The following is a 105,020-nucleotide window of genomic DNA, read 5'->3' as shown; positions in this document are numbered from 1 at the left end:
GGGGCAACGAAGGGTCTGCGGGTCGGGTTTGGTTATGAACTGAACTCGAAAGTCGAGCGGGCCATTGTCCGGGGGTCGACCTACCTTCATGTGAACTTCGATTTCGATGAGGCGAACAAAACGCTGGACAGCATCGATGCGCCGCTTGCCATCGTCGGCCTTGGTGCGCAGTCGCCGGTCATGGACTTGGAATTTCTTGATAGTAACGCCGGTGCGAAGGGCTTCATCGCGCGTCTGAACGAAAAGTCGGCGAGCATTTCCGTGCGTGGCGCCTTCACGGCAGCGGTGGTGGAAAGGCTGGGCGGCAAGAACATCCGCATCACAGGTTGTCCGTCGCTGTTTTACACGTTGCAATTGCAACCGGTGCAGGTGCCGGAAATGTTGTCGATGCCCGAACGGTCGATCGGTTTGTCGCTTCACACCGGACTGACAAAGAACATCTTCTGCCACGCACCGGCCGATGCACGGGCCAAGCACGCACTTGCGCTGAACTGGGCTGTTGAAAATGCGGTCAACGCGAGCTTCTTCGAACAGGGAGTGTTGGAAGAATATGATGTGGCCGACCACAGCCTGTCCTTTGCGCGGCGCCGGGAGGCCGCGGTAGAGATCATCCGGCGCATCAAGGCTGAGGACAGCATCACGCCGGAGCGGCTGATGGCCCATATGGTCAGCGTCAAGAGCATTGAGGAATGGCTGGCCAAGGCGCGCGATCTCGATGCCATCGTCGGATTCCGGTTTCACGGAAACATGGTGGCGATGCTGCAGGGGAAGCCCAGTTACTACTGGGTATATGATTCCCGCCTGACGGAATTTTGCCAACTCTATGGATTGCCTTACCAGGATGTGACGGAGGAATGGCGCGACCCCGCCCAAGCAATCATCGAACACGACTGGAACACGGCGAATGCGCGCATGGCGGCCTGTTTTGAAGAGTTGAAGGCCTTCTATGCAGAGAACGGATTTATGACGAACTTCTCTTGAAGATCAACATGTCCATGGAATATCGAATCTTGCGCCGATTTGTAACCCTGCATTGGGTAATCCACGTTGGGCGTTGTTGCGGCAGGACAGATGTGCGTTGATCGGGAACGTGCGTCACCTGACGAGCAAGGAGTAAACAGAACGCAAGGCGGCGCGGGCGCAGGCACAGTGCGGCCTTTTCAATGTTGCCATTCGTTGACCCGGTAGTTAAACCATTTTGGCACCTGGGGGTGTAAGGCCAAGGGGAAATGCGCCCTGCGGGATTGCGCGTTATGTGCTCTCAAGATCTGACCCCTCGGTGGTCGCGGGGGTGAATGATGTTTATTTTAGCGCACAAGAGCGATTTGCCCAGGCTCGGGCATTTCGATTCTTCTATCCCGCTTGCCGTTCTGGAAGGCTTCGGGGCCGGGATGTCGGTATCGCTGGATGGGGTGCCGGTGCCCGACTTTCAGCTGTATCCGGGTCTGTTGCTGGGCATCGCCCTGACGGACGAGAGCCACCAGGCACTGGAAACGCTGTCTGCCCGCGTGTCCGAACGGTTTGCCTGCGCGCCGCCCGCCGTTGCCGACCTGACCGACAGCCCGGAAAATGATGTCCCGGCACAGGCCTCCGCCGCCGTCATCGCGGCGCTTCAGGCCGAACTTGACCGGGTGACGGCGGGCAATGTGGCCCTGACCCGGGCCATCGCAGCGGTGCGCGGCGACCACGAACGCACGCAGGCCGCGTTCGCCCGGCTGGAAAATTTCGTCCTCGGCAACAATCTGGCAAAGCGCACCGAATGTCTGTCCCTGCTGCCCGCGCGGGAGCTTGGGTCAATCCTCCTTTCGCAGGACAGCGCGGTCGAACAGCGCCTGCCGGTTGGCAGCAGCGGGCTGAGCGACATCGGACTGTTCGTCGCGGACGTCGAATGCCCCCAGGATGGCATGTTGACCGTCAGCCTGCGGACCGTAGAGGATGACGTGTTGCATGCGACGTGGCAGGTGCTGGGCGATGCTCTGGTCGATGGTCGCATACGCCTGACGCTGCCGGTGGGGCTTTCGGTGGAGCAATTGACCCCGTCGCTGCAGGTCGCCTGGACCGGCGACGGGGTTGTCCGGCTTGCGGTGGCGATGTTCCATCCCGACCCACGGTTTCAGGCCCATGTTGCCGGCGTGCCAGACGGGCGGGTGCTGGCCTGCCGCTTGTGGTCCTATATTCCGGGTTGCGAAGCCCCGATTCCGGCGGTGGCTATCCTGCCGACGGAAGCCCCGGTCAGGCCGCTGCGCAAGCGCGTGCTGGACGCCGAAACCTTGCACGAAACCATCAATCTGGTGCCCGACAATCCGCATTTCCGCGTCCTGCCCGAAAATGATGCCCTGCTGGTGCATCCCATGGGCGGCGCAGTTTCGGCCGCGGTTGTGCCCGGCGCGCTGGCGGCCACGGCGGCGCTGATCCGGGCGCAGATTCTGACGCGGTCTGCCGAGGCGCAGGACATCGAATATGCCATGGCCATTGCGCCCGCCGATTTGCGGCCGGCACCGGGAGAGGCCCTGCCGCCTTTCAGTGAGGATGCGGTTACCGGATGGGTCCGCCTGCCGCCGCAGGAAACGGGCGATCTGCTGCTGCCGGTCACAACCCCGTTGGATGGCCCCCACGATCTGTATCTGATGACGCGCCTGCCGAAGGGGGGCAATGACGCGTCCCATGCCCTGGCGACGTTCGGCCCGATCATGGTCACCGAATAGGCGCATGCGATGACAGTCAAACTGGACTCCCCCGCGCCGCGTCTGGCAATCCTGATCCCGATTTTTCGGCATCCTGCCCTGTTGATCGAAGCCATCGAAAGCGGGCTGTCGCAGCGCTTTTCGGGCGGGCTGCGGCTGCTGCTGGTGAGCGACGGCTGTCCGCTGCCGGAAACGGATGCCGTCTGCCGCGATTACGCCCGTGCCTACCCGCAGATCGTCACTTATTTGCGCAAGCCCAACGGCGGCCTGAGCGACGCGCGCAACTTCGGCATCCGCCATGTGCTTGCGCATCTGCCGAGTGTCCAGGCGATCTACATGCTGGATGCCGATAACCGGCTGCGGCCGGACGCGATGGCGCGGGCGATGGCGGCGCTGGACGAGGATCCGTTGGTTGACTGGATCTACCCGAACATCGACATGTTCGGATTGGAGAAGCTGGTCGATTATGGCGGTTTGCACTCGACGTTGATTCATACCCATATGAACATCTGCGAGGCGGGTAGTCTCATCCGTCGGCGTGTCTTCGAAGCTGGCGTCCTGTTCGATACGGACTTCAAGATGGGCTGGGAAGATTGGGACTTCTTCCTCTCGGCGGCGCGTCACGGCTTCCGCGGCAAGAATATAGAAAATTTCGGTTTCCTGTACCGCAAGCGGCCCGAAAGCATGCTGGCGGATTCGGAGCGGGAGCAGGGCGCGCTGCAGGGCGCGATGCAGCAGAAGCACAAGCCGGTCTTCCAGCCGCGTGCGCTATTGAAGCTGGAGCAGGACGAAGCCTCCCGCTATGCAATCCATCTGTTCGACCGTTGCCAGGTGCTTTACTGCGTGGACCCGCTGGCCGAGGGTGCGCGCAGCATAGGGTTCGACACGTTCGAAACGGAATATTGGCGTTCGCGCACGGACAAGGGCCGCAGCCGGACCCCGCCCTTCAATATCGTGATGCCGGGCGACGTGATGGATGGTCTGCGGCAGGCGGGGCTTCTGCACTGGGTGTTGTGGAAGATGGAAACGATGCTGGCCACGAGCGGCATCGTGGTGCTAACCGTCTCGCCCGGTGAGGAAAACCGGTTTTCGGTGGCCGAGATCGCCAATGCCGGCCGAAACGGCACCCATCGCGGGGCGATTGCCCTGGCCATGAGCGCAAAGCTGTTGGACGATGTGATCCGCGACCCGCAGTCCGACTGGATCGACTCGCTCGGGCGCAATGTCTGCGATCCGCCGGTTGCCGCACTGCACCTGCGCCTGCCGGCGGCGTCGCCCGTCCTGCTACAGCTGCGCAGGCCCTCGGTGGTGTTCGACACGCTTTCCCTCATCCACCGGATGCGCGTATCGCGTTATCGCGAGGCGGGGATGCGGGCCTGGGGACATCGGGAGAACGGCATCCCCTTGCGTGGCCGCGAGCACGAGATTGTCCGGGGCCGGATCGCGCGCGCGCCGGTGTTTCCGAAAGTGGCGGACGGGCGGCGGCACATCGGCTTCCTGCTGCCAATGGTCGAGTTCGGCGGGGTGGAAAAGGTGGCCCTGCAGATGGCGCGCGGCCTGCGCGCGCATGGCTGGGTGCCGCATGCCGTTGTGCTGGAGGCGAATGATGTCGCACTGACCCCAGACTGGAACTCGGTTTTCGAAAGCACAAATCTGTCGGTCGATCCGGGATTCAAAACATGGGGCGGGGGGGCGCAAGATTATCTCGGCACCAATGTTCCGGCCTGGGCTGGCGCTGGACAGCATGGCAATGCTCTCGGCTTTCTGCACTGGTTCGATGCCGTGATGAATTTCCACGGCGGTGCCATTGCGGGCGTGATGGGCCAGTTGCGCCGAATGGGCATTCGCACACTCGATTCGCTGCATCTGAATGATCTGTCCCCGCTCGGGCGACCGGTCGGCAATACCTACCTCGGCCTTGCCTATGAACATGCCTTCGATTTCTTCGTGCCGTGTTCGCATAAGCTGGGTGACTGGCTGCATGGCATGGGCGTGCCGCGCGACAAGATCGTGCCGGTGCCCAACGGGCCGGGTTTCGAGATCGCGCCCGAAGTCAGCGCCAGGGCTGTCGAGGCGCGCGCTGCGCGGCCGGCGACGCAGCCCTTGCGGGTATTGTTTCTTGGCCGGCTCGACCGGCAGAAGGGCCTGGACCGTTTGACCGAAGTTGTTCGCAAGACGCGGGAGCGCAAGGTCAGTCTGGACTGGCGGGTGATCGGGAAATCGCTCTTTGCGGCGGATGCACCGCCGCTGGCGCCCGAGATTGCCAGATTGCTGGAGCCGCCGCTGTCGCGGCCTGCAGACCTTGCCGCTGCCTATGCCTGGGCGGATGTCGTGGTGCTGCTGTCGCGCTATGAAGGCTTGCCGCTCACGATTCTGGAGGCGCAGCGCGCCGGAGCCTGGGTGATAGCGACCGATGTGGGCGCAGTCGCCGAAGTGGTGCGCAACGGCGAGAACGGCGATCTTCTGGACGATGGCGACGCTGTTGCCGGCTGTGTGCGGGCGCTGGAGCGATTGGCGAAGGCGCCGGCGCTTGCGCGCACGGCCTGGGTTGACGGGGTGGCTCCCGCCGGTGGCACCGCGGATTGGGCGGCCCTGGTTGAACCGCTGGCGCGGGCGCTCCAGCCACCGTTGCCGGTCTCAACGATTTCGCATTGATGGATGGTGGGATCGGTCGACGCGGGCGACGCCCTGCAATCGCCGAACCAGTAGAGTCACGCGCTGAAGGTCGACTTTGCAGCGATGTTGACCAAGATGATCATGCGGTATCCTGCCAGCGCGTGCCATTATTCTTCTTAACGCTGGCGCTTGCACGTTGCGACCGCCGGCGTGGCCACATTTTGTCAAAGCCGGCTGCGTCCAGTTGCTGATCCCGAGTGATTGGAGAAGGCCTGCTACTTGATGTGATCTATCGGCCAATTTTCGCTGATTCGTCCTCGTCTTTCAAGTGCGTTGGATAATATTTCGAGTACTTCCTTCGCGATGCCGCCGGTGGTGAGCGCGTGCTCCCAGAGTTGGTCAATTAGGGTGCCTTATGTAAAGTCGAAATAATTCACGATCTATCGTAAATGTGTGCCCAAACTGTAGTGTTTGACGCTATAAAACAACAGTAATAATGTTTCACGTGTATCTTGTTGTCGGAAATCGCATTATATTGACATTCGAAATCTTTCTGGCTAGGTTGGTAATTTTTGAGGTGCAATGCTGCGGCGGCATCTTCGGTCCGCCCCATCCGAGATAAATCAATCTCGTAGTTTTGCCACCGGCCACGCACCGGATCAGCGTCGCCTGAAGGTCCGATTCTCCAGCTTGCCCAGCGTCGACCGGACCCGGCCGGTGGCGCGGCGCAGCGTGATCACTGCCGCGGCCTTGGCATCCTGCGTGGCCGGCGCGCTGGTCAGGCGCGCGATCAACACTTCGGCCGGGCAGGGCAGGCCGGTATTTGGATCGAGATAGCGCGGATAAAGCAGCAGTGCTGCGGCCACCAACTCGTCGAGGGTGCGCCGGGCCGTGCGCCGCGCCGGCACCGGGCCGCGATCGGTGGTCAGGCCCCAACCGGCATAGAAGGGCACGCCATGTACGGTCACCGGCTTGTGGCGCAGCAGCGCTTCGAAGCCGGCGAGCGAGCTGTTGACGTGCAATTCATCGGCCATGGCAATCAGGGCGGCCATCGGCGCCCGCGTTTCCACATGATCGGCCAGTGCGGCCACATCAGCCGTCGCGATATGACCGCGGCGGTGGCCAGCCAGCACATCGGGATGTGGCTTGTAGATCAGAAAGGCGTCACGCCCGGCCTCGACACGGGCGCGACGCAGCAGTTCCAGGTTGGACGCCAGCGCGCCCCCGCTGGTGACTGCGCGATCATCTTCGACCTGACCCGGTACCAGTACATGGCGGCGATCGCCACCCGGGCGGAGCAGGGGTTTGGCTTCACCGCGTTCATATTTCGACAGGCCGCTGGCAACGATGGCTGCGCGCAGCGCAGCCGCGCGCGCGACCAGTGCGGGTGAAAAGTCGCCGTGCTGCAGCAGGTTTTCGAGCTTGCTTGGCTGGTTGGGATCGAAGTGTACGCCGATGGCATCGACGCTCACCGACAGCGGCGGCACGCAATCGGCGCCGAGACCGGTCGAACGGATGAACCCGTCTTCCACTTCAAGCACGGTGGCCGGGCTGCGTGCCAAGGCAGCACTTTGGCGGCTGTTCAGGCGCGACCGCCACACGGCCACCTTCTGGCCAGCGGCCTGTGGCGGCAGATCGCGACGGAAAGGCGCTTCCGTGCCATTCCATAGCAGCGGCGCAACGGTGGGCTTCTTCCAATAGGCAAAGCCCAGAGCCGCCACGATGTCGCGATTGGCGTCGATCATCTGCCGCCAGAATCCTGCCAGTTGAATGGCTTGCCGGCAAGAGATCGGTTTACCGCTGAACGGATCATGATAGGTCCAATCAGTCAGATGATGGTGCAGCAAGGCTGCCACCATCGCATCGTCCGCAGGCCCTTCGCGGCCCTCGTGGCCCACCACCGTCACGCCGTGCCCGGCAGCGATGCCCAGCAGAATGCGCCCATCGTTTGCCGGCAGACGCACATGATCGGCCGCCGCCAGCATATGCCAGGGATCGCAATCCTGCGGCCAGGGCAGGGCACCCGACACCGGCGCCGCTGTGCCATCCAGAAGCTGGCGCGCGGCCGGGAGTGCGGGCTGTCGTCCCCAATAACAGCCACCCACACGGTGCTCGGCCAACGCAGCCAATACGCCATCTTCCTGCGCCTGCCCGCCGCGCACGGCAAAGCGCGGCGGGCGAGCGCCGGGGAAGGGCGGAATCGCCAGCAGCGGTGCCGCAGCCATCGCCTAGCTTACGGCGGCAAGGGCGATCAGCCGCTGCATCAGGCTGGGCAGGGCATCCAGCGGCACCATGTTGGGGCCATCCGAAAGTGCGGTATCGGGATCGGGATGGGTTTCCATGAACAGGCCATCGACGCCGATCGCGACGGCCGCGCGGGCAAGTGGTTCGACATATTGGCGCTGGCCCAGCGACCGGTCACCGCCGCCGCCCGGCAACTGCACGCTGTGGGTGGCATCGAACACCACCGGGCAACCCATTTCGCGCATGATGACCAGGGCGCGCATGTCCACGACCAGATTATTGTAGCCAAAGCTCGATCCGCGTTCACACAGCAGGATGTTGTCGCTGTTCACGCCGGCGTCGCTGGCTGCGCTGCGCGCCTTGCCCAGCACGGCGGCCATGTCGTGCGGTGCCATGAACTGGGCTTTCTTGATGTTGACCGGCCGGCCGCTGGCGGCAACGGCCGTGATCAGGTCGGTCTGCCGGGCCAGAAATGCCGGCGTCTGCAGCATGTCGACCACTTCGGCCACGGGTTTCACCTGATCAGGCAGATGGACATCGGTGAGCACCGGCAGGCCGGTTTCGTGTCGCACCTTTTCCAGCACACGCAAGCCTTCGTCCAGGCCGTGGCCGCGAAAGCCGTTCACGGAGGTGCGATTGGCCTTGTCGAAACTCGCCTTGAAGATCACCGGCAGCCCGAGGTCATCGGCCATGGCACGCAGCCGGCTGGCAATGGCAAGGCAAAGCGCCTCGCTCTCGATCACGCAGGGGCCGGCGATCAGGAAGGGCGGCGCGCCGGGTGCGCGGTTGAAATCGGGCAACATCAGGCAGTTTCCAGCATAGCGCGGCGCGCCAGTTGCGCTTCGATCAGCGGCGTGTCGGTCGGGTTGTTGAGTTCGATCAAATCCCAGCCCGGCGCCGGGCACACGGCGACACCCACCGGCAGCCCGGCATCCAGAAAGCGCAACTGTTCAAGCCCTTCCTGCAATTCGATGGCCGCCGGGCCGGCAGCGACATAGGCGTGCAGCGCTGCGGGGCGATAGGCATAAAGCCCGACATGCAGCAGTACCGGCTGGGCAGGGGTGGTGCCCGGCGCGACATGGGGAATGATCGATTTCGAAAAATACAGGGCGTTGCCGCCGCGATTGCACACCACTGTCGTGCCTCCCACCCGGCCGGCAGCCGCATCGGATTGCAAGTGGGCAAGCACAGCAGCACTGGCCGGAACCGCGGCGGTTGCCAGCGCCAGTCCCGGATCGGCAGCCAGGCGGGCGATCACCGCGCTCACCATGTCCGCCGGCATCAACGGCGCATCCCCTTGCAGGTTCACCACGATGTCCGGCGCCTCCGTCAACCCGGCCAGGGCGGCGGCGCAGCGTTCGGTGCCATTCAGACAGTCGGGGGGCGTCATGATCACGGCCATGCCAGCGCCGGTGGCATGGTTCGCGATGCGATCATCATCGGTTGCCACGACACATTGCGCGACGCCGGGAACCGCACAGGCGGCCGCCCAGGTCCATTCGATCAACGACCTGATCGTGCCATCGGGACCGGCAAGCGGCGCCAGCGGCTTGCCCGGAAACCGGCTGGAGGCAAAACGCGCCGGGACAATCAATGCGACACGCGCCATGGCCGATCAGGCCCCGGCCGGCGGCGGCGCTGCGATATCGTAAATCTGCACGGCCCCCAGAGGCCGGCGCGGCTGTGCTTCATCCACGACAAACAAGGTCGTGATGCGATGGGTCTTCATCATTTCCAGCGCTTCTTCGACCACTGCGGTGCGCAGGATGGTTTTTGGCGCCGGGTTCATCATGCCGGCAGCCGTGCCGGCAAAGATGTCCTCGGCATTGCGCCGCAAATCGCCGTCGGTGATGATCCCCACCAGCAGGCCATCGCCATCCAGCACACCGGTCATGCCCAGCCGTTTTTCGGTCATGGTCAGCAGCACGGAGCGCATCGGGGTGTCCATCGTCACCAGCGGCAGCCGATCACCGGCATGCATGACATCCTGCACGCCGCGCAACTGCAGGCCGATGAAACCGCCGGGGTGCAGCGCACGAATATCCTGTCCCGAAAGGCCGCGGGCGCGCATCGCCGCCACCGCCAGCGCATCGCCCAGTGCAATCATCATGGTTGTGGATGTGGTTGGCGCCAGGCTGGCTGTGCAGGCTTCCTCCACCGCCGGCAGCAACAGGCCCAGATCGGCCGTGCGCATCAGCAGCGATGTTGCATTGCGCGACACCCCGACCAACGTGCAACCGATGCGCTTGGCGTGCAGACACAATGGTTGCAGTTCCACCGTGCCGCCGCTGTTGGAAAAAACCAGAAGCAGATCGCCCGGCATCACCATGCCAGCGTCCCCGTGCGCCGCTTCGCCAGCGTGCACGAACTGCGCCGGCGTGCCCGTTGCGGCAAACGTCGCTGCAATCTTGCGCGCCACATGGCCGGATTTGCCAATACCCGATACGATTACACGCTGACGGCAGGCGATAATGGCCTCGACGACTGCGGAAAAGCTGCCGTTGATGAATTCGCTCAACTTCACCAAGGCATCCGATTCCAGGGCGATGACTTCCCTGCCGATATCCTGGTGCCGATCGCCGTTCATGGTCTTGTTGCTGCCCGCGCTGCGTTCATCCGGCTTGGCGGGCCCGCCAGCCACGGCGTAAGTCACGGTCAAGCGCGGCCTTGACAAGGCGGCCGCGATGCTGCCCGCATGATTTGATGCAGATACTGCCTGTCGATCCGCCATTGCTGCCCCCTGTAACCGTCTTATCGATCTTGTTCGACCTGGATGGCACGCTTGTTGATTCTGCTCGGATTTCCTGCGCCATAATCGATACCATGCTGGCAGACCGCGGGATAGAAGGTCGTGCGGATCCGATGATGGTCCGTGCGATGGATGCGGTCGGCGGCGAAGCGATGATCGCAGCGGTGATGGGCCGGCATTGTCGCAGTCCGGCGCTGGAGATTGCCGAGTTTCGGGCGCGCCACGCGGTCGTCGCCACGCCGCCCGATCTGGCATTTGCCGGGGTCGCCGATGCGTTGGCAGCCTTGGCCGATGCCGGGCTGCGGCTGGCGATCTGTTCCAACAAACCGCAGCATCTGTGCGAGAAGGTCCTGGGCGATCTTGATCTGGCCCGGCATTTCGGTGCGATCGTGGGTGCTCGTGCCGATCTGCCGCGCAAGCCGGCACCCGATGGCGCGCGCCTGGCGCTGGCAGCCATCGGCGGCGACCCGGGCAGCAGCCTCTACGTCGGCGACTCGATCGTCGATATCGCGACCGCGCGCGCCGCTGGCGTTGCTGTCGCCCTGGTTGCCTGGGGATATGGTTATGCCGAAGCCCACGCCAACGCGCCTGATGTTGCCATCATTCCAACCATGTCGGCATTGCTGGCGCTTGCCGGCTGTACTTGATCCAACGGGGGCATTGTCACCGCGGCTGGCGCTTGAGGTGGGTGGCCAGCATGCGATCCCACATCATGCCGGTAATGGCATAATTGCCATTATCGCGGCCATGATGGTGGCGCATGTGATGCTGCTTTAATGCACGACCGATGCGGCCTTTCATCGGCCATTGATGGCAGGCATAATGCACCAGATCATAGCCCACATAGCCGGTCATGAAACCGAACAATACCCAAAGGCCGGATGGTCCGATCAGCGCCACCAGTCCGGCGCCCACCAGCGCACCCACCGGAATGCTGACCATCGGCGGCATCAGATTGCGCAGCGGATCGTTTGGGAAGGCATGGTGATTGCCGTGCAGAATGAAAACGAATTGCGCCAATGCGGCCGATTTTGGTTGCCAGTGAAACACGAAGCGATGCAGCGCATATTCCGTGAAGGTCCACAACACCCAGCCAGCCAGCGTCAGCGCCACGGCGCTGAACAACGAGGCTGTGCCCCAGGCGCCCCAGGCGATCAGCGGCAGTCCCACGGACCACAGGACCATGAACACGGGCGCGTTGACCACCGTCAGCTTCTCAAGCCAGCGGTTCTCAAACAACCTGATACGGGTTTGCGCACTGCCCATCGGTTCCTCCTGAATATATGGCGGGTTAACTGTCAAGGTCGTTTTGTTGCAATGCCACAAAGACGCGCCGTTTCGGAGGCGGATCGCAGGATATCCGACCAGTCGTGAAAATATCGTGAAAAGTCAGCGATTTGCATTGATGCGTCATTTTTGCCTGCGCTCACCTGGCAATAAAATGGCGTGTTCTGTGTCATTTCAACCCATTGTGCGACGGCTTGATATGCGTTTCGCCAGTCCGGTCAAGCAAATATGTAGGTTAGCATGCTGCGTTTGGCGGGTTTGTTGGCGATGCGGCGCAGTTCCGGGGTCGGCCAACATGTCAAAGGCCCCGCATCCTCGTCTTCGGCGCACCGCTCACCATGGGAGCAGCGCTGGCACGGGCAACGGACAATCCGCCGGTGGCGATGACGCCGTTGGGCTGCAACCACGCGCCGGCTCGATCGCCAACTGCCAAGCGTTGTGCATGACCGCGCGCTCACGCCCTGCTGAAATCGCCGTTCACGCCGGTGGTAATGGCGGCCAGCATCATGTGGTGAAGCTGTGCCGGGGTCAGATCAAGCGGCAGGCCATGCCCCTGCACGTCCACGCCGGCCTCGCCAAAGCGCAGCATGACGAACGGTGTGTGCCGCGCGCCATCGGGTGATGTCGCGCCCGGAATGCTGGGGCGATGATCGCCATAAAACACCAACAACGCCGGCCGGCGCAACGCTGCCATTTCGGCCTGCAGCCGCGCCAGCATTGCATCGCCCTTGCGCACCAGCGCCATATAGGCGCCGGACACATTCTGGTTGGTGCCTGGCCTGTCAAGCGGCCAGGGCCCATGGTTTTCGATGGTGACGGCATGGATCAGCGTCGGCCCGGTTGCCGCCCTGGCTCTGGCCATCACCATGTCCGCGATGGCGGCATCGCTCACATACCGGCCGTCTCCCGGACCGGGCGGCGCAAACTGGTCCATCCCGATCAGTTCGGCAAAGCCGGCGGACGGCAAAATCGCATCGCGCCCATAAAACCGCATATCGTGCGGGTGAACGAACAGGCTGTTCCAACCGAACGGCGCCAGGCGCGCCGGCAGGGCATAGCTTGCCTCGCGGGCGGCCGTGAGAAACGGATCATAGCGGCGGAACCCGAGCGCCGTCTCGTCGCGGCCGAACATCACGCCATATTCAGTGCGCATCGTATAGGCGCCGAAGCCCGGCACCTGGAGCTGGCCCCAGCGCCAGGCGGCCGCCCGCGCCGCTGACAGGCCTGGCAGCGCCAGTGCTGGATCACCGAACAAGTCAACGGGATCGGCAAAGGATTCGCATTGCACGATGACCACCAGTGTGGCCGCTGCAGCGCCCGACAGGGGGGCAGCAAGGGGCGCAGGGTCTGGTGTGGCGCGCCAGCGCAGCCAGTACAGGATCAACGTCGCCACCAGGCCATGGCGCATCACATCGGCCTCTGCGTCCGGCCGGAGCGCCAGATGGCGCCAGGGTGACAATGTCACGCAGATCATCAACCCTGCCAGAGCGCCGGCCAGCAGCGCCAGGCCGAGCAGATGCGGGCCGGCAGCCACCACGAAAAGCCAGGCAAGGCCGGCAGGCACGGCAACGGCGCCAGCCGCCAGCGCCAGCAATTGCGGACGGGTCAACGCCGTGAAATAGAATTGCGGGTGTCGGAATATCGCGCGCACCAGGGCCAGATCCGAAAACAGCAGCGGTTCACCCAGCACGCGATGCTTGGCATTCGATCCCAGTACCACACCGGCCATGAAGGCCAGCACCGTCAGCGCTGAAGCCAACGCATTGCCACACAGCGCCAGCACCAAGCCCAGCATGGCCAGCATCGCCAGGCCGTGCAGCCACAGCCCGGCAAAGCTGCGCATCATGATGACGTTGCGGCCACGTGGCCGCACCATGCCGTCCAGCACGATGGTTGCAGCCAGCAGGCCAGCGACAATGGGCACGATGTCGGTCACTGCGGTCGGATGCTCCTCGGCAAGCTATGGGATGGTCCGGTCAGGCTTTGCCAGGGCGCTGTACTAGGCTTGTGTTTCTGCATTCCGATAGAGCCGATTTTATGGCAACAGCCCGGCTGCATTCGCTGCCGCAACCGCTTTGCGCAATGTCTTCGGCCTGGCCTGCACTTGCCAATTCAACGCGGGCGAGGCAGGACAAATCCAGCGATGGGGTCGTTGCAGCTGCGGGCGTCTGGGCAGCGTATCTGTGGACCAAGGGGCTCGCTATGGCCCAATTCGGAGCGGCTTGATGCCCGACAGTTCGACCGGCGCCACTGTTCGACCGGCAAGACATGCGCCTTTCCCCCGCAGCGTGCTGCTGCTGCAGGGACTGATGGGGCCGTTGTTCCGCAAGCTCGGGCAGGGCCTGATGGCGGCCGGGCACCAGGTGCACAAGGTGAATTTCAACGGCGGCGATCGGGCCTTCTGGCGGCTGCCGGGCGGCATCGATTATCGCGGCACCCTGGCCGACTGGCCGGCGGCGCTGGTCGGCATCATCCGGGATCATGCCATCACCGATGTGATATTGTTCGGTGATTGCCGCGATCATCACATCATCGCAACCCGCGTCTGCCGCGATCTGGGCGTGACGGTGCATGTCTTCGAGGAAGGCTATGTCCGCCCCGATTGGGTCACGCTGGAGCAGGGCGGAGTCAACGGCCACAGCCAACTGCCGCGCGATCCGGACTGGTATCGCGACATGGCGGCCACCCTGCCGCCGGTGCCGGTGCACAATCGCGTGCACAGCAGTTTCGTGCGCCGGGCGACCGAAGGCGTGATCTACAACGCCGCCGATCTGCTCACCCGCTGGCATTATCCCAACTGGAGCAATCACCGCCCCTGGCACCCGCTGATAGAGGCCGCGGGCTGGGCCCGCAAATTGTTGCGGCGCAAACACCGCGAGACACAGGCGGCCGCCCTGCTGGAACAGATCGCAGCCCGGCAGCATCGCTATTTCCTGTTTCCGCTCCAGCTCGATTCCGATGCCCAGATCCGTCTGCATTCGCCATTTGCCGGCATTGCCGATGCGCTGAAGCTGGTGATCGAATCCTTTGCCGCTCATGCCTCCAGCGATGTGCGGCTGGTCGTCAAGGAACATCCCCTCGACAACTGGGTACGCAACTGGGAACAGGAAGCGCTGGACGTGGCAAGCCGTTGTGGCGTGGCCGACCGGGTGGATTATCTGGCGTGGGGCGATATCGAAGCGGTCGCGCAAGGCGCGCTTGGCATGGTGACGATCAACAGCACCAGCGGCACGCTCGGCCTGGCCAAGGGCGTTCCGGTCATCGTGCTGGGCCACGCGGTTTATGATATTCCCGACATCACCTTTCAGGACGGTCTCGATGCCTTCTGGCAGCAGCCAAGCCAGCCTGATCCCGCGACATTTGCCGCGTTTCGGCGCGTGTTGATCGAACGCTGCCTGATCCCCGGAGGGTTTTTCTCCGAAGAGGCGCTGAACAAGGTGGTCCATCACGCCATCGCGCGCTTTGATGGCCGTCCGCTGTTGCCGGAATGATGATCAGGCCGGGTCCTGATACAATAATGTGATGCTGATCCGCCGATTGCGTGGATCGGCTGGGTCGGCCTTCACATAAGGGTCGGTATCGGCCACCCCCTCGATGCGCCGGAAGCGCCCGCCGGGAATGCCGGCGCCCATCAGCAGGCGGCGCGTGGCGTCGGCGCGCGCCGTCGACAGGCTCCAGTTCGACGCGCCGCCCGGCGTCTTGAAGCCCAGCGCATCGGTGTGGCCGCGCACCGCCAGATGATTGGGCGTGTCCTCGATGGCGTGCGCCACCGTCTGCACCAGGCTGCCCGCCGCGCTCGTCGGCGCCGAGGTGCCCAATGAAAACATCGAAAAGTCGGCCCGCTCCACCAGGTCGATGCGCAGCCCATCGCGGGTCTTCACGAACTTCACCTGGCCCTGCAGCCCCTTCAATGTCGGATCGGCCGCCAATTTGCTCTGCAGCTTGCGCACCGTCTGTTCCATCCGCGCTTCATCGCGGGCGCGTGCCTGACCGGTGGCACTGCTGGGGGCCGTGTGTTTTGGGGACGCATTCTCGTCCTGGCCGCTGCCCGGCCGTGTCGTTTTCGCGTCGCTGCCGGCGGCGGTCACTGGGCGCCGGCCCTCGGTTTCGGGGCGGATCGCGCTGCCGTCGGGTGCCATCACTGATCGGCCGCCGAACAGGCCATTGGAACCGCCGCTGTTCTGCATCTGGATCACGGTGGGCGTGAAATAATCGGCGATGCCCTTGCGCTGGTCCTCGGTGGTTGCCCCCAAGATCCACAGCAGCATGAAAAACGCCATCATTGCCGTCACGAAATCGGCATAGGCAATCTTCCAGGCGCCGCCGTGGTGGGCATGGCCGTGCGCCTTCACCTTCTTGATGATGATTTCCGGCTCGATCTTGCCGTCCTGCATCATGGTGATGTGCTCATTTCGCCGTCCGCAGCCCGTCGAAGATCTCGCTGAAGCTTGGCTGGTGCGTTGGGCTGATCGCCGTGCGCGCCGCTTCGATCACCAGCGGCTGCGGCTGGCCTTTCAGCGTGGCGATGATCACCCGGCGCACCACCAGGTAAATCTCGCTGTCCTCATCGATCACCGATTTCAGCCGGGATGCGATCGGGCCGACAATGCCATAACTCAGCAGCACGCCCAGAAACGTGCCGACCAGCGCCGAACCGACCATGGCACCCAGCACCGCCGGCGGCTGATCGATGCTGCCCATCGTCTTGATCACCCCCAGCACGGCCGCGACAATGCCCAACGCCGGCAATGCGTCCGACATGGTCTGCAACCGCTCGACGGGTTTCAGCGCGGCATGGTGATGCGTCTCGATATGCATGTCGATCACCTCTTCGACGGCATAGGGCGCCAGCGTCCCGGTGGACACCACCAGCAGCCGGATCGAATCCGTGACCAGCGCGATGAAGAAATGATCGCCGGCAAATTGCGGATACTCGGCAAAGATGCTGGACGATTTCGGATCCTCGATATGCGGCTCCACCGCCGTCGGGCCATCGGTGCGGAACAGGCGCATCAGCCGCGCGGTCAGGAAAATCGCTGCGCCATAATCGGCCTTCTTGTATTTCGGCCCCTTGATGATGCGCAGAAAGCCACCGCCCATCTCCTTGATGCCCTTGATGTCGGTCGCCACCAGAGTCGCCCCGGCGGCCGCCCCGCCGATGATCAGAAATTCATGCGGCAGCGCATGCAGCACCGGTCCCAGGCTGCCGCCGGTGATCGCAAAGCCGCCGAACACCATGACGATGAGCACGACAAGGCCGACGATCGACAACATGAGGCAGGGCGGCTCCGGATGCGGGTTCGCAAGCGATTACGGCCGGTGCCAAAGCGGATTAAACAACTCCGTTGTGGAGGGGCGTTACCGAATCTCATCCCACAGGCTGAGCCGCGACACCCGCGCGAAACTCGCCTGCGCTGCGTCCAGCACCACGCCCAGCCGATCCAGTCGCGCAATCGCTTCGGCGAGGTCGGTGTCCTCCAGCTTCGACACCTCGGTCCTGATCTGCAACTGCGCCTTGTCCAGCCGCTCGGCCTCTGCCTCGAGCCGCGCGCCGCGCGTGCCCAACGTTGCCTGCGCCGCCGCCAGCCCGTCGATGTGGCCATCAATCGCACCCAGCGCTTCGTCCATCGCGGCATCGAAGAACAACGGCCGCGTTTCGGTCAGGCTTTCGGCCAGATGCGCCAGCGTGTCGAACAGGTTGCGCACCCGCGGTTCTGGCGGCACCTCCGGATCGGGCGGCGGCGCCAGCGGATCGACCGGCGGCAAGGGCGCGGTCACCCCAAACGCCTCCGGCCCGGTTACGCCGGCCGCCAGCGTGCGGCCCAGCACCGCGACGCGTGGGGTTGCGCCAAGCCCGGCCCAGGTCGCCAGCCCGTCCGCATCGTCGGCATAGCTTGGCGGCTGGCCCGCCCCGGCAAACAGCGCCTCGCCATCGGCGCCGCGCGCTTCGGCCAGGCCCCGCGTGGCGGCCAGCAACTCACCCACTTCGCCAGCCAGCACCGCGCGGTCACCGGCGTTCATCGTCGCATTCCGCCCGGCCAGCGCCAATTCCTTGGCCCGCGCCATGATGTCCGCAGTCCCCGCCAGCGCGACCTCGCTCGCCGACAAACGCGACATAGCCGCATCCATCGCCCGGCGCTGCACGTTTCCGGCGGCATCGGCGCGTTTCAACGTGGCGGCACGCGCAAACGCCACCGGATCATCGCCGGGCTTCACCACCTTGCGCCCCGTGGAAATCTGCTGCTGCACATCGGCCAATTGCCGCGACAGATCGGTCAACCGGCGCACCGCCGCATCATGGCCGGACCGCGAGGAGACCGGCGGGATCACCGCGTCAGGCCCAAGATCTGATCGAACAGATCACGCGCCACGCCGATCACCTGGGCATTGGCGCGATATGCGGCCTGCAACCGCGTCAGTTCGGCCGCCTCATATTCCAGATCGACGCCCGACACTGCATCATTGGCCCGCGCCGTGTCTTCCTTCAACGCTGCCGCTGCCGCCTCGAGCCGCCGCGTGTCTGCCACACGCGCGCCGATGCCGGCCGCGTCGGCTGCCAGTTCCGCTTCCAGCGTGCCGTTCGGCCCCGGTTGCAGCCGCAGCCGGCCCAGCGCCAGCGCCTGTACATTGTCCTGGCTGCCGGCCGGGGTGGGGGTGATGCGAAACACATCGCCTTCCGCGCTGTCGGCGGGAATGGTGAAACGCACGCCCGGCCCTTCGATCAGACTGCCATCGGCCGGCACCGTGTCGATCAACGTCCCGCCGCTGTAGATCTCCGCCAAGCCGCCGGCGATGACCGTTATTTGCCACGGCGGCGGCGTCACGTCGCCCCCCGGCAGCGCCAGCGCGGTCGCATCATCGATAATCGTCGGCAGACCCTTGCTTGCATTGCCCGGCGGCGCATCGATCTGCCACCGGCCTGCCGCCGCGACTTCGCTGGGCTGCAACGGGCGCAGCGAAAGCCCACGCGCGCCATCCAGCGGCGCCAGTGTCCATTGGTCCCCGGCCACCCAGCCGCCACCGATGCTCACCGTCAGGCCATCAAGCAGCAACGGCCCCGCACCCGTAACACTCGCCGAGCCGTCACCGCGCGCCAGGGTGAAGCCGGTGCCTTCCGCAATCAGCCGATAGCCGGACACATCCGGCACCGCGCCGTCAGCGAGCACCACATCCACCGGCGCCCGCCCGGCATTGGCCTTGCCCACCGTCGTCGCCACGCCAATCGTCGCAAACAACGCCTGGCCCGGTGCGCCGTCGCCATCCACGCCGCGCGCGTGCCAATCATTCACCAGTGCCGCAAAGCCGATGGCGCTGTTGTCCAGCGCGGTGCGTGCCCGGGCGATATCGGCGCTCGCCTCCAGCAAGCCGGCCAGTCGGCCGGACGCCGGCAGCCGCAACGGCGATGCCGCGAATTCCGGATTCAGCAGCACCGTCTGGCCATCGGGCGCCACCCCGATGCGGCTGCTGTTGCCGGCCTGCGGCACCAGTTGCACCGCCGCCGGCCCGCTGCCCAGCTTCACCTCGACCACGCCGCGCGGGCCTTCGCTGACGCTGATCCGCACTTCGCCGGCCAATTGCGCCAGCAGCCGATCTCGATTGTCGAGTACGCCGGCTGCCGCCGCATCGCCTTCGGTGCCGCGCCGCAACTGCTCGTTCACCCGCACCAACGCGGCGGCCAGATCATTCACCGTGCGCGCCGACAGCGCGGCTGCGCTGCGCACATCGCCGTCCAGCGCCGCCAGCGCCTCGCCATGGCCGGCAAAGGCGGCCGCGGCATCATCGGCCGCAGCCAGAAACAATATCCGAGTCGCGCCATTGGTCGGCGCCGCCGCCAGATCGGTGGCCGCATTGAAAAATGCCCCCACCCGCGCCTCGACCTCGGCGCTCGCCCCCAGCCCCTCCAGCCGTTGCAGCCAGTCCAGCCGGGCCGCAAAACGCGCCTGATCGCCGCTCGCCACCCGCGCCGCATTGGCCTTCAGCGCATCGACATCGCGCGCCAGCGTATCGAACCGCACGCCGGCCGCCGTGGGAGCCAGTTCCAGCGGGCCACCACGGCCGGCCGGCTGGGTGGCCAGCACCGCCCGGCGCCGCACAAAGCCCGGCGTATCGGCATTGGCGACATTGTCGCCTGTCGCATTCAGTGCCCGCTGAAACGCCAGCACTCCCGATCGACCCAGGCTGAGCAAATCCATCAGCGTTTCGCCTCGCGCGCCAGCAGCTGCGCCAGGCCAAGCGGCGCGGCGCTGGTGATGCTGCGGGCGCGGGTTTCATCGATCAGATCGCGGATCTGGTCATTCTTGCCCATAAGATCATCGCCAAGCTTTGCCGCGCGCGCGGTTTTCAGCAGGCGGGTGACTAGCAGCGCTTCGAAATCGCTGCCGGCCTTGGCGGCGCGCTTTGCCTCGTCCGGTGCAGCGTTCAGCGGCTTGGCCTTGTGCAACACGAGGGCAGGGGCGGGCTTGATCTCCATCAGATCACCACCAGTTCGGCCCTGAGCGCACCGGCCGCCTTCAACGCCTCCAGGATCGCCACCAGATCGCCCGGCGCCGCGCCCAGCGCGTTCACCGCATCGACGATATCGCCCAGCTTCGCCCCCGGCGCGAACAGGTTCATCCGCGTCTGCGCTTCGCCGGCTTCCACGCTCGATTGCTGGGTCACCACCGTCTGGCCACGCCCGAACGGACCTGGCTGGCTGGCCTGTTGATTCTCCGTCACCCGCACGGTCAGATTGCCGTGGGCGACGGCGGCCGGCAGGATGCGCACTTCGCCGGAAATCACCACAGTGCCGGTGCGCGCGTTCACGATCACCTTGGCCGGCGGCGGGCTGAGTGACACTTCCAGCGCCTCGATGCGCGCTGCCAATGCAATGCGGCGCGCCACATCATCAGGCGCATTCAACATGATGCGAATACCGTCCTCGGCCCGTGCCACTTCGCCGCCATATTCGCGGTTGATGGCATCGGCGACGGCCTTGGTTGCGGAAAAATCCGGCTCGTTCATATCGAGATGCATCGGGCCGCGCGCCGTGAACGGCGATGCCACCGACCGCTCGACGATGGCCCCGCCCGGCACGCGGCCCGTCGCTGGCGTGCCGACCACGATGCGGCTGCCATCGCGGCCCTCCGCACCAAAGCCGCCCACCGCAAGCGACCCTTGCGACAGCGCATAAATCTCGCCATCCGGCCCCTGCAGGCTGGTCAGCAACAAGGTGCCGCCACGTAGGGATTTCGCCTGGCCCAGTGCCGCCACCGTCACATCCAGCCGCTGCCCCGGCTTGGCGAACGGCGGCAGTTCGGCGGTCACCATCACCGCGGCGGCATTGCGCAGTTGCGGATTGACGCCGGGCGGCAGTTGCACGCCCAGCCGGCCCACGGCCGCGGTCAGCGACTGGATGGTGAATTCCAGATTCTGGTCGCCACTGCCGGTCAGGCCGACCACCACGCCATAGCCGGTCAGCGCGTTGGCGCGCACGCCGGCAAAGCGCGCAATATCCTTTACCCGCTCGGCACCCGCCGGCACCGCCAGCAGCGCAAGAACCAAGGCCATCAACATCCGCATCAGAACGGCAGGATCTTCGTGAAGAAGCGCGCCAGCCAGCCTTGCCGGCTGTTGTCCGCCACCTGGCCAGTGCCGCCAAAGCTGATGTGCGCGTCCGCCACCCGCGTGGATTCCACGCTGTTGTCGGCGCCCAGATCATCGATGCGCACCAGGCCGCTGATCTGCAGATGCTCCTCGCCGCGATTGAGTGCCAACCGCTTCTCGCCGGCCACGCGCAACACGCCGCCGGGCAGCACTTCGGCCACGGTCACCGTAATGCGGCCGAACAATTCGTTGTTTTGTTCGGCCGACCCGCCGCCGGTGAAGCCTTGCGAACTGCCCATCTGCGTCGCGCCCGGCGGCACGCGCGTGAACGGGAAAAATTGCGGCAAGCGGATGCCGGTGTCGCTTTCCCGGTTCGAACCGGCGCTGGCGGATTTTGATGCCGTGGTGCGCTCGGTCAGGCGGATGGTGATCAGATCGCCCACCCGCCGCGCCCGCCGGTCCGTCACCAGCCCGGTGAAACTGGCCGGATCGAACAGGCTGCCGGTTGCAACCGCCACCACCGGCGGCGGCGCCGGCAGGGCAGGGGGCATGGGCTTCACCTTCGCCGCCTGCGCCGGCGCCGCGACCAGCAGCAGCACGGCCCCCGCCGACTTAAACATTCTGCACCACGTACCGGCTCATTTCATCCGCGGCGCTGATCACCTTCGAATTGATCTCATACGCCCGCTGCGTCTCGATCATGTCGACCAGCTCCTGCACGGTCGACACATTCGATCCCTCCAGCATCCCCTGGCGGATCTGCCCCATGCCGGCCTGGCCCGCCACGCCCTGCGTCGGCGGGCCGGACCCAGCCGTTTCGCGATACAGATTGTCCCCCACCGGCATCAGCCCGGCCGGGTTCAGGAACCGCGCCAGTTGCATCTGCCCCACCTCGACCGGCGCCGCCTGGCCGGGCAGGCTCGCGGTTACCGTGCCATCGGGCGCAATCACCAATTGCGTTGCGCCGTCCGGCACCGTCAGCGGCTGCGCGAGCCGCAAGCCCGCCGTCGTCACGATCTCGCCGGTTGCCGACAATTTGAAGCCGCCGTCGCGCGTGAAGCCAATCGTGCCATCCGGCATCTGCACCGCGAAAAACCCGGCACCATCCACGGCCAGATCGAGCGCATTGTCGGTCTGGATCATGTTGCCCTGCGCATGAATCCGCTCGGTGCCGACCACGCGCACCCCGGTGCCGGTGCCCAGCCCGGTGGCATATTGGCTGTCCGCGCCGCTGGCCGCGCCCGGGCTGCGGTCATCCTGATACATCAGGCTGGCGAAATTGGCGCGGTCACGCTTGAACCCGGTGGTCGACACGTTCGCCAGATTGTTCGAGATCGTCTTCATGCGCTGATCGAGCGCATCCAGCCCCGAACGCGCGATCTGCAAGGCCGTGGTCATCGCCCAAACTCCTTCACAAAACGTCTCCTTACTTGCCATCCATGCCGAGCAGCCGCGCGCTGGCCTCGTCCATTTCCTGCGCCAGCCGGAGCAGCCGCGCGTTCACCTCGAACCCGCGCTGCTCCTCGACCAGCTCCACCAACGCTTGCGCGGCGGTGATGTTGGCGCTTTCCAGTGCGCCGGTTTCCAGCCGCGCGGCGGGATCGGCAGGCAACGCTTCTTCGGGCAGAAACAGCCCATCGGCCGCCTTGTCGCGCGACTTCAAACTGCTGCCATCGACCAGCTTCAATTTGCCGAGTGGCTGCTGCCCGTCGGGCAGGGTCGCGGTGATGGTGCCATCCTCACCAATCGTCAGCGCCGCACCCGGCGGCACCGAGATCGGCGCGCTGTTGGCATTCAGCACCACGCGGCCATCGCCCAGCGTGATCAGCCCGGCCGCATTCACCTGCAGATCGCCGCGCCGCATATAGCCCTCGCGCACCTCGCCGCCCACCACCGGGCCTTGCACGGCCAGCCAGGCGTCGCCGCCCAGCGCGATGTCCAACGGGCGTCCGGTGGCTGCAATCCGTCCGGGCGCATGCGGCGTCGCCAGGCTCGGCGCGCCGGTCTGCGCGCGGCTCGCCCAGGCGCCGTCCACATCGCGGGCTGCGCCCAGGTATCGGCTTTCCTGCGCCACCACATCGCGGCGGAAGCCCGGCACGCCGGCGTTGGCCAGATTGTTGGCCGTCACCAGTTGCTCGCGCGCCCGGGCGTTCAGGCCCGATAAGGTGGTGTAGATCAGCCGATCCATATCAGCTTCTCAGGTTGATGATGGTCTGCATCAACTGATTGTCGGTCTCGATGGATTTGGCCGCTGCCTGGAAATTGCGCTGCGCTGCGATCAGATTGACCAGCTCGGTGGTCAGATCGACGTTGGACCGCTCCAGATTGCCCGACAGCAAGGTGCCGATGCCGTTGCGGCCCGCTTCGCCGGTGATCGCCTCGCCCGATTGCGGCGTCACCACCCAGCTCGCATCACCGGTTTGCTTCAGCCCCTGCGGGTTGGAGAAATTCGCCAGCGCCACCTTGCCGAGCACCTGCACCTCGCCATTGGAAAAACTGGCGCGCAACAGGCCGGCGGCATCGATCGACACGCTTTCCAGTTGGCCGGCGGGCACGCCGTCCTGCTCGATCACCGCCACGCTGAACGGTTGCGCCTGTTGGGTAGTGGCGGTGCCGTGATCGACGTTCAGCGCCAGCGGCGCCGTGCTGCCCGGCGATGTGATCGGATCAAAGGCGAACGGCGCCACCGGGGCGGTCAACACGCCGGCGGCATCGAATTCCATCGGCAGGCCCGGCGTGCCGCCCACGGTCAGTTCGGTATCGCCCACGAACACGCGCGCCGTCCAGCGGTGGAAGGGGTCAACAACATCGGCCACCGTATCGCGCACATAATAGATGGTCGCCGCCAGCGGATTGCCGAGATTGTCGAACACGGTTGTCGATGTGCTGGCGTTGAACGTCGCTGCATTGTCACGATCGAACACGTAGGGGTTCAGCGGCGTGTAGATCGGCGAGTTTGCAATGATCGGTGCATCGGCCGGCAGATTGGTCGAGATATTGATCGCCGTGGTCGGCACCGGTACCCCCGACGCCAGCGGCAGGATCGCGTTCACAGTCGCATCAAGGCCGGTGTTCAGCACTGCGCCATTTTCGGTGGTGGTGAACAATTGCAGTTGCCGCCCCTGCGCATCGACGATGTTGCGATCCGCGTTCACGCCAAAGGCGCCGTTGCGGGTGAAATGCGTCTGCGTGCCGCCGGGACCGGATTTCACGACGAAAAACCCCTGGCCGGCAATGGTCAGATCCAGCGCCGAGGTGGAGGTTTCGGTCGCGCCCTGGCCGAACTGCTGGGTGATGGCGCGCACCGTGGTGCCCGAACCGACCACGCGGTTGGGGTTGGACAGCGGTGACACCGCGAAAATATCGCCAAACGCCACCCGGCTGCGCTTGAAGCCGGTGGTGCCGACATTGGCGATATTGTTGGCGATGGTGGACATGTCGGTCTGGGCACCGGACAGCCCGGTGAGCGCGGTGTAAAAGGCCATGATGTCACTCCTGTGGCGGGTTGGTGGCTGCGATCAATTGGTCGAGCCTTTGCGTGATTTCGGCCAGCTTGGCGTTGGTTTCGGTGGTGCCGGCGAGCTGGCTGAACATCGCCATCTGCTGGACATATTGCAGGTTATCGACCGGCTTGGTCGGGTCCTGGTTTTTCAGTTGCGCCGTCATCAGGGCCAGGAAATCGCCCTGATCGAGCGTGGCCTTCGGCTCGCGGCGCGGCGGCTGCGGTGCGGGCGGGATTGCCGAGGGCAGGGGATCAATCCCGCTCATTTGCCGATCCGCAGCGTATCGAGCGCCAGGCCGCGCGCGGTGCTGAGCACTTCGACATTGTTCGCATAGGCCCTGGCTGTTTCGACCATTTCGACCATCTCCTGGTTGGGATCCACCGCCGCCTGCCAGACATGCCCGGTGGCGTCGGCCAGCGGGTGGTGGGGATCGAGCTTGCGTTCCGGCGTGCCAGTGCGCGCCATGCTGGCCACATCCACGGTGGCAGCGGCGCCATCGTAGCTGGTGGCAAACACCGGGCGCAGCGCGCGATAGGCGCCCTGTTCGGTGCCGGAAATGCTGCCCGCATTGGCCAGGTTGGATGCGATGGCGTTCATCCGCACCAGTTGCGAGGCCATGGCCCGCCCGGCGATATCGAAGGTGGAAAGGCCCTTCATCATTCTGGCCGCATCGCGCTCATCAGCGTCTGGATGCGTCCGGTCAGGAACTCCAGGCTGGCGCGATATTTGAGGGCGTTTTCGGCAAAGGCCGCCTGTTCGGTGGCCATTTCCACCGTATTGCCATCGATGCTGGGCTGCAGCGCGGCACGATATTTCAGCCCGCCCGTTTCGCCAGCCAACAGGCCCGCGAAACCGCTGCCATTGATCCGCGCCAACGCCGCATCGGCGTCCAGATCGCGGGCCTTGAAACCCGGCGTGTTGGCGTTGGCGATATTGCCGGCAATCACATCCAGCCGCTGGCCCCTCAGCTTCAGGGCGGCGGCGGACAAACCAAGGGCTGTGTCGAGCATCGTCATGCCGCCGGCAATGCACAGGGCGTGCCAAATGCGATTGCGGACGGAAAGACACCGGCTGGGGCCCGGGGCTCGGCAATTGCCTGCCGCTGCGGCGGCAAGCCCTTGCCGGCCCCGGGCCGGGTTGCGGCACGCCATCGCGAGGGGGAAGACGATTGGCGCGGTTCTTGCTGGTCAGGCTGGTGATGCCGGGGGAACGCACCCTCGCCTGACCGAAAGGAACAACGGCCGATGCGCGCCAGGTTTAAACGCATGGATGTGAAATTTGCGCATGTCGCCATCGGCGCCACCGGGCTGGTGGTGCTGCTGTTTGCCGGCCGCGCGCATGCGCAAGGCATCCCGGCGCTGCATGATGTGCCGGCCTTGCGCACCAGCGTGGAGCGTTTTGCCGGCGCTGCTGCCCGCCTCGATCCCCGGCTGGTGGTGCCGCGCTGCCCGTCGCCAGCGCTCAGCTGGGCGCGCGCCGACGTGGTGCGCGCCGATTGTGCCGATCCGGTGTGGACGCTTTATGTGCCGGTCGCCGTGGCCATGGCGGCCGCCACCCAGGCCCCCGCAAGAACCAAACCCGCCATCCGCCGCGGCGAGCGCGTGCTGGTGGAGGCCAGCGGCCCCGGCTTCGCGATTTCCATGGAGGCCGAAGCCGAACGCGACGCCGATGGCACCCGCATCGCGCTGAAAGGTCCCGCCGGCCGCCGCTTCACCGGGCGCATCGCGGATGACGGCCGGGTCGTGCTGGCGCGGTGATTTAAAGCCCATGGTGAACGGCCGTTAACGGCGTTGTGCGGGCCATGACCATGCGCCGCCAAGGACAAGGACCAAAGCAGATGATCGATGGAATCAATGGTGGAAACCCGCTGCGCGGCGCCTTCACCGCCCGCAATCTGCCCGCTCCCGAAAGCACCGCAAGCGACCCGGCCAAGCCCGTGCGCCGCATCGCGCCATCCGCGCCAGTCGCCGGCAGCCGCGTCGCGCCGAAGGCTGTCGTGAAGGATCTGGCCAGCGCCCCGCCAGTGAACGCGGCGCGCGTCGCCGAACTGCGCGCCGCGATGCAGTTGGGCCGCCTGCCCATCGATCCCGATGCCATTGCCGGCGCCATGCTGAAGCTTGATCGCGGCCGGGCATAACCATGGCCGCCAGCATCGATGATCTCGCCAGCGCCCTGGTCGACGCGATTCGCGCCGAATTGGCCGCGCTCGATTCCGAAGATCCCGATGCGATCCAGAACGCCACCGCGATCAAGGCCGCCGCGCTGGCTGCCGTGCAGGCCGCTGTGGCCAAGGGCGCCGCGCCGCCGCGCCCGCTGCTCGAACAGGCGCGCGACCTCAACAGCGAAGCCATCCTGCGCAGCCGCGCCAAGCTGATCAGCGTCGAGCGCCGGCTGGTTGCGCTGCGCCCGCCCGGCGCCGCGCTGCGCGCCGAAGCCATCACCTATGGCCGCGACGGACGCTGGGCATGATGCGGTTGGCACAAGCGTTGCAAAGCCGGTCATCATGACCAGCGCCATCGCCCTCAATCCGGCCCGCACCGGGATTATCGCTGCCGTCGAACAGGCCGCACAACGCACCGGTGTCGATTTTTCCTATCTGCTCGCCAACGCCCGCGCCGAATCCGGGCTCAACCCGGGCGCCCGTGCCAACACGTCGTCCGCCAGCGGGCTGTTCCAGTTCACCGACGCCACCTGGCTGGGCGTCGTCGCCCGCCATGGCGAAAAACATGGGCTGGGCTGGGCGGCCGACGCGCTGAGGAACGGCGCCAGCCGCGCCATGAAGGACACGATATTATCCTTGCGCCACAATGCCGAAGCCGCCGCAGCCATGGCCGGCGAATTCACGCGGGACAACGCCGCTGCCCTCGAAAAATCGCTGGGCCGCGCCGCCGGTTCGGCCGATCTCTATCTGGCGGCCTTCTTCGGCGTCGGCGGGGCGATCAAGTTTCTCGGCGCCATGGCCGCCAACCCTGGCGCCGCCGCTGCCAATCTGCTGCCCGCCGCCGCCGCCGCCAACCGCAGCACCTTCTTCCACAAGGATGGCAGCGCGCGTTCCCTGACCGAAGTTCACGATCTCGTCGCCAGCCGCATCAACCGGCACATGGGCAGCAGCGCGGCAATATCGGCGGGCAAGCCGTTGCCGCCCACCGGCAGAATATCGCCGTCGGCTGATCCAGCGCTCGCCGCCTCGCGCGCCAAACTCGCCTATCTCGTGCTGGCGGCGATGCAATGAGCGCAATGACATTTCTTGGCGCCAGCCTTCCCGCCCAGCTCAAGGCCAATCTCACCGCCCGCACCGCGCTGATGCCCGCCGCCATCCTGGTGCTGGTCGGCCTGATGGTCGTCCCGCTGCCGGCGCTGCTGCTCGATCTGTTCTTCGTCACCAACATCGCGGTTGCGCTGATCGTGCTGATGGTGGCCATCAACATCCGCCAGCCGCTGGATTTCTCGGCCTTTCCCACGGTGTTGCTCTACGCCACGCTGCTGCGCCTCGCCTTGAATGTCGCCTCCACCCGCGTCGTGCTGGTGCATGGCCACGAAGGCACGGCGGCCGCCGGGCATGTGATCGAAAGCTTCGGCAATTTCCTGGTCGGCGGCGATTATGTCGTCGGCCTGTTCGTGTTCGGCGTGCTGATGATCATCAACCTGGTCGTCATCACCAAGGGCGCGGGCCGCGTCTCCGAAGTCGCCGCCCGCTTCACCCTCGATGCGCTGCCCGGCAAGCAGATGGCCATCGATGCTGATCTGAACGCCGGCCTGATCACTGCCGACGATGCCCGGATGCGCCGCGCCGAAGTCACCACCGAAGCCGATTTCCACGGTGCCATGGATGGCTCATCCAAGTTCGTGAAGGGCGATGCCGTCGCCGGCGTGCTGATCCTCGCCATCAACATCATCGGCGGGCTGATCCTCGGCACCGTCTCCCACGATCTGTCGCTGGCCGATGCAGCCCGCACCTATCTGCTGCTCGCCGTCGGCGATGGCCTCGTCGCGCAAGTCCCGGCGCTGCTGCTCTCCATCGCCGCCGCCATGGTGGTGACGCGCGTCGGCAAGACCCAGGATCTTGCCGGCCAGGTTGGTGCCCAACTCGGCCTCAACGCCCCCTGGCTGCCGGTTGGCGTCATCCTCGCCTTGCTCGGCCTGCTGCCCGGCATGCCGCTGCTCATCGTCGCGCCGGCCGCCGGCACCGCTTTCTGGCTGGCCCTGCGCAAACGGCCCACGCCGCCACCCGAACCCGTCACCACCAGCAGTGACGCGCCTGACAGCAGCGCCCGCATCGATTGGGCCGATGTTGCCGATACTGCGCCGGCCGCCCTCGATATCGGCTTTGCGCTGGTGCCCCTGGTCGACGAAGCCCGCGATGCCCCGCTGATGGGCCGCATCACGGCCGTCCGCCGGCAATTGTCCAAGAATCTCGGCTTCGTCCTCCCCCAGGTCCGCGTCCGCGACGATCTCGGCCTCGCGCCCTTCCGCTACCGCATCACGCTGGCCGGCGTTGTGGTGGGCGAAGACGAGATTTTCCCCGACGACATGCTGGCCATCGAAGCCGGCCCGATCGCCACCGTCATTCCAGGCCGCGAATGCGCCGATCCTGCCTTTGGCCTGCCCGCGCGCTGGATCGACCCGGCCGAAGCCGATCTTGCCGAAGCCGCCGGCTATACGGTGGTCGATCCCGCTGCCGTCGTTGGCACCCACCTCAACCAATTGCTGGCCCTGCACGCGCACCGCCTGCTCGGCCAGGACGACACGCAGGCGCTGCTCGACACGCTGACCGATACGGCACCCGCCCTGGCCGGCGCCCTCACGCCCAAACTCCTCTCCGTCGCCGTCGTCACGCAAGTCCTGCAGCGCCTGCTCGAAGAAGCCATCCCCATCCGCGACCTGCGCTCCATCGCCGCCGCGCTGGTCGCCGCCGCGCCCAAGACGCAAGACCCCGCCGAACTCGCCGAACTGATCCGGCCGGCTCTCGGCCTGGCACTCGTCCAGCAACTGGCCGGCGTGAAGGGCGCGCTGCTTGCCGTTGCCCTCGATCCGGGGCTGGAGGGTCTGCTCGTCCAGGCGGTGCGCGCCAATCCGGGCGCCACACATCCCTTCGATCCGGCGCTCGTCACCCGCGTCGCCGAAGCGGCTGCCACGGCTTGCGCGCCGCTGCTCGCTGCCGGCCGCCGCTTCGCCATCGTCACCGTGCCGCAAATCCGCCGGCCGCTCTGGCAGATGCTGCGTGCCCGCCTCGCCGGCGTCGCCGTGCTCGCCTTCCCCGATATCCCCGATGATCGCGACGTCGAAGTGGCAGCAGTGATTGGGGCCATCATCGGTGCTGCCAACCAACCCAAAGGAGACGCCTGATGGACGCCCGCCTCGGCCTTGATCCCGCGCTCTATGCCCCGGCCCGGCTGGCGCAAGTCGATCCCGAACGCCTGATCTCCAGCCATCTGCAACTGGTGCGCCGCGTCGCCTGGCACGTCCATGCCCGCGTTTCGTCCGCGATCGAGGTCGAGGATCTCGTGCAGATCGGCATGATCGCGCTGATCGAATCCGCCCGCAGCTTCGAAGATCGCGGCCATGCGGCGTTTGCCACCTATGCCAGCGTGCGCGTGCGCGGCGCCATGATCGATCATTTGCGCAAAGGCGCCACGCTGGTGCGCTCGGCCATGCGCCGCAAGCGCGAATGGGGCCAGGTCCGCGCCCGGCTGGAAGGGAAACTGGGCCGCAGCGCCACCGAAGCCGAAATGGCCGCGGCACTGGAGATCAGCCTCGCCGATTACCGCACCGGCATGGCGCAAACTCACGGCGCGCACACCGAAAGCATAGACGATGTCTATTCCGATCACAGCGACTGGTTTGCCAGCGAGGATCCCGACGCCCACGACGTGCTGGAAAGCGACCGCCGCCGCCGCGCCATCGCCGCCGCCATCGCGACGTTGCCCGAACGCGAAGCCCGCGTGCTGCAACTCTACTTCGTCGAGGAGCTGAACCTGGAGGAAATCGGCCAGGTCCTCGGCGTCGGCGCCGCCCGCATCTGCCAGATCAAGAAAGCTGCCCTTACCAAATTGCGCGGCACGCTCACCGGCTGGGCGGACAATGCGGACGACTGACGATTGAGGTGATTGCACGGTGCAGGGCAGGGTGGCACCGTGCGGCCCATGGACATGACCCGCCTCAAATCCCTGCTTTATCTGCCGGCCAACCGTGCCAGCGCCATCACCAAGGCGCGCACCCTGGCCAGCCATGCCGTCATCCTCGATCTGGAGGATGCGGTGCAGCCCGATGCCAAGCCCGACGCGCGCGCTGCCGCGGTTGCGGCGGCCCTGGCAGGTGGCTGGGGCAGCCGTGCCTTGTTCCTGCGCATCAACGGCACCGGCACGCCATGGCACGCCGATGATCTGGCCGCTGCGCACGTCGATGGCTTCGCCGGTGTGGTGGTGCCCAAGGTCGAAACTGCTGCCGAAGCGGCAACCATCGTGGCCCATGCCGGCAACAGGCGGGTGCTGGCGATGATCGAAACGCCGCAGGGCGTGCTGAACGCCGCAGCCATTGCGATGGTGCCGGGCGTGGCCGGGCTGGTGGCGGGGCTTGTCGATCTCGCCAAGGCGCTGGGCAGCGGCGCCGATCCCGAACGCCGGCCGCTGCTTTACAGCATGTCTGCCATCGTGATTGCCGCGCGCGCCGCAGGCATTGCCTGTTTCGATGGCGTATGCACCGACATCCACAATCTCGACAGCGTCCGCGCCGAAGCGATTCAGGCCCGGATGCTCGGTTTCGATGGCAAATCGCTGATCCATCCCGGCCACGTCGATCCCTGCAACGAAGCCTTTGCCCCCAGCGCTGCCGAGATCGAGGCCGCGCAGGCCGTTATCGCCGCGTACGAAGCCGCCCTGAACGAAGGCCGCGGTGTCGCCACCCACGATGGCCAGCTTGTCGAAGTGCTGCATGTCGATCGCGCCCACGCTCTGCTGGCCCGGCTATGAACTGCTGCGGCGGATTTTCGCTTGGCAAATCCCGCCCGATTGCCTAACGCCGCAATCCGTCTCGGTTGCCCGCTAACGCAGCGCAGCCAGTCGCCTGCTGGGGCGTCGCCAAGCGGTAAGGCACCGGTTTTTGGTACCGGCATTCCCAGGTTCGAATCCTGGCGCCCCAGCCAATTTTAACAAAATTTGTATATCAGTAGATTAGGCGATGAATGCGCTCCGGCTCAGGGCGGGTTCCCAAGACAGCTTGATCGCCAACTTGCAGGCGGCATGCCAAGGAGGCGATCGGCCTTTATGGCAGACGATCCGCTTGATGACCTCCCAACCAGTTGGCTTCAGCGGGCGTTTTTTGCGCAATGCGCTCACCGCCACAGCGCGTGCAACAGCGTCGGCGCCGCAAGCCAGTGCGGCGATGCCAGCAGGGTGCCATTCATCCGCGGCGGGTCCGCAGGAAGCTTACCAAGGCCGCCAGCGGATCGGCCTCGACCGCCACGACCAGCCGTTGCCCCTGTTCGGGCCACCAGGCCTGCCAGCGTGCGGCCCGGGCATCAGCCCAGCGGCGGTGCGCGGCCGTGCTGGCTTCGCCCGGTGACAGGGTGACAATCGCGCGGGACACCGAGTCGAAGGCGGTGAAGGCCGCATCGGGCGGCGTGCGTTCCCAGCCATCTTCCACCCTGATGCCGATCACCTGCTGGCGGCGCCGGATTGCCACCCAGTCACTGCCCGGCATGCCCTCCGGAACCTCGCCAAGCCAGATCAGCAATGAACCGCGCGGCACGTCCGAAACCGCCAGCGGCGAAGTGTCGAACGTCAGGTCGGCACTCGGATCGGGTGCCGGGCGCGCGAACAACTGGGCGATGGCGGCCAGGATCCGGCGGCGGTGGCGGGTGGCCGGCAGCCGGTTCTGCCCGCCGGGCCAGCGGTGCACGAGCACGACACGATCCCGGTTGAGCGAGGCCAGCAGCAGAATCAGGCCGGCAAGTTCGAACAGGCGATCGCGCTTGGAATGCTGGCCAGAGCCGAACTGCAGGGCCGGCGTGTCGTTGACCACGACACACACGCTAGCCTCGCGCTCCTCGACAAAGACCTTGCGATAGGGCTCGCCCAATCGCGCCGTGACGTTCCAATCGATGTCACGCACGTCATCGCCGAATGTATATCGTACGACCTGATCGAATTCCATGCCGCGGCCGCGGAACAGGGAGCGGTGATCGCCCACCAGCGGATTATCCACACGCTGGCGCAGGCGCCACTCCAGCCGCCGCAATGCGGCGCGGGCGCGCTCGTTCAGGGGCACTGTTGCTTCGGCCATGTCCGCGCCGGGGTCGCTCAGCCCGGCACGGCGATGGCGGCAAGGCTCTGCCGGATGATGTCGTCCGCCTGGCGCCCGGCGCCTTCCGCCTCGAAGCTCAGGCCGATGCGGTGGCGGATGACATCGCCGGCCAGTTCCTGCACCAGCGCCGGGCCGACATGGTCGAGCCCGCGCACCAGGGCCAGTCCGCGCACCGCCTGGTACAGCGCCAATGTTGCCCGCGGACTGGCGCCATAGACCAGCAGCCGCTCGCCGCTGTCGGCGCTGGCCAGATCGCGGGTGTGCCGCACCAGTGCCAGGATATAGGCCTCGATCTCGGGGGCGACATGCACAGCATCGAGCGCCGTGCGCAGCGCCAGCAGCTCGTCTGCGCTGGACACCGCCTCGATCCGCGGTGAGCGGGTTGCCTGCCCCCAGCGGCGCAGCATTTCCGTTTCGGCCGCCAGCGTCGGGTAATCGAGCATCAGCTTGAAGATGAAGCGATCGGTCTGCGCTTCGGGCAGGGGGTAGGTGCCCTCCTGCTCGACCGGGTTCTGCGTTGCCATGACGATGAAGGGCTGCGGCAGCGGGTGCGTGACGCCGCCAATGGTGACCTGGCGTTCCTGCATCGCTTCGAGCAGGGCGCTCTGCACCTTGGCTGGAGACCGATTGATCTCGTCCGCCAGCACGAGATTGGCAAAGATCGGGCCGTGGTGGGGGGTGAAGCTGCCGTCCGCAGGCGAATAGATCATGGTGCCCACGACATCGCTGGGCAACAGGTCGGGCGTGAACTGGATGCGTTCGAACGCCAGACCCATCGCCGACGACAGCGACTTCACCAGCAGTGTCTTGGCGAGGCCGGGCATGCCTTCAAGCAGCACATGCCCCCCCACCAGCATGGCGACCAGCAGCCGTTCCACGATCATCTCATTGCCAAGAACGGCCTTGCTGATCTCGCCTGAAACCCTGGCAGCCCAGGCCTGTCCGGATATCGCCATCGCCGGCTGTTCCCGCGCCATCATCAACGATCACGCAACAGCACGCGGCCGGCGCGCTGGGCCACGATCTGTCCGCCAACAACAGCCGGCTTGCCATTCACGAAGACATCATCGATGCCCACGGAATAGCTGTGCGGCTTTTGGTAGGTGGCCGTGTCCGTGATTTTTGCCGGATCGAACACGATGATATCGGCATAGGCCCCCGGCTTGATGACACCGCGATCGGGAATGACAAAGACTTCGGCGGTCAAACCGGCCGAGCTGCGAACCGCCTGTTCCAGGGTGATGACCGGCTTGTCGAGCGAATAGCGCCGCAGCTTGCGGGGAAAGGCCCCGTATGCCCTGGGATGTTCATTGCCTTCCCCGAACTTGACGAGACCGCCATCGGTGGAGGTCATCGTCCAGGGCTGCTGCATCAATGCTTCAAGATCCCTTTCGCTCATGTTGAACGAGATGATCGCGGCACCGCCCTTTTCCAGCATTTCGATCGCCACATCGAGCGGATCCATCATTCGCAGCTTGGCGATCTCATCAAGCCGTTTGCCTTCCAGCGACGGATCGGGCCTGAAACGGCGGATCATGATGGCATTCGCGCCGGCGCGGCGCTCCAGGTTGGTGACCATTTCCTTGCGGATCTGCGCGCGCTGTTCGGGATTTTTCAAACGCTTCGCCAGTGCATCGGCGCCGCCTTCCTGTGCCCAGGCCGGCACCAGGGCAGGCTGCAGACCGGAACCGGACGCCGCATAGGCATATTGATCAGCCCAGATCGAGAGCCCTTCCGCACGTGCCTTGTTGATCAGGGCGATTGCTTCCGCCGACTTGCCCCAGACCGATGGCCCGAGCAATTTCATATGGGTGACAACGCCCGTGATCTTTGCCGCGCGGGAAATTTCGATCAACTCCTCGATGGCGCCGATCACGCCCACATCATAGCTGGATTCGTCGCGGATATGGCTAATGTGAAAGCTGTGGGGATATTGCCCAACCACCTTGGCCAGACCGATCATTTCCTGCGTGTTGGAATATTTGCCCGGCACATAAAACGGACCGCTCGACATGCCGTAGGCGCCCAGGTCCATGGCCTGCTTCACCAGCGCTTCCATCCTGGCCTGCTCGGCCGCCGTCGGCTTGCGATTGGCCAGCCCCATGACCGCCGATCTGACGCCGTTGTGACCGATCAACGGCAACACGTTGACACCGGGAACAAGGGCGCGGACGCGGGAAATCTGCGGGGCGAGATCGCCTGGCCCACCGCCATCCGGGTTGATCATCACGGTGGTGATACCCTGCAGCAATATGGGTTTGGCATCCGCCAGTTCGGCGGTCTCGATTCCCGGTGCGGCATGCGAATGTGGATCGATGAAGCCGGGTGACACGATGCGACCGGTCGCATCGACCGTGCGACCGGCGGTCGCCGTGGCGGGCAGGGCACCCACAAACGCGATGCGATCGCCCTTGATGGCGACATCGGCGGGCCGGCGCGCGCTGCCAGTTCCGTCAATCACCGTGCCCCCCCGAATGATCACGTCATAATCGGGCGCCGTCTGCGCCAGCGCCGATGCTGCGATGGTCGCCGATGCAACAGCCGCCGACGCGACAGCCAACGCCTTGGCAAGCGGCCGTGCCAGCCAGATCAGGCTTTTCATCTCGTTTCTCCCGTTGCCTTCCGGGCGCCCCTGATCGGACGCGCCTGATGTCTTGAGTGATGCAACACACGCGGTCTGGTTCTTGTCACTTGCCGGCTCCGTTGCCGTGCGCTGAACCAGCAAAGCCCTTGTCGGGTTCGGACACCAGGACTGGCAATTGCGGCGCCAACACATTGTCCATCTCGCCTTCGAGACGCGCGATGACCGCTGCCACGGTCAGATTGGCGCTGGCGCTTGGCACGGTCCGGGTCATGTCGAGAAACCGGTCAAATGGCAGGACGAGACCGACGATCAGGGCCGTCTGTTCAGGCGCGACCCCCACCGCCGACAGGACTGCGGCCAGCATGAACAGCGAAGCAGACGGCACCGGCGCCGTCCCGAAGGCAGCCAGGGCCGCCGTCAGAAAGATGACGGCCAGCATCGCCGCATCCGCCGTGATGTCCAGGGCCTGCAGGCTGAAGATGCTGAGCAGCCCGACATACATGGCCGTGCCGTCCTTGCCGATCGATGCCCCCAGCGGCAGGACGGTCGAGGTGATGACGCGGCGGATGCCGAGATTTTCCTGCGCAACCCGCATGGCCACCGGCAAGGTGGCCGAGCTTGATGCGGTGGAGAAGGCAATCGTCAGCGCATCGGCGATACCACGAAAAAAGCGACGCACCGGCAGCCGCGCGACCAGCGCCACCAGCGGCACATGGACAAACAGGATCTGCAGCACCGAGCCGATGACGACAGCCAGCGCCAGCTTGCCGATATTGAGGAAAACCGCCGCACCATTGGCGGCAACGGCACCCGCAATCAACGCGAAGACCCCGAAGGGGGTGAATTCCATCACGATACGCACCACCTGCAGCAGCACGCTCGACATGGATCTGAGCAGCGCCGCCGCGGGCTTGCCGGCCGAACCTGCCGCCAGCGTGCCGACACCGATCATCAGTGCGAAAAAGATGATCGCCAGCATGTCGCCACGCACAAGCGAATCAAAGATGTTGAGTGGAACGATGCCAATGAGCTGGTCATAGGCCGACTTGGCTTCGCCGAGCGCTTTTGGCGCTGCCGCTGCCAGATCGGCGTTGTCACCGGGACGCAGCAGCAGCCCGACCGCCATGCCGATGCTGACCGCAGCCGCGGTTGTGGCCGCGAACATCAGCAATGTGCGACCACCCAGCGACCCGAGGCGGCGTGGATCGCCCAGCGTGGTGACGCCGGCCGCGATCATCACCAGGACGAGCGGCGCGACGAGCATGCGGATCAGCCGAACAAAGATATCGCCGAGAAAGGCAAATGCCGGTGCCGCACCGGGCGTAATGGCCCCAACCGCCACGCCGAGCACGAGCCCGGCCAGCACGCGCTGCCACAGGGGCGCCGCCACCCAGGCCCGCAATGGCGTCAAATTGCGCCGCCCGCAGTTGACAAAGGCCGCGCGCACGGCCGCAGCCAGCCATCGCCAGCCTGACAGCATATGCCGTGACCATTGGCCATCACGCCCCTCCTACCGCGCTGCCGGCGGACCGCACACGCGTCTCCTGAGTTTGCACGTCAGGCAGTGGCAATGAAAGGCAGATCATCATTGCCAGGCTTTTGCACGTCATAGCCGGCGGCTATGCTTGCCCCCAGAAATCACTGGCTGGCGGCAACAGCCAGCCGTTTTCGAACCGGACACCGCCAGGCCGATCCTGCGCGAGCCACAAGGGGCCATCCAGGTCCGCAAAATCGCACTGCGCAGCCACGACACATGCCGCTGCGATCGACAGCGATGACGATATCATGCAGCCCGTCATGACCCCAAGGCCGGCGCTGCGCGCAGCCGCCAACAGCTCAAGCGCTGCTGTCAGGCCGCCGGTCTTGTCCAGCTTGATGTTGATATGCGTGTATCGGTCGGCCAGTGCTGCAACGTCAGCGGCAACATGCGCGGATTCATCGGCGCAAATGGGCACGCGCGAACGAAAATGGCGCAGGCCGTCGTCTGCCCCGGCTGGCAACGGCTGCTCCAGCAGATCGCATCGAATTTCTTCCAGAAGTGGCTGCAAGGCTTCCACGTCTGCCATGCTCCAGCTCTCGTTCGGGTCCACAATCAGCTTCGGCCGTGGGGCGGCACGGCGCACGGCGCGCAGTTGTGTTTCGGGGATGCTCGCATCGACCTTTACCTTCAGCAGCGGCACGTCGGCCAGCGCAGCGGCCGCGACCGCCATGTTTTCGGGCGTGTCCAGCCCCACGGTAACAGCGGTTGCCAGTCGGTCCGGGGGGACTGTGCCTGTCATCTGCCAAACGCTCTGCCGGCGGCGCCGTGCTTCCAGATCCCACAATGCACAGTCGACGGCGTTGCGGGCGGCCCCCGCCGGCATGGCGATCATCACTGCGGCCCGGTCCATGCCGGCGGCCAGCGCATCCTGCGCAGCGGCAATCTGGGCCAGAGCGCTCTCGATGCTTTCCCCATAACGCGGATAGGGAACGGCTTCGCCGCGCCCGACAGACCCGCCGTCGCGGATCTCCACGGTAATGACCTCGGCCGATGTCTTGACCCCCCGCGAAATGCGGAAGGGCGCCTTCAGCGGAAAGCTCTCATGCTGCGCGCTTATGGTGCGAAGCATTGCAGAAGCCTGTCGATGATGGGGCTGACACCAAAGGCGACGGGGTCCGTGCAGGGCAGGTCAAATCGCTGTGTAATGTCGGCGCACAGCGCAGCCGCTTCGTCGCGTGGCATTGCCGACGTGTTGAGCGCAATGCCGACCGCCTGCACCGCAGGATTGGTGAGTTGCGCCACCCTGATATTGGCTTCCAGACATGCACCGATATCGGGCAGCTTGAAGTGCGGAACGCCGCGCATGTGCGCGCGCACCGGATCATGACATATCACAAGCGCATCCGGCTGCGCGCCATGCAGCAGGCCAGTGGAAACACCGGCAAAGGACGGGTGGAACAACGATCCCTGGCCCTCGATCAAATCCCAGCCGCCGTCATCGCGCGGCGGCGACAATTGTTCGATTGCCCCGGAAATGAAATCGGCCACCACAGCATCGAGCGGCACGCCGCTGCCGGCAATCAAGATGCCCGTCTGCCCGGTTGCGCGAAAATCCGCCCGCAGTCCGCGCGCCCGCATCGCCTTTTCCAGCAACAGCGTGGTGTACATCTTGCCAACCGAGCAGTCGGTACCGACGGTCAACAGCCTTCGCCCGGCCCGCGGCGCCCCGGTGCCGACCGGCACGTCCGCCGGCGGCTCACGAACATCGAACAGCAGGCGGTCGTGGCGGCTGGCGGCAGCGGCCAGCCGCGGCTCATCCTTGAGCCGGTGGTGCAGACCCGAAGCGACATGCAGGCCAGCGGCCAGCGCGGCTTCTGCATCCTCGACCAGCGTGGGCGCGAGTTTCCCGCCTGCGTTGACGATCCCGAGAACAAGGGTTTTTGCACCGGCGGCCACGGCCTGCGCGATGGTCAGCCGCGTCAACCCCAGCGTCAACGGGCAGTCGTCGTGGCGAAACTCGCCAACACATTCTTCAGGGCGAAACACGGCCAGCCCGCGCGAGGTCTTGATCCCCACCTCATCACGGCTGTTGCCAAGGTACAGCAGATAAGGACCTGGAATCATCGGCGTTGCTCCGCATGTGGCCGGTTGACCATCAATGACCGCCATCCGGCTACGCAAGTCGCATGACAAGGCAGAATTGCCCCATGGATTTCACCTGTGGGTTTCCCTTCACCCATGGGTTTCTCATCACGACAGGCGCATTGGCCCGTTATCCGCAGCCCGGCCGGCAAGATGGTCCGATGGCGACGGTGGGACAAGGGGCGCCTCACGCCAGCGGCCTATCGCCGTGCCGCCTGGCTCGGCCCGTAGAATAGTCCGTTGAACAGCAGCTTGAACGTACCATAGGCTTGGCCGCGCTGGGTCACTTCAGGCCCCAGCAGCAGGACCTTACCCTTTCCAAGATCGGCATCGACAACGGCCGCGGTGCCGTTGAGCGCTTTCTGCCCCCAGGCCCAGCCCGACTTCAACGGGTCGTCGCGGGTAAACCAGGACACGCGCTGCACCCCGACAGCAGTATCGCTGATCGAATAGGTCGGGTTGTTGTTGTAGAAGACCATCGCGGTGTCCGGCATGCCATAGCCGAGCGGATGGCTGCTATCGATCCTGGCTTCGAGCACCGATCCGGGCACGTAGAATGTCGTGCTTGGCAACGGCGTGCGCTTGCCCGACGCGTCAACCGTCGACAGCGCATTGACCACCGGCAACCCGAGCGGTTCCGCCAGTGCCGTGGAGAAGCCGATCGCGATCACCGTGCCGCCCGCCTTGGCAAAGGCCGCCAGGGAGGGAACCGTCTTCTCGTTGGTGATGGTACCCAGCGCAAAACGCCACTGCTCCGGGATTTCCTCCGGCTTCGGCTGCGGCCGTATCCGACCCTCGCGGCCCAGCACGTCGGTCTGGAAGACGAGCACATCGAACTTGCGGTTGAGCCCGCCCTGGTCGAGTTCCTGCGGGAACACCTTGGTATAGGGGAACTCGTACTGCTCGAGGATCCAGCGGGTGTGGCCCGATGCCATGGAGCCGCCATAGATATCGACAAGCCCGATCCTGGGCGTCCTGACCGCGATCGTTTCGCCAGTTGGCTTCGTCGCGACCGCATGGGCATCAAGCCCCAGCGAGCGCGTCGCCTCCTCCACGATCGCCTTCGAACGTGCGCTGGCGGGGATCCACAGCGCGCCCGGCGCCAGTGTTTCGCCGTCAACGCTGGTGGCAGCCTTCATCCAGAACACCGGCGCACCGGCCTTGATCAGGCGGTTGGTGAGGGTGAAGCTGTTGTTGGTGGCATGGCTGACCACATAACCGGCCCGGCCCGAACCGTGCACCTGGCCAGGCGGCGGTGTTTCGATCAGCGTGTCGACCAGCGGGAAATGCGGCGGCGCACTGTCGAGCTGTCGGTCAACGCCGACATTCATCTGATAGGCCAATGTATAGCCGGTGATGTCATACGGCCGGATCGGCGGACCGCCCGGATATGCGAAATCCTGCGGGTGATCCTGCGGCTCGAACATGTCGAGCACATGCGGCCGGAATGCCTGATCGGTGCGGACGATATAGGATCCGGCCGGGTAGGTCTTGCCCCCGAAGCTGAACGCCCTGTCCGACTTTTCGACCTCGATGCCGGTCTTGATCAGCGCGTTCAGGAACTTGATGGTGGTTGGCATGTCCGGCTGCGCGGCGGCCGACATGATGTAGGCGCGCGGCGCCCGGGCTGCCGGGTCCTGGATCACGCTCTTGTAGAGCGAACTTGAAATGATGGTGCGGGGGTCTGTCGCTGCCGCACTGTTTCCCATCCGGGCCGCCTCGGCCCGGGCCGCGTCGACGCGCTTGGGCGTTACCACCCAACTGTCCTCGCTGCCCTTCTGGATCTGGTTCCGGCCCATGATATACCGGTTGTAGAGCAGCGTTTCCCGATAGCGCGAGGCATAGTCGAGCACCGCGCGGTCCATCTCCTTTATATAGTCGAGCGACTGCTGGAAGTGCCACTTCTGCGGCGCGATGGTCATCACCTCGTCCTGGCGGTTGAGCTGGTGGATCGGGACGAACGGAATTTCCATCGGCGTCGGATTGCCGATGATTTCGGTCAGGATGCCGATCTGGTTGTGAAAATAACCGATGGTGCGAATGCCGCCGTTGAACCAGGTCGAATAGGGCGCCCCCGACCGCGAGACCGAGCCGCCCTTGCCCTGAGCCACCAGCCGGGCATGCATCGCCGTGCCGACGGCGTCGGTCTGATTGATGACCAGCGGTTCGTTGTTGTAATTATAAGGGTCCCTGAAGGGTGGAATGAACACGACAGTGCCGGCTGGGCCGGTCTGATGCTCGTTATACAATATTTGCGGAAACCATTCGCGATAAGCGACGCGGTTCATGTTGGAGGTTTCGGGCTGATTTGAAATGAAACTGTCACGGTTATTGTCGTGACCAATATATTTCTGATAAAGAAGGGGAATGCTGTTCGTGTTGCGCTTGGTCTTGTCGGGATTGTTCATGTACCAGTCCGCCACGAGCTCGAGGCCGTCCGGGTTGGCGAACACATAGAGCCCGATGGTGTCATTGAGGATGCGCAGGGTTTCGGGATCGTTGCGCGTCAGCATTTCGTGGATGATCTGGATGTGCGTCTGTACGTTGGTCACCTCGGTGGCGTGCAGGCCGGCGTCGATCCACACAACGGCCTTGCCCTCGGCCGCCAGCGCCTTGGCGGATTCATCGGTCAGGCCCTTGGCGAGCGCCAGCTTCCGCGAGATCTCGCGATACTTGTCGAGGTTCCTGATGTTTTCAGAGGACGAGATCACCGCCATATACTGTTCGCGCCCTTCGGCCGTCTTGCCGATGCTGACCAGTTGCATCCGGTCGCTTTCCTTGGCGATGATCTTCAGCCAGGCTTCGAGCTGCGTGTTGTTGGCCAGAAAATAGTCGGTCCCCGGTTCAACCTTGGTGATGGCGACCGGCGGGGTGATCGCTGCGGATGTCGTTGCTGCAAGCTGTGCCATCGCCGGCGCCAGCGCCCATCCGGTGCTGGCCACCAGCATTGTCGTCATCAGCAGAAGTCCGCGCATGGTGTTCCCCTCTTCCGCCGCGGCTTGCACGGCCGATTGCCGGGCGCTCCGTCCGGTTTCGGCATGATCCCGGGCGAAGCGCACTGTGGCAGGATAACCGCAATGCCTCGGATTTCGAGTGGGCATTGGTGCGCGCAAGGCCACAAAACCCGATGGTGCCCATAGCTTTGGACTATGGAGTCAGATCGCCATCAGGCAGGTGTGGCCGGGGCGCCCAGCACGGCCTGGTTGGCAAAGATGACCGGCGATCCCCCGGTGTGCAGGAACAGCACGGTTGCATCGGCGGCGAAGGCACCGCCGCGCACAAGCCCGATCAGCCCGGCCGCCGCCTTGCCGGTGTAGACCGGGTCGAGCAGCACGCCTTCGGTTGCAGCGAACATCCGCACCGCTTCCACCATCTCCGGCGTCGGCAGCGAATATCCGGGGCCAACCCATTCATCGCGGCAGACAATGGCGTCACGCGGGATGGGGATGGAAACGCCGGCCAGCGCCGCCACATCGACGGCAAGGGCGTGGACATTGCGTTCCTGTTCGGCGCGCGGCCGCCGGACGTTGATGCCGGTGACCGGAATGCCCATGCTGTTGGCCACCAGCCCGGCAACAAGCCCGGCGTGCGTGCCGGCGCTGCCGCTGGCAACGACGATATGGTCGATTGCCAGGCCCGCCGCAAACGCCTGCTGCTGGATCTCTTCGGCACAGGCGGCATAGCCCAGCGCGCCCAGGGGGTTCGAACCGCCGCCGGGAATGATGTAACCCCGGCGGCCCTGCGCGGCGAGATCGGCCTGCAGCGATGCCATGGCGCCGGCAAGATCGGCACCGGCCTCCACAACGACGATCCGTTCCACGCCCAGCAGATCGAACAGGAAATTATTGCCCGATGCTCCAGGATCATAACTGCCCGGCACCCGCTGCTCCAGAACAAGCTGGCATTTCAGCCCTTCACGCACCGCGGCAGCCAGCGTCAGCCGGCAATGGTTTGATTGCACCGCACCAACCGTGATCAGCGTATCGGCGCCCTGTTCCAGCGCCTCGGCGACCAGGAATTCCAGCTTTCGCGTCTTGTTGCCGCCGCCCGTCAAGCCCAGCAGATCGTCACGCTTGATCATGAGGCGCGGGCCGCCCAGCGCCTTTGAAAGATGCGGCATCTCCTCGATGGCTGTCGCATGGGGGGTGTAGTGCCGACGCTTGAAACGCGCGAGGTTCATGCTGCCATCTCCCGGGCTGGTGCTCGGCTGCTGTTCGAATCACGCCGGCAGAGCCGCGGTGCGGGCAGACGCCGTGACAGCCGAATTGCTGCTGTATTCCGCCCAACAGCGGTTACCGGCAAGGTTGTGGCCTATTCAGACAATGCCTGCATCCATAGCCTTTGGCTTAGGTCAGACGTCGGCGCCGGCAGGCTCTGGGACGGCTTCGACCGACTCGCGCATGACGATGCGCTGCAGGTCGAGGAAGCTGCGCGACAACCGCGACAGCGGCTCCTCGGTCAGGTGCAGTGCCTGCAGTTCGAACGTCACCGCCGGCGACAATGGCCGGAATTCCAGCGTGTCGTCGACAAAGGCGCGCGCCGTGAACTCGTCGACAAGGGCAATGCCGGCGCCTTGCCGCGCCATGGCGGCAGCGATGTAGACCGAATGGACGATAATGGCCGGCTTGCCCGCATCGCCGGCACCGTCGAGGCACAGTTCGGGATCGATCAGATGGGAAATGGCCACGCTCGGTGCCAGTCCGATGATATCCTGGCCCCGCAGGTCAGCCGGGCCGATGGAGGTGCCGTCGGCCGGCAGCGCGCCGCGTCTGACCAATGCGCCAACACGCCCCAAGCCAAGCAGAACATTGGAAAATTCCGGATCGGGAAGCAGGCTGTGGCCGATCACGAAATCAAATTCGCGCGACACCAGCGCATCCCGGAAACGCTCGTGGTGGATGGCGCTGACAACGAAGCCGACCTCCGGCAGGCGCCGGCGAAACCGGGCCACGACTTCCGGTGTGATGGACAGCGCCAGCGACGGCAGCACCCCCATCCGGATGCTGCCGGCCAGCGTGGATTTCAGGTTGCGGGCCGTGCGCTGGAACGTGTCGATCCGGGCGTGCAGTTCACTGACCTCGCGGAACAGCACATGCGATTCCCTGGTGGCGACCAGCCGCCCCTTGACCAGCTTGAACAGCGGAAAACCCAGGCGCGTCTCGGCATGTCGGATGACCTTGCTGACCGATGGTTGCGAAACATTGAGCAGGCGCGAGGCTCCACTGATCGACCCCACGGAGTAGACTGCATGAAACACCTCGATCTGCCGCAGATTCAATTTTCCAGCCTCCCCCCGCCTTCGCCGAACCGCCGGCGCTGTCATCGGGTCACACGCGCCCGGACCGAACAGGCTATCATCAGCGCTGAAAATGCCAATGGTCGTGTGGTGGCAGCCAGCCGACGCCAAATGCGCATTGCAGAGCCTTGGAAAATATGACGTCTGGCCGCGCTGCTCGCAATTCGCGAAACATCCACCGCACCGGAACCAGAAATGTATCGCAGGACGCCTTCAATCCCGTCGCCCCGCCATGGCCTCATGCCGTTGGCTCTGGTGATCCTGCTGGCGACCGCCGGCTGCGACGCGACCGGTGACGCCGGCCGCACGGCCACCAGGCCGGGCAAGGCGCCACCGCTGGTGGCCGTGGCCACGCCGCAGCCGCACCGCTTCATCAACCGGATCGAGGCCGTGGGCACGGCGCGGGCGAATGAACAGGTGACCCTGTCATCGCCAGTGACCGACCGGATCGAACAATTGTCGTTCCGCGATGGCGGCTTTGTCAGCAAGGGCCAGATCATCGCGGTGCTTGCCCACGACGAGGAGGAGGCAGCACTTGCCGGCGCGCTGGCCGATGCGCAGCAGGCCCAGCACCAGCTCGAACGGCTGGAGGCACTGGGCGCGCGCGGATTTGCCAGCAGCGCCGTGATCGATCTGCAGCGGGCGACCGCGCGCCGGGCGCAGGCCCAGGCCGCCAGTGCACGGGCCCAGATTGCCGATCGCGTGATCCGGGCGCCGTTTTCGGGCTTCGCCTCGTTGCGGACCATTTCCGAAGGCGCCATCGTCGCCAGCGGCACGCCGATCGCCACGATCAGCGACCTGTCCCGCATCAAGCTTGATTTTGCCGTTCCCGAAACCGTGCTGAGCGCGCTCAAGCCCGGCCAGACGATCATCGCCACATCGGCGGCCTGGCCCGACATCCCGCTCAGCGGGGTGATCCAGATGATCGATCCGGTGATCGATCCGGCCACGCGCGCCGTGACGGTGCGGGCCATTCTGCCCAATGCCGGCAACCGGCTGAAGCCGGGTATGCTGCTCACGGTCGGCATCGAAGCTGCCGCGCGTGACGGGCTGGCGGTGCCGGAAATGGCGGTCACTGGCGATGGTGCCGATCGTTTCGTCCATGTCGTGGATGCCGATGGCACCGTTCACCGCACCAAGGTCCAGATCGGCATCCGCGATGCCGGCCTGGTGGAGATCAGGGGCCTGCCTGCCGGATCGCGCGTCGTTACGGAAGGCGTCGTCAAGGTCAGCGACGGCGGCCGGGTCCGCATCCGCGCGGCGCAGCCGGCGCTTGCCCTGCGTGCCGCGCCATGATCCTGTCAGACCTGTCGGTGAAGCGGCCGGTGCTGGCGGCCGTCGGCGCCATCCTGATCTCGCTGGTTGGCGTCGCCGCCTATTTCAACCTGTCGGTGCGCGAGTATCCGGAAACCGAACCGCCGGTCGTGTCTGTCACCACCGACTACATCGGCGCTGCAGCGTCGGTGGTCGAAAGCCGCGTCACCCAACCGCTGGAAGAACGGCTGGCGGGTATCGAGGGGATCGATACAATCTCGTCGCGATCCACGGATGGCCGATCGGCCATCAGTATCGAATTCACGCCAACCACCAATGTCGACAACGCCGCCAACGATGTGCGCGACCGTGTGGCCGGTGCGATCGGCGACCTGCCCGAAGAAGTCATCGCGCCCGAGGTCCGCAAGGTCGATGCCGATGCCCAGCCGATCATCTATGTCATCATTCGCGCGCCGGCCTGGGAAAAGACAAAATTGTCCGACTGGGTCGATCGCTTCATGGTTGATCGCTTCTCGACGCTGCCGGGCGTTGCCCTGGTGGTGTTCAGCGGCGAAGCGCGACCGGCCATGCGCATCTGGCTGGATGTCGAGCGGCTGGCGGCCTACCGGCTGACTCCGAACGATATCGAGGCCGCGCTGCGCCGGCAGAATGTCGAGCTCCCGGCTGGCCGGATCGAAACGGCCCAGCAGAATGTCTCGTTGCGGGTCACCCGCGGCTTCCAGACCCCGGCCGAGTTTCTTGCGCTTGTCATTGGCCGCGGTGCCGATGGCTATCTGGTGCGCCTGGGCGATGTCGCCCGCGTCGAACAGGGCGCGGAAAATCCCTACACGTCCTTCCGCTTCAAGGGCGAGACGGCGCTGGGCCTCGGCATCGTCCGCCAATCCGGCGCGAATACCCTTGAGGTCGCCCGCGCGGTGAAGGCGCTGGTGGCCGAACTGGAAACCAATCTGCCCGATGGTGTGACCGTCACGCTCGGCTCCGACAATTCACTCTATATCGAGCGCGCCCTCGACGAGGTGTGGTGGACGCTGCTTGAGGCGACATTGCTTGTCGTGCTGGTCATCTTCGCCTTCGTCGGCAGTTGGCGGGCGACACTGATCCCCGCCATCACCGTGCCGATCTGCCTGCTGGGCACCTTTGCCGTGTTGTGGTTGCTGGATTATTCGATCAACCAGCTGACATTGCTGGCGCTGGTGCTCGCCATCGGCCTGGTTGTCGATGATGCGATCGTCGTGCTCGAGAATGTCCATCATCGCATCGAGGACGGCGAAACGCCGCTGGTTGCTGCCTTTCGCGGTACCCGCCAGGTGGGCTTTGCCGTGATCTCGACAACGCTGGTTGTCTGCGCGGTCTTCGTGCCGCTGATGTTCATCGCCGGCCAGACCGGCGCCTTGTTTCGCGAACTGGCAACCGCGCTGATTGCAGCAGTGGCCCTGTCCGGACTTCTGGCCCTGACACTGGTTCCGATGCTGTGCTCCAAGCTGCTGCGGCCCGGCGAAGGCGCCCGCCTGGCCCAGTTTGTCGATCGCGCCTTCAGCAGGCTGGAGTCCGCTTATGGCCATGTGCTGCGCGGCAGCATCGCCAGGCCATTGCTGCCGATGGTTGGCGTTGCCGCTTTCCTGGCACTGGCCGGCTGGCTGTTCACCACGCTCAACGTCGAACTCATTCCCGCCGAGGATACCGGCGTGCTCGAAGTGCGGCTCAACGCGCCCGAGGGCACCAGCTTTGCCCAGCTCGACCGCTACACCAGGGAGGTGGAGACAACGCTGCTTCCGATGGCGGCGGGCACGGCGCCGGTGCGCGGTTTCAACGCCCGGCTGCCATCCTCGCAGGGCTTGTCGGAAGATTTCAATGCCGGCCAGATGACAGTCTACCTGCGCCCCTGGGAGGAACGGGTTCCGACATCCGCCGACGTGGCGCGGGACATCACCCGCCAGTTGCAGGATGTCGCCGGCGTGCGCGGCAATGCCACGGTGCGATCGTCGCTGGGGCGTGGCCGCGGCCAGCCGGTCAACTTCGTGATCGCTGGCGCCAGCTATGAAGACCTGGCCAGGGCCCGCGATCGCATCCTCGCCGCGGCCGACAAGAACCCCGGCCTTGTGAACATCGACGCCGATTATGTTGAATCCAAACCGCAGATGCTGATTGACGTGGATAGCGCACGTGCCGGTGACCTTGGGGTCTCGGTCGATGATGTCAGCCAGGCGCTGCAGACGCTGATGGGATCGCGCCGCGTCTCGACCTATGTCGACAATGGCGAGGAATATCGGGTGATCGTCCAGGCCGATGCCGCCGGCCGCAGCACCGAGTCGCGGCTCGATTCCGTCTATGTCCGTTCCCGGTCGGGCGCGCTGGTGCCGCTTGCCAGCCTTGTCCACACCCGCGACAGTGCCACGGCGCGCGAACTTGGCCGCTTCAACAAGATGCGTGCCATCACCCTGCAGGGCGGCCTTGCGCCCGGCTATTCGCTCGGCAGCGCGCTCGCCTTTCTGGAGGCCGAAGCGGAAAAATCCCCCGAGGTGCTTGCCGTTGGCTACCGCGGTGAAAGCCAGTCGCTGAAGCAGACCGACAGTGCCATCTGGCTGGTGTTCGGCATGACCATCATCATCATCTACCTGCTGCTGGCCGCGCAGTTCGAAAGCTTTGTTCACCCCGCCATCATCATCACCACCGTGCCGCTGGCGGTGGGCGGCGGCATTATCGGGCTGGCGCTGGCTGGCATGACACTCAATCTCTACAGCCAGATCGGCATTGTCATGCTGGTCGGGCTGGCGGCCAAGAACGGCATCCTGATCGTGGAGTTTGCCAACCAGTTGCGTGACGAGGGCATGGCCTTCAACAACGCCATCACGCAAGCAGCGACGCGGCGGTTGCGGCCGATCCTGATGACATCCATCGCCACTGTGCTGGGGACAGTGCCGCTGGCGCTCAGCGATGGCGCCGGCGCCGGCGCGCGTTCCGCAATCGGGGTCGTGATCGTGGCAGGCGTGTCGCTGGCAACCTTGATCACGCTGTTCCTGATCCCGCTGCTCTATTCGCGGCTGGCGTTGCGGACCGGGTCCCCGCTTGCCGTCACGCGGCGGCTGGCCGGTGAACTCGATCCAGACACGGGGTCACAGCGCCCCTGAACTGCGACCAAGCGCCGATCGCCCGCGCCCCGCGCTGCCGGCGCCGGCCACCGGCCGCAAAACAAAGGCTGCTGCGGCGATGGGGGCCGCAGCAGCCTGCGCTATCATACTGTTGGCGGGGACGCTCTGGGTCAGCCGCCGAAGTTGAACCTGATGCCGATGCGGAACGTCCGGCCCAGGAAGTCATACAGGGTCTGGTTGATGCCAACATCGACGTTCGAGTTGTCGGACGGGCCCTTGCCGATCTTCACCGGATCCTCGTTCAGAAGGTTGCGGACCTGCAGGTACAGCTGCGGCTTGAAGCGTTCGACGGGCAGCGTGTACGACAGGAAGGTGTCGAGGTAGAAGGCGCCCGGGATGCGGTTGTTGTCGATCGTCCGGAACCGTTCGTTGATCGGATTGGGGCAGGTCGTCTGGCACTCGGTGAAATCATTGCTGTAGACACCGGAGCTTAGCCCACGACCGACCAGCTGGAAGCTGAACGTATCCGGGATGGTATAATCAAGCGTGGCCCGGAAGGTCCAGTTCGGCGGTCCGCCAAATGTGTTCTGGCCCGCAGTGTTGATCTTGGACTGCACCGGGCTTTCCGCCGAGTCTTCAAGGAAGCGGGTCGCCACTGCACGCAGGGCGATATTGCCCGGCGCTTTGCCGATGATGTTGTTGAGATTGAAGCGATAGCTGGCTTCAAAGTCGATACCCCGCGCCCGGTTGGTCACGAAGTTCACCGGCGAATTGGCGATCAGATATTCATCGACACCAGGCGCGCCGCCCGCCAGCGAGAATCCGGCCTGGCCAAAGCCGATGGTTCGCTCGTTGGCGGTGCCCTGGGCAACAATCGCCTGGATGCGGTTGCAAAGCTCGGGGCTGGTGTCGCTTCGGCACAGGTCCATGATTTCCTGGGCTGTCACCAGCCCAACCGCGCCGTTGATCCTGATGTCGTAATAATCCACCGACAGGCCAAAGCCCGGCAGATAGGACGGGCGATAGACGGCGCCAAAGCCCAGCGTGTCGGCCTTTTCAGGTTGCAGCGCCAGGTTGCCGGTCACGGTCTCCGTGAACCGTACGGCCGGACGGCCCGTCTGCCACGGGTCGGAAACCGTGTTGGTACGCCGCGAACCGGCCTGGAACAATTCACCCAGGTTGGGCGCGCGAATGTCGCGTGACCGGGTGAAGCGCAGCCGCAGGTCGTCAACCGGCTGCCAGGTCAGGCCGGTCTTCCAGGTCACTACCGTGCCCGACTGGCTGTAATCGGTGTAGCGCGCCGCACCGGCAAATTCGAAGCCAAGCGGCAGCCGGAACAATGTTTCAAGATAGGCTTCGGTGACGTTGAACGAGCCCTGCGTGGCTTCGAAGTTGCCGACAATCCAGCCGCTGCGGAACTGGTCCTCGACAAAGCCGCTTACCGCTTCACGGCGATGTTCAACACCAAAGGCGATACCGATCGGATCGATCAGCCCGTTCTCGATCGAGGTGCTGAAGTTTACGGCCGCAACATCCTGCGTGTACTTCTGATCGGTGTACGGATCGCCGACGATATAATCCACCACGGCCTGCGAGTTCACGCCGGTGCCAAAGCTGTTGTAGGGCAAGCAGCCTGCAAACAGCGGATCGGCCAGTCGTGCAGCCGTCGCGCGGCAGACAATGTTCCCCGAACTGTCGCGCACCGCATCGCGCGCATAGTTGAGCTTGGTGCGGTTGATGATCTGGTTCAACTGGACACGAACATTCGAAACACCATGCTGATAATAGCCGTCGATGTTCCAGTCCGAACCCAGCGCGTCGAAGCCGCCGGTGAAACCGGCAACATAGCGCTGCACACGACGATCATTGTTGCTGAACCGGGCCGGCAGGTCGCCTTCCCAGCTGCCGATACGGAAATCGCCGATGCCATCGGCGATCATCCGGCTGCGCAGCGGCTCGGGAATGAAGGGGTTGCGCGTGTTGACCGTGATGTTGCCCTTGCTGGTGAGATAGCCGCCCGCGTTGGCTGATCTCGATGCATTATACGTGGCTTCAGCGAACACTTCGAAATTGCTGGCGACTTCGAAGCTCACGCGGCCGAAAATGCTCTTCACATTTTCGCCCGGCTGGATCGACGTCTGGTCGAAGTGCTGGCTGACAAGAAAGTCACCGCCCAGGGTCCACGGGCTGTTGTTGAGACGGTTCTCACCGAAATTATACTGGTTGATCGTGCCGCCAACACCAAAATAGGTGCCAAGATAGTTCAGCGATGCCGCCGACTGGGACGCCAGTGGCCTGGTGATGATGCCGCCTGCCGTCAACGTGTTGAGACCGGTGCGCGCGCTGGCCAGCAGTTCGGGTCGCCCGTTGCCCGGCACAAATGCCGGGTTCTGGATCAGGTGGACGTTTTCGCTCGCCCACGGCCGCGGGGCACCCAACACGCCGGCGCGGTCAAGAAAGTCACCGCTGACGATGATGTGGCCGCGGCCGCCGGCGAACTTCATGCCGCCGGTCAGCGAGATGCGGTAGGTCGTGTCGTCGCCATAGGTGGTCTCACCATAAGTGAGATCGCCCTTCAGGCCAGTGAACTTCTTGTCCAGAATGAAGTTCACGACACCGGCAACGGCGTCCGAACCATAGACCGAAGAGGCACCACCGGTGACGACTTCGACGCTCTTCACCAGGCCCTGCGGGATGGTGTTGATGTCGACGGTGCCATTGATGGCCGACCCGACCGAGCGGCGCCCATCCAGCAGGATCAGTGTGCGGTTGGAGCCAAGGTTGCGCAGGTTGATGGTGTTGAGGCCAGAGGTGCCGCCGCTGAGGTTGCGCTGAGTGTTGGCCGGCGTGACGCTGCCAACCACCGACGGGATCTGGTTGACGAAATCGGCCAGGTTCGGTTCCGCGGCGGCCTGGATGGCCGCCTGGTCGATCACCGTCACCGGGGTCGGCTGATCAAAGCCCGAGCGCGAGATGCGCGAACCCGTCACCGTCACCAGGGCTTCATCGGCCGGTGCTTCGGCGGCCTGCGCCGCCACGACCGGCGGCGCTTCCTGCGTATAGGCAGCCGTCGCACCGGTCAGCAGCAATGTCCCCAGCAGCCCCCTGCGGGTGGCGTGTATCGAAGTCAGCAAAGTGCGCATGTCATGTCCCCTCGTTGATCCGGATGCCCCATTTTCCTCCCCACGGAGGCCAACCCCGCACTCGATAAAAGCAAAAGTTTCACAATTGCGTCTTAAGGGTGCAACTTGGCCAACCGACCATGGAACGCTATCAGTGCGCTGCCCGGCGTCAATTGGATGCCCTGCGGCATTGGCCATGTTAAGTGGTTCGATATCCATAGCCCAAGGCTATCGATGGCCCTGCGCACCCCTCATGCTGATCGTTGAAAATCGCAGGCCGCAAGCGCCCGGTCGGGCAAGGCCCGGCGCGCGTGCCGGCATCGGGATGATCGCCCATTGATCGCTGTTGCAGCAACGGCTGGCGGCGCCCGAGACGTCCGAACGCTGGCGCGCAAGCGCACCGGGCGCCGCTAACAAATTGACTTTGTATGCGCTGCCAGCGTTTGCCGCGTTGGTGTTGCAGGTGGCGCCATCGGCAACATCTTGGGTGACCAGCGTTCACGACCAGTCGCAACGGCGCCGATGCGCATGTCCGGCTGTCTCGCGGTGGCCTCGATCGATGCGCGCGCCGTGCGCCGCGGCAATGGGATCGAACGGTCGCCCGGTCTCCCGTCGCACCCCTGCCTTGCCAAAACCAAGGCAATTCAGGTTATTGCCTTCCCGGCAGGGCTCGTATTCCATCCTATTCAGGTGGGTTTGCGGCATTCGGCGATTCGCTGTCTCAGCCGATTTGAAGACCGTGACGACAGGCGCCTTTGCCAAGCTGTCCCTCGCGCGTTCGATGGCTGGCGCGGCGTGGCGCAAGTCGTCCGGCCCGGTACAGGAATTGCGAATGGCCTTCAGGAGGGGACATGGGCCGCGGCGCGCGCGGCCGCGGGAACGGCAGGCGGCGTGGCCACAACGCACCGCGTGCCGCTGGTCGCTTCGCCGGGGTTGAGCGCAGATGACGGACGTCCGCCTTGCCGATCCGCTGGTGCTGTTGGGGTTGCTGGTCATCCCGGCCATCATGCTGTGGCGGCGCCATCGGGGGCGAGCCCCCTTGCGGGTCGTGCCCTATGCGGCAGCATGGTCAGGCAGCAGCAGCATTGCCGGTGCATCGCGCATTGCTGCACTTTACGCGGCGCTGGCGCTGCTGATCGTTGCGCTGGCGCGGCCGCAACAGATCAGCACCGATCAGAAGATCGAACAGCAGGGCTATGACCTGATGCTCGCCATCGACTTGTCGACATCGATGTTGTCGGAGGATTACCGGGGCCCCAAGGGGCCGATCAATCGGCTGGAAACGATACGTCCGGTCATTCAGCAATTCGTCAAGCGGCGCCCGAACGATCGGATCGGGATTGCCGTCTTCGCCCGTCGCGCCATCACCCTGGCACCGCTGACCACCGATCATGCCTGGCTCGCCCGTCAGGTGGCCGCGCTGCGCATCGGCCTCATCGACGATGGCACGGCCATCGGCGATGGGCTTGGTGTGGCGTTGAACAATATAGCCAAGGCGCGGGCCGCATCGGCCGGCACGGGCGGCGCCTTCATCGTGCTGCTGACCGATGGCAGCAACAACAGTGGGGAACTTACCCCTGCCGAAGCCACCGCCCTGGCGCGTTTTCGCACCATTCCCATCTACACGGTTGGCACGGGGCGCAATGGCATGGTGCCGTTTCCGGTGTTCGCGCCCGATGGCCGGCGCATCGGTACCCGGCAGCAACCCTCGGCGCTCGATATCGAGGCCCTGAAAACCATTTCGGCACAAACCGGAGGGCGCTTCTTCATGGCCGGCGATGCGAAGGCGCTGGCGGCGGCATTCGCCGCGATCGATGCGGCAAGGAAGGCGCAGTTCAGCGTTCGCCGCACCGTTCGGATCGATGAGCTTTATCCATGGCTGGCGTTGCCGGCGATCCTGTTGCTGGCGGTTGCGGCGCCCGGCCTGCGCCGCAGCGGCGCGGCAGCGTACCGGCAGCCGGCATGAGCCTTGCCGCGCCCTGGACGATGCTGGCCGCCGCGCTTGCCGCGCTGGCAGTGCTGCTGATTCTGCTGGTCCGGCCCCGCAGCCCGGTGGACTCAGCCTTGCCTCATGTGCAGTATGCCCATGTCGCTGGCGGCAGGGTACGGCTGGGGCAGGCGCTGCCTGCGGTGCCGTGGCGCTTCGTGGCGGCGCTGCTCCTGATCGTGCTGGCCCTGGGGCGGCCGCAATGGGGCCAGGCGCCTGTGGCCGGGCCGGTGCGGCACGAAGTGGTGATCGCACTCGACCTGTCGCGCAGCATGCTGGCGACCGATGACTTGCCGTCGCGGCTGGAGCGGGCCCGCGGCATCGCACGCCGCTTCGTCGATGAATCGCCGCTTGCCGATATCGGCCTCGTCGGCTTTGCCGGGCGCGCCTATCTGCTGGCCGCGCCCAGCGCCGATCACACGCTGCTCGATACGTTTCTGCCGGCGGTGCATCCCGATCAGATCCTCGTGCCGGGCAGCGATCTTGCCGCCATGCTCGAGGTGGCCATGAAGGCCTTCAACGACGAGGCGACCCACCGCACCATCGTGCTGTTGTCCGATGGTGAGGCGGAGCCGACCCAGTGGCGCCCGATACTCGCCAACGTGCGCGCGCGCGGCATTGCTGTTGTCACGGTGGGACTTGGCACCGCCGAAGGCGCCGTCATCCGCAGTACCGACGGTGCCGAGGTGCGCACGCGGCTGAATGCGGACGTGCTGCGCGCCATCGCGCAAGGGTCCGACGGCGCCTATCTCGATGCCAACCAGGCCAGCGCCCTGGCCGCGCGTGTCGATGCGATCCGAAATGCCGCCGCCGGCCGTGCGCCGGGCGCCGGTGCGGCGGCAACCGCAGAGCGCTTCGGATGGCTCATCCTGCCTGCGCTGCTGCTGCTGCTGTGGAGTGCGGCACGCGAGTGGCCGGCACGCCCGCGCCTTGGCCGGTTGAAGAGCCGGTTCCGGCCCCGGCCCCCGCTTCCGGCCGCGCTGGCGAGCGTGGCGGTCGTGCTGTTCGTCTCCGCCACCGCAGGCCATGCGGTCAAGCCGCCACCGGACGAGCCTGACCCGCTGCGCGAAATCAAGCAGGTGGTCGGCACGATGGTGACAGGCCGCGCGCGCAGTGCCGATGATTATCTGGCGCTGGCCCAGGCCACGCTGGCCTATGGCGAGGAACATCGCCAGCATGTGCATCCATTGCAGATCGGCGTGCTGATGGATGGCGTGGCCGCAGTTGATGCCGGCCGGGCGCTCGATCCGGGCCGGCCCGGCTGGGCCGAACTGCGCGGCAAGCTGCAGCGGCTGCTGCGCCCGCAGCGTACCGCCGATGATCCCGAAGAGGGCGATGGCGAACCCATGGGCGAGCCGGACGCCGGCGACGAAGCGCCCGACCCGGATGAGGCCGGCTTTGATCCCAAGGGCAAGCCGCCCGATGAACGCCGTGTTGGCGGCACCAGTCGCCCCGGCCCCGAACAGGCCGAGTGGCGCGTGCCCTCGCTCGTGAAGCCGGGCTATATCCTCGAAAAGCTGCGGGAGGCCGATCAGCCGGGCGACCTGTTTCGCATGATGCAGGCGCAGGAGCCAGCCGCGCCGCGCAAAACTGGCCAGACATGGTAGGGCCTTGGGTAAGGCCTTGGGTAAGGCCGTGGGTAAGGCCGTGGCTGGCGATCCTGCTGGCCGTGGCGTCGCTGGCCGCAGCGCCACCGCCGCCACCACCAGCGCCGCCGCCATCCCCGCCGGCGCCCGACGATGTCGTCACCGGCGCGTTCCAGCTGCCCAAACGCCAACCCTGGGCTGGTGAGGTGTTCTCGCTGGGCTTTGCCTGGCAGGTCGATTGGGACCTGTTTCGATATCTGGAAGGCGATCTGGGCTGGAAGGCGGATCCGCTGGTCATCGAGGGCTGGACGCGCCTGCCGCTGGGAACACCCTATCCGCAGGCTGGCCGAACGCGTGCCGATCTGTCGTTCACGACGCGCGCCATCGCCCTCGCGGCGGGCAGCATCGCCTTGCCGCCGCCGACGCAGCAGATGCAGATCGTCACCGGTTCCTATGAGACCAGCGGTGTCACCATCGCCAACATCGGCGCGGTGGCGGCCACGGGCGGCGCGGGCCGGCTGACCGTGCGGGCGCTGCCGCCGCCTCCGGCAGGCTTTGGCGGCGCGGTCGGCGATTTCACACTGCAATCGGCGGTGGACAAGACCACGGGCGAAACCGGCAAGCCGATCACCTGGACCGTGCGATTGTCCGGTACCGGCAACTGGATGGGCTTTGGCGGCATCCCCTCGCGCCCGCTGCAACGCGATTTCGACGTGCTGGGCGCGCCCAGGCGCAGCAACGACGCCAGCGACAGCCTGTTCGAACGGACCGTCAGCGAGGCCATCACCATCGTGCCGCGCAGGCCGGGCCGTTTCGCCCTTGGGCCTGTCGAAATGACTGTCTTCGATCCCCGCGCCGGCAAGTACCGGACCGTGTCGGCACCGGCCATCGAGATGACGATCGCGCCGGGCGCTGCCGGCAGTGTCGCCCCTGGCTACGACCCCGATCCGACGCCGCCACCAGCCGATGATCGCCTGCCCGGGCCGCTCGCCGGGATCGGCGACGCCTCGCCACCGCTGCCGCGCTGGGCATGGACGGCCGGCTTGGCGCTGCCTGGCGTGTTGCTGTCCTTGCTCTGGCTGGGACTGGCCATCCACCGTGCGCTGGTGACCGATCCGCACCGGCCGTCACGCCGCGCCCATGCCCGGTTGATCCGCACGCTTCACGCATTGGCCGCGGCGGCCGATGCCCGTGGGCAGCGCCAGTTGCTGCGCCATTGGCAGCGCGATGCCGGCACCCGCCTCCAGCTTGGCCACGCCGCGCCCACCCCGGCCATGATCCCTGATTCCGATTGGGCTGAGCTGTGGCACGAAGCCGATCGCTGTCTCTATGGCCCCGATGTGCCATTGCCCCCCGATTGGCATGCACGCGCCAGTGCGGCGCTGGCACTGGCGGGCGAACCGCCGCCATTCCGGCCGGTCCGCATCCTCACGGCGGCGCGGCTGGCGCCGGTGGTGTTGCTGCTGTGCCTGGCTGGGCTGCACGTCGCGGCGGGCGCTGCCGCGCCTTCGCCAGCACCCACCAAGGTCGCACCGCGTGACTGGATCGCCCACTACACGCTGGCGCGCACGGCGGCGGCGGCTGGTCAATGGGATATCGCAGCCGCGCATGCCGGCATTGCCTGGGTGCAAAATCCCCGCTCGGCCGAGACGACGTCACTCTGGAAACTGGTGGCGCAGGAATCAGGCGTTGGCGGCCGCGCCCGCGGCGGCTTGCCGGTGCCCGACACTTTGCGCGGCAATCTTGCGGGACTGTTGCCGCCGCTGGGCTGGCAGCGTCTCGCCATTGTCGCCGCGCTCTGTGCGACCGGCGGCTTCGGCCTGTTGCTGCTGCAGCGCTTTGGTCATGCACATCGGGTCCGGCGCCTGCTTGCCGGCGTCGCGGGCGGGATGGGTGTGCTCGGCATGGCGGTCGGGGTGGCCGGGCAACAGGAATATGGCGCAGCATCGGCCCCCGATGCCGCCATCATCGTGCGACAGGCAGCGCTGCGACCGCTGCCTGTCGCCACCCCGGACAGCGAGACGATCTGGGTGCTGCCACCGGGCACGGCCGCCCACATGGACGCCGGCTTCATGGGCTGGGTGGCGGTGCGTACCCCCGATGGCCGTTCTGGCTGGCTCCGCCGTGAGGAGCTTGTGCCGATCTGGCAGCCGGCGCCCTGAGGTCCGGTCAGGACGCCGGGCAGGTCCCCGGCGGCGGCGTGTGCGGCAGCGGCATGCCCGACAGCGCCACGGTCATCTTGCCAGACTCGATCGCCGCCGCGCCGTTGACGAACAGGTCCGTCACGCCTTCGGCCAGAACGGCGACCTTGTTGAAATCATTCTTGGGCGCGAAGGTCTCGGGATCGAACACCACGATGTCGGCGAAATAGCCGGCCTTCAGATAGCCGCGTTCCTTGATGCCAAAGGCATCGGCGGTGGCGCCGGTGGAATTGCGGATGAAGAAGGGCAGGGTGATCACCTTCTCCTCGACAACATATTTGCGATATTTGGTCGGGAACGTGCCATATTCGCGCGGGTGGCCTTCGCCGCCATCGGAATCGGTCAGGGTCCACGGCTGCTTCATGTAATTGGCGATGTCCGCCTCGCCCATGACGAAACCGATCAGCGACTGGCTGCCGCCCTGCTTCAGGATGCGGATGGCAGCGTCAACCGGGGCCATGCCCCATTCCTTGGCCACCACGTCCATGAACTTGCCGGTTTGTGGCATCCCGGGCGCGCGGAACATGAACTTGTTCGGGCCGCCGGTCCGTTCAAGGTTGCGGGTCATCTCGGTCTTGATCCGATCAAGCGTCTCGGGATTGTCGAGCCGCTTCAGCAACGCCTCGCGCCCGCCATCCATGGCCCAGTTGGGCACGAACATCGCCGTGATGCTGGTGCCGTTTCCGGTGTAGGGATATTGGCTGGCGGTCACCTTCTGGCCGGCGGCGCGCGCATCGTCCACCATCTTGATGACCTCGACCGATTTCCCCCACAGCCTGGGGCCAATGATCTTGATGTGGCTGAGGTGCACCGGAATATCGGCTTCCTTGCCGATGGTCAGCGCCTCGCGGAACGAGGCGATCGCCCCCACCGTGAAATCGGAATAATCGCGGGTATGGGTATCATAGACGCCGCCGCGCGTCGCCGCTTCCCTGGCAAGTGCGATGATCTCGTCGGTCTTCGAATAGGTTTGGGGAACATAGAACAGGCCGGTCGACAGGCCGATCGCACCCTCGCACATGCCTTGGGCAACCAGCGCCTTTTCCCGGGCCAGTTCGGCCGCAGTCGGCGCGCGGGCGTCCGGCCCGATCACCGCCTCGCGGATATTGCCATAACCGACATAGGACGCGACATTGACGCCAATGCCATCAGACTTGAACTTGCTGAAAATGCGCTTGAGGCCAGGGTCGCCGCGGCCATCGACACCAAGGAACAGGGTGGTGGCACCCTGGGCCAGCCAGGCGGGCACCTGCCGCTGCTTGGGATCAGGCGATTCCAGGAAATGCTGGGCATGGGTGTGGGGGTCGATGAAGCCGGGAGCAACGATCTTGCCAGTGGCATCGACAATGCGCTTTGCGGTCACGTCGGCCCGCGGCCCGACATAGCTGATCCGGTTGCCGGTGATGGCGACATCGCCCACGTAAGGCGTCATCGTGGCGGATCCGTCATAAACCGTGCCGCCGCGGATCAGCACATCGGCAACCGGCTGTGCCGATGCCACCCCAGCAGCGGCGATCCACGCCGCCGCCAGTGCCCGCGCCGATGCCCTGCCAACCATTTCCAGCCGTTTCGCCATTGCGATGCCTCCCTTCACCGAAATGCCCGTCGGTCATGCAGCGACATGCCCCGCCGACCAATGGCCATGTTCTCACCCCAGAGTGCGAACTATGCGGCTGTGGAAAGCACCCGTCAACGTCACGCCCGCAAGGCCCCCCACCGAGAATGTGCCACCCACCAAATGCCACCGCATTGTCACATCATGGCGCGGGCATGATGATAATGGTTGCCGCCCGTATCGACCTTGCTGCCGATCACATCGCAGCCTGCCGCCGCCAGCAACTGGCGGTATCGTGCCGCGCCAAGCGAACGTGAAGGCTTGCCGGTAAGATTGTCGGTCCACGCGCAGGGGTGCGGCGGCGCGGTGAACAGGACATGGCCGCCGGGATGCAGGGCCCGGCCGATCTGCAGGATGATGCTGCGCTGCGCCGCTTCGGGCAGCAGGAACAACAGCCCGATGGCCAAGGCGGCATCGAATTGGCGATCGAAAAACCGGCTGGCTTCGGCGCGCTCGCAGGCCGTGGCGGCGCCGGGTATCCGCTGGCGAAAGGCCGCAATCATGGTGGGGGCAGGGTCGATTCCGAACAGGCAGAAACCCTGCCCGGCCAGCGCCAGCGCATTGGGATCACCAGTGCCGCAGCCGATATCGACGATGCTGCCGCCCGGCGGCAGCTGCCTGGCCCAATCGGTAACGATCTCGACACCGATATCGGAACGCAGGGCGGCAAAGCGGCCGGCGACGGCTTCCCAGCCAGCAGAGGGATCATCCGTCATCCAGTGGGCGTTGGTCTGGCAGCGGGGTGGTTCAACCGCCGCCGGTCAGCGGTTCGGCAGCAATGATGCGGAACGGTTCGCTGCGCTGCGATTGGCGGAACAGGCAGAGCTGCGCGATCTCGTGCGGGCCGGTCACGGGCGCCAGATAGGCGCGCAGGGCGCTGACGACATGTTCACGAGTGGCATCGTCGCGCACCCGCCCGGTCAGCGTCATGTGAAAGCGGAAATCCTCGAAAATCCAGGGATAGCCATAGGCGATCAGCCGCGCATCCTGTTCTGCCGTCATCGGCGCGCGCCGCCGCCGGGCCAGATCGGCGTCTGACAATGCCGCGCGAAACGGTTCGAACCCATGCACACAGGCGGTGTGCAAGCCAGTCATCGCCGGATTGGGCTGGGCAAGCATCAGCGCCACAAAGCCACTGAGGCTAGTGACGGCCAGATCGGCCATGAACGCCGGCTGCCCGGCAGCAAACGTGGCAAAGGCAACGAGCAGATCGGCTTCGCTGCGGCTGTCGGCCAGTTCGAACGGCGCCTTCAGGGTGGCGTGAAAGCCATAATGGCCGGCGTCCCCGGTCAAGGCGACAAGCGCTTGCGCATCAAGGTCCAGCCCGGCAAGCGCCGGCCGTGCCACCATCGCCCCCGTCCAGGCATCATAGCCCAGCCAGGCGCTGGCCAGCATGGTGAGGGCATGATCCTGCGGCGGCGCATAATAAAGGGCATAGCGAGCGCTCATGCGACCCGCGCGCCTTTCACCCAAACGGCGCGCGGCACCGGCCAACCGTCACCGGCGCGGTGCACCTGCACCAGATCGGCCCGCTGCCCGGCGGCAATCAGGCCGCGATCCGCCAGCCCCGCAATGTGCGCCGGATTGACCGTCACGGTGGCCAGCGCCGCGCTCGGGCTCCAGCCGAACGGCGCTTCGGTCAACTGGAAGGCGGCACGCAGCATGGAAAGCGGTACATAATCCGACGATAGAATGTCCAGCAGGCCGGCCGCAGCACAGTCACGCGCGCTCAGATTGCCGGAGTGGGAGCCGCCGCGCACGAAATTGGGGCCGCCCATCACATTCAGCAGGCCCAGTTCGCGCGCGCGCCGGGCCGCGGCCAGCGACACCGGGAATTCGGCGGCCACGCAGCCATCATCATGGCTTTCCTCGACCTGGCCGACATTCTCATCATCATGGCTCATCAAGGCGATGCCAAGTGCGCGGGCGTGGGCCACCACCCCGGCGCGATTGCGCGGGGCAACGGCGGAATCACGCCACGCGGTGCGCGATGCCAGGATCGTGTCCATTTCCTCCGCCGACATGCCAGCGCGTTCCAGTTCCAGCTTGAAGCGATCCATGTTGACCGTCTGCCGCTGACCGGGCGTGTGGTCCATCACGCTGAGCAGCCGCAGCCGCGGATTGTGAAGATGCGGCGCCATCAGCGCCAGCAGTTCCGGATTGGTCACTTCGCAGCGCAAGTGCAGCAGATGTTCGGCGCGCAGCAGGCCTTCGGTGCCGGCCGCATCCATGGCCGCGATCATCGGGCCCAGCGCTTCCTTGCGGTTTAGCCCATCCTTGCTGCCATGCAGCGACAGGCTGTCGAACACCGTGGTGATGCCGGCCGTGATGCATTGGCCATCGTGCGCCAGCGCGGCGCCCACGGCATCCCACAGCGCGCCCGGCCGCGGTTGATAATGTTTCTCCAGATTGTCGGTGTGGATATCGACCAGGCCGGCGATCAGCAGATCGTCGCCAAGGTCGATCGCATCCCCGTGCGGCGTGTCCGCCGGAACCACCGCGGCAATCGTCGGGCCGTCGATCAGCACATGGCCGGACACCACCGCGTCGGGCCCGACGATCTGGCGGGAAAACAGGCGGATGGTCATGGCAGGCTCCAGAGGATCGGGAGGTGGGCGGGCCCGGTCAGGCAGCCGCCTTGAAATCGGACACATTGAACAGGCGCGTCGCCACGGCGTCGCGCACGTCCAGATCATGAAAGATGCCGACCATCGCCGCACCCTTGGCCAGCGCGGCCTTGATCAGATCGACGACAATGGCGCGGTTGGCAGCATCGAGGCTGGCGGTGGGTTCATCGAGCAGCAGCACCGGATATTCGCGGATGAAACTGCGGGCGATGTTCACGCGCTGCTGTTCGCCGCCGGAAAATGTCGCTGGTGGCAGGTCCCAATGCGCTTCGGGCAGCCGCAGCGCGTTGAGCAGGACAATGGCCCGTTCGCGCGCTTCATCGGCCGGCACGCCATTTTCCAGCAGCGGCTCGATCACCAGATCAAGCGTTGAAATGCGTGGGATGACCCGCAGGAACTGGCTGACATAGCCCAGGGTGCGCCGCCTTATGTCCAGCACGTCATGCGCGGCGGCCCGCGTGATATCGACCATGGCGCCATCGTGCATCACATGCACACCGCCGCCACTGGGCAGGTAATTGCCATAGATGGTGCGCATCAGGGTGGATTTGCCGACCCCGCTTTCGCCGGCCAGCACCACACATTCGCCGGGCATCACCTCCAGCGAGAGTTGGTCGAACACCGGAATCGCCGTTGCCCCCTGGTTGTGCAGGGTGAACAGCTTGGAAAGATTGTCGACCCGGATGGCAGGCATGGTCATGTTATTGTCCTTGGTGTCCGAGGTCAGATCTGCAGCACGCTCGACACCAGCAACTGCGTATAGGGGTGCTGCGGATCGTCGAGCACCTGATCGGCCAGCCCGGTTTCCACGACATGGCCGTTCTTCATCACCATCAACCGGTCAGCCATCAGCCGGGCCACGGCCATGTCGTGGGTGACGATGATGGCCGCCAGCCCCATGTCGCGGACCAGTTCGCGCAGCAGATCGAGCAGGCGCGCCTGCACCGACACATCCAGGCCGCCCGTGGGCTCGTCCATGAAAACCAGCCGCGGATTGTGGATCAGGTTGCGGGCGATCTGGATGCGCTGCTGCATGCCGCCGGAAAAATTGCGCGGCTTGTCGTCCACGCGGGCCAGATCCAGTTCCACGCGGCCCAACCAGTCGCTGGTGGCGCGGCGCATGTCGCCATAATGGCGCTGCCCCAGGTTCATCAGCGGCTCGGCGACATTGGCGCCGCCCGATACCCGCATGCGCAGGCCATCGCGCGGATTCTGGTGCACAAAGCCCCAATCCTCCCGCTGCATCCGCCGCCGATCGGGTTCCGACAGCGCATAGATGTCGGTCAGCCCATGGCGGCGCGCATTGAAGGCGATGCGGCCCGATGTCGGAGGCAGCTTGCCGGAAATGCAGTGCAGCAACGTGGTCTTGCCCGACCCGCTTTCGCCGACGATGCCCAGCACTTCGCCGGCGCGCATCTCGAAGGAGACATCGATGCAGCCGGTGATGTGGCCATACATCTTGGTGAGGCCCTGCACCTGCAGCAGCGGTGTTTCGGGAGACGGGGCAGCGTCAGTGGCCGCCGCGTTCAGAAGGGCCTGGTTCATGGCGCGGGCTCCGGCTCGGGTTGGGCCAGCACATGGCCGGCCAGTGCGCCGGCATGGCCCTGCGCGCGGCGTTCGCTGCAATGATGGCTGTCCGAACAGACGAACATGCGATTGTTGGAATCGTCCAGCACCACTTCATCAAGGTAGGAATCGGTGGCGCCGCACAGGGCGCAGCATTCGTCCCAGCTTTGCACCTCGAACGGATAATCCTCGAAATCCAGGCTGCGCACGCGGGTGAACGGCGGCACCGCATAGATGCGCTTTTCACGGCCCGCGCCGAACAGCAGGATCGCCGGGCACATGTCCATCTTGGGATTGTCGAACTTGGGGATCGGCGACGGGCTCATCAGATAGCGCTCGTCGATCAGCACCGGATAGCCAGCGCCGCCGGCAATGCGCCCGAACGCCGAGATATTCTCATACAGCGAGACATATTGCAGGCCATATTCGGCATAGGCATGCATGGCGCGGGTTTCGGTTTCGCGCGGTTCCAGGCCGCGCAGCGGTTCCGGCTGCGGCACCTGGAACACCATCACTTGCCCGGCTTCCAGCGGCCGTTCCGGAATGCGGTGGCGGCTCTGGATGATCGTGGCCGCGCCCGTATCCTCGGTGGTGGCAACATCGGCCACCGCTGCAAAGAACCGCCGGATGGAAACGGCATTGGTGGTGTCGTCCGCGCCCTGATCGATGCATTTATACACATCGTCCGGGCCGATGATCGCTGCGGTCAACTGGATGCCGCCGGTGCCCCAGCCATAGGGCACCGGCATTTCCCGGCTGCCGAACGGCACCTGATAGCCCGGCACGGCCAGCGCCTTCAGGATGGCGCGGCGGATCATCCGCTTGGTCTGCTCGTCCAGATAGGCGTAATTATAATAACGCTCTTCGCTGTTGGCGGCCGCGGGGCTGGATTGGGCCGTCATTCCGCAGCTTCCTTCATCGGATCAGCCTGCGCTGCCGCAGCTCTGGCGGCGGCGGCGGCATGTTCCTTGCGCAGCCGACGCAGGAATAGCAGGTCGGCCTGAAAATCGACATAGTGCGGCAGTTTCAAGTGCTGGACAAAGCCGGACGCCTCGACGGTATCGGCATGATACAGCACGAACTCCGCATCCTGGCAGGGCGCCATCACCTCCTCGCCGAATTCGGCACCGCGCAGCGCGCGATCGACGATCGCCATGCTCATCGCCTTGCGTTCGTTGTGGCCGAACGACAGGCCATAGCCGGTGGTATATTGCGGCGCCTGGCCATCGAGGCTGGCGAAGCCGGACAGCATCAGACACTCGGTCATGGTGATGTCGGCAATCTCGATCTCGAAACCCAATTCGTCGGGCACGAAGCCCACGCTCACCTCGCCCATGCGGATCTCGCCGCACAGCGGGTGGGTGGAGCCCCAGCCGCGCTGGCTGGAATAGGCCAGCGACAGCAGGAAACCTTCGTCGCCGCGGGCCAGCGCTTGCAGGCGCTGGTCACGCCCGGCCGGAAATCCCAACGGCTCGCGCGTCAGGTCAAAGGGTTCGGGCGCATCGGCGGCCACCACCGGTGTTTCCAGCAGGCCTTCGTGGGCAAATACCGAGGCGATGGTCGGCATTTCGGCCGGCATCGGTTCGTCGGCGGTCGGCGCGGCGGCCGGCACGCCGCCTTCGGCGGCCAGTTTGAAATCGAGCAGCCGGTGGGTGTAATCAAAGGTGGGGCCCAGCACCTGGCCGCCCGGAATATCCTTGAACGCCGCTGACACCCGACGCTGCACCGCCATGCGTGCGGTCTCCACCGGCACCGAGGCGCCAAAGCGCGGCAGGGTGGTGCGATAGGCGCGCAGCAGGAAAATGGCTTCGGGCAGATCGCCGCGCGCCTGCTTGATCGCCAGTGCCGCCAGGTCGGGATCGTGGCACGAACCTTCGGCCATCACCCGGTCCACCGCCAACTGCATCTGCGTGCGGATCTGCGCCACCGACAGTTCCGGCACCGCCGGATCGCCGCGGCGGGCTTCCGCCAGCCAGGCGTGCGCGTTGGTGATCGCGCGCTCGCCGCCCTTTACAGCAACATAGGCCATGACATCAGGCTCCCGTATTCGAAGAGGTGGGTGGCAGGGTGATGCGGGTGGTGCGCGGGATCGCGATCAGTTCATCGCCCGCACACAGCATCAGATCGATGCCGAACTGAAAATGCGCCACCAGCTCGGCGCGTTCGGCCCAGAAGGCTGCGGTCAGGCCTTGCGGCGCGATCCTGGCCGGATCGGCAATGCCCGGCCCGCGCAGTTCCAGTTGCGGCCCGCCGTGCAGCGCCGGCAGCAGGATGATCACGGTGGCAGCCTGATCGGGATAGCGCGCATCACCCTGATTGAACGCGGCCAACGGCGGCATGTCGGGCGCTGCCAGCAGCAGCGCAAAGGCAGCCTGCGCATGCGCCGCCGCCAGCGGGCAGGTGCAGTGAAAGCGCAGCCAGCTTTCCACCGCGCCGCCGCGCAGCCCGGTATCCAGCCACAACGGCGTATCCTGATCGATCAGGGTCAGCGCGGCGGCCCCGGCGGCCCGGCACAGGCCAGCGGGCGGGGTGGGCGCGGCCGACAGATCGGCGATCAGGCCCGGCCGCGCCGTGGCATTCATGATGGCCCGAAACGCCGCCTGGCTTTCGAGAGTCGGATCGGCAAATCCGGGCTGCAACCCGGAAAGATCGAGCGTAAGCGAAGCGGTGGACATCGGCTCAGGCCTTCCGGTCGCGGACCATGGTGAAGAATTCGACCTGCGTGGCCTTGGCCTTGCGGCTGACCACATCGGCCTGCGCCTGTGCTGCGGCCTGCAGCGGTGCGATCACCAGCCGTTCGGCCGTCTCGCGGTGGGCGGGCGATTGCAGCATGGCATCGATCACGGCGGCGGCATGGGCATGGCGCTTGTCGCGGCCCGCCACATAACCAATGCCGGTTTCGCCGCTGGACAGCCGCACCGCACAGCGCGTCACCGTCACTTCGCCCAGATTGAAGGCATCGCCGGTGCCACCGGCACGGCCGCGCACCATCACCATGCCGACTTCCGGCGCGCGCAGCGTCACGGCGTCGGGTGCCTGCACCTGCTCCCACAAGGGCAGCAGGGTCACCGGCGATGCCTTGGCCAGCACCGACAGCCAGCGCTGCCGTTCCGCAGTGGTGTTTTCAACAAATCTTTCCGCGCTTGCCCCGGCATCAGTCGACAAATCCGACATTTGTTGTCCCCGTTACTTGCCTAGTGGTAGATGAATGATAATATACCGACAACAGTTTAATTGCTGCAATAATATGACAGCCGTAAAACTTGTTGTAATAAAACTTCAGGATAAGCGTAATGCAAGCACTGGAACGTCAGGGTCGCGCACCGGAAAATTCGGGATCGCGGCTCTGGTTCAGCATTGCCAAGCGGTTGGAAGCCGACATCGCCGAACGGCGGCTGGCGGTTGGCGACAGGCTGCCCACGGAACAGCAGCTCTGCGCGCAGTTCGACACCAACCGCCATACGGTGCGCCGCGCGCTGGCCTGGCTGCAATCGCGCGGGCTGGTGGAATCGACGCAAGGGCGCGGCAGCTTCGTGCGGCGGCCGTCGATCATCTACCAGATCGGGCGGCGCACCCGCTTCACCGATCAGTTGCAGCAGCAGGCGGCCCAGCCCTCGGTACGCACACTGACACTGGAATTGCAGCCGGCGACCCCGGCCATCGCCCAGGCGCTGGGCATCAGGGCCGGTTCCCCGACGATCTTCATCGAACGGATCGGCTTTGCCAATGATCAGCCGCTGTCGATCGCCTGCCACTGGTTCGCTTCGGAACGCCTGCCGGGCTTTCGCCAGCATTATGATCGCTCCCGCTCGATCACCGTGGCGCTCGCCGATTGCGGCGTGGCCGATTACACCCGCCGGCGCACCAAGATTTCCGCGCGCCTGCCGACCGCGGCAGAGGCGCAGTTGCTGGCCCTGTCCCGGCATGTCCCGCTGATTCTCACCCGATCCTGGAATATCGATGGTGCCGGGCGCCCGCTGGAATATGGCGAAGCCCGCATGGCCGCCGACCGGGTCGAAATCCTGATCACCAGCGATACGGCCGAGGGTTCGGGCTGAACCTTGCCCGCCCACTGCCGACCGCCAACCGACCATCCCGCCACCCTGACCACAATGCTGGAGCCTTCATGACCGACATCCTGTCCAACGCCTGTATCGTCACGCCCGGTGGGGTCGTGGCAGGTGCGCTGACCTTCGCCGATGGCATGATCACCGGCATCGACAGTGGCGCAACCAGGCACGGAATCGATTGCGATGGCGATTATCTGATCCCCGGCATCATCGACATCCACACCGACAATCTGGAACGCCACTTCTACCCGCGCCCCAATATCGATTGGGATCCGGTGTCGGCCGCCATCGTCCATGACGGCCTGTGCATTTCGGTGGGCGTCACCACGGTTTACGATTCGCTGTCGGTCGGTTCGTTTGGCGCCGCCGCTGCCCGCACGCCGGACAATCTGCACCGGCTGACGGCAGGGCTGCATCAGGCAGCGGCGGCCGGCGTGCTGAAGGCCGATCACCGGATTCACTGGCGCTGCGAGGCGCCGTCGGATGTGCTGGCCGATTGGCTGCCGCCGCTGGCCGAACAACCGCTCACCGGGCTGTTTTCGTTGATGGATCACACGCCGGGGCAGCGCCAATATCGCAACGCCAGCCGTTTCTTTGCCATGTGGCGCAAGGAAGGGCTGACCGAAGCCGACATCGCCGCCCGCATGGCCGAACGCGCCGAACGCGTGGCGCGCAACGATGCGCCCAACCGCAAATTCGTTGCCGATATTGCCCGCGCCAAGAATCTGCCGCTCGCCAGCCACGACGACGAGACCGTGGCCCATATCGAAGACGCAGCCAGCCACGGCGTCACCGTTGCCGAGTTTCCTGTCACCTTCGAAGCGGCCGAGGCGGCGCGGGCGCACGGCATGTGTGTGATCATGGGCGGGCCCAATCTGATCCGCGGCGGCTCCTATTCCGGCAACGTGCCGGCCAGCGACCTGATCGATGCCGGCATGCACATCGGCTTTGCATCGGATTATGTGCCGCGCAGCCTGGTGGAATGTGCCTTTGCGCTGGCCAATGGCCGCTGGGGCCTGCCGATCGAACGCGCGGTCGATACCGTGACCGGCGCGCCGGCGCGGGCCATGCGGCTGCACGATCGCGGCGCGCTGGTGCCCGGGCGGCGCGCCGATATGGTGCGCGTGCGCCGGCAGGCCGGCCAGGTGGTGGTGCGCGGCGTGTGGGTGCAGGGCGAACGGGTCGGGTGATCCGGCCATGATACGCGTCGTCACCCTCAATAGCTGGAAGGACGAAGGCGATTGGCCGGCGCGTATGGCGCTAATCGCGGCCGGGCTGGCCGCGCTGGACCCCGATATCATCTGCCTGCAGGAAGTCTATGTGGGCGGCGGGCGCGATACCGGCGTCGTTCTGGCGGCGCGAACGGGCCTGATCTGCACGCCGCTTGCCGCCCGGCACAAGCTGCGCAGCGGCATCATGTCCAGTTCCGGCGTGGCCATCCTCAGCCGCCAGCCGCCCAGCGCGGTTACGGCCATCGAATTGCCAACATCGCCTGCAGATGGCGGCCGCAAGGCGCTGTTGTGCCGCTTTGCCGCTGCAGCCGGCCCGCTCTGTGTGGCCAGCCTGCATCTCAGCCATTTGCGCACCAGCGATGCGGCAGCCCTGCGCGCCGCGCAACTGGCAGCCGTCATCGCCGCCGCCGATCCGGATTCGGCGCTGGTGCTGGCCGGCGATTTCAACGCGCCGTGGGATGCGCCTGAACTGGCCGCGCTGCATGCGCCGGGCTGGACCGCGACGGCCACGGGCCTGGCGGGGCAGAGCAGCCTGATTGGCCGGCCGGCGGCGCTGATCGATCATGTCGCCCTGCGTGCGCCTGCGTCCGGCTCTGCCACGCTGGGGCTCGCCGAGCCCCGCTTGGTGTTCGATCAGCCGATGCCAGACGGGACCATCGCCAGCGATCATGCCGGCGTCATGGCGCTGATCGTGCGAAAATAGCCCGACAAATCACGCAGTCGTCGCCCCTGCCGGCGCTGGCCGTCATGCTTCTGACACAGCGCCGCCTTATCCGCTGTGAATGTCAAATCCTCGTTCCGAAACCGCCAGCTTCGCACCCGATTGGCGCCAGACCTTGCAGTTTTGCGCGCGTTATTGGGCGCTGGCGCCGCGCCGGCTCGGGGTGGTGATCGCCCTGACACTGGCGATGGTCGCCGCTGAAGTGTTCGTGCCGGTGGCGGCGGGCCACCTTGTCGATGCGCTGGGCGAGACCGCAAGGCAAGGTGTCGGCGGGGCAGCCGCCAGTGCTGCCAGTCGGGCGGCGTTCGTGGCGCTTGCCATGCTGACCGGGTTGATGGCGATCTACCAGCTGTTCAACCATGTTTCGAACCTGGCCTACAACCGCGTGGCGGCGCGCTGTATGACTGCCGTGCTCGATGATGGCTTTGCGCGGGTGCAGCATTTTTCCGCCGATTGGCATGCCAACACCTTTGCCGGCTCCACGGTGCGCAAGCTCACGCGCGGCAAATGGGCCTATGAGCAGATTTCGGACATATTGATCCGCAATTTCCTGCCGCTATCGCTGGTCATCATCGGGCTGGCGGCGGTGATGCTGTCGCGCTTCGTCATGGTCGGCCTGCTGTTTTTCGCGATGGTGACCGTGTATGTCGCGGTGTCGGTGTTGCTGGCGACGCGCTGGGTGCGGCCCGCCAATGTGCGCGCCGCCGCTGCCGACAGCCACATCGGCGGCGCAGTGGCCGATGCCGTTTCCAACAATGCCGCGGTAAAGGCCTTTGGCGCCGAAACGCGCGAGGAAGCGCTGTTCCGCAAGATCACCCGCACCTGGCACGATCGGGCATTGGTATCATGGACGCGCGGGCGCACCATGTCGCTCATTCAACAGGCGCTGTGGCTGGCGCTGCAGGCCGGCATGCTGGCGCTGCTGATCGGCCTGGCGCAGCGCGGCGAAGCCACGCCTGGCGATGTCGCCTTTGTCATCACCGCCTGTTTCCAGCTTGGCGGCAATCTGCGGCAGGTGGGCGATCATATCCGCAACCTGCAGCGTGGTAGTGCCGAGCTTGCCGATCTGATCGAATTCGATACCGCGCCGCTGGGCGTGGCCGATGTGCCCGGCGCACCGCCGCTGCGGATCGGCACCAGCCGTGGCCGCGGCGAGATCATCTTTGAAAATGTGCGTTTTGGCTATCCCGGGCAGGGGCCGGATCAGCCGCCGCTGTATGCAGGCTTTGATCTGCGCATCGCGCCCGGCGAGAAGGTCGCGCTGGTCGGCCCGTCCGGTTCCGGCAAGTCCACCTTCGTCAAGCTGATCCAGCGGCTTTATGATGTTGATGATGGTGCGATCTGGATCGACGGGCAGGATATTGCGCTGGTTCAGCAAGCCAGCCTGCGCCGATCGGTGTCGATCGTGCCGCAAGAGCCGGCCCTGTTTCACCGCAGCCTGGCCGACAATATCGGCTATGCGCGCCCACAAGCGACGCACGCTGAAATCGTCGCCAGCGCCGTGCGCGCCCACGCGCAGGAATTCATCGATCGGCTGCCGCAGGGCTATCGCACGCTGGTTGGCGAACGCGGCGTGAAACTGTCGGGCGGGGAACGCCAGCGCGTGGCCATCGCCCGCGCCTTTCTGGCCGATGCGCCGATCGTGGTCTTCGACGAAGCCACCTCCAGCCTTGATACCGTCACCGAACGGCTGATCCAGGGCGCGATGGCCGATCTGATGGCCGGGCGCACCACCATCATCGTCGCGCACCGCCTGTCCACGGTGCGCGATGCCGACCGGATACTGGTGTTCGACCGCGGCCGCATTGTCGAACAGGGCAGCCATGCCGAACTGCTGGCCAGGGGCGGTGCCTATGCAAGGCTGCACGCGGTCGAGGATGAATGGGCCTATATCGGCTGATCAGGCAAAGCGCGCGAACGTCGGCAATTTCTGGCCGACCAGCGGCCCGGTCAGCAGATGCACGCCCGACAACGACGGGAACGCCACCGGCCCGTCCGGCCCATCGAACACCAGCCCGCGGCCATGGCTCAGCGCAAAGCGCCGGCCCGGCCGCGGGTTGAGCACCGGCGTGATCGTGCGCCGCCCATATTGGACATGGTGGGAAATATCCCAATGCGGCGGCGTGCCGGGCGCCTGCACGTTCAGCCAGCAATGCCCGGTGGGATGCTGGGTGCGGCCCACCGCGATGTGGCCGCCGATCACATAGGCCGCGGCGATCCCGGCCGCGCGCAGCGCCGCCACCGCTGCGGTGTGCATGTCCACACAGCTGCCCGGCGTCAGCCCGCAGGCCAGCGCCGGCATCGCCGGGTCGTCAGCGCCCAGCGCGCGTTCCCGCCGGCCATATTCGAAATGATCGGCCACGAACTGGATCACGACCTGGCAGCGCGCAGCGGGTTCCGCCGGCAGATCGAGTGCCGCGATCTGCGCCGCCAGCGCCGGCGATGCGCGTTCGAAAGGCGACGCGCCCGGCACGAAGGCGGCGGCCGGCAGGCCCTGGCCTTCGGGCCGGAAACTGTGGCGCACGCGCACCACCGCGCCAGCCGTCAGGCGCAGCAGCCAGGCCGATGTGCGCCCGTCTGCATCGCGGATCACCCGTTCCGGCACGGCGCCGTCAAAACTGGTTTGCAGCACCTGCTGCTGATGGGTTTCGGGCGGCACCGGATACAGGCCATGGCCATCATAAGGCACCGGTTCGGCCAGAAATACTTCGAACTGTTCCGTCACTTATGCCCCCTCAGCGCTGCAACCAGCGCCGCCACGCCGGCCGTCACCGGGCCATCGTTCATCACATGGATCACATCGGCGCCGTGCACCGCATGTTCGGCTGCGCGGGCTACGCGGGCCTCGATCGCTTCGGCCGATTCGCGCCCCCGCGCCGCCAGCCGGGCGCGCAGCAGGGCCGGCGGCGCGCTGATCGCCACCACCCGCACCGGTGCCAGCCGCGCCCGCGCCACAGCCAGCGTGGCGCGGGAGCCATTGGCCACCACATGCACGCCGGCATCGCGCCGGGCCTGCAGCGCAGCGGGCACGCCATAGCTGAGGCCGTGCGCCGTCCAGTCGAGCAGATAGCCGCCCGCCGCCTTGTTGGATTCGAATTCGGCCTGGCTGATGCTGCGATGGTCTTCGCCAGCGGGATCGGGTTCGCGGGTGATATCCCGCCTCGCAAACACGAACGCCGGATCATCGGCCAGCGCCGCGCGGGCACCGGCCAGCAACGTATCCTTGCCGACACCGGACGGGCCGACCACCAGGATCAGAAAGCCGGTCACGCCGCGCCGCTGCTACAGATGCTTTTCGACGAACTTGTCGGCATCCAGCGCCCGGAAATCCGCCAGGGCCTCGGCCAGCCGCTCGTGCGGCCAATCCCACCAGGCCAGCGCCAGCAAGCCATCCTGCACGGGCTTGGGAAAACGCTCCCGGATCGGCTTGGACGGCACCCCGCCCACGATGGTGAACGGCGCGACATCCTTGGACACCACCGCGCCGGCGCCGATCACTGCGCCGGTGCCCACGCTCACCCCGGCCAGCACGGTCGCGCCGTGCCCGATCCACACGTCATGGCCGATGGTCACATGATCGTCGCGGCGCCACTGGAAGAATTCGGCGTCATCGGCCTCGCCCAGGTCGTACGATACCGACCGGTAGGTGAAATGGTGCAGGGCGGCCTTCCAGGTGGGGTGGTTGCCGGGGTTGATGCGCGTGTCGCGGGCGATCGAGCAGAATTTCCCGATCGTGGCATAGGCGCAGCTGCTGTCGGTGACGATATAGCTGTAGGCCCCCATTTCGGTTTCCATCAGCGATGTGCGGCCACCCACCCGGGTCCACGGGCCCAATATGCAATCATGCACGCTCGCTTCGGGCGAAATGGCCGGTTGGTCGGGGGATCGCACGGCGGCCGGATCGGGCCGGTAGCGATCATGATATTCATATCCCGGCGGCAGGATACGCCCGGCCAACTGGCCGCTCATGCCACGGCGCCCAAACGCATCGGGGACTGCGTGACCGCCGGCGAAGATGCTTCGAACACGTGCCGGCCATAAATCTGTTCCACAGCCGCTGCGTGCAAGGCGTCGGGCGAACCATCGAACACCACGCGCCCCTGCGCCATCCCGATGATCCGCGGGCAATAGCGCCGGGCAATATCCAGCGCATGCAGATTGACCAGCACGGTGATCCCGCGTTCCCGATTGATCCGGGCCAGCGTTTCCATCACCGTTTCGGCATTGGCCGGATCCAGCGAGGCAATCGGTTCGTCGGCCAGGATGATGTCCGGCATCTGCATCAGGGTGCGTGCGATCGCCACCCGCTGCTGCTGCCCGCCAGACAAGGTGCAGCAGCGCTGGAGCGCGGCATCGGCCATATCCAGCGCATGCAATTCCAGGATGGCGCGCGCCCGTTCTTCGGCCGGAAACATCTTGAGCAGCGGCGCGATGCCCTGATTGCGGCACAGACTGCCGGTCAGCACATTGTTCATCACATCCAGCCGCGGGGACAGGTTGAACTGCTGGAACACCATCCCGCAGCGCGCCCGCCATTCCCGCAGGGCCTTGCCATTCAAACCGCCAACCGGCGTGCCATGCCACATGATCTCGCCAGCGGTCGGGTCGCACAGGCGATTGATCAGCCGCAGCAGCGTGGATTTGCCGGCACCCGAACGGCCGATCACGCCCACCATGGCGCCGGCCGGGATCTTCAGCGACACATTATCGACGGCGACCGTCTCGCCGAACCGCTTGCTGAGGCCCTTCAATTCGAGCATCGCCCAACTCCCCTATCGCCTGTGAAGTCTAGGGGTGATGCGTGATGGTAACGTGACAGTCCGCCAGGCCGGGCGGCAACAAGGCACGGGCCATGGTGCGCGCCCATCATCTTGATCATTCTCGGAATGACCGTGGAAATCAGCCCGCCGATCATGAAAATGCCGGTAACACGGTGGGTGTTCACGGCCAGCCGAGGCGCCGGATGATTGTAAACATATCCATGATTTGTCGAAGTATTTTTCGTATATCGCGCTAGCAGTCCCGGTGGGTTTTGGTCAGCGTGACAGCATCGGCATGCACCCAAGCAGCGAGTCGTCGGATGGCAAGGATTTTGGTGGCGGGAAGCCTGGGCTGGGATGTGCCGCTGTGGCTCGATCGGCCATTGTCGTCGGGCGCCCGCATCGGCGCGCGCACCCTGGCCATGCCGGCCGGTGGCGCTCCGGCTGGCGGTGCGATCTTGCCGGGTCGGCTGGGCGGCGGCGCGGCCAATATCGCATCGGCGCTGGTGTGCGCCGGGCACGAGGTGCTGGTGGTGGGGCGCGTCGGGCAGGATGCGCTGGGCCAATATGTGTTTTATGCGCTGCACAAACGCGGGCTGTCGCTGGACGGCATCCGGGTGGACGCCGCCCCCACAGTCTCGCTGCAGATCCTGATCGAGCCATCCGGCGAGCGCACCATCCTTGGTATCGGCCCGGCACGGAACACCGGGGCAGGGGGCGGCCAGATCTGGCAGCGTTGGTCGATGGCGGCATCGCTGGTGCAGCGTTTTGCACCCGATGCGCTGATCCTGCGCGGCTCGCAGCCATCGGTGCCGCCGCTTGGCGGGCTGCTGGAAGGCCGGCTGGTGGTGGCCCACATGCCCTGGTGGGGGGACCCGCCAGAGCGGGTGGATGTTGCAGTGGGTTCACACAAGGATCTGGGCGATCAGGCCTTGGCACAGCCGCTGCAGGCGGCTGAGGCGGTGTTTGGCCCGGTGGAATGGGGAGTCGTCACGGCCGGAGACGGTGATGTCCAGGCGCAATCGGCGACGGACCAACTGGCCGTGCCGGCGGTGCCGGCCTCCGTGGTCGATGCCACCGGGGCCGGCGACATCTTCATTGCCGGCCTGACCGATGCGCTGCTGGCCGGGGCCGGCATGGGTGATGCGCTGGCGCATGGTTGTCGTTGGGGCGCGGCCGCCGTTGCCATGGAAGGATCGGCACCCGAACCGGGGGCGGAGGGATTTTTCCCGTTCGACCGCTGATCAACCGCTGATCAGCCGACTGCGGATGCGTTCCGAAACCACATCGAGCAGCATCACGCAGATCACATAGGCGATGACGATCCACGCCACCTGATCAAAGGCAAAGATGCGGATGCGCTCTTCCAGTTCATAACCGATGCCGCCGGCCCCGACGATGCCCAGGATGGCGGCATTGCGGAAATTCGATTCCAGCACATAGAGCGACTGGCTCGACATCACCGGCAGCACCTGCGGGATCAGCCCAAAACGGATTGCCGCCACTGGCCCGCCGCCGGCCGCCCTGATGCCTTCCTGCGGGCCGGCATCGGCATTTTCCAGCGCTTCGGCATAAAGCTTGGCCAGCCGCGGCAGATCGGACAATGCCAGCGCAATCACCCCGCCAAACGGCCCCAGGCCAAAGGCCACGATCAGCATCAGCGCCCAGACCAGCGCCGGAATGCCGCGCAACACATCGAACGTGCGGCGGATGAGGAAATGGATGACCGGTTGCCGCACCACGGTGCGGGCACCGATCAGGCCAAGCGGCGCTGCCGCCACCACCGCCAGCGCTGTGCCAGCCACGGCCATGGCAAATGTGTCTGCCAGAGCGCTCAGGATGCGCAGTTCGCCGCCATTGGCGGTGGGCGGGAACATCACTGCGAGGAACCCCAGCAGCTTGGCAAAACCCTTGCCGAACACCGCCGGGGTGAGATCGACATTGATGCACATGGCAACGAACCCGGCCGCAAGCAGGCCCAGGCCAACGATGCGCAGCAAGCGTTGCGACAGCGTGGGTTGCAGCACGCCCGGTGCGATCCGCCTTGCGGCATCGTAATCCGGGGCGGTGGCAGCGATGGTGCGGCCGGATGCCGGGATCATGATCGCGCCCCAAGGCCGATCAGGCGGTGCCGGACGGCTTCAGACGCCAGATCGATAGCAAAGATCAACGCCACGATCATCAGCAATATGGCCAGATAGGTATCGAACTGGGTGTAGGTGATGGCGCGCGACAGTTCGATGCCGATGCCGCCGGCCCCGACCACGCCCAGCGCCGCTGCGCCGCCGACATTGATCTCCAGCCGCAGCAACGCATAGGAGGCATAGGTGGGCAGCACCTGCGGCAGCAGGCCAAAGCGCATCTGCGCCCACCAACCGCCGCCAGCCGCCCGGATCGCTTCGATCGGGCGCGGATCGATATTCTCATTGGCTTCGGAAAACAGCTTGCCCAGGCTGGCCGTCGTACCAAGCGCCAGCGCGATCACACCGGGCAGCGGCCCGATCCCGAACGCCGCCACCAGGATCAGCGCGACGATCAGATCGGGCAGGGTGCGCACAATCTCCAGCGTGCGGCGGGTCAGCCAGTGCACCGCCGGTGCCGGCGACAGATTCTTCGATGCCAGCAACGCGGCCAGGCTGCCGCCGACGGTGCCGAACACGGTCGATACGATGGCGATCTGCACGGTTTCCCACAGCAGTGCCACCCAGCGCGGCCAATCATAAAACCAGTTGGCCAGCGAGCCGGCAGTGCCCGGCCCGGCCAGCAGCATTTCGGCCTGCAACTTGGGCACCAGCAGGGTAATGAGGTCCCCGATGCGCGCCAGCGGATCACCGCCATGGTTGCCGTCGAAAAAATCGCTGACATGGAATGAGGCGCCAAGCAGCACCGAAAGCGCCAGTGCCACCACCGCGCCTTGCAGCCGCTGGCGCAGCAGCAGTGCGCGCCGCCTTGCTTCGAAATCAGCCACCAGTGCCGGGTGCGGCCCGTCTGATTGCCACGCCTGCGGCATGATCAGCGGCGCGCCAGCAATAACGCGCCGGCTTCGGCCGGGTCGATCGCCACGGCCGGTGGCAGCAGTTGCGCCAGGTAACGCATCGCGGCCGGCGCTTCGAAATGCAGACCGATGTGAATGCCGATCAACTGGTGGCGATCGCCCATCGGCATCTTGCTGGACACCACAAATGCGCGAGCAGCCCGCGGGCGGCCGCGCCAAAGCTCGGTCAGATCGGCGCACGGGTCGCGTTTCACATCGGGCGTCATGCACGCCCGCGACCGCGCGCTGCCGTTCACCACCAGCACATCGCCGCGCCCGGCGCGCAGCGCGGCAAAGGCCGGCTCATCGCCTTCGATCACCAGCAGCGGCTTGAAACTGGCCACCGGCGCGCCGGCATCGACGATGGCCTGCATCGGCACATCCTTGCTCGTCGGTGCACTGCCCGCCACGATCGGCGTCGCACCAGTCAGATCGGCAAGACTCTTGCGGCCACTGCGTTTCAGCGCCAGCGCCATGGTCATCACCCGGCCGGTCTCGGCACGTACCCGCCCGGTCAGCAGCGCGCGCGCCATGTCCTTCACCGTGTCGAACGCTGGCGGGTCCAGCAGCACCATATCGGCCTTGCCGGCCTTCAGCACCGCGGCGGCTGCCGTGGCATCGGCGGCCCCGCACAGGCTGACCGGGCGCTCCAGCCGCTTTTCCAGGTGCAGGCGATAGGCTTCGGCCTGGCCGGTGGCGGTGCAGCCGGTCAGGCCGGCATCGGCCACCACCACCCGGAACGCCGCTTCGGCGCCCTGCGCCTGCACCGGCGCAGCAGCACCCAGCAGCAGGGTGACGGTCAGCAACGGCAGAAGGTTGCGCATGATCAATTCCCCGCGCTGCCGCCGGCGCGGCGGCTCTGGACTTCGGCGTTGCGGATGGCGATCACCTCCGCATAATCGCTGGCCTGCATCGGCTGCATGTCGCTGCCGTTGCTCAGGCCGATGTCGGCCCACAGCTCGGGATCGTCGTACGGCATCGCGGCCAGCGCGCCGCGCAGGATGTCCTTCAGCGGCTGCGGCCGGTCGGTGCGGATCACATGGGGTGAATTGGCGATCGGCCCGGCAAACCAGATGATGCGAAAATCCTCGGCCTTCACCAGTCCGCGTGCAGCCATCGCATACAGCGTGCTGTTGGTGAAGCCGGTGCGCGGTGCACCGGCACCAGACACCAGGAACACGCCATCGAACTGCCCGTTTTCCAGCGCCAGCACGCCCTGGATATGGCCGCCACTGATCGCAGACTTGCCAAAGAATGTGTCCGGATCAACGCCCTGCTTCTTCAGCGCCCAGCGCGGATAGACATAGCCCGATGCCGAATTGAAATCGACATAACCGATGGTCTTGCCGCGCAGATCGTCGATCGTGCGATACGGGCTGTCGGCGCGGACGATCAGCGTGCTGTAATAGCCCGAAAGTCCTTCGGCGCTGCGATTGGCGAGCACCGGCGTCACCTTGTCGCCGATCTGGGCATGGGCGTTGGCATAGGCCGCCGGCCCCATCGAGGCCATTTCCAACTGGCCCGATGCCAGCGCCTGGATGATGCCGTTGTAATCGGCGGCCTTGAACACCTTGACCGGCAGGCCGGTCGATTTGGCGATATAGTCCCGATAGGCGTCCAGCCGCGCCAGCGCCGTGGGGTTTTCCTCGCCCAGATTGGCGCCGATGCGGACCTCGCTCACCTCCTTGCGCCAGCCCGACGCATCGGGATTGGCGTTGTTTCCGCCGCAGGCCGCCAGCACCAGCAGCGCGGCAAGGGCTATTGATCGCATCAGCACCGGCCAGTCCCCCATGATGATTGTTGATAGCGTGCAGTCATGACAGGCTTGCGACGCTGGCGGATTGTGAGCCCGGCCGGACGCCCTGCGTGAGCCGGGCAAGCACGGCCTCGGTCTGAGTCCGATTGATGCACCGATGCACGTGCGCGCCATGCCTCGCCGCCGTCTGCGCCTGGCCGGCAAATTTCAGGCGATTGGGCGCATGATTAATCCAGGCCCAGCGAATCGGGTGATCCTGCCGCAGCAAGCGCGTCCAGCGCTCGTGGCAACCGGGAAACACCTCCTGGTCACCGGCGGCCCGCCGCACCGAACGGTTGATCACCTGCGCCATCACCTGCCAGCGCGGCAGATCGAGCCAGACCAGATCGGTGAGCCGCGGCAGGAGCAGCGGTCTGGTTATCGAATAGCCGCCCGACACCACCCAGTTGCGGCTGCGCGTGGCCGCATCGACATCGGCCAGAAACGCCTCCGGCTCGTGCGTATGCCGATCATGCCAGCCCGGCCGCCAATTGATCAGATCAAGTTCGTGCCAGGCGATCCCGGTGCGCGCCGCCAGCGCTTGCGCAAAGGTGGATTTGCCCGAACCGCTGGTGCCGATCACCAGAACGCGCAAAGCGGGGGGCCGCTGTTCAGGCGGCCCCCCGGCATTGCTGCACCCAGCCTCAATAGCGGGCACGGACACCGAACAGGAAGCGGCGACCGAAATATTCCAGCTCATACGGGCGATCCGTGGTGCCCTGGTAGATCAGGCCGCGCTCGTCGGTGATGTTGTTGATGTCGGCAAACAGCGTGATGTACCGGTTCACATCATAACGCGCCGAAAAATCCACGCGCTGCTGCGCTTCCCAGATCAAGTCGCCATCGGCGCCGCCGGGCGCAAGGTCGTTGGCGTAGGGGCTGCGATATTGATAGCTCAGGCGCAGCGACGCGCCATATTTCTCGAAATAGAGCGCGCCGTTGATCACCCAATCCGACGTGCCGGGGAAATTGGCCTTGCGCTGGCCAGTGTCGAATTCGCCATCGATCCGCGCAACGCTGCCCTGGAAGCCAAGGCCCGAAAGCGCCCCCGGCAGGAAGGTGAACGGCTGCGTATAGGTGATTTCAGCCCCTTGCAGATAACCATTGCCGCCATTCAGCGTGGTGGAGAAGAAATAATCCGAACGATCGACACCGCCGAAGTTGAAGCGGTCGTCGCCCACCACCGTCGTCGTGCCGAACAGCACATTCGACACATTGCGATAGAAATAATTGGCCGACAGCAGCGACGAAGGACTGAAATACCACTCGGCCGCGAAATCCAGGCCCCAGGCCCGTTCCGGAACCAGGAACGGGTTGCCGCCCGAGATGCTTTCGACACCCACGGCATCGTTGATCGCTACCGTGGCGCGTTGCTCGACAAAGCTCGGGCGCGCGGTCCCGGTGATGAACGCCGCCCGCAGCTTCAGATCATCAGTGGCATCAAAGCCATAATGCACCGACGGGAAGAACTGGGTGTTGCTGTTGTCGAAGGACACCGGAGTCAACCGGCCGGCGATATTGGCCTGACCGGCAGAGGTCAGGTTCGTCCGCTCCACGCGCAGACCCAGCAGCACGGTGTGGCGATCCCATTTCCAGCTGTTGCTGAGATAGGCGGCGAAAATCGTTTCATCGACGGTATTGGCCAGCGCCGGATTGGGGCGCGGCACCGGTAAATTGCCGCCAGCCGCATTGCGCGACGCCGCTTCAGCCAGAATAGCCTCCTGCTGCGCGCGGATGGCGGGATTGTCGACAAAGTTGACATCAAAGCCGACATTGATGCGGCCCAGCGCCGACCGGTCGGTGATCAGCGCGGTGGGTGTCCACGGCAGGTTGAACTGCTCCGCGAGCGGCCGCAGCAGGACCGTTCCAACGGTGCCGTCCGGCCGCAGATTGGCCTGATTGCCCGGGTCGCGGAAATTGCGATCGTTGTACTGGAACCCGATCTTGAATTCCGATTCCGCGCCAAAGCTCGTCCAGTCGCGCGCCACATCGAACTTGCCGGTGCGCTCGTTCTGGTTGAAACGCTGCGCAAAGATCACGAACACCTCGGTATCGAAAGCGCGCTGATCAAGCGCCGAACGGGCAGGGCCGCGCACCAGCGTGCCCGCCGCATTGCGGACCGTATCGAACAGGGTCAGCACCGGCGTGTTGGCTTCACCCGGAACAAAGGTGACCGACGGGCGCTGCACCGGATTGCTGGCACTTTGCGCCGTGAGCGGCAGATTCTGCTCGAAAACCGAGCGCGAATAGCCGGCATCCCAACTGATCCGCCAATCCGACAGCTTGTGTTCGCCATGCAGCACATACAGCCATTCCTTGGTGGCATAATTGCTGTCCTGGAACAGGCCGGCCACGGGCACCGACACCAGATCGCCATTGGTATTGCTGCGGGTACCACTGGCCGCGCCGGCAAAGTTGAACGTGTACTGGTTGCGCTGCTCGGCATCGAGGAACTCCTTGTAGAGCGCCGTCGCCCGGATCAGATTGTCATTGTTCGGCTTCCACTCCAGCTTGCCGATGGCGCCGTTGGACTCACGCTTCACGATATATTTGGCAAAGCGCACATTCTGCATGCCGCCGGCGTTGAAGCGCGGCTCGTAATTGTCGGTTTCCTGCACGAAGTTGAACTTCGAACCGCCAAGCACGATGCCGAAATGGTCATTCGACCAGGAAATGCGCCCCCCGTAAGACCGCACCGGGCCATTGCCGAGATCGACAAAGCCAAGGCCGCCGTCGGCATTGATATGCAGGCCCGGATTGTCGAGCGCCGAATAGGTCTTGATGTTCACGCGGCCCGCCAGCGCTTCGCCCGGCATCTCCGGCGTCAGCGTCTTGTTCAGTTCCAGCGTGCTGATCGTCGTCGCCGGCACCGCATCGAACCGGAAGATGCGGCCCTGCGCGCCGACCACGTTGACGCCGTCGAACGCCACGTTGGTCCAGCGTGCCGGCGCGCCGCGGATCTGCACGAAACGCTCCTGGCCCTGGTCACGCTCTACGGCAACGCCGGGCAGCCGCAGCAGCGCCGCCGCCGCCGTCTGATCCGGGAAGCGGCCGATGGTGTCGGCCGAAATGGCATCGACAATATTGGGGGCAGCCCGCTTGATATCCAGGCCCTTGGCAATCGAATCGCGGATCGGCGTTGCCGACACCACGATGGTATCGTCATCATCCTGCTGGCCATCGGCTGCGGCCGTCGCTTGCGCTGTCTGCACGGTTTGCGCCAGCAGCGGCGCGGCAGTGCCACACGCCAGCACCGTTGCCGAAAGCAACAGTGCGCGGATCAGCCGCTGGTCCAGATTCATGTTTGCAATCATCACTCGTTCCCCTGATTGAAAAAGCCGTTTTGGTTGGAATCCTGAATTGAAAAAGCCGGATGGAACGAAGCTGGTTACTGCAGCGTCATTCCAGATATCGTGCCTGCAACGCGGCGCGCTGCGCTGGCGTCAGGCCAGCCGCCTGTTCCAGATAGGCATCGACCGATCCATATCGTGCGGTGATTGCCTCCAGTGCGAACGACAGGAAGGGCTTGCCTTGCGCCGTCATCAACGGGGTCGGCCTGGCGCGCTCGGGGCGCTGATAGCCGGCAAACAGCATCGCCACCGGATCATTGGCGCTGTCCACCGGATCGATCCGCGGCATTTCGAACTGCGGCTGGCGAACCTTGGTGGTCAGGTGGAAATCTTCGAGGATCACCGATTGCGGCACGCCCAGCGCCGTCAGGATCATCGCAGCGACAAAGCCGGTACGGTCCTGCCCGGCCGAACAGTTGAAGGCCAGCGGCGTCCCCTCGCCAAGCAGCTTGGCAAAGATCAGCTTCAGGTGCGGCGCCATCAAGGCCGGGAAATTGGCATACACGCGCCCCGGTGCCGCAGCGGGAACCGGGGTCTGCGCCCCGCGGATGTCAGCGAACGCATAGCCGATGGCGTTGTAAGGCACGCCTTCTATCCGCGTGGGGGCCAGCCGGCGTTCCTCCATCGAGCGCAAATCAACCAGATTGCCCAGACCAAGCCCGGCAATCAGCGCCAGATCATGATCATTCAGCAACGGCTGGCCGCCGGACCGATAGATCAGCCCCCAGCGGACATGCTTGCCGTCCGCCGCCGGATAGCCGCCCAGATCCCGAAAATTGGAGCCGGCCTCCAGCGGCAGCAACCGCTCGGCCGCCCGCCGCACCTCACCAGTGCGCCTGTCGCGCACCAGCACATGGGGGCGGCTGCCGGTATCGGCCGCCAGCACATGCCGGCCATCGCGGTCGTTGGCCGACACCAGCACCGCCTCGCCGATCGGCGCGTCTGGGCGGTTCGCGGTGTAAACATCAACGGCGGCAGCGTCCTGCCAGCGGATCGTCAATGCCTGGCTGGACGTCCGCTCGACATGAACCACCCCCAGGGCCGCAGCCTCGGAAGCAGCCGTCGCCAGAAGCACGCCTGCAACAAACAGGCCCTTCCCTCGATGAATGCCGCCTCGCACCAGTTGCTCCCCCGTGGCCACAACATGGGCCGGGCCAGCAACCAGCGATTGCGTGCCTTACCCCAACAGGACCGCGAAATAGGTGCGTGCTTGGTCAATCAAATTACAGAACCAAGTATCTTTTGCGAAGAATTTCGAACAAGTGTGCGACTTGTCCATGCTTGCGCCAACGGCTGTCTCCGACGTCGTACAACTCACGATAGAAAAGTTCGCAAAGCGTGACGCAAGATTGTAAAAACATTGTGCCAACCATAGGGCACATCCCTGTGGCGCAATCTTTGCTTCATATTCCGGTGCGCAACCAGACCACCCTCCCCAAGGCTGGCTGGGGAGGAGGACCGCTGCAGGCGGTGGCGGCGCCAAAGCGCGATGTTCCGGAAGGAGCAGGAATTTTGCGGGCCCTGCCGCCCGCAGGGTCAATTACAGGCGGCAGGGCGCGCGCCGGCTGGGGCGCCGGTAGGGCTGGGCCAGCGGCGGTGGCGGCAAGGGATGGGTGGCATGATGCATCAACAGCCAGCGCCCCGCGTCCTGGGCCCGCACCGCCGACATATCCTGCCACCCGCCGTCACCGGCCGCTGGCCTGGTGCGCGCTGCCGGGCAATGTGAAGTGGGTCGTCTTCACACACCCGGGCTGATGGCCCGCACCAAAGGTATGGCTTGATCGGCAATGGTCCCCGCGAAGCCGCATCCCGCTGCCCCCCGCTGCCCATTGCCATGCCGTCCCCCGAACCGATGACGGCCCTTGCGGGCCGTGACCGGTCACGACTGGGCCACATGCGTTCTGCCAACTCGCCGGCAGGCCGCACAAGGGCCAGAAGCTGTGAGGTTAACATGATGCCCAACCCCTTGACTTGTTGATAACCCAAGCAGCCGGGTCGGTCATCGGGCAGCCTGTGACGGCGGCGTGAAAAATGCGTGACTTACATTGTCGCCCCATATTATCGAAGCGATTGGCTGGGCATGGAGAGGCATGTGCAACGCGGTGACGACATCATTGATTCCGCCGCTGGCCCATCGGCCGGGCCGCCGCGCGTCCGCATCGGCCTGCACGGGCCGTTCCGCATGCTCGATGCCGCTGGCAACCGCATCATCCTGCCCAGCCGCAAGGGCATGGCGCTAATCGCCATGCTGGCCCTGCTGCCCCGCCATGAACATACGCGTGATTGGCTGCGCCAGATGCTGTGGGGCCGGGCCGAGGAAGAACAGGCCCAGGCATCGCTGCGCAAGGAGCTTTCCCGCCTGCGCCAACGGCTCGACGACGTTGCGCCCGGCCTGTTACAGGCGCAGGGCCGCCGGGTCTGGCTGGATCGGGCTGCCTATGAATTGCTGGACCCCGAACCGGGGCAGATGTTGCTGGAAGGGCTGGATATTCCGGGCGCCGGCCAGTTCGCCGAGTGGGTCGAGCAGCAACGCGCCGACGCCCCGCATCGCCGCCCGACCGGCCTGTCGCAGCCGCGCCCCGGTGCCAGTCTGGCCGTGCTGCCGTTCACCAACGACAGCGGCGAGGCTGCGGCCGATTATCTGGCGGCCGGCATCGGCGATGAACTGGCCGACCGCATCGCGCGGCTGCGCTGGCTGAAGGTGATCGGGTCGGGCGCCAGTTTCCCCACCGATGGCTCTGAATCCGCGCTCGATGCCGGGCGGCGGCTGGGGGCGGCCTTCGTGTTCGGCGGGCGCCTGCGCAAGCTGGGCAGCGGCTGGCAATTGGTCGGCAGGCTGCTGGACACCAGCGACGGCAGTCTGGTGAGTGCGCCGGGCCTCGACCTGGCCAACCCGCAAGAAAGCAACGCCTTCCTGCCGATCATCGATCAACTGGTGGCGCTGCTGGCCGAACAGCTCGATGATGCCGAACGCAGCCGGGCCGCCGCGCTGCCGGGTGATGCGCTGGAAGTGAATGATCTGATCTGGCGCGGCCGCTGGCACCAGAATCGCCTGGCGCAGCCCGATCTGGAAAAGGCCGCCAGCTATTTCGATCAGGCCCGCGCCGCCGCACCGCAATCGGCCAATGCTGCCATCGAATGGACGCAGAATCTCGGCTATCGCCTGTGGAGCCGCCGCGCTGCGGCCGACGAGATTGCCAGCTTCGGCGATGCGGCGCGCCGCACCGTCGATCTCGATCGCCGCGATGGCCGCGCTCATATGCTGGTCGGCATCGCGGAGATGTGGCAGCGCCGCATGGAACCAGCCGAAACCTGGTTGCGCCAGGCGATCGATTTGTGCCCCAGCCTGGCGATGGCGCACGAACAACTGGGCACGCTCCACCTGCTGTGCGCGCGTCCCGCTGTGGCGGTGGAGTGGCTGGATGCGTCGCTGCGCTTGTCGCCGCATGATTTCCGGCGCTTCTATCGCGAAGCCGAGCTGGGCATGGCCTTGTTGTTGCAGGGCGATTGGGAGGCAGCACAGGTGCACGCCGGCACCGCGATCGCGCTGCAGCCCGGTTATTGGCACGCCCATGTCACCCGCATCAACGCGCTGTGGCGCGGCGGCGATGATGCCGGCGCCGCCGAAGCGCTGGCGGCGTTGCTGGCGGCGCGACCCAGCTTTGGTCAGGGCCATGTCGACTGGATTCCGTTCGGCAATACCAAGTGGAACAGCTGGTTGAAGGAACCCCTGGTGGCGCTGCAATCGGGGTAGGTCAAGTTCGGGGGGTGGCATGGCGGGGTTTCGTCTGAAGTATCCGATGGCTGATGTGCCCGCCCCCTGGCATCTGGCCGGGCAGGAACTGGCGCAGGTCGATTTCCGCATGGCGCGGCTGGCGCCGGCCACCGGCGTGCTGGCGCGGCTGTTCGGTGCAGTGCTTGGCTTTGGCCTGCGGCTGCTGTTGCAGGTGGCGCGGCTGCTCGGGCGCTGGAACGTGCCGTTCCTGGGGGTCGAGATTTTCACCCGCGATGCCAATGTCACCGCGGTGCTTGGCGATCCTGCCAGCTATCCGGTGCCGTTCGGCGCCGAAATGCGATTGCTGGCGCATGGCCCGCCCGGCCTGAATGACGATCCGGCCCTGCGCCCGGCGTTCATGCTCGGCACCGAGGGCGAAGATCACGCCAGCCAGCGCGCCCTGGTGCTGGCCGCCATGCAAAAGGGCCCGGCGTGGAAAGCCCGCTTCGAAGCCGACACCACGGCGATCACCGCTGCGCTGGTGGCCAATTGCGACGGCCAGATCGACGTGATGCGCGATGTGTTCGCGCGGGTGACGGCGCAGACCGGCGCCGACTGGCTGGGCCTCAGCCCGCGCGATATCGATGCCTATTCCGACTGGACGCTGGCGATGTCGGCGATGCTGTTCGGCGATCCGGTGGGCAATGCCACTACCCGCGAACTGGCCCAGCATGGCGGTTGGCGGCTGCGCGCCCTGATCGATGGCCAGATCGGCGCCTGCGTGGCGCAATTGGCACCATTGACCAGCGACCAGCGGGACGCGGTGGCGGCGCAGCGCGGGCTGATCTGGGCGCTGGTGGCAACAAAAATGGCCGGTGCCATCAGCATCACCGCGCCCGACCATGCCCTGATCCGCGCCATCATCACCGGGCTGGCCATCGGGCTCGGCCCCACCACGACGCTGGCCGGCGGCAAGGCGTTCGACTGGTTGCTGCGCCACCCCGCCGCCTGGGATCAGGCCGTCAAGGCTGCTGGCGACCGTGACGCGCTGCGCCGCATCGCGCTGGAAGCCTCGCGCATGGCGCCGGCACTCGATCCCGGCCAGTTCCGGATGGGGCCGGACGGCGTGGTGCTCGCCGCCACCGCCATTGCCATGCGCGACGGCCGCAAATGGCCAGACCCCGGCAGCTTCAACCCCGATCGCTGGATCGGCATCGAGCACGCGCCTAATCTGATGTTCGGTTACTGCATCCATGATTGCATCGGCCAGCACATGGCCGTCGAACAGATGACCAGCCTGTTCGCCGTGCTGTTCGCGTTGCCCGGTCTGGCGCACGCGCCGGGCGCCGCCGGCAAGCTGCAGATGGCCGGGCCATTCCCGTTCCGGCTGGAAATGCGCTTCGGCGCCGCGCAGCCGGCTGGCCCGGCTGCGCACAGCATGATCACGCTGAACGTCCCGGTGCTGCAGCATGTGCCGCCGGCCGACGTGCCCGCCCGGCTGACCGCGCTGGAGGATGCGCTGCTGGCGCTGGGCAACCCGGCCGGGCCGGCGGTGCGGGCCTGGCTCGATGCTGCTGCCATCGTGCATTTCCTGTCGATCAATGCCCTCGATGTCGGCAGCCCTGAAACACCCGATGTGCGCCTGCTGATCGAGATCAGCGCCGATGGCCCACCCGAAGCCGCGCTGGACCGCATCTTCGCCAGCCCGCCACCCGAACTGGCCGCGCCGCTGGCGCAGGTCAGCTTCTGGGACGGCGTTTCACCGCTGCCAGCCTTTCTCAACCGCCATCGTCTGGATGTGCGGCCGCGCGCCTGGGGCACCACCGGGCTGCTTTATGATGGCTCGCCGGGCTTCACCATGGCCACCAAGCGCCAGCGCGACCGGCTGGCCGCATTCGCCCGCGCCGCGCTGGATGATTGGCAGCAAATATCCGGCGGCACCGCGCAGCCGCCGCTGGCGGCCCTGAACCATGTGCGCGGGATGCTGGCCGGCACCCTGCCGCCGCCCCCGCATCTGGCCGCCGCTGCCGCCGAATTGCGCCCGATGCTGTTCGTGCCTGGCCGGCAGCGGCTGAATTTTGTCGATTTCCGCTTTCCGGGCCTGTGGAGCGGCTTGTTCGCCTATCTGGCGACGCCGGCAGGCCGCTGGATCCCGTTCACCGCGCTGGTGCCGGTCGGGGTGTTCACGGCGCTGGCCTGGGCTGCGCTGGGCGGCGGCCTCTGGCCCGGCCGCCTGCTCCTTGCGCTTGCCGCCGGCATCATCGGCGGCTTCGGTCTCTGGCTCGGCCTTGCGCTTTACGCCTACGCGTCGCTGCGCCGCCTCGAAACCGCCGATGTGCCCGACACCCGCGACCCCGATCTCCTGCGCCGCCTGCGCATCACGAGCCGAGAAAACCCGCGCGATCACGAACAGAGCCACATCATTTCGGCCAGCGATTTCAAGCCCGGCTGGCTGCGCCGGCTCACCTTCGCCTTCGCCATGTGGGGCATCGGCGTCTTCGCCCGCCATTACACCCGCCCCGGTTTCATCCTCACCATGGGCACCATCCATTTTGCCCGCTGGTTCAGGCTGCCCGACGCCGAAAAGCTGATCTTCTTCAGCAACTACGACGGCAGTTGGGAATCCTATCTCGAAGATTTCATCACCAAGGCCCACCCCGGCCAGACCGCGGCGTGGAGCCACGGCATCGGCTTCCCGCCCACCGTCGGCCTGATCGGCGAAGGCGCCGCCAACGGTGATCTGTTCAAGCGCTGGGTCCGCCGCCAGCAACAGCTCACCGGCTGCTGGTACAGCGCGCTGCCGCACCTGACGCTCGATCGCATCCGCGCGCAGGCCTTGATTCACCATGGCCTCGCCCGCGCCCACGATGCAGCCAGCGCACGCGACTGGCTCGATTTGCTCGGCGCGCTGCCGCGCCCGGCCAGCATCGTCGACACCAGCCAGGTGCAGGCGCTGGTGTTCCGCAGCCTCGGCAGCCTCGCCCACGGCGCGCATATCTTCCTGAATTTCCCCGATGCCGGCCCCGGCACCGCGCTCGCCCGCATTATTGCCGGGGAAGGGGCCTTGCCGCCGGTGATCTTCGGCGATCTGCCCTCCGGCACGCCGCATCTCACCGCCGCCAGCGCCATCGCGCTGTCCCCCGCCGGGTTGCAGCGCCTCGGTCTGCCGGGGCCGGACAGCGCGCAGGGCCTCGCCAGCTTCCCGCTGGCCTTCATGGCCGGCATGGGCGCCCGCGCCGACATATTGGGGGATACCGGCACCTGGATGCCGCCGGGCAGCGCGGCGGGTCTTGCCGCCTATGATCGCTGCGACGCCGTGCTGATGCTCGCCGCCGCAACGCCCGAACACGTCGCCGACGCCATCGCCGCGCTGGCCGGCATCGCCACCATACAGGAAACGGTGATCACCAGCCCGACCACCACCGCCCCCGATGGCCAGCCCGGCCTCGACCATGATCATTTCGGCTTCCGCGACGGCATCTCACAGCCGGCGATCCGCGGCGCCGGCGATTGGCGGCAACGGGATGCGCGCGACCAGTTGGCGCCCGGCGAATTCCTGCTCGGCCACCCGGCCAGCGCCGGCTACACCGCGCCGCCATTGCGTCTTGCTTCCGAGCTTGACCCCGCCGGGCTGTTGCCGGCCACGGCCGAGCCGGCCCGTCCCTACCCGGATTTTCAGGCCAGCAGCAGCTATCGCGATTTCGGCCGCAACGGCAGCTTCGTGGTGGTGCGCCGGCTGAAGCAGGATGTCGCCGGTTTCCACGCCGGGGCTGCTGCGTCGGCCAATGATCTCACCGCGCGCTGCCCGCATCTGCCAGCCGCCCTTCAGCAGAATATCGACGGTCCCTGGCTGCAGGCGCGCATGATCGGCCGCTGGCCCGACGGCACACCCACCATCGACCGCGCCGGGCCACAGGGCCGCACAGACGCCCGCAACGATTTCTCCTTCGCCGCCGAAGACCCGCAGGGCCTCGCCTGTCCGCTGGGCGCCCATATCCGCCGCGCCAACCCGCGCGACGGCCTCGATCCGTCCGACCCCACCGGTTGGGACATCGCCAACCGCCACCGCATCATCCGCCGCGGCCGCCCCTATGATACCGGCAGCGAAAAGGGCCTGATGTTCACCGCCATCTGCGCCGATATCGAGCGGCAATTCGAATTCGTGCAGCAACGCTGGCTGTTCGGCCGCAGCTTCCACGGGCTGCCCGGCGAGATCGATCCGCTGCTCGGCCAAGGCGATTTTACCCTGCCCACGCACCTCGGCCCGGTGCGTGTGCAGGGCCTCGCCCGCTGGGTCGAAACCCTGGGCGGCGGCTATTTCTTCCTGCCCGGCCGCGCCGCGCTGCAGTGGCTCATTCAGGCGAGAGGCTGACTCCTACAGGCTGACCTTCGCCACCTTGTCCTGCATGTCTTCCTTGGGATCCATACCCAGCAGCATCTTCAAGCCGGTCACCATGCTGGATGCATCGATCCAGATCTCGGCATTGTCTGGATCCAGCCGGATCAACGCCACGCTCGGGTCTTCCTTGCCGCCCGGATACCAGGCCGCGACAAAGCGATTCCACAGCCGGTCGATCATCGCCCGGTCCTGCGTGGTGGTCATCGTGCCGTCCAGCGTCGCCCACACATCATGATCCTTGGCGACGAAATGCGCCATCGCCCGGGCGCCGGCTCCGATTTGCTGATACAAATGGCTGTCAGCCGAGGTGAAGAACCAGATCGGGCCATCATACAGGTCGCCGCTCTGATCTTCGTCATCCAGTTGTGCCGTCATCGGCCGCGCATGCCCATCGGCACCTTCGGCCAGGCCCAGGAACATCGTCCGGTCCGATTTCAGGGCTTTCCAGAATTTCTGGGTGATTTCGCGATCGTTCGACATATGCGCCTCCGTTGTGGGTGTCTTCTCCCAAACCGCTCAGCCTCGGCTGGGTTCCCCGCCGCCCGCCAGCGAAGCCGCAGACGCCTCACGTTTGCGCCGGGTGGCGTGGCGGCGGCGGGCAGGCGATGATGGCGCATGCATGCTGCCGTCTGTTCCCGCCTGTCCGATGATCTGTCGGGCCTTGCCCTCCATGCCGATTGGCCTGAACCGCCGCCGCCGGGCGCGCACGAGGTGCAAGTGGCCGTGCGCCATGTCAGCCTGAATTTCCCGGACTGGCTGATGCTGCAAGGCGGCTATCAATTTCGCCCCGAACTGCCGTTCATCCCCGGCACGGAGGCCGCTGGCGAAGTGATTGCCGCCGGGCCGGGCGCCGAAGCCCTGTTGGGCCAGAAGGTCATGATCGGCGGTCGCTCCGGCATGATGGCGCAGCGTGTCACCCTGCCAGCGCGCAGCGTGCGGCCAGTGCCGGCGGGGCTGACCCTGGCCGAAGCGGCCGCTTTCACCGTCGGTGCGCTCACTGCCTGGGTCGGCCTGGTCGAGCGCGGGCAGATCAAGGCCGGGGAGCGGGTGCTGGTTACCGGCGCCGGCGGCGGCATGGGCCGCGCTGCCGTGCAACTGGCGGCGCACATGGGCGCGCATGTCGTGGCGCTGGCCAGCAGCCCGGCGCGGCTGCAACTGGCGCTGGATGCCGGCGCCCACGAAGGCCATCTGATTGACCGCGAGAAGCCCGAAATCCCGCTGCGCGACATCGATCTGGTGTTCGATCCCGTCGCCGGCCCGCTGGTGATGCCGCTTGTCAAATGCCTGCGCCGCGGCGGGCGCTATGCCATCATCGGCTTCACCGGCGGCCGCGGTGATCCGGTGCCGCTCAACCGGCTGTTGTTGAAGGAAATCGCGCTGGTCGGTGTGCGCGCTGGCGAGCAGGGCCGGCAAGACCCGGCCGCCGGCGTGCGCCACATCGCCGAAATCGACGCCCGCGCCCACCACATGAAACCCCATATCGGCCTGGAACTGCCGCTCAGCGCCGTGCGCGATGCCTTCACGGCAATGGGGGCCGGGCAGATCGACGGGAAATGCGTGATCAGCCTGTAAACGCCGCTCGCGTCGCCCCATCCGCTGGAAACAGCAACTCCAGCCGCAAATCCCGCACCGTCACATCCTCCGATGTCCCGCACTGCGCCACCACCGACAGGAACGACAGCCGCCCGCCAGGCGAATTATAGATCACCGGCATGATCGGCGATCGCACCCGCGCGCCCGGCTTGAAGGGATGGCGCTGCGCCGCTTCGCGCGTGATTGCGATCAGATCGGCCAGCACCGGATCATCGCCGGCCAGCGCCTGTTCCAGCGCCAGCCGCTCCAGGCTTTCGTGCAGCACCTGGGGCAGATTGGCGATCAGCTCCGGCGCGCGCTGATGTGTGGCGGTCAGCGCAAACACATTGGGCGGCCCGTTCCACGCCTCCAGCAACGGGCTGAGCATCGCCGCCGCCGATACGCTCGCCTCCAGCACATTCCAGTGCCGATCACACAGCAGCGCCGGGAAGGGGGCATGGCTGGCCATCATCTGCGTCAGGATCGCCCGAAACGGCGCCACGGCTTCGGAACTGAGCGGCGAAGCCGGAAACGCTGCCGCAAACCCCGCCGCCGTCAGCAACTGGTTGCGCTGCGACAAGGGCAGCGCCAGCGCCTCGGCCAGGGTCAGCACCATCTCCCGGCTCGGCATCGCCCGGCCGGACTCCAGAAAGCTCAAGTGCCGCGCACTCACCCCGGCCTCCAGCGCCAGCGCCAACTGGCTCAGCCGCCGGCCGCCGCGCGCACGGCGCAGCGCCGCACCGAACGGGCCGGGATCGGAAAGCTCGGGACGGGTCGCCATACCCCCACTCTGCCACAGGCGCGCAGCCTTTCAATGATGTGCGAGGTAAGTGAAAGGATGATGTGGTTGCCGAAGCAACAGGGCCTCCGCCGGGCAGGGCTATAACAAGTCAAGCAATCGGACCGTCGGAAAGATACAATATCGATAATAATGAGTATCAAATTTTGTTTGACAAAGGACGAATAAAATGAACAGGTAGATGATTGTATTGATATCCACTTCCATCCTGACTGTTACTTTGGTGGGCTGCGATAGCAGAGGTCCTGCGAGATCAGATTTCTCCATGGAAAATGAGCTTGAAGCTTTTTGAGTGTTTTTCCTTAAACTTGAAGGTTGTGCGCTCATATGAACCGCTTACCAAAACCGGTACGGGTTACCGCAATCATCGGCTTGTTCGTGCTCATCCCTGTGTTTGGACATAAATTTCTGGTTTCTGCATCTCAGGGTCAGGGGTCTGCCGCGAACGCAGCGAACAGCACCTGTAGCAGCTGTCACAGTGAGTGATTTCATTGGACAGGGGCATCGCTTTCCGGCTGATATCTGACCAGACGACCGCTTTTTTCGATTGGCGCGCAGCGGCTGTTCGTCCCCAAAACCGCCGTTCCGCGCCCCACCCCCTTATGGACATGTCCGGCTTTCGGGCGACGCATGGCTGCCAGTTGATGGGCAGCCTGTCCTACACTGGCAAAGCCTGTCATCATGCGCCGGTCCGCTGGTCTGGCGCGGCGCGGCAGTGGGTGCGAACGGCGGGCTGAATCACGCCAGATTCGTCAAAACTGGCAAGACTGTTGCTGCTGGATTCACGCTGTCCCAGCCAAGGTGCGGGATATAGTCGGTATTTTTTTGTTCTTTCTCAGGTCAGGACAGGGCGCGCCACAGCGGGCGTCTGGCAGCCGACGCGGGCAGGGCTGTGCCTCGGACAAATATTGGCATATATAATGCCAACAAACCTGCAAAAGGATAACTTTGATCACCTTGTAAAGAACAATTGCCGCCCTCGCCGTTCCCACCGCTACCGGCCCGGTAATTGCACCGCTTTCCTGCTCGGCTCAGGTTGAACCGGCCATTAGGCAGAGGAGACGGCAAATGACGCGCAATTTCTGGGAACAATGGCTGCACATCTGGTGCTGGGTGGCCATCGGCTTTGGCGTGGTGTTTTCCGCGGCCGGCGTGCCGGCGCTGGATGGTGGGGCAGGGGCCTTTTATCGGCTGGTCAGCCTGGGCAGCTTGTCGGCAGGGGATTTCGACGCGCCGGGGATGCGGTTGTCGGTGGCGCTGGTCGGTGCGGTGATGCTGGGTTGGGGGCTGTGTCTGCTCGCGGTGTTTCGGGCATGCGGCGCTGATCCGGCGCTGTGGCGCGGGCTGGGCTGGGGCGTGATCGGTTGGTGGGCGGTGGACTCGGCACTGTCGGTGCTGAACGGCGTGCCGGTGAATGCGGTGACCAACACGGTTTTGCTCGTGGCCTATCTGGTGCCGGCGGTGAAATTGGGGTTCTTCAACCGGGAAACGGTGTCCAGATCACTTGCCTGATATCGGTCCCGCCCAACGCCAGCAGCGCCAGCCGGTCAAAGCCGAGCGCGACGCCGCTGGCCGGCGGCATGAAGGTCAGCGCGGCGAGGAAATCCTCGTCGATCGGGTAACGCCGGCCATAAATGCGCTCTTTCTCATCCATATCCGCTTCGAACCGGCGCTGCTGCTCGGCGGGATCGGTCAGTTCGCCAAAGCCATTGGCCAGTTCAACGCCGCAGGCATAGGCTTCAAACCGTTCGGCCCAGCGCGGATCATCGGGGCAGGGGCGGGCGAGGGCGGCTTCGCAGACGGGATAATGTGTCAGGAAGGTCAGGCGGTCACGGCCCAACTTCGGCTCGATGGTCACGATGATGCGGCTGAAAATGTCGCTCCATGTGTCGTCGGCGCGCGGCGTCAGGCCGGCGGCGGCGGCCAGCGCGTCGCGGTCATCGAGGCAGGCGGCAAGATCGATGCCGGCATGAATGGAAAATGCTTCGGCCACGCTGATATGATCAGGCTCGGCATCGGCATCGCAACTTCGCCCCTGCCAGCGCAGCACGCCGTTGTCGCCGGCGGCCTGCGCGGTGCGGGCCAGCGCCAGCGTGTCGACCATTACCTCGGTCCAGTCGGCACCGGCGCGATACCATTCGACCATCGTGAATTCCGGACTGTGCAACGGGCCTTGCTCACCATTGCGCCAGACCCGCGCAAAATCGACGATGCGGGTTTCGCCGGCCGCCAGCAATTTCTTGGCGGCAAATTCCGGGCTGGTGTGCAGGTAACGCGTCTGTTCGGCAGCGCCCTCCGGACGCCAGAGCACCGGGAAGCCATGCAGATGGGTTTCATTGCCCGGCGACATCTGCACTGCGCCACATTCGACCTCGGTGAAGCCCTGATCCGCAAACCAGCAGCGCAGCGCCGCCTTCACCCGATTGCGGCCGATCAGGAACGGGCGGCGATCAGTATGGATATCGGCATGCCAGAACGGGCGACCAGACTCGGATGATGTCATGATTTTCCTTGAACAGTCGTGCTGCGATGCCCTAACGCCGGGCGCAAGTTACCGCGCGTTGGCGCATAGGGGATATCATGGTCAAGGAAATCGCGAGCAATTTCCGCAAGGGACAGGTTGTCGAGCACGACGACGGCCAGCTTTATGTCGTGCTGAAGGCCGAAACCTTCCGCCCCGGCAAGGGCACGCCCACCACCACGATCGACATGCGCCGCATCTCCGATGGCGTGAAGACGGTGATCACCGTGAAGACCACCGACAGCCTGGAAAAGGCCTTCGTCGAGGAAGTCAGCCACAATTATCTCTACAAGGATGGGGAGGAATATATCTTCATCAACAACGAGAATTACGACCAGATCAGCCTGACCGAGGCGATGATCGGCGATGGCATCGGGTTCCTGCAGGAAAATGCCGAGTGCAAGATCCTGATGTTCGACGGCAAGCCGGTGACCATCACCCTGCCGACGCGGGTGACGATGGCGATCATGGCGACCGAACCGGTGATGAAGGGCCAGACCGCATCGTCCAGCTACAAGCCGGCCACGGTGGAATCCGGCGCCCGCGTGATGGTGCCGCCGCACATCGAAGTGGGCACGCGGATCGTCATCAACACCGAAGATTCCAGCTACGTCGAGCGCGCCAAGGACTGACGCGCCGCTTCACCGGATGGGCAGGGGCTGGCAGCGATGCCGGCCCCTTTTCATGTCGCATCGCCAACTTAGCCAGAATTTCGATTAGCCTGAGTGTAAATCCCAATTTCTTCAATCGATGCCCTTAGGCCTAGTTGGTTCCCACAGTGGGACAGACCCGCATCAGATTGAGGAAGCGCACATGACACGCACATTCGCATCGATCGTCGCCTTGGCCATCGCCGGCATGACCGGCAGCATGGCTGCCGCCGCAGAGGTCAGCACCGCCAACACCAACAACCAGTTCTGGTGGCCGGAACTGGTCGACCTGTCGCCGTTGCGCAGCCAGGCGCCGGCCTCCAACCCCTATGGCAGCAATTTCGATTATGCTGCTGCGTTCAGCAAGCTGGACCTGAAGGCGGTGAAGGTCGACATCGCCACGGTGCTGACCACCTCGCAACCCTGGTGGCCGGCCGATTATGGCACCTATGGCCCGTTCTTCATCCGCATGGCCTGGCACAGCGCCGGCACCTATCGCATCGCTGATGGCCGTGGCGGCGCCGGTGGTGGCCAGCAGCGCTTCGAACCGCTCAGTTCGTGGCCGGACAACGCCAATCTCGACAAGGCCCGCCGCCTGTTGTGGCCGGTGAAGCAGAAGTACGGCCGTTCGCTGAGCTGGGCCGATCTGATGGTGCTGGCTGGCAATGTCTCCCTTGAATCCATGGGCTTCAAGCCGTTCGGCTTCGCCGGTGGCCGACAGGATGATTGGGAAGCCGACAAGGTCTATTGGGGCCCGGAAAACAAGATGCTTGAGGACAAGCGTTACAGCGAGGGCCGCAAGCTGGGTGGTCCGCTGGCCGCCGTGCAGATGGGCCTGATCTATGTGAACCCGGAAGGCCCGAATGGTGTGCCCGATCCGCTGGCTGCCGCCAAGGATATCCGCGAAACCTTCGGCCGCATGGCGATGAACGACGAGGAAACCGCGGCACTGATCGCTGGCGGCCACACCTTTGGCAAGGCACACGGCGCCGCCAAGCCCGAAGGCAATGTCGGCAAGGAACCGGCCGGCGAGGCCCTGGAAAAGCAGGGCATGGGCTGGGAAAACCGCTACGGCACCGGTGCAGGTGCGGACACGATCACGTCCGGCCTGGAAGGCGCATGGACCTCGGCGCCGGCGCAGTTCACCATGCAGTATCTCGAAAATCTCTATCGCTTCGATTGGGTGCAGACGCGCAGTCCGGCCGGCGCGATCCAGTGGGAGCCCAAGGACGCCAAGGACCAGAAGTTCGTGCCGGATGCCCACAAGGCGGACACGTTCCACGCGCCGATGATGTTCACCACCGATCTGGCGCTGCGCGAAGACCCGGCCTATCGCAAGATCACGCAAGGGTGGCTGAAAAACCCCAAGGGGTTTGAAGATGCCTTTGGCCGCGCTTGGTTCAAGCTGACTCACCGCGACATGGGTCCGCGCGGCCGCTACATCGGCCCGGATGCGCCGAAGGAAGTGCTGGTCTGGCAGGATCCGGTGCCGGCAGTGGATCACCCGTTGGTCAATGATGGCGATGTGGCCACCATCAAGGCGAACGTGCTGGCCAGCGGCCTGACCGTGCCGGAATTGGTGCGCACTGCCTGGGCGGCTGCCGCCAGCTTCCGCCACACCGACATGCGCGGCGGTGTGAACGGTGCCCGCTTGCGGCTGGCCCCGCAGAAGGATTGGGCGGTCAACAACCCGGCCGAACTGGCGAAGGTGCTGCCGGTGCTGGCCAAGGTGCAGGCCGATTTCAACAAGGCCGCGCCGGGTGGTCGCAAGATCAGCATGGCCGATCTGATCGTGCTGGCCGGCAATGCGGCGGTCGAAAAGTCCGCCAAGGACGCCGGTGTCGCGATCAGCCTGCCGTTCACGCCGGGCCGTACCGATGCAGCCCAGGCGCAAACCGACGTCGAGGCGTTCGCGGCGCTGGAGCCCAAGGCCGATGGCTTCCGCAACTACTGGACGGCGGAAAGCTTCTATAACCCGACCCAGGGCCTGATCGATCGCGCCAATCTGCTCGGCCTGACCGTGCCGGAAATGACCGTGCTGGTCGGCGGTCTGCGCGCGCTGGATGCCAATGCCGGCGGCAGCAAGATCGGCGTGTTCACCGCGCGGCCCGGCGTGCTGAGCAACGATTGGTTCGTCAATCTGCTCGGCATGGAAACCAAGTGGCAGAAGTCGGCGACTGAAGGCCTGTACGACGGGCTGGACCGCACGACGGGCGCGAAGAAGTGGACGGCCAGCCCTGTCGATCTGCTGTTCGGTTCGCACAGCGAGTTGCGGGCGGTGGCCGAAGTCTATGGCGCGGCCGACGGCCACAGCCAGATGGTGCAGGATTTCGCCAAGGCCTGGACCAAGGTGATGTCGAACGACCGCTTCGGCGGCTGAGCCGGACCAATTGGCCGAAACGCTGGCGGCGTCTCCTGATGGGGGCGCCGTCAGCGGCGTCGGCGCTAACGTCGATGGCTTCCAGTCGGGGATGGCAGCGCCTGTCCTACACGGCACGATTCTGTCATGATGGCGGCTTAAGGAATTCACGCCGGTAGCGTTGCGGCCGCCCGATTTTGTTCCAATCCGCCCGTTACGGAAAAACTGCCAAGACTGAAGATCTGATACCGGGCAACGCAGGCTCTTTGACAATCAGAAACTTGCGGCTTTGCTTCGCAGCCCGTGCAGTCGCACCATGGCGTTACTGGCCCCTTTATTGACCTCTGCGGCTCATGAACGCCAGACGTTCGAACAGCATCACATCGGCTTCGTTCTTCAGCAGGGCACCGTGCAGCGGTGGGATCAGGGTCTTGGTGTCGCGGTTGCGCAGCACCTCGACCGGCAGGTCCTCGTGCATCAGCAGTTTCAGCCAATCGAGCAGTTCCGATGTGCTGGGCTTCTTCTTCATCCCCGGCACTTCGCGCATGTCGAAGAAGATGTTGAGCGCCTCGCCCACCAGCGCACGCTGGACGTTGGGGTAATGGACCCGCACGATGGCTTCCATCGTCTCGCGGTCCGGGAACTTGATGTAATGGAAGAAACAGCGGCGCAGGAACGCGTCGGGCAATTCCTTCTCGTTGTTGCTGGTGATGATCACGATCGGCCGCTGGGCTGCCTTCACCCGCTCACCGGTTTCGTACACGTCGAATTCCATGCGATCGAGTTCGGTCAGCAGATCGTTCGGGAATTCGATATCGGCCTTGTCGATCTCGTCGATCAGCAGCACCGGCAGCTTGGCGTGGGTGAACGCCTCCCACATCTTGCCGCGACGGATATAATTGTTGATGTCCGACACGCGCGGATCGCCCAACTGGCTGTCGCGCAGGCGGGACACGGCATCATATTCATACAGGCCCTGCTGGGCCTTGGTCGTGGATTTGACGTTCCACTCGATCAGCGGCGCGTCGAAGGCATTGGCGATCTGCTGGGCCAGCACGGTCTTGCCGGTGCCGGGCTCCCCTTTCACCAGCAGGGGTCGGCGCAGCGTCACGGCTGCGTTGACCGCGACCTTCAGATCATCGGTGGCGACATAACCGGTGGTGCCTTCAAAGCGCATGGAAAATCCCTTTCATGACTTCACGCTAAGCAGCCGAGGCCATCGGCGCAATCCTGTCAAACTGTGAAGGGGCAGCGCGCTTTGCCTCAGCGATAGGCGTAAGTGACTTCGTCGGTCTGGCCGCCGGCGATACCCATCAGGTTGCCCTTGCTCAGCGCCGATTGGGCGGCCAGGCGTGGCCGGCCATCCGGGCCGAGGCGGTAATCGCTGGTCTGCTCGAAATTGGTGACCTTGATGAGCAGGTTCAGCTTGAAATCCTCGCGGGCTCGCACTTTCAGCCGCGCCACCCACGGTTTGCCGTCCGTGGTGGCAATCACCGCTTCGCCCGACAAATGCTGGGAAATGTCGGCGCTGTCGGTCCGCACCGATCCGGCCGGCAGCACGGGGATCTTCATCACCTGGCGACCCTCGTCATCGAGGCTGATGTCAGACGCGGCAGCCATCAAGGCGGCCAGTCGATGATAGCCTGGCACCGGGTTGACGCTGATGGCCTTGCGGAACGTTTTCAACGCGGTGGGGCTGGGCGCCTTGCCGTTCACGCTCAGCAACGTCCAGCGCTGGCCATCCCAGCGTTCCACCGTGACCGTCTTTTCGTTTATCCCCGGACCGCGGCGGATGGCCGTGGTGGTGCGTTCGAAGGCCATTGCGGCCGGATCGGCGGCGCGGGCATCGCTGATGATCGCTTCACGCAGGGGTTCCAGCCGAAAGTCGCCGGGCGGGGCTGCCGCCAGCAGCAAGCCGGCAAGCAGAGGCAAGCAAAGGGCACGACCCATGTTCATTGATCCGACCCCTATCCCAACCCGACGACGTGCCACAAGCATGTCAATCCACAACAACAAATCCCTGCGTCGATTGACGCAGGGATGTTGCGTTGCAGCATCACCGGTTGCGCGGTGATGAACGACTACCTGGTGCCTATACGTCCAGGAAGCTGCGCATCTTGCGGCTGCGCGACGGGTGCTTCAGCTTGCGCAGCGCCTTGGCTTCGATCTGGCGGATGCGTTCGCGGGTCACGCTGAATTGCTGGCCGACTTCCTCCAGCGTGTGATCGGTGTTCATGCCGATGCCGAACCGCATGCGCAGCACACGCTCTTCGCGCGGGGTGAGCGACGCCAGCACCCGCGTCACGGTTTCCTTGAGGTTCGCGTGAATGGCGGCATCCACCGGGATGACGGCATTCTTGTCCTCGATGAAATCGCCAAGATGGCTGTCTTCCTCGTCGCCGATCGGGGTTTCGAGGGAAATCGGCTCCTTGGCGATCTTCATCACCTTGCGCACCTTTTCCAGCGGCATCGAAAGCCGCTCGGCCAGTTCCTCCGGCGTCGGCTCGCGGCCGATTTCGTGCAGGATCTGCCGGCTGGTGCGCACCAGCTTGTTGATGGTTTCGATCATGTGCACCGGGATGCGGATGGTGCGGGCCTGATCGGCGATGCTGCGGGTGATGGCCTGGCGGATCCACCAGGTCGCATAGGTGCTGAACTTGTAACCGCGGCGATACTCGAACTTGTCCACGGCCTTCATCAGGCCGATATTGCCTTCTTGAATGAGATCAAGGAATTGCAGGCCACGGTTGGTGTATTTCTTGGCAATGGAAATCACCAGGCGCAAATTGGCCTCGACCATTTCCTTCTTGGCGATGCGGGCTTCGCGCTCGCCCTTTTGCACCATGTTGACGATACGGCGAAACTCACCAAGATCGACACCGGTGGTTTCGGCAATGCCGGCCAGTTCGCGGCGGTTCTGATCCACCGACGCGCCTTCGGCCGCCACGAACGCCGCCCATTTCTTGTCGATGCCGGCCACACGCGGCATCCAGTTTTCGGCCAGTTCGTTGCCGACATATTCGTCGAGGAAATTCTTGCGGTTGATGCGATGCTTGTCGGCCAGGCGCAGCATGTTGCCGCCCAGTGCCATAAGCCGCTTGTTCTGAGTGTAGAGCGATTCGACCAGCAGCTCGATCTTGTTGTTGTTGAAATGGATCGACTGCACGCCGCGCGTCAGCTCTTCACGCAGCTTCTGATATTTCTTCTCCTCACTACCGGCAAAGGCCGGGCCACCGTGGATCGCCGACAGCCGCGCATCCTGCAGCTTCTGGAACTTCTTGTAGGTGCCGGTGATTTCGGCGAATTTTTCCAGGGCAGCGGGCTTGAGCTGCTCTTCCATCTGGCCGAGCGACAGCCCGCCTTCGTCGTCTTCTTCGGCTTCGGCAGCACGCTGCGGCGCGCGACGCTCGGTGAATTCGTCTTCCTCGTCAGCCGGCGGCGCTTCGGCTTCCGGCTCCTCGTCTTCCTTGAACTGCACGGCGGGCAGGTCACTGCCCTCGGTCACCTCTTCGCCGTCTTCGCCCGGAACCTTGGCGAGCATGGCTTCCAGATCGAGGATCTCGCGCAGCTGCATGCGGCCTTCGTTCAGCGCATTCGACCAATCGATGATGGCGCGGAAGGTCATCGGGCTTTCGCACAGCCCGGCGATCATCGTGTTGCGGCCGGCCTCGATACGCTTGGCGATGGCGATTTCGCCTTCGCGGCTGAGCAGTTCGACAGCGCCCATTTCGCGCAGATACATGCGCACCGGATCGTCGGTGCGATCCAGCGGCGCCTTGACCACGGCCACCGGCGCCGGCGCCAGATCGCCATCGACGGCTTCCGGCTCTTCCTCGGCTTCTTCGCGCGTTTCGGGCTCGTCGGCGGTATCTTCGTTTTCGACGATGTTGATGCCCATCTCGTTGATCGATGACATGATGTCCTCGATCTGCTCGCTGGTCATCTGATCCTGCGGCAGGGCCTCGTTGATCTCGTCATAGGTGATGTAACCGCGCTTCTTGGCACGGGCGATCAGCTTCTTGATCGAGGCTTCGTTCAGGTCGATCAGCGGGGCATCGCCCTCGCTCTTGGTATCGACGGCTTCGTTGGCGCCAGCTTTGGCCATCCGATTCTGCATCCTTGCAACAGGCCAGTGCAGGGATCTGCACCAGCGAAATGACCCCTCAGACGCGTTCGGCAGACCCAGCCAAAATCAGCGCCTTAACATGCAAGAGCCCGCCCACCTGGCCGTATGACCGGGTGGAGCAGGCAAAAGCTGCACGTATATTATACATGCCCTTTAATCCTCTCGCCGCGATTCCACCAGCTTCATCATCGCCGCATCCAGCGATTCCATATCCTGACGCAACGCCTGCTGCGCTTCGAAATCGGCTTCGGACAGACTGTCCTGAAACCGTGCGGTGGCATCGGCCAACCCGACCAGCAGCGCCGACCGCGCCGTTGCCTGCCGCAGTGCCAGCCCGAAATCGGTATCGGCGATGTCGGCCGCTGCCGTGGCCTGGGTAAACGAGAAGGCGAGATTATTTGCTGTCTGCACCCGCCGCGCCATTTCACCCAATCCCACCCTCGTCAAATGGGCAGCGAGGCCCGCCGATTCAAGCCCCTGGTCGCTGGCGGTTGCAGCCAGCACCTCATCCAGCAAGGCCGCTTCGTCAGGATCATCAAGCTGCAGCCCGGCAAGCGCATCGGCATGCGAGTCGGCCAAACCCGGGCGCACGAGCAGGCCAGTAAGCACGGCCGTGAGCAACGGGTCGCGACCACGACTGACCAGCGCCTTCAACGCCGCCGACGCGCCAGGCACTGGCGGCTGCCATTTCCCGCCCGGCCGGCGTGGCTGCCAGGCGGGTCGCGTCGGGCGCGAGAGGAAGGCGGCTTCGAAGCGGCGGTTGAATTCGGCTTGATACAGGCTGCGCACGTCGGGATCGGCGATGCTGGCCGCGGCTTCGCGCAGCCTTGTGCGGGCCTGGGCTCGGCGTTCGGGGGTGGCAAGCTCCAGGCCGGCACTTTCGCTGGCCCAGATATGGTCGATCAGCGGCACGGCAGCGTTCAGTACCGCTTCGAACGCCGCGGCCCCGCCGGCGCGGCACAGATCATCCGGGTCCTGGCCCGCCGGCAGCGTGGCAATGCGCAGCGATTTGCCGGGTTGCAGCAGCGGCAAAGCGCGGCCGGCGGCACGGGTGGCGGCACGCAGGCCGGCCGCATCGCCGTCGAAGCAGAGCAGGGGTTCATTGACCAGCCGCCAGGCGAGGGTGAGTTGCGCCTCGGTCATCGCGGTGCCCAGCGGCGCGACAGCTTCCGCGATGCCGGCATTGGCGAGCCCGATGACATCCATATAGCCTTCGACCACGATCAGGCGCCCCTTTTGCCGCGCAGCCGGGCCAGCGAGATCGAGATTGTAGAGCAGGCGGCCCTTGTCGAAGAGCGGACCATCGGCGGAATTGAGGTATTTCGGCTGCACATCGCCCAAGGCGCGGCCACCAAAGCCGACCACCCGGCCACGGCGATCCCGGATCGGGAACATCAGCCGGCCGCGGAAGCGATCGAAAATCTCGCCCTGTTCGGATTTGCCGATCAGGCCGGCTTCGAGCAATTTGTCGGCCTCCACATCGTTGAAATGGCTGCGCAGCGCAGTGCGGCCATCGAGCGCGAAACCAAGGCCGAAGCGCCGGGCGAGATCGGGCGGCACCCCGCGCCGGTCGAGATAGGCGCGGGCGGCAGCACCGGCGTCGCCGGCCAACTGCGCCTGGAACCATTTCCCCGCCCGCTCGGTCAGTTCGGCCAGGCTGTCGGCGACCCTGGCCTTTTCGCGGGCTTCCGGCGACGCGGCGGGCACTTCCAGGCCGGCTTCGGCAGCGAGCTGCTTCACCGCCTCCATGAACGGCAGGCCCATGTTATCGGTCAGGAAGCGGATGACATCGCCGTGCACGCCGCAGCCAAAACAGTGATAGAAGCCCTTGTCGTCGTTGACGTAGAAACTGGGGGTCTTCTCGTTGTGGAACGGGCAGCAGCCCTTCATCTCCCGCCCCGCCCGGGTCAGCTTGACGCGCCGGCCGACGACGCCCGACACCGGTACCCGGGCACGCAATTCGTCGAGAAAGGCGGGGGACAGGCTCAAGCCAGCGCGGCCTTCACCAGCCCATTCGCCTTGCTCATGTCGAGCTTGCCGGCAAAGCGTTCCTTCATCGCGGCCATCACGCGGCCCATGTCCTTGACGCTGGTCGCGTTCAGTTCGGCCACCAGCGCCTGGATCGCGGCCGTCGCTTCGACTTCGTCCATCTGTTTGGGCAGGAAGCCTTCGATCACCGCCAGTTCGGCGCGTTCGGCATCGGCCAGTTCGGCACGGCCGCCCTGCACATACATTTCGATCGATTCGCGGCGCTGTTTGGCCATTTTCATCAGCACATCGGCGATCACCACATCATCGTCGGCCGGCGCGGTGCCGGTGCGCAGTTCGATATCCTTGTTCTTCAATGCGGCGCCGATCAGGCGCAGCGCCCCCAGGCGGGC

86 protein-coding genes and 1 tRNA gene (1 of these 87 running past the window's edge) are annotated in these 105,020 nt (G+C 65.4%); 29 read left to right on the top strand and 58 right to left on the bottom strand.

Annotation, left to right across the window (positions count from 1 at the left end; translation table 11 throughout):
• The 3 genes from ACTIEZ_RS06170 to ACTIEZ_RS06160 form a co-directional block, all read left to right on the top strand.
• A partial coding sequence (locus tag ACTIEZ_RS06170; protein ID WP_439545780.1) for a polysaccharide pyruvyl transferase family protein occupies positions 1-981 on the top strand: 981 nt, incomplete at its 5' end.
• A 410-nt stretch (positions 982-1,391) separates the two neighbouring features.
• On the top strand, positions 1,392-2,705 hold the full coding sequence (locus tag ACTIEZ_RS06165; protein WP_439545779.1) for a DUF6212 domain-containing protein: 1,314 nt from the start codon (positions 1,392-1,394) through the stop codon (positions 2,703-2,705).
• Positions 2,706-2,714: 9 nt separating this feature from the next.
• On the top strand, positions 2,715-5,339 hold the full coding sequence (locus tag ACTIEZ_RS06160) for a glycosyltransferase (RefSeq protein WP_439545778.1): 2,625 nt from the start codon (positions 2,715-2,717) through the stop codon (positions 5,337-5,339).
• 620 nt (positions 5,340-5,959) lie between these two features.
• On the opposite strand, the gene ACTIEZ_RS06155 is transcribed toward ACTIEZ_RS06160, so the two are convergent.
• The 4 genes from ACTIEZ_RS06155 to ACTIEZ_RS06140 are packed head-to-tail and all read right to left on the bottom strand — an operon-like array spanning position 5,960 to position 10,197.
• Positions 5,960-7,525: a capsular polysaccharide export protein, LipB/KpsS family gene (locus tag ACTIEZ_RS06155; protein WP_439545777.1), complete on the bottom strand. Its 1,566-nt coding sequence runs from the start codon at positions 7,523-7,525 to the stop codon at positions 5,960-5,962.
• Between the two features lie 3 nt (positions 7,526-7,528).
• A complete protein-coding gene (gene kdsA / locus ACTIEZ_RS06150; protein ID WP_439545776.1) occupies positions 7,529-8,347 on the bottom strand; it encodes a 3-deoxy-8-phosphooctulonate synthase in 819 nt (272 codons plus the stop codon).
• Positions 8,347-9,153, bottom strand: coding sequence for a 3-deoxy-manno-octulosonate cytidylyltransferase (locus ACTIEZ_RS06145; RefSeq protein ID WP_439545775.1), 807 nt, complete (start codon positions 9,151-9,153; stop codon positions 8,347-8,349). The genes kdsA and ACTIEZ_RS06145 overlap by 1 nt, the downstream gene beginning before the upstream one ends.
• Before the next feature lie 6 nt (positions 9,154-9,159).
• Entirely contained in the window at positions 9,160-10,197 is a 1,038-nt protein-coding gene (locus ACTIEZ_RS06140) for a KpsF/GutQ family sugar-phosphate isomerase (protein WP_439545788.1), read from the bottom strand.
• Between the two features lie 50 nt (positions 10,198-10,247).
• On the opposite strand from ACTIEZ_RS06140, the gene ACTIEZ_RS06135 reads away from it, so the two are divergent.
• On the top strand, positions 10,248-10,940 hold the full coding sequence (locus ACTIEZ_RS06135; protein ID WP_439545774.1) for an HAD family hydrolase: 693 nt from the start codon (positions 10,248-10,250) through the stop codon (positions 10,938-10,940).
• 16 nt (positions 10,941-10,956) lie between these two features.
• Here the strand turns inward: ACTIEZ_RS06135 and ACTIEZ_RS06130 are convergent, their stop codons facing one another.
• Together ACTIEZ_RS06130 and ACTIEZ_RS06125 are read right to left on the bottom strand one after the other, a co-directional pair.
• Positions 10,957-11,478: a sterol desaturase family protein gene (locus tag ACTIEZ_RS06130; RefSeq protein WP_439545773.1), complete on the bottom strand. Its 522-nt coding sequence runs from the start codon at positions 11,476-11,478 to the stop codon at positions 10,957-10,959.
• A gap of 556 nt (positions 11,479-12,034) precedes the next feature.
• Positions 12,035-13,504, bottom strand: a complete 1,470-nt coding sequence (locus tag ACTIEZ_RS06125) for an LTA synthase family protein (protein WP_439545772.1) — start codon at positions 13,502-13,504, stop codon at positions 12,035-12,037.
• Positions 13,505-13,805: 301 nt separating this feature from the next.
• Between ACTIEZ_RS06125 and ACTIEZ_RS06120 the strand changes: the two genes are divergently transcribed.
• The gene (locus ACTIEZ_RS06120; RefSeq protein WP_439545771.1) at positions 13,806-15,071 is read left to right on the top strand and encodes a capsule biosynthesis protein; all 1,266 of its coding nucleotides are present in this window, start codon (positions 13,806-13,808) and stop codon (positions 15,069-15,071) included.
• 3 nt (positions 15,072-15,074) lie between these two features.
• On the opposite strand, the gene ACTIEZ_RS06115 is transcribed toward ACTIEZ_RS06120, so the two are convergent.
• The 13 genes from ACTIEZ_RS06115 to flgB all read right to left on the bottom strand — a co-directional run bounded on the left by ACTIEZ_RS06115 (position 15,075) and on the right by flgB (position 25,681).
• Positions 15,075-15,977 (bottom strand): flagellar motor protein MotB, encoded by a 903-nt coding sequence (locus ACTIEZ_RS06115; protein ID WP_439545770.1) that lies wholly within the window; start codon positions 15,975-15,977, stop codon positions 15,075-15,077.
• A gap of 10 nt (positions 15,978-15,987) precedes the next feature.
• On the bottom strand, positions 15,988-16,854 hold the full coding sequence (gene motA, locus ACTIEZ_RS06110; RefSeq protein WP_439545769.1) for a flagellar motor stator protein MotA: 867 nt from the start codon (positions 16,852-16,854) through the stop codon (positions 15,988-15,990).
• 84 nt (positions 16,855-16,938) lie between these two features.
• The gene (locus ACTIEZ_RS06105) at positions 16,939-17,910 is read right to left on the bottom strand and encodes a flagellin N-terminal helical domain-containing protein (protein ID WP_439545768.1); all 972 of its coding nucleotides are present in this window, start codon (positions 17,908-17,910) and stop codon (positions 16,939-16,941) included.
• Positions 17,907-19,772 carry a FlgK family flagellar hook-associated protein gene (locus ACTIEZ_RS06100; RefSeq protein ID WP_439545767.1) on the bottom strand — a complete coding sequence of 622 codons (1,866 nt, stop codon included), beginning with the start codon at positions 19,770-19,772 and terminating at the stop codon, positions 17,907-17,909. The genes ACTIEZ_RS06105 and ACTIEZ_RS06100 overlap by 4 nt, the downstream gene beginning before the upstream one ends.
• On the bottom strand, positions 19,772-20,050 hold the full coding sequence (locus ACTIEZ_RS06095) for a hypothetical protein (protein ID WP_439545766.1): 279 nt from the start codon (positions 20,048-20,050) through the stop codon (positions 19,772-19,774). Before ACTIEZ_RS06095 ends, ACTIEZ_RS06100 begins: the two co-directional genes overlap by 1 nt.
• Positions 20,050-21,126 carry a flagellar basal body P-ring protein FlgI gene (locus tag ACTIEZ_RS06090; protein WP_439545765.1) on the bottom strand — a complete coding sequence of 359 codons (1,077 nt, stop codon included), beginning with the start codon at positions 21,124-21,126 and terminating at the stop codon, positions 20,050-20,052. The genes ACTIEZ_RS06095 and ACTIEZ_RS06090 overlap by 1 nt, the downstream gene beginning before the upstream one ends.
• A gap of 11 nt (positions 21,127-21,137) precedes the next feature.
• Positions 21,138-21,761 (bottom strand): flagellar basal body L-ring protein FlgH, encoded by a 624-nt coding sequence (locus ACTIEZ_RS06085; protein WP_439545764.1) that lies wholly within the window; start codon positions 21,759-21,761, stop codon positions 21,138-21,140.
• Positions 21,762-21,774: 13 nt separating this feature from the next.
• A complete protein-coding gene (gene flgG, locus ACTIEZ_RS06080; protein ID WP_439545763.1) occupies positions 21,775-22,560 on the bottom strand; it encodes a flagellar basal-body rod protein FlgG in 786 nt (261 codons plus the stop codon).
• Positions 22,561-22,588: 28 nt separating this feature from the next.
• Positions 22,589-23,350: a flagellar hook-basal body complex protein gene (locus ACTIEZ_RS06075; RefSeq protein WP_439545762.1), complete on the bottom strand. Its 762-nt coding sequence runs from the start codon at positions 23,348-23,350 to the stop codon at positions 22,589-22,591.
• Position 23,351: 1 nt separating this feature from the next.
• Complete coding sequence (locus ACTIEZ_RS06070) at positions 23,352-24,647, bottom strand: flagellar hook protein FlgE (protein WP_439545761.1); 1,296 nt, start codon at positions 24,645-24,647, stop codon at positions 23,352-23,354.
• 4 nt (positions 24,648-24,651) lie between these two features.
• On the bottom strand, positions 24,652-24,930 hold the full coding sequence (locus tag ACTIEZ_RS06065; protein ID WP_439545760.1) for a flagellar hook assembly protein FlgD: 279 nt from the start codon (positions 24,928-24,930) through the stop codon (positions 24,652-24,654).
• Positions 24,927-25,325, bottom strand: coding sequence for a flagellar basal body rod protein FlgC (gene flgC, locus ACTIEZ_RS06060; protein WP_439545759.1), 399 nt, complete (start codon positions 25,323-25,325; stop codon positions 24,927-24,929). Before flgC ends, ACTIEZ_RS06065 begins: the two co-directional genes overlap by 4 nt.
• Entirely contained in the window at positions 25,322-25,681 is a 360-nt protein-coding gene (gene flgB, locus ACTIEZ_RS06055) for a flagellar basal body rod protein FlgB (RefSeq protein ID WP_439545758.1), read from the bottom strand. Before flgB ends, flgC begins: the two co-directional genes overlap by 4 nt.
• A gap of 228 nt (positions 25,682-25,909) precedes the next feature.
• Here flgB and ACTIEZ_RS06050 point away from each other — a divergent pair, with 228 nt between their 5' ends.
• The 8 genes from ACTIEZ_RS06050 (at position 25,910) to ACTIEZ_RS06015 (ending at position 31,806) form a co-directional block, all read left to right on the top strand.
• Positions 25,910-26,422 (top strand): flagella basal body P-ring formation protein FlgA, encoded by a 513-nt coding sequence (locus ACTIEZ_RS06050; protein WP_439545757.1) that lies wholly within the window; start codon positions 25,910-25,912, stop codon positions 26,420-26,422.
• Positions 26,423-26,502: 80 nt separating this feature from the next.
• Positions 26,503-26,802, top strand: a complete 300-nt coding sequence (gene flgM, locus ACTIEZ_RS06045) for a flagellar biosynthesis anti-sigma factor FlgM (RefSeq protein WP_439545756.1) — start codon at positions 26,503-26,505, stop codon at positions 26,800-26,802.
• A gap of 2 nt (positions 26,803-26,804) precedes the next feature.
• Positions 26,805-27,134, top strand: coding sequence for a hypothetical protein (locus ACTIEZ_RS06040; RefSeq protein WP_439545755.1), 330 nt, complete (start codon positions 26,805-26,807; stop codon positions 27,132-27,134).
• Between the two features lie 34 nt (positions 27,135-27,168).
• Positions 27,169-27,897 carry a transglycosylase SLT domain-containing protein gene (locus tag ACTIEZ_RS06035; RefSeq protein WP_439545754.1) on the top strand — a complete coding sequence of 243 codons (729 nt, stop codon included), beginning with the start codon at positions 27,169-27,171 and terminating at the stop codon, positions 27,895-27,897.
• Between the two features lie 5 nt (positions 27,898-27,902).
• Entirely contained in the window at positions 27,903-30,011 is a 2,109-nt protein-coding gene (gene flhA, locus ACTIEZ_RS06030; protein ID WP_439545753.1) for a flagellar biosynthesis protein FlhA, read from the top strand.
• A complete protein-coding gene (locus ACTIEZ_RS06025; protein WP_439545752.1) occupies positions 30,011-30,760 on the top strand; it encodes a sigma-70 family RNA polymerase sigma factor in 750 nt (249 codons plus the stop codon). The genes flhA and ACTIEZ_RS06025 overlap by 1 nt, the downstream gene beginning before the upstream one ends.
• 48 nt (positions 30,761-30,808) lie before the next feature.
• Positions 30,809-31,633: an HpcH/HpaI aldolase/citrate lyase family protein gene (locus ACTIEZ_RS06020; protein WP_439545751.1), complete on the top strand. Its 825-nt coding sequence runs from the start codon at positions 30,809-30,811 to the stop codon at positions 31,631-31,633.
• Positions 31,634-31,731: 98 nt separating this feature from the next.
• Positions 31,732-31,806: transfer RNA gene (locus ACTIEZ_RS06015), tRNA-Gln, on the top strand.
• Positions 31,807-32,063: 257 nt separating this feature from the next.
• On the opposite strand, the gene ACTIEZ_RS06010 is transcribed toward ACTIEZ_RS06015, so the two are convergent.
• The 9 genes from ACTIEZ_RS06010 to ACTIEZ_RS05970 form a co-directional block, all read right to left on the bottom strand.
• A complete protein-coding gene (locus tag ACTIEZ_RS06010) occupies positions 32,064-32,945 on the bottom strand; it encodes a DUF58 domain-containing protein (RefSeq protein WP_439545750.1) in 882 nt (293 codons plus the stop codon).
• Between the two features lie 17 nt (positions 32,946-32,962).
• Positions 32,963-33,922 carry an AAA family ATPase gene (locus tag ACTIEZ_RS06005; RefSeq protein WP_439545749.1) on the bottom strand — a complete coding sequence of 320 codons (960 nt, stop codon included), beginning with the start codon at positions 33,920-33,922 and terminating at the stop codon, positions 32,963-32,965.
• A gap of 23 nt (positions 33,923-33,945) precedes the next feature.
• Complete coding sequence (locus ACTIEZ_RS06000) at positions 33,946-35,568, bottom strand: N-acyl-D-amino-acid deacylase family protein (RefSeq protein ID WP_439545748.1); 1,623 nt, start codon at positions 35,566-35,568, stop codon at positions 33,946-33,948.
• Positions 35,569-35,653: 85 nt separating this feature from the next.
• Positions 35,654-37,030 carry a dicarboxylate/amino acid:cation symporter gene (locus tag ACTIEZ_RS05995; protein ID WP_439545747.1) on the bottom strand — a complete coding sequence of 459 codons (1,377 nt, stop codon included), beginning with the start codon at positions 37,028-37,030 and terminating at the stop codon, positions 35,654-35,656.
• A gap of 139 nt (positions 37,031-37,169) precedes the next feature.
• The gene (dgcA, locus tag ACTIEZ_RS05990) at positions 37,170-38,159 is read right to left on the bottom strand and encodes an N-acetyl-D-Glu racemase DgcA (protein ID WP_439545746.1); all 990 of its coding nucleotides are present in this window, start codon (positions 38,157-38,159) and stop codon (positions 37,170-37,172) included.
• Positions 38,144-39,154, bottom strand: coding sequence for an N-acetyltransferase DgcN (gene dgcN, locus ACTIEZ_RS05985; RefSeq protein ID WP_439545745.1), 1,011 nt, complete (start codon positions 39,152-39,154; stop codon positions 38,144-38,146). The genes dgcA and dgcN overlap by 16 nt, the downstream gene beginning before the upstream one ends.
• A 218-nt stretch (positions 39,155-39,372) precedes the next feature.
• Positions 39,373-42,147 carry a M14 family metallopeptidase gene (locus tag ACTIEZ_RS05980; RefSeq protein WP_439545744.1) on the bottom strand — a complete coding sequence of 925 codons (2,775 nt, stop codon included), beginning with the start codon at positions 42,145-42,147 and terminating at the stop codon, positions 39,373-39,375.
• A 191-nt stretch (positions 42,148-42,338) separates the two neighbouring features.
• Positions 42,339-43,352 carry a D-cysteine desulfhydrase gene (locus tag ACTIEZ_RS05975; protein ID WP_439545743.1) on the bottom strand — a complete coding sequence of 338 codons (1,014 nt, stop codon included), beginning with the start codon at positions 43,350-43,352 and terminating at the stop codon, positions 42,339-42,341.
• A 171-nt stretch (positions 43,353-43,523) separates the two neighbouring features.
• Positions 43,524-44,450: a LysR family transcriptional regulator gene (locus ACTIEZ_RS05970; RefSeq protein WP_439545742.1), complete on the bottom strand. Its 927-nt coding sequence runs from the start codon at positions 44,448-44,450 to the stop codon at positions 43,524-43,526.
• 258 nt (positions 44,451-44,708) lie between these two features.
• Here ACTIEZ_RS05970 and ACTIEZ_RS05965 point away from each other — a divergent pair, with 258 nt between their 5' ends.
• Complete coding sequence (locus ACTIEZ_RS05965; RefSeq protein ID WP_439545741.1) at positions 44,709-45,764, top strand: efflux RND transporter periplasmic adaptor subunit; 1,056 nt, start codon at positions 44,709-44,711, stop codon at positions 45,762-45,764.
• A complete protein-coding gene (locus tag ACTIEZ_RS05960) occupies positions 45,761-48,871 on the top strand; it encodes an efflux RND transporter permease subunit (protein ID WP_439545740.1) in 3,111 nt (1,036 codons plus the stop codon). Before ACTIEZ_RS05965 ends, ACTIEZ_RS05960 begins: the two co-directional genes overlap by 4 nt.
• A 131-nt stretch (positions 48,872-49,002) precedes the next feature.
• Here ACTIEZ_RS05960 and ACTIEZ_RS05955 read toward each other — a convergent pair whose 3' ends face one another.
• Complete coding sequence (locus tag ACTIEZ_RS05955; RefSeq protein ID WP_439545739.1) at positions 49,003-51,975, bottom strand: TonB-dependent receptor plug domain-containing protein; 2,973 nt, start codon at positions 51,973-51,975, stop codon at positions 49,003-49,005.
• A gap of 922 nt (positions 51,976-52,897) precedes the next feature.
• Between ACTIEZ_RS05955 and ACTIEZ_RS05950 the strand changes: the two genes are divergently transcribed.
• The 3 genes from ACTIEZ_RS05950 (at position 52,898) to ACTIEZ_RS05940 (ending at position 57,689) form a co-directional block, all read left to right on the top strand.
• The gene (locus tag ACTIEZ_RS05950; RefSeq protein WP_439545738.1) at positions 52,898-53,920 is read left to right on the top strand and encodes a VWA domain-containing protein; all 1,023 of its coding nucleotides are present in this window, start codon (positions 52,898-52,900) and stop codon (positions 53,918-53,920) included.
• A complete protein-coding gene (locus tag ACTIEZ_RS05945) occupies positions 53,830-55,548 on the top strand; it encodes a vWA domain-containing protein (RefSeq protein WP_439545737.1) in 1,719 nt (572 codons plus the stop codon). The genes ACTIEZ_RS05950 and ACTIEZ_RS05945 overlap by 91 nt, the downstream gene beginning before the upstream one ends.
• A 62-nt stretch (positions 55,549-55,610) precedes the next feature.
• Positions 55,611-57,689, top strand: coding sequence for a BatD family protein (locus ACTIEZ_RS05940; RefSeq protein WP_439545736.1), 2,079 nt, complete (start codon positions 55,611-55,613; stop codon positions 57,687-57,689).
• A 7-nt stretch (positions 57,690-57,696) separates the two neighbouring features.
• Here the strand turns inward: ACTIEZ_RS05940 and ACTIEZ_RS05935 are convergent, their stop codons facing one another.
• The 10 genes from ACTIEZ_RS05935 to phnG form a co-directional block, all read right to left on the bottom strand.
• Entirely contained in the window at positions 57,697-59,304 is a 1,608-nt protein-coding gene (locus ACTIEZ_RS05935) for an N-acyl-D-amino-acid deacylase family protein (RefSeq protein WP_439545735.1), read from the bottom strand.
• A 176-nt stretch (positions 59,305-59,480) separates the two neighbouring features.
• A complete protein-coding gene (locus ACTIEZ_RS05930; RefSeq protein WP_439545734.1) occupies positions 59,481-60,059 on the bottom strand; it encodes a class I SAM-dependent methyltransferase in 579 nt (192 codons plus the stop codon).
• Between the two features lie 31 nt (positions 60,060-60,090).
• Positions 60,091-60,792 carry a DUF1045 domain-containing protein gene (locus ACTIEZ_RS05925; RefSeq protein WP_439545733.1) on the bottom strand — a complete coding sequence of 234 codons (702 nt, stop codon included), beginning with the start codon at positions 60,790-60,792 and terminating at the stop codon, positions 60,091-60,093.
• On the bottom strand, positions 60,789-61,931 hold the full coding sequence (locus tag ACTIEZ_RS05920) for an alpha-D-ribose 1-methylphosphonate 5-triphosphate diphosphatase (RefSeq protein ID WP_439545732.1): 1,143 nt from the start codon (positions 61,929-61,931) through the stop codon (positions 60,789-60,791). Before ACTIEZ_RS05920 ends, ACTIEZ_RS05925 begins: the two co-directional genes overlap by 4 nt.
• A 37-nt stretch (positions 61,932-61,968) precedes the next feature.
• Positions 61,969-62,670 carry a phosphonate C-P lyase system protein PhnL gene (phnL, locus tag ACTIEZ_RS05915; RefSeq protein WP_439545731.1) on the bottom strand — a complete coding sequence of 234 codons (702 nt, stop codon included), beginning with the start codon at positions 62,668-62,670 and terminating at the stop codon, positions 61,969-61,971.
• Positions 62,671-62,693: 23 nt separating this feature from the next.
• A complete protein-coding gene (gene phnK, locus ACTIEZ_RS05910; protein ID WP_439545730.1) occupies positions 62,694-63,515 on the bottom strand; it encodes a phosphonate C-P lyase system protein PhnK in 822 nt (273 codons plus the stop codon).
• Entirely contained in the window at positions 63,512-64,438 is a 927-nt protein-coding gene (locus tag ACTIEZ_RS05905) for an alpha-D-ribose 1-methylphosphonate 5-phosphate C-P-lyase PhnJ (protein ID WP_439545729.1), read from the bottom strand. The genes phnK and ACTIEZ_RS05905 overlap by 4 nt, the downstream gene beginning before the upstream one ends.
• Positions 64,435-65,565: a carbon-phosphorus lyase complex subunit PhnI gene (locus ACTIEZ_RS05900; protein WP_439545728.1), complete on the bottom strand. Its 1,131-nt coding sequence runs from the start codon at positions 65,563-65,565 to the stop codon at positions 64,435-64,437. Before ACTIEZ_RS05900 ends, ACTIEZ_RS05905 begins: the two co-directional genes overlap by 4 nt.
• Positions 65,566-65,569: 4 nt before the next feature.
• Positions 65,570-66,211 (bottom strand): phosphonate C-P lyase system protein PhnH, encoded by a 642-nt coding sequence (gene phnH / locus ACTIEZ_RS05895; protein WP_439545727.1) that lies wholly within the window; start codon positions 66,209-66,211, stop codon positions 65,570-65,572.
• A gap of 4 nt (positions 66,212-66,215) precedes the next feature.
• A complete protein-coding gene (phnG, locus tag ACTIEZ_RS05890) occupies positions 66,216-66,710 on the bottom strand; it encodes a phosphonate C-P lyase system protein PhnG (protein WP_439545726.1) in 495 nt (164 codons plus the stop codon).
• A 119-nt stretch (positions 66,711-66,829) separates the two neighbouring features.
• Here phnG and phnF point away from each other — a divergent pair, with 119 nt between their 5' ends.
• The 4 genes from phnF (at position 66,830) to ACTIEZ_RS05870 (ending at position 71,459) form a co-directional block, all read left to right on the top strand.
• Positions 66,830-67,594, top strand: a complete 765-nt coding sequence (gene phnF, locus ACTIEZ_RS05885; RefSeq protein WP_439545725.1) for a phosphonate metabolism transcriptional regulator PhnF — start codon at positions 66,830-66,832, stop codon at positions 67,592-67,594.
• 68 nt (positions 67,595-67,662) lie between these two features.
• Complete coding sequence (locus ACTIEZ_RS05880; RefSeq protein ID WP_439545724.1) at positions 67,663-68,796, top strand: alpha-D-ribose 1-methylphosphonate 5-triphosphate diphosphatase; 1,134 nt, start codon at positions 67,663-67,665, stop codon at positions 68,794-68,796.
• 7 nt (positions 68,797-68,803) lie between these two features.
• The gene (locus tag ACTIEZ_RS05875) at positions 68,804-69,541 is read left to right on the top strand and encodes an endonuclease/exonuclease/phosphatase family protein (protein ID WP_439545723.1); all 738 of its coding nucleotides are present in this window, start codon (positions 68,804-68,806) and stop codon (positions 69,539-69,541) included.
• Between the two features lie 79 nt (positions 69,542-69,620).
• Positions 69,621-71,459, top strand: a complete 1,839-nt coding sequence (locus ACTIEZ_RS05870; protein ID WP_439545722.1) for an ABC transporter ATP-binding protein — start codon at positions 69,621-69,623, stop codon at positions 71,457-71,459.
• Here the strand turns inward: ACTIEZ_RS05870 and ACTIEZ_RS05865 are convergent, their stop codons facing one another.
• The 4 genes from ACTIEZ_RS05865 to phnC are packed head-to-tail and all read right to left on the bottom strand — an operon-like array spanning position 71,460 to position 74,319.
• Positions 71,460-72,284 (bottom strand): transglutaminase domain-containing protein, encoded by an 825-nt coding sequence (locus tag ACTIEZ_RS05865; RefSeq protein WP_439545721.1) that lies wholly within the window; start codon positions 72,282-72,284, stop codon positions 71,460-71,462.
• A complete protein-coding gene (gene phnN, locus ACTIEZ_RS05860) occupies positions 72,281-72,829 on the bottom strand; it encodes a phosphonate metabolism protein/1,5-bisphosphokinase (PRPP-forming) PhnN (RefSeq protein WP_439545720.1) in 549 nt (182 codons plus the stop codon). Before phnN ends, ACTIEZ_RS05865 begins: the two co-directional genes overlap by 4 nt.
• Before the next feature lie 12 nt (positions 72,830-72,841).
• Entirely contained in the window at positions 72,842-73,528 is a 687-nt protein-coding gene (locus ACTIEZ_RS05855) for a DapH/DapD/GlmU-related protein (protein WP_439545719.1), read from the bottom strand.
• Positions 73,525-74,319 (bottom strand): phosphonate ABC transporter ATP-binding protein, encoded by a 795-nt coding sequence (phnC, locus tag ACTIEZ_RS05850; RefSeq protein ID WP_439545718.1) that lies wholly within the window; start codon positions 74,317-74,319, stop codon positions 73,525-73,527. Before phnC ends, ACTIEZ_RS05855 begins: the two co-directional genes overlap by 4 nt.
• A 320-nt stretch (positions 74,320-74,639) precedes the next feature.
• On the opposite strand from phnC, the gene ACTIEZ_RS05845 reads away from it, so the two are divergent.
• Entirely contained in the window at positions 74,640-75,563 is a 924-nt protein-coding gene (locus ACTIEZ_RS05845) for a carbohydrate kinase family protein (protein WP_439545717.1), read from the top strand.
• Here the strand turns inward: ACTIEZ_RS05845 and phnE (ACTIEZ_RS05840) are convergent, their stop codons facing one another.
• From phnE (ACTIEZ_RS05840) to ACTIEZ_RS05810, 7 genes are all read right to left on the bottom strand, one after another.
• Positions 75,564-76,421, bottom strand: a complete 858-nt coding sequence (phnE, locus tag ACTIEZ_RS05840; RefSeq protein ID WP_439545716.1) for a phosphonate ABC transporter, permease protein PhnE — start codon at positions 76,419-76,421, stop codon at positions 75,564-75,566. It abuts the gene before it with no gap.
• Complete coding sequence (phnE, locus tag ACTIEZ_RS05835; protein ID WP_439545715.1) at positions 76,418-77,329, bottom strand: phosphonate ABC transporter, permease protein PhnE; 912 nt, start codon at positions 77,327-77,329, stop codon at positions 76,418-76,420. Before phnE (ACTIEZ_RS05835) ends, phnE (ACTIEZ_RS05840) begins: the two co-directional genes overlap by 4 nt.
• Positions 77,330-77,331: 2 nt before the next feature.
• The gene (locus ACTIEZ_RS05830; protein ID WP_439545714.1) at positions 77,332-78,177 is read right to left on the bottom strand and encodes a PhnD/SsuA/transferrin family substrate-binding protein; all 846 of its coding nucleotides are present in this window, start codon (positions 78,175-78,177) and stop codon (positions 77,332-77,334) included.
• 2 nt (positions 78,178-78,179) lie between these two features.
• On the bottom strand, positions 78,180-79,145 hold the full coding sequence (locus tag ACTIEZ_RS05825; RefSeq protein ID WP_439545713.1) for a phosphate/phosphite/phosphonate ABC transporter substrate-binding protein: 966 nt from the start codon (positions 79,143-79,145) through the stop codon (positions 78,180-78,182).
• 22 nt (positions 79,146-79,167) lie between these two features.
• Positions 79,168-79,743: a hypothetical protein gene (locus ACTIEZ_RS05820; RefSeq protein WP_439545712.1), complete on the bottom strand. Its 576-nt coding sequence runs from the start codon at positions 79,741-79,743 to the stop codon at positions 79,168-79,170.
• A gap of 49 nt (positions 79,744-79,792) precedes the next feature.
• The gene (locus ACTIEZ_RS05815; protein ID WP_439545711.1) at positions 79,793-82,462 is read right to left on the bottom strand and encodes a TonB-dependent receptor; all 2,670 of its coding nucleotides are present in this window, start codon (positions 82,460-82,462) and stop codon (positions 79,793-79,795) included.
• Between the two features lie 85 nt (positions 82,463-82,547).
• Positions 82,548-83,531: a tyrosine-protein phosphatase gene (locus ACTIEZ_RS05810; RefSeq protein ID WP_439545710.1), complete on the bottom strand. Its 984-nt coding sequence runs from the start codon at positions 83,529-83,531 to the stop codon at positions 82,548-82,550.
• Positions 83,532-84,590: 1,059 nt separating this feature from the next.
• On the opposite strand from ACTIEZ_RS05810, the gene ACTIEZ_RS05805 reads away from it, so the two are divergent.
• Complete coding sequence (locus tag ACTIEZ_RS05805) at positions 84,591-86,252, top strand: hypothetical protein (protein ID WP_439545709.1); 1,662 nt, start codon at positions 84,591-84,593, stop codon at positions 86,250-86,252.
• Between the two features lie 19 nt (positions 86,253-86,271).
• On the top strand, positions 86,272-90,585 hold the full coding sequence (locus ACTIEZ_RS05800) for a hypothetical protein (protein ID WP_439545708.1): 4,314 nt from the start codon (positions 86,272-86,274) through the stop codon (positions 90,583-90,585).
• A gap of 3 nt (positions 90,586-90,588) precedes the next feature.
• Here the strand turns inward: ACTIEZ_RS05800 and ACTIEZ_RS05795 are convergent, their stop codons facing one another.
• Positions 90,589-91,092: a pyridoxamine 5'-phosphate oxidase family protein gene (locus ACTIEZ_RS05795; protein ID WP_439545707.1), complete on the bottom strand. Its 504-nt coding sequence runs from the start codon at positions 91,090-91,092 to the stop codon at positions 90,589-90,591.
• Between the two features lie 135 nt (positions 91,093-91,227).
• Between ACTIEZ_RS05795 and ACTIEZ_RS05790 the strand changes: the two genes are divergently transcribed.
• Positions 91,228-92,184, top strand: a complete 957-nt coding sequence (locus tag ACTIEZ_RS05790; RefSeq protein WP_439545706.1) for an NADPH:quinone oxidoreductase family protein — start codon at positions 91,228-91,230, stop codon at positions 92,182-92,184.
• Here the strand turns inward: ACTIEZ_RS05790 and ACTIEZ_RS05785 are convergent.
• Positions 92,174-92,965: a helix-turn-helix domain-containing protein gene (locus ACTIEZ_RS05785; RefSeq protein WP_439545705.1), complete on the bottom strand. Its 792-nt coding sequence runs from the start codon at positions 92,963-92,965 to the stop codon at positions 92,174-92,176. The genes ACTIEZ_RS05790 and ACTIEZ_RS05785 overlap by 11 nt on opposite strands.
• A gap of 1,086 nt (positions 92,966-94,051) precedes the next feature.
• Between ACTIEZ_RS05785 and ACTIEZ_RS05780 the strand changes: the two genes are divergently transcribed.
• A complete protein-coding gene (locus ACTIEZ_RS05780; RefSeq protein ID WP_439545704.1) occupies positions 94,052-94,495 on the top strand; it encodes a hypothetical protein in 444 nt (147 codons plus the stop codon).
• Here ACTIEZ_RS05780 and epmA read toward each other — a convergent pair.
• Positions 94,461-95,486, bottom strand: coding sequence for an EF-P lysine aminoacylase EpmA (epmA, locus tag ACTIEZ_RS05775; protein WP_439545703.1), 1,026 nt, complete (start codon positions 95,484-95,486; stop codon positions 94,461-94,463). The two genes, ACTIEZ_RS05780 and epmA, sit on opposite strands and share 35 nt — an antisense overlap.
• Positions 95,487-95,563: 77 nt before the next feature.
• Between epmA and efp the strand changes: the two genes are divergently transcribed.
• Positions 95,564-96,136, top strand: a complete 573-nt coding sequence (gene efp / locus ACTIEZ_RS05770) for an elongation factor P (protein ID WP_439545702.1) — start codon at positions 95,564-95,566, stop codon at positions 96,134-96,136.
• A 181-nt stretch (positions 96,137-96,317) separates the two neighbouring features.
• The gene (katG, locus tag ACTIEZ_RS05765; RefSeq protein WP_439545701.1) at positions 96,318-98,534 is read left to right on the top strand and encodes a catalase/peroxidase HPI; all 2,217 of its coding nucleotides are present in this window, start codon (positions 96,318-96,320) and stop codon (positions 98,532-98,534) included.
• 313 nt (positions 98,535-98,847) lie between these two features.
• Here katG and ACTIEZ_RS05760 read toward each other — a convergent pair whose 3' ends face one another.
• From ACTIEZ_RS05760 to ACTIEZ_RS05740, 5 genes are all read right to left on the bottom strand, one after another.
• Complete coding sequence (locus tag ACTIEZ_RS05760; protein WP_439545700.1) at positions 98,848-99,690, bottom strand: AAA family ATPase; 843 nt, start codon at positions 99,688-99,690, stop codon at positions 98,848-98,850.
• A gap of 86 nt (positions 99,691-99,776) precedes the next feature.
• Positions 99,777-100,463, bottom strand: a complete 687-nt coding sequence (locus ACTIEZ_RS05755; RefSeq protein ID WP_439545699.1) for a hypothetical protein — start codon at positions 100,461-100,463, stop codon at positions 99,777-99,779.
• Positions 100,464-100,605: 142 nt separating this feature from the next.
• A complete protein-coding gene (gene rpoD, locus ACTIEZ_RS05750) occupies positions 100,606-102,618 on the bottom strand; it encodes an RNA polymerase sigma factor RpoD (RefSeq protein WP_439545698.1) in 2,013 nt (670 codons plus the stop codon).
• Positions 102,619-102,792: 174 nt separating this feature from the next.
• Positions 102,793-104,628: a DNA primase gene (dnaG, locus tag ACTIEZ_RS05745; protein WP_439545697.1), complete on the bottom strand. Its 1,836-nt coding sequence runs from the start codon at positions 104,626-104,628 to the stop codon at positions 102,793-102,795.
• A protein-coding gene (locus ACTIEZ_RS05740; protein WP_439545696.1) for a GatB/YqeY domain-containing protein crosses the window boundary here: on the bottom strand, positions 104,625-105,020 show its 3' portion. Its footprint extends 57 nt past the window's final position; only the last 396 of its 453 coding nucleotides appear in the window; its start codon lies off the right edge, out of view; its stop codon occupies positions 104,625-104,627. Before ACTIEZ_RS05740 ends, dnaG begins: the two co-directional genes overlap by 4 nt.

The organism is Sandarakinorhabdus sp., from assembly GCF_051860625.1.
GTDB lineage: Bacteria > Pseudomonadota > Alphaproteobacteria > Sphingomonadales > Sphingomonadaceae > Sandarakinorhabdus.
The sequence above is the reverse complement of the archived record's forward strand: the minus strand, read 5'-3'. Positions and strand labels throughout refer to the sequence as shown.

Coding starts and splice junctions, on each gene's coding strand:
- ACTIEZ_RS05960 (WP_439545740.1), top strand. CDS start 45,761: ATGATCCTGTCAGACCTGTCGGTGAAGCGGCCGGTGCTGGCGGCCGTC.
- ACTIEZ_RS05780 (WP_439545704.1), top strand. CDS start 94,052: ATGACGCGCAATTTCTGGGAACAATGGCTGCACATCTGGTGCTGGGTG.
- ACTIEZ_RS05870 (WP_439545722.1), top strand. CDS start 69,621: ATGTCAAATCCTCGTTCCGAAACCGCCAGCTTCGCACCCGATTGGCGC.
- flgC (WP_439545759.1), bottom strand. CDS start 25,325: ATGATGAAGGGCCTTTCCACCTTCGATATCGCCGGGCGGGCCATGGCC.
- ACTIEZ_RS06135 (WP_439545774.1), top strand. CDS start 10,248: ATGCAGATACTGCCTGTCGATCCGCCATTGCTGCCCCCTGTAACCGTC.
- flgM (WP_439545756.1), top strand. CDS start 26,503: ATGATCGATGGAATCAATGGTGGAAACCCGCTGCGCGGCGCCTTCACC.
- phnL (WP_439545731.1), bottom strand. CDS start 62,670: ATGACCATGCCTGCCATCCGGGTCGACAATCTTTCCAAGCTGTTCACC.
- ACTIEZ_RS06025 (WP_439545752.1), top strand. CDS start 30,011: ATGGACGCCCGCCTCGGCCTTGATCCCGCGCTCTATGCCCCGGCCCGG.
- ACTIEZ_RS06050 (WP_439545757.1), top strand. CDS start 25,910: ATGCGCGCCAGGTTTAAACGCATGGATGTGAAATTTGCGCATGTCGCC.
- ACTIEZ_RS05965 (WP_439545741.1), top strand. CDS start 44,709: ATGCCGTTGGCTCTGGTGATCCTGCTGGCGACCGCCGGCTGCGACGCG.
- ACTIEZ_RS06120 (WP_439545771.1), top strand. CDS start 13,806: ATGCCCGACAGTTCGACCGGCGCCACTGTTCGACCGGCAAGACATGCG.
- ACTIEZ_RS05975 (WP_439545743.1), bottom strand. CDS start 43,352: ATGAACCTCGCGCGTTTCAAGCGTCGGCACTACACCCCCCATGCGACA.
- motA (WP_439545769.1), bottom strand. CDS start 16,854: ATGTTGTCGATCGTCGGCCTTGTCGTGCTCATCGTCATGGTGTTCGGC.
- ACTIEZ_RS05760 (WP_439545700.1), bottom strand. CDS start 99,690: ATGCGCTTTGAAGGCACCACCGGTTATGTCGCCACCGATGATCTGAAG.
- phnG (WP_439545726.1), bottom strand. CDS start 66,710: ATGTCGGATTTGTCGACTGATGCCGGGGCAAGCGCGGAAAGATTTGTT.
- ACTIEZ_RS06090 (WP_439545765.1), bottom strand. CDS start 21,126: ATGGCCTTGGTTCTTGCGCTGCTGGCGGTGCCGGCGGGTGCCGAGCGG.
- ACTIEZ_RS05930 (WP_439545734.1), bottom strand. CDS start 60,059: ATGACGGATGATCCCTCTGCTGGCTGGGAAGCCGTCGCCGGCCGCTTT.
- ACTIEZ_RS05755 (WP_439545699.1), bottom strand. CDS start 100,463: ATGGGTCGTGCCCTTTGCTTGCCTCTGCTTGCCGGCTTGCTGCTGGCG.
- ACTIEZ_RS06040 (WP_439545755.1), top strand. CDS start 26,805: ATGGCCGCCAGCATCGATGATCTCGCCAGCGCCCTGGTCGACGCGATT.
- ACTIEZ_RS06065 (WP_439545760.1), bottom strand. CDS start 24,930: ATGAGCGGGATTGATCCCCTGCCCTCGGCAATCCCGCCCGCACCGCAG.
- ACTIEZ_RS05815 (WP_439545711.1), bottom strand. CDS start 82,462: ATGATTGCAAACATGAATCTGGACCAGCGGCTGATCCGCGCACTGTTG.
- ACTIEZ_RS06070 (WP_439545761.1), bottom strand. CDS start 24,647: ATGGCCTTTTACACCGCGCTCACCGGGCTGTCCGGTGCCCAGACCGAC.
- phnC (WP_439545718.1), bottom strand. CDS start 74,319: ATGCTCGAATTGAAGGGCCTCAGCAAGCGGTTCGGCGAGACGGTCGCC.
- ACTIEZ_RS06160 (WP_439545778.1), top strand. CDS start 2,715: ATGACAGTCAAACTGGACTCCCCCGCGCCGCGTCTGGCAATCCTGATC.
- ACTIEZ_RS05935 (WP_439545735.1), bottom strand. CDS start 59,304: ATGGCGAAACGGCTGGAAATGGTTGGCAGGGCATCGGCGCGGGCACTG.
- ACTIEZ_RS05790 (WP_439545706.1), top strand. CDS start 91,228: ATGCATGCTGCCGTCTGTTCCCGCCTGTCCGATGATCTGTCGGGCCTT.
- rpoD (WP_439545698.1), bottom strand. CDS start 102,618: ATGGCCAAAGCTGGCGCCAACGAAGCCGTCGATACCAAGAGCGAGGGC.
- ACTIEZ_RS05995 (WP_439545747.1), bottom strand. CDS start 37,030: ATGCTGTCAGGCTGGCGATGGCTGGCTGCGGCCGTGCGCGCGGCCTTT.
- ACTIEZ_RS05800 (WP_439545708.1), top strand. CDS start 86,272: ATGGCGGGGTTTCGTCTGAAGTATCCGATGGCTGATGTGCCCGCCCCC.
- ACTIEZ_RS06020 (WP_439545751.1), top strand. CDS start 30,809: ATGGACATGACCCGCCTCAAATCCCTGCTTTATCTGCCGGCCAACCGT.
- ACTIEZ_RS05830 (WP_439545714.1), bottom strand. CDS start 78,177: ATGCGCAACCTTCTGCCGTTGCTGACCGTCACCCTGCTGCTGGGTGCT.
- flhA (WP_439545753.1), top strand. CDS start 27,903: ATGACATTTCTTGGCGCCAGCCTTCCCGCCCAGCTCAAGGCCAATCTC.
- ACTIEZ_RS05980 (WP_439545744.1), bottom strand. CDS start 42,147: ATGCGCGGACTTCTGCTGATGACGACAATGCTGGTGGCCAGCACCGGA.
- ACTIEZ_RS05920 (WP_439545732.1), bottom strand. CDS start 61,931: ATGACCATCCGCCTGTTTTCCCGCCAGATCGTCGGGCCCGACGCGGTG.
- phnH (WP_439545727.1), bottom strand. CDS start 66,211: ATGTCCACCGCTTCGCTTACGCTCGATCTTTCCGGGTTGCAGCCCGGA.
- ACTIEZ_RS06155 (WP_439545777.1), bottom strand. CDS start 7,525: ATGGCTGCGGCACCGCTGCTGGCGATTCCGCCCTTCCCCGGCGCTCGC.
- ACTIEZ_RS06005 (WP_439545749.1), bottom strand. CDS start 33,922: ATGGCGATATCCGGACAGGCCTGGGCTGCCAGGGTTTCAGGCGAGATC.
- ACTIEZ_RS06035 (WP_439545754.1), top strand. CDS start 27,169: ATGACCAGCGCCATCGCCCTCAATCCGGCCCGCACCGGGATTATCGCT.
- ACTIEZ_RS05955 (WP_439545739.1), bottom strand. CDS start 51,975: ATGCGCACTTTGCTGACTTCGATACACGCCACCCGCAGGGGGCTGCTG.
- ACTIEZ_RS06010 (WP_439545750.1), bottom strand. CDS start 32,945: ATGGCCGAAGCAACAGTGCCCCTGAACGAGCGCGCCCGCGCCGCATTG.
- flgG (WP_439545763.1), bottom strand. CDS start 22,560: ATGACCACGGCCTTGCAGATCGCGCGTTCGGGGCTGGATGCGCTCGAT.
- flgB (WP_439545758.1), bottom strand. CDS start 25,681: ATGACGATGCTCGACACAGCCCTTGGTTTGTCCGCCGCCGCCCTGAAG.
- ACTIEZ_RS05825 (WP_439545713.1), bottom strand. CDS start 79,145: ATGGGGGACTGGCCGGTGCTGATGCGATCAATAGCCCTTGCCGCGCTG.
- ACTIEZ_RS06165 (WP_439545779.1), top strand. CDS start 1,392: ATGTCGGTATCGCTGGATGGGGTGCCGGTGCCCGACTTTCAGCTGTAT.
- ACTIEZ_RS05900 (WP_439545728.1), bottom strand. CDS start 65,565: ATGGCCTATGTTGCTGTAAAGGGCGGCGAGCGCGCGATCACCAACGCG.
- ACTIEZ_RS05945 (WP_439545737.1), top strand. CDS start 53,830: ATGGCTGGCGTTGCCGGCGATCCTGTTGCTGGCGGTTGCGGCGCCCGG.
- ACTIEZ_RS06095 (WP_439545766.1), bottom strand. CDS start 20,050: ATGGAGATCAAGCCCGCCCCTGCCCTCGTGTTGCACAAGGCCAAGCCG.
- ACTIEZ_RS05845 (WP_439545717.1), top strand. CDS start 74,640: ATGGCAAGGATTTTGGTGGCGGGAAGCCTGGGCTGGGATGTGCCGCTG.
- phnK (WP_439545730.1), bottom strand. CDS start 63,515: ATGAACCAGGCCCTTCTGAACGCGGCGGCCACTGACGCTGCCCCGTCT.
- phnE (WP_439545715.1), bottom strand. CDS start 77,329: ATGCCGCAGGCGTGGCAATCAGACGGGCCGCACCCGGCACTGGTGGCT.
- katG (WP_439545701.1), top strand. CDS start 96,318: ATGACACGCACATTCGCATCGATCGTCGCCTTGGCCATCGCCGGCATG.
- ACTIEZ_RS05950 (WP_439545738.1), top strand. CDS start 52,898: ATGACGGACGTCCGCCTTGCCGATCCGCTGGTGCTGTTGGGGTTGCTG.
- ACTIEZ_RS05925 (WP_439545733.1), bottom strand. CDS start 60,792: ATGAGCGCTCGCTATGCCCTTTATTATGCGCCGCCGCAGGATCATGCC.
- phnF (WP_439545725.1), top strand. CDS start 66,830: ATGCAAGCACTGGAACGTCAGGGTCGCGCACCGGAAAATTCGGGATCG.
- ACTIEZ_RS05795 (WP_439545707.1), bottom strand. CDS start 91,092: ATGTCGAACGATCGCGAAATCACCCAGAAATTCTGGAAAGCCCTGAAA.
- ACTIEZ_RS05875 (WP_439545723.1), top strand. CDS start 68,804: ATGATACGCGTCGTCACCCTCAATAGCTGGAAGGACGAAGGCGATTGG.
- ACTIEZ_RS06000 (WP_439545748.1), bottom strand. CDS start 35,568: ATGAAAAGCCTGATCTGGCTGGCACGGCCGCTTGCCAAGGCGTTGGCT.
- kdsA (WP_439545776.1), bottom strand. CDS start 8,347: ATGTTGCCCGATTTCAACCGCGCACCCGGCGCGCCGCCCTTCCTGATC.
- ACTIEZ_RS06100 (WP_439545767.1), bottom strand. CDS start 19,772: ATGGATTTGCTCAGCCTGGGTCGATCGGGAGTGCTGGCGTTTCAGCGG.
- ACTIEZ_RS06115 (WP_439545770.1), bottom strand. CDS start 15,977: ATGATGCAGGACGGCAAGATCGAGCCGGAAATCATCATCAAGAAGGTG.
- ACTIEZ_RS06130 (WP_439545773.1), bottom strand. CDS start 11,478: ATGGTCCTGTGGTCCGTGGGACTGCCGCTGATCGCCTGGGGCGCCTGG.
- ACTIEZ_RS05905 (WP_439545729.1), bottom strand. CDS start 64,438: ATGACGGCCCAATCCAGCCCCGCGGCCGCCAACAGCGAAGAGCGTTAT.
- ACTIEZ_RS05785 (WP_439545705.1), bottom strand. CDS start 92,965: ATGGCGACCCGTCCCGAGCTTTCCGATCCCGGCCCGTTCGGTGCGGCG.
- efp (WP_439545702.1), top strand. CDS start 95,564: ATGGTCAAGGAAATCGCGAGCAATTTCCGCAAGGGACAGGTTGTCGAG.
- dgcN (WP_439545745.1), bottom strand. CDS start 39,154: ATGATTCCAGGTCCTTATCTGCTGTACCTTGGCAACAGCCGTGATGAG.
- ACTIEZ_RS06075 (WP_439545762.1), bottom strand. CDS start 23,350: ATGGATCGGCTGATCTACACCACCTTATCGGGCCTGAACGCCCGGGCG.
- epmA (WP_439545703.1), bottom strand. CDS start 95,486: ATGACATCATCCGAGTCTGGTCGCCCGTTCTGGCATGCCGATATCCAT.
- ACTIEZ_RS05880 (WP_439545724.1), top strand. CDS start 67,663: ATGACCGACATCCTGTCCAACGCCTGTATCGTCACGCCCGGTGGGGTC.
- ACTIEZ_RS06145 (WP_439545775.1), bottom strand. CDS start 9,153: ATGGCGCGTGTCGCATTGATTGTCCCGGCGCGTTTTGCCTCCAGCCGG.
- phnE (WP_439545716.1), bottom strand. CDS start 76,421: ATGATCCCGGCATCCGGCCGCACCATCGCTGCCACCGCCCCGGATTAC.
- dgcA (WP_439545746.1), bottom strand. CDS start 38,159: ATGCTTCGCACCATAAGCGCGCAGCATGAGAGCTTTCCGCTGAAGGCG.
- ACTIEZ_RS05855 (WP_439545719.1), bottom strand. CDS start 73,528: ATGAGCGGCCAGTTGGCCGGGCGTATCCTGCCGCCGGGATATGAATAT.